We start from the raw sequence: 114,227 nt of genomic DNA, 5'->3' as shown, positions 1-114,227 counted from the left end.
CTGCCGGAACCGTCCATGTGGCCCTCGTGTGGAAAGACGGCTGGGACCACCGGGAACTGCACCTGTCCGGGGATCGCAATCGCGTGCGTGAAGGGAGTGTCGATGCGGCACTGCACCTGTTGGCCAATGCCCTTGGCGCCTTCGACCAGGGTGTGTCGACCGAGATGGCAGCACATGGTCGACACGAAGTCCTCCAAGAGTTCGAGTAGGCTCCACACATGGACACCACATGGGAAGACCTTTCGGCGCGCCTGACCCCCTTCATCGTGGAAGCACTGCCCGGAAGCTACCTGATCCTGTCCGACATTGAACGCCCGGACGTCTACGTCCAGATGGCCTTCGAAGCGGAAAAGGTGATCGTTGAAGCAGTGTCGGACCAGTTCCTCGACGTCTCCCGTCAGATCACCGAGGACCAGCGCATCCAATTGGCCGAACTCGGCTGGACCCCGCCCGAAGCAGCTCAGGGCATCAACTGGGAGTCCCCGATCGCCGCACCGGTGTCCGCACAGGATGCACGAGCCACCGCCCAGCGTCTCGTGCGCACCCTCCGTGACGTCCACGCAGTGCCTAACCCCGGGCGCTTGATCCAGCGCGCATGGCGTGAGTGGACACCCGAGGCCGCACGCATGGACCCGCTGCCCGTGGATTTGGGGCTCGCCGTCGCAGGCCAGTTCTCGGCCCCACCAACCCCGGTGAAGGTTCCGTGGTACAAGCGCCTCTTCGGCGCGGGCAGCTGAACGCACCCCACCCGTGAGGTGGGGAACACCTGCCACGCCCTCGTCCCCGCCGAGACCGGACGGACCAAGGCGCCCACTAGACTCACCCGTGATGAGCCTCGAAATGACCGCCGCCCCGCGCACCTACGCCGTACGCACCTTGGGCTGCCAGATGAATGAACACGACTCCGAACGGATCGCCGGACTGCTGGACGCAGCCGGACTGGTACCCGTCCATCTGGTGCCACAAGCGGCCGCGCGCGCCACCGACGCCGGCGACATGGGGGCCGACGTCGTCGTCATCAACACCTGTTCCGTACGCGAGAACGCCGCCACACGCCTCTTCGGCAACCTTGGACAACTCGCCTCCGTCAAACGGGCGCGCCCCGGGATGCAGATCGCCGTGGGAGGGTGCTTGGCCCAGCAGATGCGCGACGGCATCGTGGAAAAGGCCCCGTGGGTCGACGCAGTCTTCGGCACCCACAACATCGACGTCCTGCCGGCCCTGCTGCGCCGCGCCGAACACAACCGGGCCGCCGCCGTCGAGATCGAGGAAGCTCTCAAAGTCTTTCCCTCCACCCTGCCCACCCACCGCGAGAGCGCCTACGCCGCGTGGGTGTCCATTTCCGTGGGCTGCAACAACACCTGCACCTTCTGCATCGTCCCCCACCTGCGAGGAAAGGAACGAGACCGCCGTCCGGGAGAGATCCTGTCCGAGGTCCAGGCCGTAGCCGCCCAAGGCGCCATCGAAGTGACGCTGCTGGGGCAGAACGTCAACTCCTACGGGGTCGGTTTCGGCGAACGCGGCGCCTTCGCCAAACTCCTTCGCGCGGTCGGCGCGGTCGAGGGGCTGGAGCGCGTACGCTTCACCAGCCCGCACCCGGCAGCTTTCACCAACGACGTCATCGCCGCCATGGCCGAGACTCCCACAGTCATGCCGAGCCTGCACATGCCCCTCCAGTCGGGTTCGGACGCGGTGCTCCGTCAGATGCGCCGCTCCTACCGACGCGAGAGATTCATGGGCATCCTCTCACGCGTACGCGAGGCAATACCTGAGGCGGCCATCTCCACCGACATCATCGTCGGCTTCCCGGGGGAGAGTGAAGAGGACTTCGCCCAGACCCTCGAGGTGGTGCGCGAGGCGCGTTTCGCCAGTGCCTTCACCTTCCTGTACTCACCCCGCCCCGGCACGCCGGCCGCCGACCGCACCGACCAGGTGCCCGCCGAGGTGGCGTTGGAGCGCTACAAGCGCCTGGTCGCCGTGCAAGAGAGCATCTGCGAAGAGGACAATGCGAAACTGGCCGGAACCGAGGTCGAGGTGCTCATCGGTGAGGGTGAGGGACGCAAGGACGGGGCGACCGCTCGCATTTCCGGGCGAGCCCGCGACAACCGCCTGGTTCATGTGGCCCTGCCCGAGGGCGTTGACGGGGGCACGAACGAGGGCGGGCGTCCTCGTCCCGGAGACATGGTTCGCGCGAGGGTCACCCACGGGGCGCCCCACCACCTCATTGCCGACTCCGCCCTGACCGGTGGTCTCTTCGAGGTGCGGCGCACGCGTGCGGGCGACGCCTGGCAGGCGCGCCACCGCGCCGAGGAAGAGGCCGCGGATTCCCGGGTCCAACTGGGAATCCCCACCCTTCGCGTGGGCGGCCGCTGACCTGTCGGCAGGCCCTCCCGCCCTCGTAAAATGAGCAGGTGGAACCCATGACCGACCAGCCGAGACCCGACTTGGCCCTCGCGCGACCGGGTGACCTTGTCGTCGCAGTCGTGGGGCCGACGGCCTCGGGAAAGTCGGACCTGGCGTTGGACCTTGCCGAGGCGCTCCCGCAGGTGCTGGGCGCCACGGGCCCGGGGGAGCTGGTGTCGGCGGACTCCATGCAGTTCTACCGGGGCATGGACATCGGCACTGCGAAGACGCCCGTCGAGGAGAGGCGAGGCATTGCCCACCACCAGATCGACACCCTTGAGGTCACCGAAGAGCCTTCGGCGGCCCGCTACCAGTGTGAGGCGCGCGCGGATGTGGCCGCGATCCACCGGCGTGGGGGAGTGGCCGTGGTGGCTGGAGGCTCGGGTCTCTACCAGCGCGCACTGCTGGACGTCATCGACTTTCCTGGCACCGATCCCGAAGTGCGTGCGCGCCTCGAGGCAGAGGCGGTGTCGGTTGGGGGCGTGCAGCGGCTGCATGCACGCCTGGAAGAGTTGGACCCGGTCTCGGCTGGGCGCATCGATGCGAGAAACACTCGCCGGATCGTGCGCGCCCTGGAGGTCATCAGCCTGACCGGACGCCCGTACTCCTCGCAGATGCCTCGTCACGTCTTCCACCGGCCGGCGCTCATGATCGGCGTGGACAGGAGTCGCCAGGAGGTCGACCAGCGGATCGAGGTGCGCACCCACGCCATGTTCGACCAGGGGCTGGTCGAGGAGGTCCGGGCCTTGGAGGCCGTGGGACTTCGTGCGGGGCGCACCGCGTCCAAGGCAACCGGTTACGCGCAGGCGCTTGCGGTGCTCGACGGGGAGATGACTCCGGACGAGGCCGTTGATGCGGTCTCATTGGCCACTCGCCAACTGGTTCGCAGGCAGCTCAAGTGGTTGCGGCCCGACCCTCGGGTCGTCTGGCTACCGGCCGCCGGGCCCCGGCAGCTGCTTGCCAGCGCCATCAAAGCAGTCCAACGCCAGGTCGAAGCACTCCGATGCCAAGTCGGCACCTCCTCCCCGTGAGATTCGTCGGTCCTTCCGCGAGATTCGTCGGTGGTTCCGTGAGGTTCGTCTGTCGTGGTCGGGGGTGGTCTCTCTTGGTGTGGGCGATGGTGTCCTGCTGTCGAGGTGGGGCTTTGGTTGGGCCCGATCGGTTTCCCTTTGGTTCCTGAAGCGCCTGGCGCGTGAGGCTCGGTGGTGGTTCGTGGTGGGACGCGTGCAGGTGTGCGTTTGCGTGCCTTGTTGCGGGGAGCGTGTTTGGCTCATTGGGGCTGGTGAGCGCATGTTCTTCCAGCAATGACGAGGGCGGGGCCCCTGATTCTGGGCAGGTCCGAGCACTCTGTCGACGCAGGCTCTTCGAGCCCGGCCTTCCAACAGTTTGCCCGGTTTGCAGGTGTCGTCATCTCCGGTGGGTATGTGGTGGGCCCGGATGGGAAGCTGGTTCGGCCCGTGGACCCGGACCTTGAGAAGCCGACCGCGCCCCACGCCGTCACGAAGAATTGGACGGTTGGAGACGCAGAAGCGGCAGCCAAGTACACCGGACATGCCCATGCCTGCGCATGGGTCACCGGCGAGGCCTCAGCAATGAAAACCGTCATGAATTCCTCATGCGAGTAGTGCGCCTCTTTGGCAAGCGCGGGCGAACGACGGCCCCTCGGACGGGAACTCCAATTCGTCCTCAGCTGGAGTCGATGGATTCACTGCTCACACCCTCCCCCAACGCACCAAAACCATCCAGACTGCCCAACCCCAAACCGCCCTCGAATCCGCCGCCCCACCCTTCACGCGGCCCCGCCCTCGCCCCCGAACACTCCCACCCAAAACCCGCCACACAACCAATGACGAACGAAACTCACCGACCGACCGCCGAATCTCACGGACCGACCGCCGAATCTCACGAAGAACGGGGGTGGACCTCGATGATCCGGTAGCCCTTCTTCGAGGCGATCTTTCCCGCACGATAGCCCCGTTCACAAAGCCACGCCGTGAGCGAATCCGCGCCCATGTTCCTCTGGACCACCAAGTGCGCAACACCCTGATCACTGAGAAGGTCCAACCACGAGGTGAGCATCACGTGCATCGCCTCCTTGCCGATCCTTACCGGCGGGTTGGACCAGATCGCGTCGAAACGCACCCCCTCGGCACGCGCACGTGTCAAGGCCTGGTCAGCGGCCATCGGCACGACATTGGAGGTCTCGTTGTGCACCGCATTTCGGCGCGTGAGCTCCAGGGCGCGCGTGTTGACATCCACCGCCCAAACGGTGGCCCCAGGGGATTCCAGGGCCATGGCCACCGCCACCGGGCCCCATCCGCAGCCCAAGTCCAGGAAGGTGCCGGACCCCGGCAGAGCGGGTGCCTCGGCGAGCAGCTGGCGGGTGCCCAGGTCCAGCCGTGAGCCGGAGAAGACCTTGTCGGAGACCCACATCTCCACCTCGAAGCCGCGCACGCTCACGTGCAAGCGGCGCAGTTCGGCCTCGGTGGCGGCTGGCTGGTCGGTGAAGTACTGCTGCTCCATGCCTCCAAGGTTAGGGGGAGCCGGCGGCGCGGGGGAAAGTCGGAGCGGGCGGCGCGGGGGAAAGTCGGAGCGGGCGGCGCGGGGGAGGAAGTGTGCCACGGGCGAAGACGTGAGTGCCTCGTGCAAGACTTGGACGGCAGGTCCAAGGGACCCGGGCGGCCGACCGGCCGCAGGAGGTGCGTGAGGGGGAGATGTGACAGTGGATGAGGGCGGGGCCGTGCCCCGCGGGTACGAGGACGCACCCGACCGCGTGCCCTCCGGAGAAGAGACCCGCAGGGTCGAGGACGTGGTGGCACGCATCCTGGCCAGACGGGGCACCGCCCTGGCCTCGACCGAAGGGCAGGACACGCGAGGCGACGCCGGAGCCCTCGAACGCGAGGCGCGATCGGGCACCAGACGCGTCCATGGCCTGTCAACGGAACTCGAAGACGTCTCCGAGGTCGAGTATCGCCAGATCCGACTCGAAAAGGTCGTCCTGGTGGGCTTGCGCACAACGGGCACCGAGGAAGAGGCAGAGGTTTCCCTGCGCGAACTGGCCGCCCTGGCGGAGACCGCCGGCTCGGAAGTGCTCGACGGCATCATCCAGAAGAGGGCAAACCCCGACCCGGCGACATTCCTCGGCTCCGGCAAGGCCAGGGAACTCGCGGAACTGGTCGCGGCCAACGGCGCGGACACGGTCATCGTCGACTCAGAACTGGCTCCCAGCCAGCGCCGCGGCTTGGAGGACGTCGTCAAGGTCAAGGTGGTCGACCGTACTGCGCTGATCCTCGACATCTTCGCCCAGCACGCCAAGTCCCGTGAAGGCAAGGCCCAGGTGGAACTGGCCCAGTTGGAGTACCTGCTGCCGCGCCTTCGAGGTTGGGGCGAATCCATGTCCCGCCAGGCGGGTGGCCGTGTGGCCAGCGGCGAGGGCATCGGCTCGCGTGGGCCAGGTGAGACGAAGATCGAATTGGATCGGCGCCGCATCCGCACGCGCATGGCTCGCCTTCGCGCACAGATCCGCGACATGGAGCCGTCCCGGCGCACCCAGCGTGCCTCGCGCAGGCGTGGGGGAGTTCCTTCGGTGGCCATCGCCGGATACACCAATGCCGGCAAGTCCACTCTGCTCAATCGGATCACTGGTGCCGACGTCCTTGTCGAAAACGCCCTCTTCGCCACCCTGGACCCGACGGTTCGCCGTTCGACGACGCCCGATGGCCGCGTCTTCACGCTCACGGACACCGTCGGTTTCGTCAGGAACCTGCCGACCCAGCTGGTCGAGGCCTTCCGTTCGACCTTGGAGGAGGTTGCCGAGGCCGACGTCATCTTGCACGTGGTCGATGCCGCCCACCCGGATCCGGCCGGTCAAGTGGCCGCCGTGCACGCCGTCCTGGACACCATCGACGGTGCCCGCGACATCCCCGAGCTCATCGTCCTCAACAAGGCAGACCTGGCCGCCCCTGAACAACTGGCGTTGCTGCGCTCGACTCTGCCGGATTCGGTGGTCGCCTCCGCCTGGACGGGCCAGGGCGTCGACGAGCTCCGCCTGCGCCTGCAGGACATGCTGCCCAGACCCCGGGTTGCTGTCGACGTGGTCGTGCCCTACTCGCGCGGGGACCTGGTCCACCAGGTCCACGAGGAGGGCGAGGTCGATTCGGAGGAGTACGTGGCCGCCGGGACCCGCCTGGTGGCACGGGTGGACCCTGCCTTGGCGGCGCGCCTCGACCAGGCCGATGTCAGCGAGTCGGTCCTCGGGGACGCCGGTGCGTGAGACGGCCGAGGGCGCTGCCGGGAATGGGCGGACCGAAGGGGTCCAAGACGACTTCGAGGACGAGGACGCCGGCGCAGCCGGTGAACTGACTTCGACCAGCTTGGCTGTCCTGCACGACCTCGTCTCCGCCATGGGCGGGACCAGGAGGGCCGGCCAGGAGACGATGGTGCGCGAGACCTGCGCGGCCATCGCCTCCGGTGAGCACCTCATGGTCCAGGCCGGTACCGGCACGGGCAAGTCCATGGGCTACTTGGTGCCGGCGCTGACGGCGGCCGCATTGGGGGACACGCGGGCACTCGTGTCGACGGCCACATTGGCTCTCCAACGCCAGATCCTCGTCAAGGACGCCCCTGCGGTCGTCGAGGCCGTGGGCCGGGTGTGCGGCAGGCGTCCGAAGGTCGCACTGTTCAAGGGCTGGTCGAACTACCTGTGCGTGCACAGACTTGGCGGTGGCTACCCGGACGAGGATCCTGCCCCCGGGCTCTTCGGAGCCCCCTCACCTGCGGCCAGGGCGGGGCGCTCGCCCGTGCGAACAGGTGGTGCTCGTGGCGGTGAAGGGGCGGCCGCCTCCCACTTGGCCGAGGAGGTCCTGCGCCTGCGCGAATGGGCGGCAACCACGGCGACCGGAGACCGCGACGACCTGGTCCCCGGCACCTCCGAAAGAGCTTGGCGCCAGGTGAGCGTCCAGAAACGCGAATGCCTGTCCAAGGCGTGTCCTGCCTTCGCCGAATGCTTCCCGCAGGCAGCCCGCGAACAGGTCATTGCCGCCGACCTGGTCGTCACCAACCACTCATTGCTCGGCATCGCCGCCACCGGGCAGGGTGACCTCTTCGGAGAGATCGACCTGGTCATCGTCGACGAGGCCCACGAATTGGCCTCGCGGGTTCGTGAGCAGGCGTCGGTCTCGGTGTCGGCCGTCTCATTGTCGAGGGCGAGCCGCACCGCCAGACGCCACGGCAAGGTCGACACCTCGACCCTGGACGCCGCCTCCGACGCCCTCGTCCTTGCCGTACAGGCCCTGCCGGCGGGACTCCTCGAGGAGCGCCCCGACCCACTTGACGCGGCCGTACGGACCCTGGATGCGGCTGTGCGCGACGCCCTCGGACAGGTCCACTCCAGCGAGGTCGACACGGCCTCCAAGGCCTTGGCCCGCAGCGCCCTGGACGAGTTGGCGGCCTTGGGTGAGGCGTGGAACCGTGACACGGAGCAGTCCATCACCTGGGTCGAACAGCCCGAGGCGGATGGGGTCGGCACCCTCGAACTCGTCGTTGCACCATTGGACGTCGCACCTGCCATCGGCACCCAGGCTCTCGGCGAGCGCCCGGCGGTCCTGACCTCCGCAACGCTGGCACTGGGGGAGTCCTTCGATGCGATTGCGCGCGAGTGCGGACTCATGGTTTGCGCTGTTCCGTGGCGGGGCATCGACGTGGGCACTCCCTTCGACCCGGCACGACAGGGCATCCTCTACGTCGCCGAGCACCTGCCCCCACCCGGCATCCAAGGGCCCACACCGCAGTCCCTGGACCTCCTCGTCGAATTGGTCCGGGTCAGTGGAGGGGGAGCCTTGGTCCTCTTCTCCTCGTGGAAGGGGGCCGAGGCCGGGGCCGAGCACCTGCGTGCCCACACCGACCTGGAGATCCTCATGCAGGGTGAGGAGGGAATGGCTGCCCTGGTCCAACAGTTCCGTGACAGGCGCGACTCGGTGCTGGTGGGAACGCTGGGCCTGTGGCAGGGGGTCGACGTGCCCGGGCCGGCCTGCCGCCTGGTGGTCATTGACCGCATCCCTTTCCCCCACCCGGACAGTCCCGTGGTGCGTGCCCGCACGAAGGACGCCGAGAAGCGGCGGATGAGCGGCTTTTGGACAGTCAGTCTCACCCATGCGGCACTGATGCTCGCCCAGGGGGCGGGGCGTCTCATCCGCTCGGCCGCTGACCGTGGGGTCGTCGCCATCTTGGACAAACGCCTGACCACGAAGTCCTACGGCTCCTTCCTGCGTGCCTCCTTGCCGCCCATGTGGCCGACCAGCCGCACCGAGGTGGTCCTGGAGGCGCTGCGCCGACTGCGCAAGGACTTGGACGGGGAAGGGAAAATGTCCTGAATCGGGACCTCCGAGCCTGTCCGAATGGGGAGCATTCTGTGACAATGGGATCACCCGAACCGGTTCGATTGGGAAGAGGTCGTCAAGTGTCTGCAAGCGTCAGTGGTCTGTATCCGATGTCGAGTGGTCGTCCCTCGAAAATCGCCGTCGTCGGCGCCGGAGCCGTAGGCACCGCCGTTGCCTATGCCAGCGCCATCAAGGGTGATGCACGTTCCATCGCCCTGTTCGACATCAACAAGGCGAAGGTCGAGGCCGAGGCCCTCGACATCGCCCACGGCATCCAGTTCACACCCACCTCCAGTGTCGAGGGCTCCGACGACATCGAGATCGTCCGCGGCGCCGACATGGTCATCGTCACCGCAGGCGCCAAGCAGAATCCGGGCCAGTCGCGCCTGGAGTTGGCTGCCTCGACGGTGGACCTCATGAAGAAGATCGTCCCCAACCTGCAAGAAGTCGCCCCCGACGCGGTCTTCATGTTCATCACGAACCCTGTGGACGTGGTCACCTATGCGGCGCTGAAGATCACGGGTCTTCCTCGCAACCAGGTGTTCGGCTCCGGTACCGTGTTGGACACCTCGCGTCTGCGCTACCTCGTGTCCTTGGAGACGGGGGTCGCCACGCAGAACATCCACGCCTACGTCGCCGGCGAGCACGGGGACTCCGAGGTGGCCCTGTGGTCCAGTGCGGAGATCGGCAATGTGCCGCTCAGCCACTGGGGGCCGACGATGTCCGGTGGTCTTTTCGACCAGGCGTTGCGGACGCGTATTGCCGACGACGTCGTGCAGTCGGCCTATCGCATCATTGAGGGCAAGGGCGCGACGAACTACGCGATCGGTCTGGCGGCCTCGCGCATTGCGGGCGCGGTCCTGCGCGACGAGAACCGTGTCCTGACCATCTCGACCCTCCTGGAGGATTGGGAGGGCATCTCGGACGTGTGCATGGCGGCACCGACGATCGTCGGTCGTGCGGGTGCCGGCCGCGTGCTCAACCCGCCGCTGACCCTGGCCGAGCGCGATGGCCTGACGGCGTCGGCGGTGCGTCTGCGCGAAGTGGCCCGCAGCCTCGGGTTCTGAGGTACCGTCCCCGCGGCCCGGGGACCAGGACGGGCGTGGCCCCCACCTTCACGGGTGGGGGCCATGTCGCGTGTGGGCAGGATTTCAGGTCACAGGGAGCGCAGCACGGTGACGACTCTGCCGAGGATCGTGGCGCGGTCCCCGGGGATGGGGGAGAAGTCGGCATTACGGGGCAGCAGCCACACGTGACCCTCACTGCGGGAGAAGACCTTGACGGTGGCCTCTTCGTCGATCATCGCGGCGACGATCTCGCCTTCGCGGGCGGTGTGCTGGGCACGGACGACCACGTAGTCGCCGTCGAGGATTCCGGCCTCGACCATGGAGTCCCCGTGCACTTCGAGCATGAACAGGTCCCCGTGGCCGGTCAGGCGGGTCGGTAGGTGGAAGACGTCCTCGACGTACTGTTCGGCGGTGATGGGGGCGCCGGCCGCGATCCTTCCGACCAGGGGGACCCCGGCGGCGTCCTCATCCACGTGGGAGACGGGGACCGTGTACCCCACGTACGAGGGCAGGGATGCGGGGGAGGGGGCCTCGGGGTCCTCGCCGAGGACGGTCAGGCCTGCAGGGGAGATCTCCAGGGCGCGTGACATCGACTGGGCGCGTTGGAGGAACCCGTCCCGCTCCAGGGAGTCCAGGTGGTGCTTGACGGTCGAGGGAGAGGCCAGACCCACGGCCCGGGCGATCTCGCGGACCGAGGGCGGGTAGCCGTGGGTCAGGCAGTGGGCGCGCACGTGGCGCAGGATTTCGAGCTGGCGCCCCCGCAGGGGGCTGTCCTTCGTCGGCTGGGTCTCCACGGGGTCCTCCTTCGCCGCTCACGCTCCCTGTGACGCAAGGGGTGTGTGCAGATGTGGGTGGGTGCTGGTCCACTGATGTCAACAGGTTATGCCAGGAACAGCGCGAAGGTGAACACATGTTCGAGCGGTTCTTGACATCGCTTCCGACACGTGTCATCGTACATGTGTTCGTAGAACGGACGTACGATTCCGGGCTCTTCGCCCGGGAGGGGAGACACATCATGACCGGCACTTCTGCTGCTCGTTCCTCGGCGCTTCGCGATTCCTCGGCCCGCCGCCACTTGCGGGCCGTCCCGGAGTCGCCCTTGGCCACCGTCCACGACATCTCCCAGGCGCCGACGGCCCGTAGGCGTCGTGAATTGCTGCGAAGTGAGGTGCCCGCCGATGGGCGGCGGCCGCTCCGTCCGCGCAGTGCCTCCCGCGCCGCTGTGACCATTGACGGGGCGATGGTCCTGCGGGCCGTGTTGGTCGTGGTCGTCACCATGGTTCTCACCGCACTGGCGGCGGGGGTGGGGATCGCCCTGCAGCCGAGCGCCTATCGGGGGCCGACCCTGACCCATTCGGTGGTCGCAGGTGAATCCGTGTGGTCCTTGGCCGCCGCCGTGGACACGGACCGTCCTCTGGAGGACGTGGTGACGGACATCGAGGCCCTCAATGACCTCGATGCGGGTCTGCGTGTGGGACAGCTGGTGGTCCTGCCCGTGCAATGAGGGGGCGACCCATGTGCTGAAGTCGCCCAATGGGATGGGACAGGTGTTGCACCTGAGGTGCGCCCACCCGTAGCGTTGGAGAGTGCACTGCCCCTTCTGTCACCACCCGGATTCGCGTGTCGTCGACACGCGAATCGCTGATGACGGCGCCTCCATCAGGCGCAGACGCGAGTGCACCGCCTGCAAGAAGCGCTTCACGACCCTGGAGACCTCCTCCTTCCAGGTCGTCAAGCGATCCGGAGTGGTCGAACCCTTTTCTCGGAACAAGGTGGTCTCGGGACTCAAACAGGCCTGTCAGGGCAGACCGGTCTCCGATGACCAGCTGGCCTTGCTCGCCCAGCAGGTGGAGGAGAAGCTCAGGTCCTCAGGCTTCTCCAATGTCTCCTCCGACGAGGTCGGCAAGGCGATCCTGCCCTTTCTCCAGGAACTCGACGAGGTCGCTTACCTGCGTTTCGCCTCCGTGTACCGCGACTTCGGCAGTGTGGACGACTTCATCGACGCCATCGAGGTGCTCCGTGGACGCCAGAGCGAGCAGGCTCCGACCAAGGCTCCTCGCCGCAAGAGGCGGACCACACGCACCAACGCCACCAAGGGGCAGGCCCAAGCCACCCAGGCTTCACTGCTCGACGCGTGAGAACTTCGGGAGAAGTCCCACCACTCGGGTCGGACCGGCAAGAGGCCGCCGTCGGTCATGCGCGAGCACCCGGCCAGCGACACTCAGGCTCTGGTGACGGACAGTCGGATCGTGTCCTCCAACCCTTCGATCGCCGCCAGCGCCTCGACAGGCAGCTCTGAGGAGATGTCTGTGAGCACGTATCCGGTGGAGCCGGAGGTCGACAGGATCTGCGACTCGATGTTCGCCCCCGACTCGGCGAAGACTTGGTTGACCAGGGCCAGCACACCAGGAGTGTTGCGGTGGACCAGGGCGATGCGGAAGAGCGCCGAAGCGGAGGATCGCAGTTGTAGGTTCGGCAGGTTGACGCTCATGTCGGTGGACCCGGAGGTGTGGAAGTCCCCGATCTTGGAGCTCACGAAGCGCCCGATGTCGTACTGGGCCTCCTCGGTGGAGCCGCCGATGTGCGGGGTGAGGATCACATTGTCCAGACCCGCCATGGGAGAGGAGAAGGGGTCGCCGTTGGCCTTGGGCTCTTCCGGGAAGACGTCCAGCGCGGCGCCGGCCAAGTGCCCGGAGACCAGGTTCTCACGCAGGGCCTCGATGTCCACGATGAAGCCACGGGACAGGTTGAGGAAGAGAGCCCCCTTCTTCATGAGGGCGAACTCGGTGGCACCGAAGAGATTCGCATTGGCGGGCGCACCGTTGACGTGGATGGAGATGATGTCCGCCTCTCGCAGCACCGACTCCAAGGTCGGCATCTGGGTGGCGTTGCCCAGTGCGAGTTTCTCGGCCAGGTCGTAGAAGATGACGTTCAGGCCCATGGCCTCGGCCAGGATCGACAGCTGTTTGCCGATGTTCCCGTAACCGATGATGCCCAGCGTGTGGCCGCGCACCTCGTGCGCGCCGTCGGCCGACTTGTCCCAGATGCCGCGGTGCAGGCGGGAGTTCTTCACGGTGACGCGCCGCGAAAGATTGATGATGTGGCCGATGGCCAGCTCCACCACGGAGCGGGTGTTCGAATAGGGCGCGTTGAAGACGGCCATGCCGCATGCGGTGGCGGTGGCCAGGTCGATCTGATTGGTGCCGATGCAGTAGGCGCCGATGGCCCGTAGTTCAGGGCGTGCCTTGAGGACCCGCTCGGTGACATTCGTCTTCGAGCGCAACCCCAAGTAGGACACTCCCTCCAGGGCGGCGATGAGCTCTCCCTCGTCCATCGCCCCGGTGTGCCGGATGACCTCGATCCCCGCCTTGCGCAGGGCTTCGTCGGCGATGGGGTGAGGATTCTCCAGGAGCAGTGCACGCGTCATGCTTCAATCGTGCCAGAGGGGCCCGGCGTGCCGGGCGTGGGCTCATTCGGTGGACCATTCCTCCATTCCCGCAGGTAGGGGGCGGGAATGGACGACTGTGAGGTCATGGGTGGCCCGGGTCAGGGTGACGAAGAGGTCGCCTGGCCCGTCGGCGAGGACCTCCGCGGGCTCGACCAGGACCACCGAGTCGAATTCGAGGCCCTTCGAGGCGGTGGCGGACAGGAGGGCGACCCGATCCTCCAGCGAGGAGGTGCCCACGGTGTCGGCGTCCCACGCGTGTGCGCGCGCACCGGCGACAAGGACGGCGATGCGGCCACGTCCGGCGCCCTCGGCCTCGTCGAGTCGGGCCAGCGCCCGGTCCACGGCCTCCTGGGCGAGCGCCCACAAGGGGTCCTTCTCGCGGGCCATGGGCGCCCCGGGGCCGTCCACGTGCAGGCTCCGGTAGCAGTTCTCGACCTCACGGACGGCGGTGGTCGGGTGCAGGACGGGTGCGCCCGCGCGGGCCAGGACGTCCTCGGCGAGCAGGGTGAGTGTGCGCGGGGTGCGATAGGAGACCGACAGGACGTGTTCGCCGGCCAAGGCCCTGGCCGCAGGCCCCAACGCGTCCTTCCACGAGGGCGGCCGGGACTCACCGCGTGCCTGGTCCAGGTCTCCGACGACGGTGAAGGACAGCGAAGGACAGCGGCGCAGAAGGGCGCGCCACGCCATGTGCCCGAGGTCCTGCGCCTCGTCGACCACGACATGCCCGTAGGTCCACGACCTGTCCTTGGCGGCACGCTCGGACATGGGTTCGAGGTCGTCGGCGGCGGTCGCGGAACGGGCGAGCATCTCAGCTGTGACGATTCCGCCTCCGAGGTTCATCGACTCCATGGCTTCGCGGGCTCGTTCGACTTCGGCCGCGTGGGTGCGCGATCGCTGTCTGGCCGACTGGTCCTCCAGGACGTTTGTCGTACCGAGGAGTTCTTCGAGCTCGTCGAGCAGCGGGACATCCGCCTGGGTGAGGGCGGAGCCTCGCGGTCGGGACAAGAGCTCCAATTCGGCGCGTGAGAAGGGAGAACCGACCTCGTCATTGAGGCGGGCGAGCAGACCCGGTTTGGCCCACAGGCGCTCCAGGAGGGTCATGGCCGAGGTCGGCATCCACGCGAGGTTGATGGTGCGGCGCGCATCGATCGAATCGCGTACCTCCTGGGTCCAAGTCGACAGGTCGTCGCCGTCGACGGCGGCCTCGGAGGTGGCGTCTCCGGCTTCGACGACCAGGCGGGTGGCAAGGACCTCCATGAGCTCCAGGGCGAAGGCCTCACGGGCGACATTGTGGGGGCGACCGCTGCGACGGGCCTTGCGCACCGCTCTGACCACGTCCTCGCGGCGCAGCGTGACCTTGCGATTCCACACCTGCAGGACCTGGTCGCCCTCGGGGATGCGGACGATGGTGCGCACCGCGCGGGCCAGCAGGCGCACCCAGGCGCTGCGTCCCTTGAGGCGGGAGACCTCCACCGCTTCTTCGCCGCGAGCCCGCACTCCGGGCACCAGGTCGCCCACGGTCAGCGAGACGACTCCGGTCTCGCCCAGGGAGGGCAACACCTTTTCGATGTAGCGCAGGAACACCCGGGAGGGGCCGACGACCAGGACGCCCGAGCGTTCCAGGCGTTCACGTCTGGCGTGCAGCAGGTAGGCGGCCCGGTGGAGGGCCACCGCCGTCTTGCCGGTGCCCGGCCCGCCCTGGACGACCAACAACCCGTCCCCGTCGGCGCGGATGATCCTGTCCTGTTCGGCCTGGATCGTGGCGACGATGTCGCCCATACGGCCCTCGCGAGCCCGACCGAGGGCCGCCAGGAGGGCTCCTTCTCCCTGCAGGTCGAGGTGTTCCCCCGCCTTGTCGGAGGCGTCGAGCAACTCGTCCTCCAGCCCGACGACCTGCCGGCCGTGGGTGAGCAGATGACGTCGGCGCACGACCCCCTGCGGGTCCAGGGCAGTGGCCCTGTAGAAGGGGGCGGCGGCTGGAGCGCGCCAGTCGATGAGCAGGGGGTCCCCACCCTCGTCCGGCAAGGAGGCGCGTCCGATGTACCGGACCTCGGTGTCGGCCATGTCGAGTCGGCCGAAGACCAAGCGGTCCTCCACGTGGTCCAGGCGCGCAGCCATTTCACCCAGATGCGCGGCGATGGCATCCCTCTCGGTCCACCCCTGGGCGTTGCCCACGCCGTGGGAGGCGTGGGTGGCGCGTTGACGCTCCCGGTATTCGGCCCTCAGGGCGTCGAGGCGGGCGTGGGCCCGGTCGACGAACTCCTGTTCCGAGACCGAATCCGCGCCGGCGTGGGCCGGATGTACGAGCTCGGACATGCCACCTCCAGGTCGACGGCTGCCCCGGGAGGGATCGGCCGTGCGGACAAGACGGTCATCCATTGTGCCAAACGCGACCGGCCCCCACAGTGCGAGGACCGAATGGTGAAGCGTCCACGCTGCTCAGCACCTGCGCGGACGACGCCGACCCTCCGGGCGCGGTAGCGTGGTGGCCACGGAAAACACCGCCCACGGTGGACGCGGGAAGGAGGAGACCCTTGGAGCTCATGGTCGAGGAAGGCCCGGAGGCCGGTGCGCGCGCCCGCGTCCTGGTCACGCACTTCGACGGCGCACTCGACGCCGGTCAGGTCGGGCACATGGCCGTCTCGCAGGTCCTGCGCTCCCTCGAAGTGGCGCGAGTGGCGACCTTCGACACCGACGCATTGGTCGACTACCGCTCGCACCGCCCCTTCATGACCGTGAAGAACTGGGTGACCACCGACCTGCTCATGCCGCAGATCGCCTTGGATCTCGTGCGGGACGACCTGGGCACCCCGTTCCTGCTGCTCCACGGGCCCGAACCCGATTTCCGGTGGGAGGCATTCGCCGATGCCGTGTGGGAACTTGCTGACGCCAGCGGCGTGGAGGTCACCGTGTCCCTGCACGGTGTGCCGGCCGGTTCGCCGCACACACGCCCCACCCCCGTGCACGTCCAGGCCACCGACCGTGCGCTGCTGCCCGAACAGCCACAGATGATGTCGGCCATCCAGTTCCCGGCGCCCATGTCCTCCTTCCTCCAGGCGCGACTCGCACGCCGGGGCATCGACGGGGTCTCCCTGCTGGCCGCCGTCCCCTTCTACCTCACCGAGCACTCGCACCCGGCCGGCGCCTCGGCGGTGCTCACCCGCCTCTCGGAGTTCGCGGACCTGAGCCTGCCCGTGGGTGACCTGGAGCGGGGGGCCGCCGAGGGTCTGAAGATCATCTCCGATCTGATCGCCGAGAACCCGGATGTGGGCCGCACGGTGGCCGCCCTGGAGCAGCACTACGATCAGGTGACCAGTGTCGAGGGTGCCCTTTCCCTCGATCCCCTGGGAGGTGGGCGTTCGGCGGGAAGCCAGGCGCCGGCCGGTCCCGAGGCCACCAAGGACATCGGAGAGGTCATCGAGGCCTATCTGGCGAACATGACCAAACGCGCCCAACAGTCCGACTCGGCCGGTCGCTCGCCCTTGGTGGACGCCTCCCGGGAAGGTGCCGACGATTCCCACGGGGCAGGGGCGGGGACCGCCGACTCCATCGAGGAGGTCCTGCGTCGTGTCGCCGAACGCAGGTCCAACCCGAACGGGCCGCGAAGCAGCGGAGGGCGGCACCGAGCCGATCGCGGGGACGACTCCGAGTGAACCCGGGGCGCCTGGCCCGTCGGCCCGCTCGTCCGAGCGTGGGCGGGGTCGCCTCATCCCGGAGTGGGGGTCCAGCCGACCTCGGCATCCCTGACAGGGCGCGCACCAGCCCTCCACCGCGACAGCCCGGCGCCCGCGTTGATCCGGGCGGGTAGGGGCAACCGGCGCGCCAGCCGGTCCAGTTCGTCGACGTCGATCCCGCCCTCGTCCCCCTCAGGCGCCTTCTGGGCGACGAGGACGACGTTGCCACGCCTGCCGGACCTGCCCACCTTCGGGTCGGCCACGGTGACCACCAACGGGAAGACCTCCTGGAGGGCCGCCACGTCGGGCCGTGCGTCGCACAGGCCCCCGTGCGCGGCATTGACCAGGTAGAGCCCTCCGGGAACCAAGGCCTCGTGGGCACAGCGGGCGGCCTCCAGGGTCGCAAGGTGGGCGGGAACGACCCCGTGGTCGAAGGCGTCGCGACACACGACCTGCCAGGTGCCGGGACGCGCCGCCTGCAAGACCGTGCGTCCTTCGCCCACGCGAATGCGCAGTTCGGGAGAGCGTGGAAGGTCGAACCACTCACGCACCAAGGCCGCCAGGGCGGCGTCGACCTCGACGGCAACCTGGCGCGAGCCGGGGCGCATCCTCGCCCACGCCCACGGCAGTGCGCAGGCCGCCGCCCCCAGGTGCAGCACCCGCAGCGCAGTGCCCGGGGCGAAGGTCGCGTCCACGGCGCAGGTCATGTGCTGCATGTACTCGAACTCGAGACGTGTCGGATCCTCGATGTCCACGCAGGAGGACTCCACCTCGTCGAGGTGCACGGTGGCGCGCGACCCCTCCCACGACAGGGTTGCCGAACCGTTGTCGACCTCGTGGACCTGTGTGCCCCGCCTGCCGCCCCGCGCTCCCATGGGGGACACTGTATCCGCACGCCCGACCGGGACGGTCGGCGCCCTCGCCGCCCGGGCAAGGGAAGACGAGGCAGGAGGAACGGTGTCCAACGCCCCACGCGATCCCCGCGCGCGACGCAACTGGGGTGACGACGACTCGGCCACCCCGATCCTCCACGTCGACATGGACTCCTTCTTCGCCCAGGTGGAGATGCTCGAGGACCCCTCACTGCGAGGACGCCCCCTCATCGTCGGAGGCACGGGGAACAGGGGAGTGGTCACCTCCGCCACCTACGAGGTGCGTGAGCTCGGAGTGCGCGCAGGCATGCCGACCGCCCGGGCTCGGGCCCTGTGCCCACAGGCAACCGTGGTCCCCAGCAGTCGAGGTGCCTACCAACGCTGGTCGCGCAGGGTCATGGGAATCCTTGCCGATGTCACCCCCGCCGTGGAACAGGTGAGCATCGACGAAGCCTTCATGGACGTCGGGGGAGCGCGGCTGCGCCTGGGAGGAGCCACTTCCATCGCGCGCCTGCTACGTGAACGCATCCGCCAGGAGACGGGTCTGCCCGCCTCCGTGGGTGTGGCCTGCAACAAGTCGGTGGCCAAGATCGCCTCCTCCCACGCCAAACCCGACGGCATGCTCCTCGTCCCGGCTTCGGCCACCACCGACTTCCTGCACGGCCTTCCCGTGGGGGCTCTGTGGGGGGTGGGCGGGCGCACCGAGGAGGTGCTCACCCGCGAGGGGATCGTCACTGTCGGTGACTTGGCGCGAACCCCGATGGTGCGCCTGGTCAGGGTCCTGGGGTCCGCCCACGCCCATCACCTGCACGACCTGTCCATGGGCGTGGACCCACGACCCGTGCGCTCGGGTCGTGAGGACAAGTCCGTGGGCACCGAACGCACCTTCGAAGAGGACGTGCGCTCGCGGGAGGACCTCGAACACTTCGTTCTGGACGCCTCGCACTCGTGCGTGCGTCGACTGCGCAGGGCCGGCATGGTGGGACGCACGGTCGTGTTGAAGATGCGCTCGGGGGACTTCCACACGATCACCCGCTCCCTGACCCTGCGTGAGCCGACCGACGTGGGACGAGTGGTCGCCCAGGCGGCCAGGACCCTGCTGGACCGGGAAGCGATTCCGGCCACTGGCGTCCGCCTGCTCGGGGTACGGGTGGAGGGCTTGTCCTCGCGTGAGGACGGGGTCCTCGTCGCCCTGGACGAGGACGGGCGTCCCCTTGCCGCAGAGCGAGCCATGGACGAGATCGCGGCTCGTTTCGGCCCCGGTGCACTGCGACCGGCGACCCTTGTGGATCCGAGTTCCGCAAGGGCCCGGACTGAATCGCGCAGTGGTGCCTCCTCGCACTAGACTTGTCCTGACGCTGGCCCTTGGGACGATGAGGAGGAGGTGCGTGATGGCCCTTTCGGACTACGAGAAGCAGGTTCTCGAGGAGATGGAGGCTGAGCTGCGTCGGGTCGACCCTGACCTCGCGCACCAGATGTCGAAGGGCATGGAGGACCGCCCGTCGGGCTCCTCCGTCTCCCGGGGCGAAGAATCCGCCACTGGCGGTGAATCGGGGCCACTGTCCCCACGTCGGATCGCCTTGGGTGTGGTCATGGTTGCCGTCGGGCTGGCCGCACTGGTCGGGGCGGTGTCGCTGGGCGTGGGTGTGACCTCGATCGTCCTCGGTGTGGCCGCGTTCCTCCTCATGCTCGGCGGTGTCCTCTTCGCCCTGCGGCCGGGCGGGGCCGGAAACCCTTCCTCCCGCAAGCCTCGTGGTCGTCGCCAGACGTCGGCGTGGGCCCGCTTCATCGCGGACCAGGAACGCCGTTGGGAAGAGCGCCGCGATTCCTGACCGGCCCCTTTGCGGGAACTTCTCACGGGTGAGTTGTCGCTGACGCAGACCTTTGTGCCCCCGATGTCACGCGCGACGCGCGAATATGGGTATTTCCCCCCATTTTCAGCTCGAGTGTGACATCGGGGGCATTCTTTCCATGAGTGCACCTCCCTGGGGTCACCAGGGCCCCCACTTCTCCCCACCGGAGCCTTCGCGACCTCCACCCGGACCCTCCACTTTGCTCCACCTTTCCCTCCGGGGTGGGTCTTGGTTCGTGTCATACCTGAGGTGTCCCCTGCTTTCAAATATCCTTGGACCTGCGCAAAGATGGGTGTGTCCAGGTGAAGGCCCTGTGTGAGGGGTCGGTGGTGCCGGCGGTGGGGTGGGGGTGGGGCGACACTCCGAAAGGGGTGTTGTCCAAGAAGTGCTTCCACGATCACAGAACCGCCATTTTGCTTGAAATGACGCGGGTGTTGGGAGGGGCTCCTTCGTGACACCACAATCCTCCCCAGGGCAGGTGGAGGAAAGTGGGTTAAAGTGGTGGCACATGTCGCGCAGGGGAAGGCGGTGAGACATGTTCCTCGGAACGTACGAGCCGAAGCTCGACGACAAGGGACGTGTGATCCTCCCCGCCCGCATCCGAAACGGCATGGAAGGTGGAATCGTCCTCACCCGCGGCCAGGAACGCTGCATCTACGCGTTCCCGGTCCAGGTGTTCGAGGAGATGACGGCACAGATGCGTCGCGCCCCCCTGTCCTCCAAGCAGGCGCGTGACTGGATCCGCGTCATGCTCTCGGGCGCCTACATGGAGGTTCCGGACAAGCAGGGACGGATCGCCGTCTCGGCGGACCTCCGGAAGTACGCGGGTCTCGACAAGGAACTCATCGTCATCGGCGTGGGTGACCGAGCCGAGATCTGGGACGCCGCTTCTTGGCGCGAGTACCTCTCGGTCCAGGAGGACGCCTTCTCGACGACAGAAGAGGAAATCTTCCCCGGCAGCTTCTGAGCCGCGGGCCGAGGTCTCCGCCCGACGTTCCGACGCCACTTCCCCGGCGCCGGAGCGCGGTGGGGGACCCCGGTCCACGGAATGGCTCCGGGGAATCCGAGCCTTGAGGAGGTGCCATGGAGGACACGCGCAACACCGCAGCACTGCACGTACCCGTCCTCCTCGACGAGTGCCTCGACATGCTCGCCCCCGCCCTCGACATTCCCGGAGCCGTCCTCGTCGACGCCACCTTGGGAATGGGGGGGCACTCGGAAGGGGCCCTGCGTCGCTTCCCCGACCTGCAGGTGGTCGGCATCGACCGCGACCCGCAGGCCATCGACTCGGCCGTGCGACGCCTGGCACCCTTCGGGACACGCTTCCGAGCGGTCCACACCACCTACGACCACCTCGACGAGGTCGCCGCCGTGCACGGACGTGACGCCCTGGTCGACGGCGTCCTCATGGACCTGGGAGTCTCCTCCCTGCAGCTGGACCAAGCCGACCGGGGCTTCTCCTACGCCAAGGACGCCCCCCTTGACATGCGCATGGACCCCAGCACCGGAGCGTCGGCTGCGGACCTGCTGCGCACCCTGGACGCCGGTGAGCTCACGCGGATCCTGCGCACCTACGGTGAGGAGCGATTCGCGCAGAGAATCGCCAGGCGCATCGTCGAGCAACGCGCGCGCACACCACTGACCCGGACGGGGCAACTGGTCGACATCGTGCGCGAATCCATCCCGGCCCCCGCTCGTCGCACAGGCGGCAACCCGGCCAAACGGACCTTCCAGGCCCTGCGTGTCGCCGTCAACGACGAGCTGCGCATCCTGGAGAGGGCCGTCCCCCGGGCACTTGCATCGCTGAGGGTCGGAGGCCGCTTGGTGGTCGAGTCCTACCAGTCCTTGGAAGACCGCATCGTCAAGGACGTGCTGCGGCAGGGCAGCGAGAACCGCGCCCCTGCCGGACTGCCCGTCATCCCGGCAGACATGCAGCCACGACTGCGTCTGCTCACCCGCGGAGCGGGTCGCGCCCACGAGGCCGAACTCGCACGCAACCCCCGATCCGCCTCGGTCCGCCTGCGCGGCGCCGAAGTTCTCAGAGCCTGGAAGGAGTGCCCATGAGCGCCGTACCTGCGAGGACCCGCCCCGCCTCCCGCCCCGAGCGTCTGCGCGAGGAGGTCCGCACCCCGGAGCTTCTCGTCGTCGAAGGCATCGCCCCGAGGCGAGGACTCGTCTCTGCCGCCCTGATCACACTGGTCGTCCTGGCCGTGGCGATCATCGTGCCCATGATCATCAACACGCGCATGGCCGAAACCGCCTTGGCGGTGCGCGAGCAGCAGCTCAAACTCAATGAACTCGAGGCCTCCCACTGGACGATGGTGGCCGAACTGGAACGTCGCTCCTCCCCGGTGGCCCTGGAGGAGGCGGCCCGTGGCGCCGGCATGGTTCCGGCGGGACGCAACGGTTTCGTCCGCCTTTCCACCGGTACGGTCGAGGGCGGTGTTCCCGCCCGATGACGTGCAGGAAGGGGAGTTGGGGATGACTTCTGTCGCCCGACGCTCCCGAGCGATCGCCCTTCTCGCCCTCGCGGCCCTGTCACTGCTCGGTGTGCGCCTGGTCGTCGTGCAGCTGATCCAGGGAGAGTCCTTGGCCGCCGAAGGACAAAAGGTGCGCACCCAGGTCAGTGAGGTCACCCCTCGGCGCGGCTCCATCACCGATGCCACAGGCGTGGTCCTGGCGGACTCCGTTCAGGCGTACCATGTGGCGGTCAACCAGGTGAACATTCCCGCGTGGGTCCACTACCAGGTGGTCGACGGGGAGGTCACCGACACGGTTCTGGGCACCGGAGCCGCCGAGGCGGCCAAACTCCTCGCTCCACTGCTGGAGATGAACGAGGCCGAGCTGGGCGGCATGCTCATCGGCACCTCGACCTACCGGTACCTGAAGAAGAACGTCGACCCGGTGACCTTCCGCAAGATCCGCGCGTTGGACATCCACGGAATCGAATGGGAGTCGGTGTACGAGCGCACCTACCCCAATGGCAACACGGCCGCGCCCATCGTCGGCACGATCAATCCCGAAGGGCATGGGCAGGGATTGGAGGCCGTGTACAACGACCTTCTCAAGGGCACTCCAGGTGAGGAAGCCTTCGAGATCGCCCCCAACGGGGCCATCATCCCCGGCGGCAAACGCACCACCGTCGAACCCACCAATGGGGCGACTCTTCGCACCACCTTGCACGCCGACCTGCAACACCTCGTCCAGACCAAGTTGGACGAGAGGGTGGCCAAGCACAAGGCGGACTGGGGGACGGTCGTCGTCACCGAAGTGTCCACCGGCCGCGTCCTCGTCATGGCCGACTCCGGCTCCACCGCACCCGACCCCGCGAAGGTCCAGCCCGTGGCCGGCGTCCAGTACGCCTTCGAACCGGGATCGGTGGGCAAGGTCGTCACGGTGGCAACTGCCCTGGAGAAGAGGGTGATAACGCCGACCAGCGTCTTCACCGTGCCCTACTCGTTGTCCCCGCCCGACGCCGGTGGACCCATCACCGACTTCCACGAGCACCCCACTGTGCCCATGACCGCGACCGGCATCCTGGCCGAGTCCTCGAACACCGGCACGATGCTCATCGCCGAGAAGGTCACGGACGAGGAACGACGCGATCTCATGCTCAAATTCGGCTTCGGTGCCCCCACGGGCATCGAGTTGCCGGGTGAGGCTTCCGGAACCGTGCGACCGGCCGACCAGTGGGTCGGACGCGACCGCTATGTGACGATGTTCGGTCAGGCCTACACGGTCAACGCCCTGCAGGAAGCGACCCTCATGGCCACGATCGGCAACGGCGGGGTGCGCCTCGACCCGCGCATCATCGACTCCTGGACGCTGCCCGACGGCACGGTCCACAAGTCCGACCCGATCGAACCCGTGCAGGTCCTGCGTTCCGACACCGCCTCCCAACTGCTGCGAATGATGGAGTCCGTCGTCCAGGACGAATCGGGGACCGGCACCCCCGCCAAGGTCGACGGGTACAGGCTCGCTCTCAAGACCGGCACCGCCGACATCTTCGTCGACGGAGTGCCCGGCGTCGTCTCGACCACGGCAGGGGTCGTCCCGGCTGAGGCCCCTCGTCTGGCAGTGGCCGTGGTGCTCTACAATCCGAAGGTCGGAGTGCTCTCCTCGGAGTCGGCGGCGCCCCTCTTCGGGGAGGTTGCCACCGAGGCAGTACGCAACCTCGGAGTTCCCGCCTCGGCGGAGGACCCCGAGCTGTACCCGACGACCCCGTGAGGACGGGGCACACACGTGAGGGGACCTGTCCCCGGAGGGAGAAGGATGCACCGGCGAACGCAGTGGATCGCGTCGGCCGTCGGCGGGCAACTGCACGGAACGGATGTCGCGGTCACCGCTCCAGTGGTGACGGATTCCCGAGAAGCCGAAACCGGTTCGCTCTACGTCGCCAGGCGCGGCGAGAACGCGGACGGCCACGACTACCTTGCCCGGGCCGTGGCGGCCGGTGCCGTTGCCGCCTTGGTCGAGAGGGTCGTGCCCGAGGTCGACGTGCCCCAGATCCTCGTCGAGGACGCCACCTGGGCTTTGGGTGAGCTTGCCCGCGTCCACCTTCGGGAACTGCGCGAGGCGGGTGACCTCAAGGTTCTCGCCGTCACCGGATCGGCCGGCAAGACGACGACGAAGGACCTGCTCCGCCAGCTCCTGGCGCCCACCGAACCCACGGTCGCCCCGAAACTCTCCTTCAACAACGAGGTCGGCCTGCCCCTTACCATCCTGCGAGCCGATTGCGACACCCGCTTCCTCGTCCTTGAAATGGGTGCCTCCGGCCCCGGACACATCGACTACCTCACCCGTATCGCGGCGCCCGACCTCGCCATCGAGCTCATGGTCGGCCACGCCCACATGGGAGGCTTCGGTTCCATCGACGGCGTCGCCGACGCCAAGGCGGAGCTCGTGCGCGGCCTGGTCCCCGGCGGCACTGCCGTCCTCAATGCCGACGATCCTCGAGTGGCTGCCATGGCCTCCCAGTGCCCGGGCCCCGTCCTGCGCTTTTCCGCCCAAGGGGACGAGGGCGCCCATGTGCGTGCCCGCGCCGTGGTCACCGATGCCTGCGGTCGCCCTGTATTCCTCCTGGAAGGAGTACTTCCCGGAAGCGACTCCTTCAGTGAACCCGTGACCGCCCGACTGGTCGGTGCCCACCACGTGAACAACATGCTTGCGGCAACCACCGCCGCCCTCGCCCTGGGACTGGACCCGGCGGAGGTCGCCGCCAGGTTGTCGGCAGCCCTTCCCGAGTCCCCCCACCGCATGGATGTGCGGGACCTGCGGGTCTCCGGCGCACGCCTGACCCTCATCGACGACTCCTACAACGCCAACCTCGACTCCATGGGCGCCGCCGTGCGAGCCCTGGGGGCCCTCGGCGCAGGACGGCCGAAGGTCGCAGTCCTGGGGGAGATGCTCGAACTCGGGGACGCCTCGGCGGACATCCACCGTCAGGTCGGCGCAATGGTTGCCGGCGTCGGCCCCGACCTCGTCATCGCCCTGGGGGAGGAAGCCCGCGAGTACCTCACGGTGCTGCCCACGGACCTGCCCACCCATCACGTCCTCGACGCCGAGACCGCCACGCAGACGCTTCTGGCCCACCTGCCGCAGGACGCGGTGGTCCTGGTCAAGGGGTCCCTGTACTCCCACGTGCACCGGGTGGCGGACCTGCTCGTCGAGAAGGGAGAGGCCCGATGATCGGCATCATCATCGCCTTCGGACTGGGACTGGCCCTGTCCAACGGCCTCACCCCCGTCTTCATCAAGTGGCTGGTCGCCCACCACTACGGCCAGTTCATCCGTCAGGACGGACCCACCCAGCACCTCACCAAGCGTGGAACCCCCACCATGGGAGGCGTCGTGTTCATCACCTCCACGGTCATCGCCTGGCTGTGCGGGATGGTCGTCAACGGGGGACCGACCTGGTCGGGTGTCCTGCTGGGCTTCCTCTTCGTGGGACTGGGCTTCATCGGCCTGCTGGACGACGGCATCAAGATCATGCGCCAGCGCAGCCTGGGCCTGCACGCAGGTGCCAAGATGATCGGCCAGCTGGCCGTGGCCTCCGTCTTCGGTTTCGCTGCCCTGACGATCCCCGACGAGAACGGCACCACACCGGCCAGCATGCAGATCATGGTCACTGCGGACCTCACCCTGTCCCTGGCCTTCGCCGGCCTCGTCGTCGGAGTCATCCTGTTCGTCCTGTGGGCGAACTTCCTCATCGCCGCCTGGTCGAATGCCGTCAACCTCACCGACGGGTTGGACGGGTTGGCTGCCGGTGCCTCGATCTTCTTCTTCACGGCCTACACCTTCGTCACCTTCTTCCAGCAGTTGCAGTCCTGCGGCGGCTCGACCCTCAACGTCCAAGCCTGCTACCCGACCCGCGACCCACTGGACCTGGCGGTCTTCTGCGCGGCACTGGTGGGCTCGCTTGCCGGATTCCTGTGGTGGAACGCCTCACCGGCGCAGATCTTCATGGGGGACACCGGGTCCTTGGCACTGGGAGGTGCGGTGGCTGGTGTGTCCATCCTGACGAACACTGAGTTCTTCGCGGTGGTCATGGGAGGCCTCTTCGTCATCACCACGATGTCCGTGGTCATCCAGGTCGGCTTCTTCAAACTCACCCGCAGACGCATCTTCCTCATGGCTCCGATCCACCACCACTTCGAGCAGAAGGGGTGGAAGGAGATCACCATCGTCATCCGCTTCTGGCTGATCGCCGCCCTCTTCGCAGTGCTCGGAGCCGCCCTCTTCTACGCCGAGTGGGTGTCGAGACTGTGATCCTGCAATCGCCGGTCGCCATCGTGGGCTGGGGGTCCTCCGGAAAGGCCGCAGCTTCTGCGCTGCGCGCCCGAGGAGTCCGCGTCCTCGCCTTCGACGGACGCGAAGGCGCCTCGTCCTCGTCACCTGAGTTGCCTGATGCGGCGGTGCACGTGGACGCCGATCCGCAGGCCCTGGCCCGCGCGGTCGTCGAGGCTGCGCCCTCGACGATCGTCGTCTCCCCGGGAGTGCCCGGACACGCCCCCGTCTTCGCCATGGCCGAGGCTGCCGGCATCCCCGTGTGGGGTGAGGTGGAGCTGGCCTGGCAGCTGCAGGAGGCGGGAGAGCACGCGGGCCGCCCGTGGATCTGCGTGACCGGAACCAATGGCAAGACGACCACTGTGGGGATGCTCGCCGAGATCCTGCGCGCCGACGGCAGGCGTGCCATGGAGGTCGGCAACATCGGCACGCCGATCTGCACGGCGATCGACTCCGAGGCGGAGGTCTTCGCCGTCGAATTGTCCAGCTTCCAACTGCACACCACCCACTCGATGAGCCCGACGGCCTCCTGCTGTCTCAACGTCGACTCCGACCACCTCGACTGGCACCTGACCACCGAGGCCTACGCTGCCGACAAGGCACGCATCTACACCCACACGCGCGTCGCCTGCGTCTACCCCTCCGAGGACCGCACCGTGGAGCGCATGGTCGAAGAGGCCGATGTCGTCGAGGGCGCCCGCGCCATCGGCACCACCTTGGGGGTGCCGGCGCGCTCCCAGGTGGGTCTGGTCGAGGACGAGGGTGAGCTGCTGCTGGTCGACCGCGCATACGGCGAGGACCGGGCCCGCGTCGGCATCGTCCTTGCCAAGGTCGCCGACCTGGCCGACGCCTACGGAGACCACCCGACTCCAGCGGTCGTCTCCGACGCCCTCACGGCCGCGGCCCTGGCCAGGGGCGTGGGAGTCGCCCCGGAAGCGGTGGCCGCCGGCCTTCGTTCCTTCCGCCCTTCCGGGCACAGACGTGCCGTCGTGGCCCGCACCGCCGACCTCACGTGGATCGACGACTCCAAGGCGACCAATGCGCACGCTGCGGAAGCCTCCCTGCGCGGCATGCCGCAGCACAGCACCGTGTGGATCGTCGGTGGTGATCCGAAGGGACAGGTCTTCGACGAGTCCATCGCCCGGGTCGCCTCCCACCTGCGTGGAGTGGTCCTCATCGGGGCCGACCGGACGGACTTGGCGCGCGCATTGGCAGCCAATGCTCCGGGTGTGCCCGTCGTCGAAGTCGATGGCCACGAGGACTGGATGTTCTCCGTCGTCAACGAGGCCGTGGCCCTGTCCCGCCCGGGTGACACCGTGCTCCTGGCCCCCGCCTGTGCTTCTTGGGACCAGTTCGACAACTACGGGCAGCGCGGCGACGCCTTCGCCGACGCCGTACGGCGACTGGCCGAGCAGTGGGGAAGGTCCTCGTGACCGCGTGGATCGAGCGTCTGGGGGCGCACCTTCCGCATGTCACCTTCGTCTCCCCCTTCGCCTCGAAGGGGGAGGGGCATGCGCGTGCGGCGTTGAACCCCGTGCTCAGCTACTACTTGGTGGTCCTGCCGGCCCTCATCCTCACCGGATTCGGACTGGTCATGGGCTTTTCCGCCTCGGCGGTCACGACGATCCTGGCCGACGCCAACCCGTATCTCACCTTCGCCACCCACCAGCTGGTCATCGTCCTGGTGGCACTGCTGATCGCCGCCATTGCCAGTTTCGTTCCCCGCCGCTTCTGGTACTCGTTGGCGCTGCCCACCTTCGGAGCCGCCCTGGTCTTCCAGCTGCTGGTCCTGACCCCGCTGGGCGCCTCCTCGGGCGGCAACACGAACTGGCTGCGTGTGCCCGGCGTCCCCTTCCTCATCCAGCCCTCCGAGTTCCTCAAGTTGGCGCTGGTCATCGCCATCGGGCGGATTCTCGCCCGCCCGGGAGCCCGCCTGTCCGACTGGCGCCAGATGGCGGTGACCGTCGGCATCCCCATCGTGGTCACCTTGGGGGACGTCATGCTCGGCCACGACATGGGCACCGCCATGGTCGTGGGCCTTGCCGCCATCGGCGCCACGTGGGTCGCCGGCCTTCCGGGAAAGTGGTTCGCGTGGCTCTGCGCACTGTCGGTGCCCTTGCTGTCCCTGTTCGTGTTCATGAAGCAGTCGCGCATCGATCGCGTCCTTGCAGTCCTGCCGTGGAACACCACCGCACGCGACCTCGCCAAACCCGAACAGATCGACCATGCCCTGTGGGCGCTGGGTTCCGGTGGCCTGACCGGGCTCGGTCCGGGGGCCTCGCGAGAGAAGTGGAACTACCTGCAGGCCGCCCACACCGACTTCATCCTGGCGATCATCGGTGAGGAGTTCGGCCTGCTGGGCACGCTCACGGTCCTGCTGTGCATCGGCGCCCTGGTCTGGGGGATGATCCGGGTGGCGGCGGCCACCGACGACCTCTTCACCGCAGTGGTCACCGGGGGAGTGGCGTCGTGGATCGGCGGACAGACGGTCATCAACGTCATGTCAGTGACGGGAGTGGGGCCCGTCATCGGCGTGCCGTTGCCGCTCGTGTCCTATGGTGGATCCTCATTCCTCTTCACCTCGGTGGCCATCGGTGTGGTGGCGGCACTGGCCAGGCAACAGGCGGGGATGTTCGTCTTCGGGTCGCCGGACGAATCCTCGGCCGGACGTGACCCGCGGCGTGGCCCCCGTCGCCGGTCCTCAGGTGCCCGCCGACGTGGCGAGAGGGTCTTGTCCCCCACAGTCAAGGAGTCGTCATGAGGATCGTCCTCGCAGGTGGGGGGACTGCGGGTCATGTGAACCCGCTCCTGGCCACCGCCGATGTGCTGCGCTCACGCGGAGCTCGGATCACCGTCCTGGGAACAGCCGAGGGACTCGAAGCGGACCTGGTGCCCGCCGCAGGCTTCGACATGGAGACCATTGCGAAGGTGCCGCTGCCGCGCAGGCCCTCACCTGCACTGCTCACGCTACCGGTGCGCCTGCAGCGCACTGTCGAGCATTGCCGACGGGTCCTGGAGGGTGCCGACGCGTTGGTGGGCTTCGGTGGCTACGTGTCGACCCCGGCCTACTTGGCCGCCCGTGGGGCGAAGGTACCGGTGGTCGTCCACGAACAGAATGCCTCGCCGGGACTGGCGAACAAGGTCGGCGCCTCCTTCGCCGATGTCGTGGCCCTCACCTTCGACTCGACACCTCTGCGCTGCCGCAAGGGACGCACTGTGACCACGGGTCTGCCTCTGCGCGCCGCGATCGCCCACCTGGCGGCCGACCGTCGTGACCCGCAGCGCTCGTGCTCGAGGCGTGCCGGTGCGGCGAAGCGACTGGGCATTGATCCGCAGGCGCGCACACTGCTCGTCACGGGTGGTTCGTTGGGTGCCCTGCATGTGAACGAGGCGGTCACCGGGGCGGCCGCCGACTTGCCCGAAGGGGTCCAGGTGGTCCACCTGACAGGCAAGGGCAAGGACGGCGCCGTCCGTGAAGCCGTCGAGGCCGCTGGCGTCGCCGAGCGATGGCTTGTCCTGGACTACCTGTCCACCATGGAGGACGCTTTGGCTGTCGCCGACTTGGCGGTGTGCCGCTCCGGCGCAGGCACCGTGGCCGAGATGACGGCCCTGGGAGTGCCCTGCGTGTACGTGCCCTTGGCGATCGGCAACGGGGAACAGAAGCTCAATGCCGCAGACCATGTGGCCTCGGGTGGGGCGATCCTGGTCGATGACGCGCGTTTCACTGCGCAGGTGGTGCGTGAAAGGGTGATGCCCATGCTGGTTTCGGACGATCTGGAGGAAATGGCCCGCGCATCGGCCGACCTGGGCCATGTCGACGCCGCCACAGAGCTGGCCGACATCGTCGAAGAGGTGGCGAAGGAGGGCCACCGATGAGCGCTTACCACTTCATCGGGATCGGCGGCGCCGGGATGAGCGTCATTGCCGAACTGCTGGCCGCTCGTGGCCATGTGGTCACCGGATCGGACCAGGTCGAGTCGGATGTCCTGGAGCGCCTGCGCACACTCGGAGTGACCGCCTGGGTGGGGCATGACGCGGCGCATGTACCGGCTGACGCCGTGGTGGTCGTGAGCTCCGCGGTTCGCGAGTCCAATGTCGAACTTGCCTGTGCCCGGGAGCGCGGCCAGCAGGTGATCCACCGTTCCCAGGCCTTGGCCGTCGCATCCGAGGGCATGCGTTTCGTCGCAGTGGCCGGCGCGCACGGGAAGACCACCACTTCCGGCATGCTCACCGTGGCCCTGTCGGCGGCAGGACTGGATCCGTCGGCGGCGGTGGGGGCAGTGGTCCCTCAATTCGGGTCGGGTGCACACGTGGGCGGCGGAGACGTCTTCGTGGCGGAGGCCGACGAATCCGACGGCTCCTTCCTGAACTACACGCCCACAGTCGCCCTGGTGACCAATGTCGAGCCGGACCACTTGGACCACTACGGGTCGCGTGAGGCTTTCGAAGAGGTCTTCGTCCGCTTCGCGGGCCGTGTCGTGCCGGGTGGGTCGTTGGTTGTCTGCGGAGAGGACGAGGGCGCCGCGCGCCTTGCCGCCGCTGTGCGCGGCACCTGCCGCGTCCTGACCTATGGCCGCCTTGAGCGTTGTCAGAGCGCACCTGACGTGGCGATCACCGAGGTGGAGGCCACGGCAAGTGGCGTCAAGGCCGTCCTGACCCACGGCGAGGACCGGGTCGATCTGGAGCTGGCGGTGCCCGGAGAACACAACATCCTCAACGCCGCCGGCGCGTGGGTGGTCGGTCGTGAACTGGGTGTGGCGCCCGAGGCGATGGCGAGGGCGCTCGGAGAGTTCACCGGGACCTCGCGCCGATTCGAAATGCGCGGGCAGGCCGGCGGTCGTCGGGTCGTCGACGACTACGCCCACCATCCGACCGAGGTCGCCGCAGCAATCGCCCAGGCGCGCACCGTGGCCGGCGACGCCCAGGTGAGCGTCGTCTTCCAACCGCACCTGTACTCACGCACCTTGAACTTCGCCGATCGTTTCGCCCAAGCTTTGTCCGCGGCGGACACCGTCGTGCTCACGGACATCTATGCCGCTCGTGAGGACCCGGTCGAGGGCGTGGATTCGACGGTGATCTCCTCCAAGGTGCCCGGGGCGGTCTTCGTCCCGGACATGGAGGAGGCGACCCGTGTGGCCGCACGGGCCACGCGCCGGGGTGGAATCCTTCTGACCATGGGTGCAGGGTCGATCACCCGCTGCGCCCCGGTGGCCCTTGACGTGTGGGCCGAGGACGAGGGCGGGAGCCCGGCACAGTGAAGCACCCGCCGAGGCCCAGGTCGACTCGTCGGCGCGCACGCGAGGGCGAGCCCGAGGCGCGTCGCCCGGCTGGAGCGACTCCTGAGTCGCACTCCGGCGCCGGGGCGCCGTCCTCGTCGAAGCGGCAACGCCCTCGTCGCCCTTCCAGGGCCCAGGACGAGGCCCCCTCGAAGGAACTCTCCCGGCTCCAGCCCCGAAGTGAGGCCGCTTCGGCGGAGTCGGGGGGGACCCTGACGCGCCCTGCCGACATCCTGCGTCGCCCGATCGGCGCCGCCGACGCCTCCCAGGTCATGGGTCCGGCCCAGGATTCCCCGGCGGCCTCGATCGAGGAACGTCGCAGCGAAAGACGTTCGGCGCTGCTGCGTCTGCGCCTGGGACGCCTCGTCGCGCTGGTGACCACCGTGGGTCTGGTCGTGGCGGCGATCTGGGCCGTGTGGTGCTCGCCGCTGCTCGAAGTCCAGGAGGCCCAGGTCAGGGTCACCGGCATCGACGAAGAGGTCCTGCCCCGCTCACAAGTGCTCCAGGCCCTCGGCCAGGCGGTCGGAACCCCGCTGCCCCGGGTGGACCTTGCCAGCGCCGAGGCCGCCGTCGAGAAACTCACTCCCGTCAAGGACGCCACACTGACCCGGCGATGGCCGGCCGGAATCGACGTGGTCCTCACAGCGCGGGTGGCGGTGGCCAATGAGCGAGAAGGCGAGTCCTGGCGACACATCGACCAGGACGGTGTGGTCCTGAAGGTCGACGGGGCTCCCAGTGCGGGGCAGCCAGTCCTCGTGCTGCCCGCGGACAAGGGGCGCGCGGCTTCGACTGCGGCGCTCCTGGAGGTCTCCGCTGCGCTGGACCCGGCCCTTCGGGGCCGGGTGACGGAGTTCGCCACCGATGGTCGCACGGTCACCCTGACGCTTGACGGTGCCCAAGTGGTCCGGTGGGGTAGTCCGGGGGACACGGCCCTGAAGGCCAAGGTCTTGGCCGTCCTCGTCAAGGAGAGGCCGTCGAAGGTCTACGACGTGTCCTCACCCGCACACCCCGTGACGGCCTGACCTCCGACACGCCCGCGTGGACGCTTGAGTCGCCCCGGGGTCGCCCCTACCTTTCTCCCGGCAGAAGGCATGAGGAACATGAACCTTCAACCTGAGGTTGAAGGTTTGCTCGGATCGAGGAGAAGGACACATGGTGGCACTCCAGAACCAGTTGGCGGTCATCAAGGTTGTCGGCGTGGGTGGCGGCGGCGTCAACGCCGTCAACCGGATGATCGAAGTCGGACTCAAGGGAGTCGACTTCATCGCCGTGAACACCGACGCCCAAGCGCTCCTCATGTCCGATGCGGAGACCAAACTGGACATCGGACGCGACCTCACCCACGGACTCGGCGCAGGTGCCGACCCCGCCGTGGGACGCCAGGCTGCAGAGGACCACGTCGACGAGATCGCCGAGTCCGTCGCCGGGGCCGACATGGTCTTTGTCACCGCAGGTGAGGGTGGCGGCACCGGCACCGGCGCCGCCCCGGTCGTGGCCCGCATGGCCCGCAGTGCGGGCGCGCTGACCGTCGGCGTGGTCACCCGTCCCTTCTCCTTCGAAGGCAACCGCCGAGCCGCCCAGGCCGACCGTGGGGTCGAGGACCTGCGCGCCGAGGTCGACACTCTCATCGTCATCCCCAATGATCGTCTGCTGAAGATTTCCGACCCCGGTATCTCCGTCCTCGACGCCTTCCGCGCCGCCGACCAGGTCCTTCTCTCCGGCGTCCAGGGCATCACGGAGCTCATCACCACCCCGGGCACGATCAACGTCGACTTCAACGACGTCAAGTCCGTCATGAAGGATGCGGGCAGCGCCCTCATGGGCATCGGTGCCGCCACCGGTGAGGACCGCGCACTGCGCGCCGTCGAGACCGCGATCTCCTCGCCTCTGCTCGAAGCCTCGATCGACGGCGCCCACGGTGTCCTCATGTTCTTCCAGGGCGGCTCCGACGTGGGCCTGCACGAGATCAACCAGTCCGCCCAACTGGTGCGTGAAGCAGTCCACCCCGAGGCCAACATCATCTTCGGCCAGGTCTCCGACGACGCCCTGGGCGACGAGATCCGTGTGACGATCATTGCCGCCGGATTCGACGACCGCAGCGGACGTGGGTCGGCGGAGGCCGCACAGGCGCCCGCCTCCCTGGTGCGCCCGGCGATCCCGGCCGCCCAGGTGCCCGCCTACGCCGCACCCGTCGCCCCTCCTGTGCCCGTGGCGGTGTCCGTCGCCGAGGTCGACGAACCCGCCGTGCGCCCCCTGGGGCAGGTGCCCGTCGCGACCCCGCAGCACCGAGCCACCCCGGAGATCCCCACCCGGCGCGTGCCGGTGGTCGAGCCTCGACCCGAACCCGCCCTGCCCGAGCCGGTACTTCCTGATCGGCACGAGGACCGTTCGCTGGAAGTCCCGAGGATCTTCGACGAGGAGGAGCGTCCGGAGGAACTCGACCTGCCGGACTTCCTGCGCTGAGCCAATGTCCGCCCAGGACCGCTACGGAGCCCTCACCTGCTTCACCACCGCGGGGGAGGGCTCCGACCCTCTGCGCGAGAACCTCGGTCTGCACGTCGGGGACGACCCTGACACGGTCCACACCCGCCGTGAGCACCTCGCTCGCCGGGTCGGCGCCCCCATCGTGTGGATGGACCAGACCCACTCGACAGAGGTCGCCCTCATCACCCGGGACACCTGTCCCGAAGAGTCGATGCCCGGCGAACTCGGCCCTGTCGCCGCCGACGGCGTGGTGCTCGACGCCCGGGATTGGCAGGACCCCCCTGCGTTGGCCGTCATGACGGCGGACTGCCTGCCGCTCCTTCTGCTCGCCCCCGGAGTGGTTGCGGCCGTGCACGCGGGCAGACCCGGACTGCTCGGCGGAATCCTCGAACGCGCCGTCGAGGTCCTTCGCGGCATCGACGTGGAGCTCGCCGCAGTGCGTGCCGTCATTGGCCCGGCGGCCTGCGGTCGCTGCTACGAGATCCCCGAGGACATGGTCCGTCGGGCGGAACTCACCCACCCGGGTGTCCGCTCGCGGACCACATGGGGAACTCCCGCCCTGGACCTGCCCGGTGCGGCACGCGGGCAGCTGCTCGACCTGGGAATCGGCGAGGTCGAGGTCGACCCGCGGTGCACCATCGAGGACCCCTCATTGCATTCTCACCGCAGAGATCCGCGCAGCGGACGCCAAGCGGGTCTGGTGCGGACATGGCCCGCCGCGTGTCAGAAGTGGCAGGGGCCCGTCGGCCACCCGTGGGCGTGTCTTGGTCGACACGGGAGTCGCGGACGCTACCTTGGCACCACCGGAACCACGAGTGAGGAGAACGGGTGATGGGTGAGTCCTTCGGAGCCAAGGCGCGTCGTTTCATGGGGTGGTACTCCACCGACCAAGTCGAAGCAGACCAGGATTCCTTCGAATTCGAGGAGGAACTGGCCGAGGTCACGCCCATCGTTCCGGCCCCACGCCCCAGCCTGGCTCCCGTGGTGCGTGAGGAACCGGTGCTGTCGGAGGCCGACCGGTCCCGCATCTTCACCAGTCACCCCGAGTCCTTCAACGAGGCCCCGGCCATCGGCGAGGCCTTCCGCAAGGGCATCCCGGTCATCATCAACCTCACGGACATGAAGCATGACGAGGCTCGGCGTCTCGTCGACTTCGCCGTGGGCCTGACCTTCGGTCTGCACGGAGTGATCGAGAAGGTCACCAGCAACGTGTTCCTCCTGTCTCCTCGCTCGATCGAGGTCACGGGAGACCTGCACCAGTCTCGCCGTGGCTCCTTTTTCAACCAGGGTTGAGACGTGTTCTTGATCTCATGGGTGGGGCTGGCGATCTCGCTCGTGGCCGGGCTGTACATGCTCGTGCTCATCGCCCGCATGGTCCTGGACTGGGTGCGCTTCTTCTCACCGTCGTTCCGTCCGCAGGGTCTTGCGCTTCCTCTGGCGAATGCCTGTTACACCTTGACGGATCCGCCTCTGCTGGCGCTTCGCAGGATCATTCCCCCCTTGCGATTGGGGCAGGGATTCGCCTTGGACGTGGGCTTCATCGTCCTGGTCCTGGGGGTCATGGTCGTGCAGAACGTCGGCACTTGGCTGCAGCGCTGGGGTGCTTCCCTCGGGTGAGCGCGGTCACGGTGCCAATGTGTGATCCGTGACCAATGGTGACCGTGTGACTAAAGAGTCGGGTATCCTTCCGAGTGAAGTGTTCGACGGGTCATCTCCCCGGTGATCCGAGACGCGTTCGGTCTCCGTGCGCGCCGCTACCGAAATACCCGAGAGGCGAGAAAATGGCCCTGCTCACCACTGAGGACGTTCTCAACAAGAAGTTCCAGTACGTCAAGTTCCGTGAGGGATACGACCAGGTCGAGGTTGACGAGTTCCTCGACGAGGTCGTCTCGACGATCTACACCCTTCAGGCCGAGAACCAGGACCTCAAGGAGAAGCTCGAAGCCGCCGAGCGCCGCATTGCCGAGCTCTCCGCCGGTGACGTGACCCAGGTTCGCGTCGCCGGAGGCGAAGGCGTCGACGGCAACGCCGAACTCGCCGCGGCCCAGGCCCGCATCACCCAGCTCACCGCCGAGCTGGAGCAGGCCCGCTCCACCCCGGTCACCGGCGTCGGCTCCCCCGAGTCCGCCACCTCCATGCTGGCCCTGGCCCAGCGCGTCCACGACGAGTACGTGCGCGACGGTCGCGAGGAGTCCGAGCGCATCATCGCCGAGGCCCGCGGCAAGGGAGACGAGATCGTCGCCGACGCCCAGCGTCAGCACGAGACCATCCTGGGCCAGCTCGACCAGGAGCGCGGCCTTCTGGAGACCAAGATCAACGAGCTGCGTTCCTTCGAGTCGGAGTACCGTTCGAACCTGCGTTCCCACCTGGAGTCCCTGCTGGGCGAGGTCAACGCCGGTCAGCAGGGCTGACCGCCCCCGACCACACCTCCGCGCGAGCGGTGGCGCCATGCTGCGCCGCCGCTTGCACGTGTGCATACGAGACACCACCGCACGGCCCCTCCGACAGAAGGTCAGATGAACTCCCAGCCCACTCTTCGGCGACGTGCCCTCATCGCCGGCGGCGTCGCCCTGGCCGCAGCACTGAGCGACCAGGCAAGCAAGATCTGGGCGCTCGGCGCCCTCGATGACGGCCAACGCGTCCCCCTGATCGGCAAGTGGATCTCCTTGGTCCTCATCCACAATTCGGGCGCGGCATTCTCCCTCGGCTCCTCGGCGACGTGGATCTTCACGATCCTGTCCGTCATCGTCCTCGTCGCCCTCGTGGCGTACGTCAAGCGCGGGTGCAGCGCGGCCACCGCCGCAGCCGTCGGACTCCTTGGCGGGGGAGCGGTGGGCAATCTCGTCGACCGACTCATCCGCCCCCCGGGGATCGGAGTGGGTCATGTGGTCGACTTCATCAACTACAACGACTACTTCATCGGCAACGTCGCGGACATCTGGATCGTCCTCGCGGCCCTGTGGTTGGCCGTCATCGCCGCACGAACGCCGTCGCCGGTACCGCAGGGGCAGGCCACCTCGGACCCCTCCAGGGAGCCCCAGGCCCCGCCCTCGGTCAAGGCGGGCTTCTCCTCGTCGACACTGCCCCAGGACCCGGCCGATGAGCACAATGCCTGACCTGCGCTACCTGCCCGTCCCCGACGCCCTCGTGGGGGACAGGGTCGACGCCGCCCTGTCCCGCCTGCTCGGCCTGTCCCGCTCCAAGTGCGCCGACCTGGTTGCCGAGGGCGCAGTCCTCGTCAACGGCATCAAGCCCGACAAGTCCACCAGACTTGCCGCCACGGACCTCATCGAAGTCACCATCCCCGAGGTGGACAGGGCCGCGCCGCCGGTGGTCGGGATGGAGATCCTCTTCGACGACGAGGACATCGTCGTCGTCGACAAACCAGTGGGAACCGCCGCGCACACGGGCCCGGGCTGGTCCGGGCCCACCGTGCTCGGAAACCTCGAAGCCGCCGGCTACCGGATCACCACCCACGGTCCGCCCGAACGCCAAGGCATCGTCCACCGCCTGGACGTGGGCACCTCCGGAGCAATGATGGTGGCCAAGTCCGAGTTGGCCTACTCGGTGATGAAACGCGCGTTCAAGGAACGCACGGTCACGAAGATCTACCACGCATTGGCCACCGGACACCTGGACCCCGACCGCGGCACCATCGATGCCCCCATCGGACGCCACCCCTCGCGTGAATGGCGGATGGCCGTCATCGATGGCGGAAAACATGCCATCACCCACTACGACACCCTGGAACTGCTGCCGGGAGCCGCCCTGCTGGAGGTCCACCTGGAGACGGGTCGCACCCACCAGATCAGGGTGCACATGGCCGCAGTGGGCCACCCCCTGGTCGGCGACGTCTTCTACGGGGCGGACCCGACAACCGCTGCGAGACTCGGACTGGAACGTCAGTGGCTTCACGCCGTCGAATTGCGTTTCGCCCACCCGAGGACCGGTGTGCCCACCGCCGTGTGTTCCCCCTACCCGGCGGATCTGCAGGCCGCTGTGGAGACGATGAGAAGGTCGGGACGATGACCACCATCGCACACAGGATCGTGCTGGCAGACACGCCGGAGATGCGCAGCGCAGAGCTCGCCGTGCGCTGGGAGGTGTTCGTCGTCGAACAGGGCGTGCCGCTGGTCCTTGAGATGGACGCGCGCGACCAGCGTGAAGACGTCGATCACCTTGTCGCACTGCCCGAGAAGTGGCGCAGTGGGGACCCGGTCCTCGGCTGCGTTCGGATCATTCCCGACGGCGTCGGCGAGGACGGGCGCACTCACGTCCACCTCGGGCGTCTGGCCGTGCGCCGCGAGGCCCGTGGCACGGGCCTCGGCGCCGCCCTCGTGCGCGCCGTCCACCAGCGGGTGGCCGACCTCACCCCATGCGGTCGCGAAGCGCTTGTCGTCCTGGACGCACAGGTGCAGGCGCAGGGATTCTACGAAGCCCTCGGCTACCGTACGACCACAGGAGAGGTCTTCCTGGACGCCGGCATCGAACACCGCGAGATGGCTCTCGTGGTCCCGGGACGTTCGGGTCACTAGGATCGACCCATGGCCTCCAGCGACTCCTTCGTGCACCTGCACAACCACACCGAGTACTCGATGCTCGACGGAGCCGCGAAGATCAAACCAATGGTCGCCGAGGCCGCCCGCCTCGGACAGTCGGCCCTGGGAATCACCGATCACGGGTACCTCTTCGGCGCCTACGAGTTCTACGCGGCCGCCCAGGCCGCAGGCATCAAACCCATCATCGGCCTGGAGGCCTACGTCACCCCCGGCACCTCGCGCTTCGACCGGCAAAAGGTCATGTGGGGCGAGCCTTGGCAACGCTCGGACGACGTGTCGGCCGGCGGCTCCTACAACCACCTGACCCTCATCGCCCATTCCACCGAGGGCATGCACAACCTGTTCCGACTGGGTTCGCACGCCTCCCTCGAAGGACAATTCGGCAAGTGGCCGCGCGCCGACCGGGAACTGCTGGAGCGCTACCACGAAGGACTCACCGTCTTCACCGGATGCCCGTCGGGGGCGGTCCAGACCCGTCTGCGCCTTGGCCAGTGGGACGAGGCCGTCCGCGAGGCCGCGGAACTGCGCGACATCTTCGGTCCGGAGAACTTCTACGTGGAGATCATGGACCACGGCATCGAATTCGAGCGCCGTACCCTCAAACAGCTCCTCGAGATCGCCCGACTCATGGACGCGCCCCTGGTGGCCACCAATGACGCGCACTACGTGAAGAAGGAGGACCGGCGCGTCCAGGACGCCCTTTTGTGCATCAACTCGGGTTCACGCATCGCCGACCCCGACCGCTTCAAGTTCGACGGCGACGGCTACTACATCCGCCCCAGCCAGGAGATGCGCTCCATCTGGAAGGAGCTGCCCCAGGCCTGCGACGCCACATTGGAGATCGCCGAACGCTGCGACGTCGGCTTCGTGACCACCCATGAGGGCGCCTCCTACATGCCGGACTTCCCCGTGCCGCCGGGGGAGGACAAGACCTCGTGGTTCATCAAGGAGGTCGAACGGGGCCTCCAGTACCGCTTCCCCGGCGGAGTGCCCGAGCACGTGCGCAAACAGGCGGAGTACGAAGAGGATGTCATCATCACGATGGGCTTCCCGGGCTACTTCCTCACCGTCGCCGACTACATCAACTGGGCCAAGGAGCAGGGAATTCGTGTGGGGCCCGGCCGAGGGTCGGGAGCCGGATCCATGGTCGCCTACGCCATGCGCATCACCGAACTCAACCCCCTGGAGCACGGTCTCATCTTCGAACGCTTCCTCAACCCCGAGCGCGTCTCCATGCCCGACTTCGACATCGACTTCGACGAGCGCAGACGAGACGAGGTCATCGACTACGTCAAACAGAAGTACGGCGAGGACCGCATCAGCCAGGTCGTCACCTACGGCACCATCAAGACCAAACAGGCCCTGAAGGATTCCGCGCGGATCCTCGGCCGCGACTTCAAGGTCGGTGAACAACTCACCAAGGCCCTGCCGCCGGCGGTCATGGGCAAGGACATTCCGCTGCACGGCATCTTCGACCCGGAGAACAAGCGCTACGAGGAGGCCAGCGAGTTCCGCAAGTACCACCAGGACAACCCTGACATCCACGAGGTCGTCGACTACGCCCTGGGTCTGGAGGGCATCACCCGCCAGTGGGGCGTCCACGCCTGCGCGGTCATCATGAGTTCGCACCCGCTGATGGACATCATCCCCATCATGAAGCGTCCTCAGGACGGGGCCGTCATCACCCAATTCGACTACCCGACGTGTGAGACCCTGGGCCTGCTGAAGATGGACTTCCTGGGGTTGCGCAACCTGACGGTCATCTCCGACGCACTGGAGAACATCGCCCTGAACGGCAAGGAGGTCCCTGATCTGGACCACTTGGGTCTGGACGACCGGGCCACCTATGAACTGCTGGGGCGCGGCGAGACCCTGGGCGTGTTCCAGTTGGACGGCGGCGGCATGCGTGACCTGCTCAAGCTCATGAAACCCGACAATTTCGAGGACATCTCGGCCGTGGGCGCCCTGTACCGTCCTGGTCCCATGGGTGCGAACTCGCACACGAACTACGCGCTGCGCAAGAACGGCCGCCAAGAGATCACGCCGATCCACCCGGAGCTGGCCGAACCGCTCCAGGACATCCTGGGCACGACCTTCGGCCTGATCGTCTACCAGGAACAGGTCATGCAGATCGCACAGAAGCTGGCCGGGTACTCCTTGGGCCAGGCGGACATGCTGCGCCGCGCGATGGGCAAGAAGAAGAAGGAGATCCTGGACAAGGAGTTCGAACCCTTCAGCCGGGGAATGACGTCCAACGGCTACTCGATGGAGGCCGTGAAGACCCTGTGGGACATCCTGGTTCCCTTCTCCGACTACGCCTTCAACAAGGCGCACTCGGCGGCCTACGGTCTGGTGTCCTATTGGACCGCCTACCTCAAGGCAAACTACGTCACCGAGTACATGGCGGCCCTGCTCACCTCCACCAAGGACAACAAGGACCGCCGCGCCCTGTACCTGGCCGAGTGCCGCCACCAGGGCATCACCGTGTTGCCCCCGGACGTGAACGAGTCCATGGGCACCTTCGCCCCTGCCGGGCGCGACATCCGTTTCGGCCTGTCCGCCATCCAGAACGTCGGCGCCAATGTGGTCGAGGCCATTGTGCAGACCCGCGCGGAGAAGGGGACCTTCGCCTCGTTCCAGGACTTCTTGGACAAGGTGCCGCAGGTGGTGTGCAACAAGCGAACCATCCAGTCCCTGGTGCGGGCGGGCGCCTTTGATTCGCTGGGCCACACGCGTCGCGCCCTGCTCGCGCGCTGTGACGAGGCGGTGGACGCCGTCATCGACCTCAAACGCAATGAGGCGATCGGCCAGTTCGACCTTTTCGGCGGTGCCGACATGGGCGGTGGTGACGGTCCTGGCTTGGCAATCGAGATCCCGGACCTGCCCGAGTTCGACCGGCGTCAGAAGTTGGCCGAGGAACGCGAGATGTTGGGTCTGTACGTTTCGGACCACCCGCTGCGCGGGGTGGAGACGGCCCTGTCGCGTCACCAGGAGGTCGAGATCGCCCAAGTGGTCGGGGGAGAGGATGTGGCCGCCGATCGAGTGGTGACGATTGCCGGTCTGGTCTCCGCCATTCAGACGAAGGTGACGAAGCAGGGCAACCCGTGGGCAATCGCCACCATCGAGGACCTGTCGGGTTCGGTGGAGGTCCTGTTCTTCCCGCGCGCCTATGAGACCATCCAGTCGCACTTGGCGGCTGACACGATCGTCAAGGTCGAGGGCAAGGTGTCGGTGCGTGACGACACCCTGTCCCTGTACGGGCAGTCGATGACACTTCTGGATCTTCGCGAGGACGCCGATGCGCCGCTGGACATCGAGTTGCCTGCTTCGCGCTGCACGCCTGATCTGCTCAAGGAAATGCGTGAAGTCCTTGAATCATTCCCGGGCGCCTCTCCAGTGCGCCTGCATCTGAAGGAGCCCGGTCGTACGACGGTGGTTGAATTGGACCAGCGCCTACGTGTCCAGCAAACCGGAGCGTTTTTCTCGCAACTGAAGGCGGTTGTAGGCATCTTGGGGCAGGTGACATCCCGCTAGAATTCCCGTAGCGAGTCCTCTGGACTCGGGTGGCATTGGCAGCAAGAATGGGCAAAATGATGCGAAAGTGGAAAGACTTGGACCCCGAGGTCAAGGCTCAAGTCGCAAACGAGTTGGGGAAGTACGTCTACATGCTCGTCGATCCGAGGGACGGTGTTCCCTTCTACGTCGGCAAGGGGAGGGGGCTTCGCTTTGACGCACACGGTTGGGAAGCATTGTTTGCGGCCCGTTTTGACGAAGGGGAAGTCGCTGCAGAAGATCTTCGAAGGCTGAAGGTTGGGCGGATCAATGAGATCCGCTCAGCGGGGTTGGAGCCGGACATCTGGATCGTGCGGTATGGCATGTCCTCGGATTCGGAATACACTGCAGTCGAAGCCGCGTGCATTGACCTCCTGCGATCCATGCCGATTCGGCCGACGGAGAATGGTGGGACCCGTCTGCCTCACGGGAACAAGGCCGGGCTGACGAACGCGCGAACTGAACAGGCGAAGGGGCATGGAATCGTTCTGCTGGACGATCTCATCGATGAGCTCGCCGCACCTCTGCTGACCTACGACAAGCCCTTGCTTCTCATCAGGCTCGGTTCGTGGGTTGAATCGTCAGAGGAAATTCCTGGTGGTGTCGAACGGCCCGGATACGGATACAAGAGTGAATGGCTCTCCAGCAGTGTTCGCACGCAGAGATTCGAAGAGATTGGTGTGTCGGCCTGCGGGTGGTGGCCCATCAGTCCGAGTGGCGTTGAAGCCGAAGAGATCAAGTACTTCGTCGCCGTGCACCGCGGGGTGACGCGCGGCTTGTTCCGGATCGTTCCGGGATCATGGGAGACGAAGGAGTACGACCGACACGAGTCCGGCCGGGTCAATCGCCGCAGTGCATGCCGCTTCGAGGTCATTGACTCGGGTCCGGACTTCGATGCGATCATCGGCCCGCACGGGCACAGGATCCAAGGGATCCAGCAGAACAGCTTCTACTGGCCCTTCAAACGCTGAGCCCGGCCTCCGCGTCGTGGGACGCATGTCTCGGCGTTTCGATCCGTTTGCTGCGCCAGCGTCCCCATGGTCGGGAAGTCGTCACTGACCGCTTCAGGCCGTTCGCACCCGCGCGGCCCAAGTGCCGGTGGGGGAGTCGACCTGGACGAGGTCCCCGTCGGCGAGCTGCCTGCCGCGCCGCGTGTCGACCTGGCCATTGACCGCGACATCACCGCCCTGGACCAGTTCACGCGCCATGGCCCCGTCCTCGACGGGGCCCGCAAGTTTGAGGAACTGGCCCAGCCGGATCATGCCGGTGACGGTGACGACAGGGATCTTGGACACGGGGGCTCCTCAGTAGCAGTACTCGACGCCCGGGTCGGTCGGCGTCTGGGGGGTGGAGGGAGTGGCCGGCGCCGGGCCGGTGCCCGGATCGGCAGGTGCGGGCGAGGGTGGGGCCGGGGTCTGCGGATCCTGACCGGTGCCCGGACCAGCGGGCGAGGGCGCTGTGGCCGTGCCGCTTTGCTGGGCGGCCGACTGGGCAGCCAGAGCTTGGCGCTGGACGGCGTCCGAGGAGAAGTCCCGCCAGAAGTCTGCGGCACCTGCTCCCCACACGACACGGTTCGGGTCGACGTCCCAGTCGGCCAATGGGGGCGAGACGGTGGTGACCGCCCCGGCCGGAAGGGAACGCAGCGAGTAGAGCAAGCCCGTCAGGGCCGAGGTCGACGCGAGGTTGTCGGTGAGGGTCGTGTTGGCCGCAAGTACGTCTGCCACCGTGTACACCTTCGTCACCTGTGAGAGCAGATCCCCGGACAGGGCCTGCCGGCTGGCCTGACGCATGAAGCACTGCTGGCGGGAGATGCGCGCCAAGTCCGACCCGTCGCCGCCCACATGGCGGGCACGCAGGAACTGGATGGCACCCGCCCCGTCCAGACGGTGGCAGCCCGCATTGAGACGGAAGTCGCCGACCCCTTCAGGTTCGAAAGACTCCTTCCCGCAGACCTCGACGCCGCCCAGTGCGTCGACCACTCCGACGACCGCCTGGAAGTCCAGGACCATGGCCGCATCGGGCAGGATCCCGGTGGACTCGCGCACCGTGGACATCACGCAGGTGACGGCACCGGCCATGTCCTGGTTCTGCCCCCAGCCGGTCGAGAATGCCGTGTTGAACTGGCCGAAGCCCGCCGGGGAGGGATCCATGCCCTTCGACGCACACGAGGGGATGTCGACCATGAGGTCGCGGGGAATGGAGGTCATGCGCACCTGGGAACGGTCGGCGTCGATGTGGACGAGGATCGTCACGTCCCCGCGCACGCCCTCCTCCTCGCCGCCGATGGCGGCGTTTCCCCCCGAGCGGTCATCGGTGCCGATGACAAGGATGTTCAGGGCCCGCCCCGCGGAAAGGTCCGTGGGCAGGTCAACCGGTTCGCCGGACTGCCCGACGCCGCCCACCTGGATGCTCGTGATCTGCGAGAAGATCCGGTTCCACAGGCCCGCGACCGTGGCGGCGGCGAACAGGGCCACGACAAGGACGATGACCAGCGCGAGCCGACCGCCGCCTCCGGGGCGGTTGCCTGCATGCAGCGGTGGTTCCACCGTGACTCCTCCTCACATGTCCTGCCGGGCGGACCCAACCGTAGCCCCTTTGCCTGTGTGCCCGCTGGACGTCCAGCAGTCTTGTTCGTGCCGTGGAAGCCGGGAACCCGCTGGCGGGGAGCCACGTAAGCTGAGCACATGAGACGAATCGACCTGCGCGGTACCACTGCCGAGACCACCGAGTTGGCTGCAGTGATGCCGCGCGCCGCCCTCGACACCGCCGGAGCGGTCGAGGTCGTCGCCCCCATCGTTGAACTCGTGCGCACCGAGGGTGCCCCCGTCCTGTACGAATTGGCCGAGCGATTCGACCACGTGCGCCCACGGCGTCTGCGTGTGCCCGCCGCCGCCCTCACCGCGGCCTTGGACGGATTGGACCCCGATGTGCGCGCGGCACTGGAGGTGGCCATCGCTCACGCGCGCACCGGACACACCCAACAGCTTCCCGCCCCCTCCTCGGTCGAGGTCGTTCCCGGTGGCCGCATCACCCAGAGGTGGGTGCCCGTCGAGCGAGTCGGCCTGTACGTGCCCGGCGGCCTTGCGGTCTACCCGTCCTCGGTGGTCATGAACGTCGTGTGCGCCCAAGTGGCGGGTGTGGCCTCCATCGCGCTGGCCTCACCCCCGCAGGCCGACTTCGGCGGACTTCCGCATCCGACCATCCTTGCTGCCTGCGCGCTGCTCGGTGTGGACGAAGTCTGGGCGATCGGTGGAGCCCAGGCGATCGCCGCCCTGGCCCATGGCCTCACCGACGAAGGAGAGGTCCTGCGCCCCGTGGACGTCGTCACCGGTCCCGGCAACATCTACGTGGCCGCCGCCAAACGGGTCGTCCAAGGCAAGGTCGGCATCGACGCCGAAGCCGGCACCACGGAGATCGCCGTCCTGGCCGACGACAGTGCGGATGCGCGCTTCGTCGCCGCCGACCTCGTGAGCCAGGCCGAACACGACCCGGCAGCCGCGTCGGTCCTGGTCACCGACTCCGCAGATCTGGCCGACCGCGTGGACGCCCTCGTACGCGAGCAGGCCTACGCCACCGTCCACACCCAGCGGATCCTCACCGCCCTGGAGGGCCCCCAGTCCGGCATCGTCCTGGTCGACGACATGGAGCAGGGGCTCGCGGTCGTCGACGCCTATGCCGCCGAACATCTTGAAGTCCAGACCCGCGACGCCGCAGGAGTTGCCGCCCGTGTGCGAAACGCCGGTGCCGTCTTCGTCGGGCCGTGGACGCCGGTGCCGCTCGGGGACTACGTGGCCGGGTCCAACCATGTGCTGCCCACCGGAGGAACCGCCCGCTTCGCCAGTGGACTCAACGTCACCCAGTACCTGCGCAGCCAGCAGGTGGTCGAGTATTCCGAGGACGCACTCGCAGGCCTTGCCGGACACCTCGACAGGCTCGCCCGCGCCGAGGACCTGCCCGCCCACGGCGCTGCGGCACTGGTTCGACAAGGGAAGGGGAGCGCCTCGTGAGTGCCGCAAACCCGCCCTCGGACCTCCTGTTGCCGGTGCGCGCCGACCTGGCAGGACTCGAACCCTACGGGGCTCCCCAGCTCCGTGTGAAGGCCTGCCTCAACGTCAACGAGAACCCCTACGCCCCCTCCGACGAGGTCGTCGAGGACATTGCGGCGAGTGTGCGTGAGGCGGCCGGCACTCTCAACCGCTACCCGGACCGTGACTTCCCGCAGCTGCGCCAGGCTCTGGCCGACTACTTGGAGGTCGAATCGGGTGTGCGGCGGGAGCCGGAGACACTGTGGGCTGCCAACGGGTCCAACGAGATCATGGTGCAACTGCTGCAGGCGTTCGGAGGCCCCGGCCGTACGGTGGTGAGTTTCGCACCGACCTACTCCATGTACCACGGGTACGCGCGCGACACGAACACCCGATGGGTGCAGGGCGCCAGGGGTGAGGACTTCGAATTGGACCTGCAGGTCGTCCAGCGCGTCATGCGCGAGGAACGCCCCAGCGTGGTCCTGCTGGCCAGCCCGAACAACCCCACAGGCACGGCCCTGCCCGTCGAGGTCCAGATGAAGGTCCTGGACCTGGCCCGCACCACCGGGCCGCAGGAGGACGGGCGAGTCTGCGCCAGCCTGGTCGTCATCGACGAGGCCTACAGCGAATTCCGACGCGAGGGAGTCCCCTCCGCCTTGGAGCTGCTGGCCGGCAACCCGCACCTGGTCGTCACCCGCACCATGTCGAAGGCTTTCGGCATGGCGGGCCTGCGCCTGGGGTACATGAGCGCTTCGCGTGAGGTCCTCGACGCCGTCATGCTCGTGCGCCTGCCCTACCACCTCTCCGCCCTCACCCAGGCCGCGGCCTTGGCCGCCCTGCGCCACGCGAATGAACTCATGGCCCAGGTCGCCTCCTTGCGCGCAGAGCGTGACGCCCTGGTCACATGGCTGGGCGACCAGGGGTTGCGCACCGCCCCGTCGGATGCGAACTTCGTCCTCTTCGGCACCTTCGAGGACCGTGAGGCAGTCTTCCGGGGCCTGCTGGAGCGGGGAGTCCTCATCCGGGTCGTCGGCCCCCAGGGGTGGCTGCGCGTGAGCGTGGGAACCCCGGAAGAAATGGAACTGTTCAGGAACTCGCTGCTGGAGGTCATCCGATGAGCACTCACCCCGCCCCCAGACGCCGCGTCGCCGTCATCGACCGCACCACCTCGGAGTCCACGGTCCACGTGGAGATGGACCTGGACGGGACCGGCCGCACCGAGATCTCCACCGGCGTACCCTTCTACGACCACATGCTCACGGCTCTCGGCAAGCACTCACTCATCGACCTCGTCGTGCGCGCGCAGGGTGACGTGGAGGTCGACGTGCACCACACGGTGGAGGACACCGCCATCTGCATCGGCGCGGCCCTGAAGGAGGCCCTTGGCGACAAGCGCGGAATCCGTCGCTTCGCCGACGCCACCGTGCCCCTGGACGAGGCCCTGGCACGTGCCGTCGTCGATGTTGCCGGACGGCCCTACGTCGTCCACGAGGGCGAGCCCGCCGGGCAGGAGTACCACCTCATCGGCGGGCACTACACGGGGTCCATGACCCGCCACGTACTGGAATCCCTCACCTACAACTCCGGCATCTGCCTGCACATGACGGTCCTGGCCGGACGCGACCCCCACCACATCGTCGAGGCCCAGTTCAAGGCCCTTGCCCGGGCGCTGCGCTTCGCAGTGGAACCGGATCCGCGGGTCGAGGGGATCCCCTCGACCAAGGGCACCCTGTGAAAGGCCGGGGAACCGACTAGGATTGGCGCGAACCGCCGGACGGCACGGATCGAGGGAGGAACAGGGCAGTGGACGAACGCGATGACATCGACGCCCAGTTCCGCGACCTCGTCGCCCAATTCGGTGACGAGGCCGCCGCAGGCATCTCCGGGGCAGCGGACGCCCCCGCCGATCCCGGCACCCCGGATGCTCCCGAGGACTTGGCGGGCCGCGAAGCCTCGCCCTCGCCCTCCGAATCCGGGGCAGTGCCCCCGCCCCCGGCCGATCGCGTGAACAGTGCCCTCGACACGCCCGTCGACGAATCCTTGCACCTGGAAGGCGGACGCCTGTCCGTCGCCCTCGTCCTTGCGCCACTGCCTTCTCCCGAAGCCCTGCACTCCCTCCTGTCCTTCGCCGGCAAGAAGGTCGACGTGGTCGGCCTCAAGCCGTGGACCGCCGTGTGGCTGAGGGTCGAGACGCGCCCCACGGACGAGGACGAATTGGACGCCCTCCTTGCCGGATGCCGTGCAATGCCCGAACCCGTCGACGAGGTCGCCCGCGTCATCTCGCGGCTGTCCCGCTACGGCGCCGTGGCCGTCATGTCCTGGCTCGTCGAGGGCGACGGGGTGGAGCCCGGCGTGTCCGGACGGATCTCCGCCCGCCGCTACGTCTCGGGTGCCCCCGAGGACGAGATCCCCGCCGGAGTCCTGCTCGGCTCCATGCCGCAGGCCGCCGAGGACCTGCTGCTCGGACGCACCTGCCCCAAGGACTACGACGACTCGGTCTCCGCCGACGGGACCACCCGCCGCAAGCCCGGCCCCATGAGCTGGTTCCGGAGAAGGTGAACGCCATGACTCCACGTGTGGTCGTCCTGGACTACGGTTCCGGGAACGTGCGCAGCGCCTGCCGTGCACTGGAAAAGGTGGGTGCCGACGTCACCCTGACGGCAGACCGCGACCAGGTCCTGGAAGCCGACGGTCTGTTGGTGCCCGGGGTGGGCGCCTTCGCCGCAGTCATGGACCTTCTGCGCGCCGTCGATGCTCCGCGCCTCATCGACCGGCGCCTGTCCGGCGGGCGGGCGGTCCTCGGAGTGTGCGTGGGCGAGCAGATCCTCTTCGAGTCCTCCACCGAAAAGGGCGCCTGCGAGGGGCTTGGACAGTGGCCGGGTGCCGTCGAGCGCTTGGACGCGCCTGTCGTCCCACACATGGGTTGGTCCGAAGTCGAGGTCCCCGTGGGCTCTCGACTCTTCGACGGGGTCGAGGACCAGCGCTTCTACTTCGTCCACTCCTATGCGGCCATGACCGACCCCGCTGACTCCATGGCCGAGGGCCCGACCGCCAGGCCACTGACCACGTGGGCCAGGCATGGCAACTCGCGTTTCGTGGCCGCAATGGAGAACGGGCCCCTGTCCGGCACGCAGTTCCACCCCGAGAAGTCCGGCGAGGCCGGTCTGGCGTTGCTGGCGAATTGGCTGCGAACCCTGTGACCTGCCCGCCACGCGGCGCGTCAGCCCTGTTCAGGCAGGTATGGCGGCCCGCCCTCGTCCCCTGACTGCATCCCGGAAGGAACCCCGCATGACCGACGAACTGATTCTCCTGCCGGCCGTCGACGTGGTCGACGGCAAGGCTGTGCGCCTCACCCAGGGCGAGGCCGGCACCGAGACCGCCTACGGGCATCCGCTGGATGCAGTCCGGTCCTTCGTCGAGGCCGGCGCCACTTGGCTGCACTTGGTGGACCTGGATGCCGCCTTCGGGCGGGGGTCCAACGCGGAGCTGCTCACCTCCATCACCGCGGAAGTGCCCATCCACGTCGAGCTCTCCGGCGGTATCCGTGACGACGCCTCTCTTGCCCGCGCGCTGGAAGCGGGCGCGCGGCGCGTGAACCTGGGCACCGCCGCCTTGGAGGACCCGGAGTGGACCGAGCGGGTCATCGCCGCCCACGGTGACCGGATCGCCGTGGGCCTGGACGTGCGCGGCGAGACCCTGTCCGCGCGCGGCTGGACGAAGGACGGCGGGAACCTGTGGGAGACGATCGAGCGTCTGGACGCCGCCGGTTGCTCACGCTATGTCGTCACCGATGTGGCGCGTGACGGGATGCTGTCGGGGCCGAACCTGGATCTGCTGCGCCGCGTGTGCGAGGCCACATCGGCCCCCGTCATCGCCTCCGGCGGAGTGTCGAACCTGGCGGACATTGCCGCACTGCGTGAGCTGGTACCGGTCGGAGTCGAGGGGGCGATCGTCGGCAAGGCGCTGTACACGGGCGCATTCACCTTGGTGCAGGCCCTGGATGTGGCCGCCGGGCGGGCCCAAGCGTGAGGCTGCCTGCCCCGGACGCTGAGCAGCGGAACAAGATCTCCGCGCGGCTGCGTCTGCATGCCCATGACCGGGCCGACCACGGCCAAGTGCTGCCGCTGACGGCGGCGGCTCTTGCATTGGGTGAGGGCGCTGACCAAGGGGCTGCTCGCCTGGAGGCGCTGGTCTCGGCCCTGCGCGAGGAGCGGGTCGTCGTGCCGGTCGTCGTAGGGCTTGCGGCCGACTTGGGCGCAGGAGGCGTGCCCGAGGTAGGGTCGCAGAAGCACGATCCGGTGGAGTTCGTCCGCTGCGGGACCCCCTTCGGTCCGGCCTTGGTGGTCTACTCCAGTCAAGGCTCGCTGTTGGCCGACCGCTCGCAGGACAGGCCCATTGCCTTCGACTTCCACAAGGTGTGTCTTGCGGCGCTGGTCGAGACGGGCGGTCGGGTCTGCATGGATCCGGGCGGCGCGGCGGTGGTGCTGCCACGCCCGGCGGTTGCCGCATGCGCCCAAGGAGACGACTGGCTGCCGGCGTGGCGGGATCTGGAGCTGCTGGCTGAACTGCGCGAACTGGCAGGAGTCAGGGCTGTCCGCGCCACCCGGGTCGAGGTTGCCGGTGCAAGTGCTGACGCGGGTACAGGTGCCGATGTGGGCGCGGTTGCGCCGGGCGGACCTGTGGCGGATGTGCGAGTCGTACACGCCGGGGGAGTCCTGGTTCGCGTCGAGGTCCTACTGGATGCTGCCCGCTTGGTCGACTCCGGCCGGGCGGAGGTCGAGGAAACTCTGCGCCGTATCGCCACTTCGCCCCGCCTTCGGGCTGCAGTCGACGAAGTGGAACTCCGCCCTCTTGTCCTCCCATGAGTCTCTTGTCCTTCGGTGAGATTTGTTTGTTGTCTTGTTTTGGGTGGGTTTGGGGTGTGTCAGTGTCCTTGGAGTTCTTCGGCGGTGTCGGTCAGGGCGATGTGGAGGTGTTTGACTTCGAAGGGGGGTGTGGTTTCGACGGTTTTGAGTTTTTCGTGCAGGGTGATGGTGTGTCCGGTCCACGGGTTGGTCACGGTTGCTTGCCACCATGTGGTCAGTGTCAGGTGTGTGGACTCGATTGGCTCTTCATAGGTGTGTTGGTTGGTCATATCCGGGTAGGGGGCACCCGGGTCGTGGGAGACCACCGGGTGGCTGCCGTCGCCGAAGTCGAAGATGAACTCTTGGGCGTGGAAGGTGATGGTGACTGTTTTGCCGAGCATGTTCACCGCGTGTTCCTGGTGGGTGCGGGTGGCGTGGGCCAGTTGGGCGATGCCCACCACTGCCAGGTTCGGGGGCTGCATGACCAGCCCGGCGGGCTCGACCGTGACAGTGGCGAGCGCCCTGCGTGTGATCTGCCAGTCGGAGGGCACGAAGGGCGCATCTGCCGGCTCGGGCGGACACTGACCCCGAGCACGCCCCATGAACACCTCCTCCATCTGCTCAGGCGTGTAACACCAGAACCCAGAATGATCCACCAAATACGACGGAAGAGACTCGAAAGCGTTTTCGGGGGAGGTTGTTGGCTCTGGAAATATGGATTGGCTGACAGAATTGTTCGAATGCGACCATTGCTCCCCACCCCCAAGTGAGACAGTATGCGAATCGATGACGTCAGAGTCCAAATTTGAAACACTGTGATCCACACTGCCCGAGTCGCCATAATCTGGCCCCCCAAGCGTTGGAAGAAGGAGTACTCCTAGCGTAATCACAGTCGAAAGTGTCAACTTTATCCCCCGAAGGTTCCACAATTGTTTCGAGAATTGCATATCAGTCCTTGTCGACTATGAATGCCCATAGCGTCCATTGGCCCGAGATCCATTTCCCTTGAATCTCGACCCGATAGTCTCGAGAGCGAACTCTTTTAATCCCTCCATCCACAAATGTCACGTGAGGGGAAGCGTTGGCTGTCCCAAAGAATGCCACTCGACCATCATCTCCCAGAACGGGCTCCCTTTTCAAAGTGAGTTGATAATATAACCCTTGTTCCCAGCCACCGCTGTCGTATAGTTGCTTGATCAATTTGATTCTGCCTTTGCAGAATTTGCAGGGGTTTCCTGAGACTGCTTCGAGTTTCTCGGTGTCGCCCGTGTACCAGGAGTAGGCCAGCAGATCCAGGTAGTAGCGGATGAAGGCTTCTGCGCCTTCGACGCTGGGTTCCTTGGCGATGGCCGGCAGTACCGGTTCGACCATGTCAGGGTCCTCGGGCTGCAGCAAGTACCCGTTCGGGCCCACCACGTAACCACCGGACATCTGAACCTCACCCGACTGGACACCACTGGTTGCAGAGTCCACTGAGCCCGCAGAATCACCACTCTGACCACCACCCGTGCCCTGACAGGCTGCCAGGCCCAGCAACCCCACCACCACGCTGCACGCTGCTACCAAGGGTCCAGCACCGCGTCGAGCCAGCACCCTTGCCCCGCTCTCATTTGCCATGGCCCCTACAGTAGATACTCAAGGACTCAAATGGAAGACAACTGAACAAATCCGTGGACAACCACCCCCACCGCGCCCGACCCGCCAGTGGACGAAACAGGTGTCCTGGCCGGTCACACCCAAGCAGGAAGCGTCAAGCCCTTGCAAGACCAGCGGGTTGGAACCGTCCCCGAAGCGGACCGGACCATGACAGCGGCCACCGCCCTACACAACCTCCCAGTCGGAGAGCACGAACGACGCACCTGCCGGCTCGGGCGGACACTGACCCCGAGCACGCCCCATGAACACCTCCTCCATCTGCTCAGGCGTGTAACACCAGAACCCAGAATGATCCACCAAATACGACGGAAGAGACTCCAACACAGGACTCTCAGAAGCGGACGGTACTCCAAGACCCAAAAGCGAGAAGTCGGGGTCGCTGGCCCTCGACTCCCACTGGGTTCCTTTGACACTGAGATCACCATTGTCACCCACCTCTGACTCCAACCCCGTGCCAGAACTGCCCGCATTTCCTGAACTATCTGGACCCGGCCCATCTTCAGCTAAGACAAGGAGCATACCCACTGTCGAAACGATCGCAAGCGCTCGCTTCCAGTCGACCCATGTTATTCGACACTTCATGAGCCGCATTTCATTCATCCTCAATGATGCAAGCTCGAAGCACCCACTGCCCGGAGATCCATTTGCCTTGAAGCTCCACATCGTACTCGTGGTACGCCTCTTCCTTATCGAGCGATCTCTGAATGTGACGTGCGGTGAGGCATGAATCGTTCCGACAAATGCGACCCTCCCGTCATTGGCCAGGATTGGGCGTTCGCTCTTTGAGAAGCGGTAGCGGAGTCCGTGTTCCCAGCCGCCTTTTGTGTAGACGATCCTTGATCGTTTCAATTCTGCAAAGGTGGGATTGAGGCAATCAAAAATGTTTACTCAAGGGGTGGGTGGGTCCACGGTCTACGATATAGTCTTTCGCCGTCCGAACGTTCAATCCTCGGCAATGGCGGAAGAATTGCGCTAATCGGAACTCTGCAGGCATCTCCCCATGTCCTCTTCAAGAATCACGCAATTGATCGCCGGGGACCTCAGGAACATCAGATTGAAATTCAAAGCAAGTGGATTTCTGGAAAATGGATCCTATGGGGATGCGTTATCGAGGAGAAATGACGTGCATCTACATCTGAACCCAAGAATTATCCCTTTCCTCACAAGGTCACTGGCAATTACTTCAACTTTACTCATCTCCCTGCCTCCGCTTTATGGCACGACAGATCCGATGGGAGACCATGGAGGAAGGGCTGATGATCCAATACTGGATGTAAGCACTGGAGACAATGGCCGGATCAAGCTTGGGGCTGAGCAGCAAAACTCCGAACCGGGCGGCCTCCTTTCTCAACATGCATCTTCAGAGTTGACCGTGGCGCAGGAGCTTGATTCTCTTCCGTCGTATTTGGTGGATCATTCTGGGTTCTGGTGTTACACGCCTGAGCAGATGGAGGAGGTGTTCATGGGGCGTGCTCGGGGTCAGTGTCCGCCCGAACCGACAGGTGCGTCGTTCGTGCCCTCCGACTGGGAGGTTGTGTAGGGCGGTGGCCGCTGTCATGGTCCGGTCCGCTTCGGGGACGGTTCCAACCCGCTGGTCTTGCAAGGGCTTGACGCTTCCTGCTTGGGTGTGACCGGCCAGGACACCTGTTTCGTCCACTGGCGGGTCGGGCGCGGTGGGGGTGGTTGTCCACGGATTTGTTCAGTTGTCTTCCATTTGAGTCCTTGAGTATCTACTGTAGGGGCCATGGCAAATGAGAGCGGGGCAAGGGTGCTGGCTCGACGCGGTGCTGGACCCTTGGTAGCAGCGTGCAGCGTGGTGGTGGGGTTGCTGGGCCTGGCAGCCTGTCAGGGCACGGGTGGTGGTCAGAGTGGTGATTCTGCGGGCTCAGTGGACTCTGCAACCAGTGGTGTCCAGTCGGGTGAGGTTCAGATGTCCGGTGGTTACGTGGTGGGCCCGAACGGGTACTTGCTGCAGCCCGAGGACCCTGACATGGTCGAACCGGTACTGCCGGCCATCGCCAAGGAACCCAGCGTCGAAGGCGCAGAAGCCTTCATCCGCTACTACCTGGATCTGCTGGCCTACTCCTGGTACACGGGCGACACCGAGAAACTCGAAGCAGTCTCAGGAAACCCCTGCAAATTCTGCAAGAACAGGATTGAAACGATCAAGGACGTCTACGAAAAAGGTGGCTGGGAACACGGACTCCGCTACACTTTTTCGCTCGCCAAACCCCCCATACTTGCCGATGACGGTCGGGTCGCACTCGTGGGGACCATTAATGCGTCGCCGCATGTGTTGTTCGATGAGCGCTCAGTGCAGAAAAGCACGTATCATGAGCATGAGGTAGAAATTCAAGGCAAATGGATCTCTGGCCAGTGGGTGCTGTGGGCGTGCGTCATCAAAGGGGACTAAAATGCGACTCGAAAAGCGTTGGGCTTTTCTGCATCAAACCAAGCAGGCGCTCTCGATTGCCGCGAGTATGGGCATGCTGATCTGGCCTGCGGATTCGGTACCCGACTCGGGTGGCACCGACTCTGTGGTGGACGGGAAGTCTGTGCTGAATTCAAGGGTGGGTGACGAGGGCGAGGTCTTGGTGGAAGGGAGTCAAAGGGATTCAGGGGAGACTGTTCCTAATCCTTTGCCTCCGACAACTGGAGGGCCTGAATTTGAATCTCTTCCGTCGTATTTGGTGGATCATTCTGGGTTCTGGTGTTACACGCCTGAGCAGATGGAGGAGGTGTTCATGGGGCGTGCTCGGGGTCAGTGTCCGCCCGAGCCGGCAGATGCGCCCTTCGTGCCCTCCGACTGGCAGATCACACGCAGGGCGCTCGCCACTGTCACGGTCGAGCCCGCCGGGCTGGTCATGCAGCCCCCGAACCTGGCAGTGGTGGGCATCGCCCAACTGGCCCACGCCACCCGCACCCACCAGGAACACGCGGTGAACATGCTCGGCAAAACAGTCACCATCACCTTCCACGCCCAAGAGTTCATCTTCGACTTCGGCGACGGCAGCCACCCGGTGGTCTCCCACGACCCGGGTGCCCCCTACCCGGATATGACCAACCAACACACCTATGAAGAGCCAATCGAGTCCACACACCTGACACTGACCACATGGTGGCAAGCAACCGTGACCAACCCGTGGACCGGACACACCATCACCCTGCACGAAAAACTCAAAACCGTCGAAACCACACCCCCCTTCGAAGTCAAACACCTCCACATCGCCCTGACCGACACCGCCGAAGAACTCCAAGGACACTGAACCGTTCGCAACATCGCACCCACCAAGTCGACTCTCGACACGAAAGAGGTCGAGTCTCGCGTGGATGTGAGGGAGTCCATGGCAGGGGAGAGGGGCGTGGTTGGTGAGGCAAGTGGCCCGGATGCTAGTGTTGACTTCGACCAACCGGGCGTCAGCCCGGAGTGCAAGCGGAGGAAACTCCCACCTGGACACCCGCCCAGGGCCACCGAGCCCTGGGAGACGAGCCGACAGGCATCGTGAGGGGGTCGGGTCCGAACCGGTCGAGCATGCCCATGGGCAGGCGCGACCGAGGGCAGGCCTTCGTGCGCACTACGTGACACGGAGGCCTTTTCCGTGCCATGGAACGGAACCGTGGAAGGAGCCACCCATCAGCGAGCCTCGCATCAATGATCGGATCCGGGTCCCCGAGGTGCGCCTCGTGGGCCCCGGAGGAGAACAGGTCGGCGTCGTCCGGGTCGAGGACGCGCTGCGTCTGGCCGAGGAAGCCGGACTGGACCTGGTCGAGGTCGCGCCCGACGCCAAGCCGCCGGTCGCCAAACTCATGGACTACGGCAAGTTCAAGTACGAGGCCGCCCAGAAGGCTCGTGACGCTCGCCGCAACCAGGCGAATACGCAACTCAAGGAGATTCGTTTCCGCCTCAAGATCGATGACCACGACTTCGGCGTGAAGAAGGGCCATGTGGTCCGCTTCCTCGAAGCCGGCGACAAGGTCAAGGTCATGATCATGTTCCGCGGCCGCGAGCAGTCCCGCCCCGAGGCGGGCGTGCGTCTGCTGCAACGCCTTGCGGACGAGGTCGGAGACCTGGCCACCGTCGAGTCCATGCCGCGCCAGGACGGTCGCAACATGACCATGGTGCTGGCTCCCACCAAGCGCAAGGCTGACGCCCTCAACGAGCAGCGCAAGCGCCGTGAGGCCGAACGCGAGGAACGTCGGGGCAAGCGCACCGAACGTGCCGCCCGCGACCAGGCGCGTCAGGCCGAGGCCGTCAAGGCCCCCACGGAAGAGAACTGAGGCCCGGACCACCGTCTGGACCTGCGAACAGAAGGAACAGGAACATGCCGAAGAACAAGACCCACTCCGGTGCCAAGAAGCGTTTCCGCGTGACCGGCTCGGGCAAGATCATGCGCGAGCAGGCCGGCGCCCGCCACCTGCTGGAGCACAAGTCCAGCCGCAAGACCCGTCGCTTGGCCACCGACCAGGTCCTGGAGACCTCGGACGTCAAGCGCGTCCGGGCCATGCTGGGCATCTGAGGCACGAAGGAGATCTGAGAAATGGCACGTGTCAAGCGTTCCGTCAACGCCAAGAAGAAGCGTCGTACCGTCCTCGAGCAGGCCTCCGGTTACCGTGGCCAGCGCTCGCGCATGTACCGCAAGGCCAAGGAGCAGGTGACCCACTCCTTCGTCTACTCCTACCGTGACCGCAAGGCCCGCAAGGGCGACTTCCGCCGGCTGTGGATCCAGCGAATCAACGCCGCCTCCCGCGCCCAGGGCCTGACCTACAACCGCCTGATCCAGGGGCTGGGCCTGGCCGGTGTCGAGGTCGACCGTCGCATGCTGGCCGAGCTGGCCGTCAACGACATCGCCGCCTTCAACGCCCTCGTCGAGGTCGCCCGCAAGGCGCTGCCCGCCGACGTCAACGCCCCCAAGGCCTGAAGCACAGGTGCAGACTCACCACGAACGCCCGCCCGTCCTCGCCAACCCCCACGCCGAACGCGTGCGCAAGGTGGCAGGACTGAGCGGGCGTTCGGCGCGTGAACGCCACGGACTGATCCTTGTCGAAGGTCCGCAGGCCGTGCGCGAACTTCTCACACACCGCCCGGACACCGTCCGCGACATCTACATGGGGCACCGCGCCGCCGCCCTCGACCCCGACCTCGCGGACCTTGCGCACTCGGTCACCCGCTGGGTGCACCCCACCACTGACGAGGTGGCCCGCGCCATGTCGCCCGACGCCCAAGGAGTCCTGGCCGCAGCCACTTTCGACGCCGTCCGGGACACCATGCCGGAAGACCTCCCGGAGGGCGTGACCCTCGCCCTGCTCGCCCAAGGCCGTGATCCCGGCAACGTCGGCACCATCATCCGCACCGCCGACGCCATGGGCGCCGCCGCGGTGCTCACCGTGGCGGGCACAGTGGACGTGCGCAGCCCCAAGGTGGTGCGCGCCTCCGCCGGATCCGTCTTCCACGTGCCTGTCATCGGCTTCCGGACTTTCGACGAGGCCGCAGCCGCCCTGCGGGAGCGTCAGGCGGTGCTGCTGGGCACCAGCGGGGGAGATGCCTCCCAGGACCTCGACGCTCTGATGTTGTCTGGGGCCCTGGAGTCCCGGGGGTGGCTGACCCGGACCCACGCGTGGGTCTTCGGCAACGAGGCCAAGGGACTTTCCCGGGCCGAGATGGATGCCTGCGACCTGCTGGTGCGCATCGACATGACCGGCGCCGCCGAATCGCTGAACGTCGCCTCCGCCGCCGCCATGTGCTTCTTCGCCTCGCAGGTGGTCCGACGCAGTCGAGCGTGAGTGTCTAGGCTTGGCCCATGACCCGCGTGCGCGACCTCGACGAGTCCCAGCTCATCGCCCATTTCCGCCGCCTGCTGCCCACTGGGGACAGGACCCTGCTGGGCAGTGGTGACGATTGTGCGCTCGTCGCAGCTCCGGAAGGGTCCTTTCTGGTGACCACTGACGTCCTGGTCGAAGGCAGGCACTTCGACCCCCGCTGGTCCTCGCCCGACCAGATCGGTGAACGAGCCGCCGCCCAGAACCTTGCGGATGTGGCTGCGATGGGTGGGCGCACGAGTTCCATGGTGGTTTCCCTGGTACTGCCGGGCCACACGGACCTGGACTGGCTGCTGGCTCTGGTTGCGGGCTTTGGTGAAAGGGCCCGGCGTGCCGGTGCTGGTGTGGTCGGAGGCGACCTGTCCTCAGGGGACTCCCTCGTGATCTCGGTGACCGCCATGGGGTGGGTCGATGGGGCTCCCCTCACCCGATCAGGCGCCCAGCCCGGCGACATGTTGGCGGTGGCGGGAACTCTGGGCCGCTCGGCCGCAGGACTCGCCCTGTTGCAAGGCGGGTACGTGGACCCTGTGGTGCGCGATGACGTGGTCCTGGACGACCTGGCGGAGGCTCTGCGCATCCACCGGGCTCCTGAGCCGCCTCTGGAGGCCGGTCCTGTGGCTGCGGCGCGGGGTGCGCATGCCATGATGGACATCTCCGATGGTCTGGCGGTGGACGGCAGACGGATGGCGTTGGCGTCCGGAGTGGTCGTCGAGGTCGACCCCTTGCTGTTGGCGCCCGATGTGTCGGCACTGCGTGGTCCAGGACGTGTGTGCTCGGTCGACCCGATGACGTGGGTGCTTCACGGCGGCGAGGATCACGCGCTGCTGGCGGCTTTCCCGCCGGAGGCGGTACTGCCGGCCCCCTTCCGCCAGATCGGGTGGGTGGGAGCTGCCGGGCCGGGGCTGGCCCCGTGCTGTCGGGTGGGCGGCACCGAGGTCCGCGGCGGATGGGACCACTTCACGGGCGGCAGCTGAGGACGAGGGCGGGGCGCAGCTCATCCCGCTTGGGATGGAAAGGGTGGGCCGGGTCTGGTTCACGCGACCAGTGCTTGCAGTACTCACCCCCTGAACCCGCACACAATGCGGGCTGGCGAGGCCTCCTTCGGCTGGTGGAAGTGGCGGAATCGTGGACTTTTCGACGAATCGCGTATCGGTGTGCCCACAGCATTGTGTGCGGATCGTGCTGGTGTTGACCGGGCACAGGCGTGTGCAGGGGGTTGGTGCCCGTCGTGGTCGCAGGTAGCGGGCACTGGGAAATGGGAGAGGGGCCCGCCACTTGGCGAGCCCCTCGGGCAAGTGTCGGAATGCCGACGTCGGTGTTTCAGGCGGGACGCACGACCTTGTCGGACTTCAGGCACTTGGTGCACACGTTCAGACGCCGCGGGGTTCCACCCACAACGGCGCGCACACGCTGAATGTTCGGGTTCCACCGGCGGTTGGTGCGCACGTGCGAGTGCGACACGCTCTTGCCGAAGCCGGGGCCCTTACCGCACACGTCACAAACGGCAGCCACGATGTTCTCCTCGATCGAATGGACGGGCTCAGTCCCTTCAGGACCGGCCCGGCGGGGGAGGGCCCCCGCAGGCAACCCGACAAGAATACCGGATCACTCACGGGCCACCAACTCTCGCAGACCCCCGTCGCGTGTCAGGTGGCACACAGCCCCGACGGATACGGACAATGGACAGGCGGCCCCACCCGGGCCGCGCCCGCCCGGTTCGACGGGCAGGAACGACACCGTGGGAGACGAATTCGTGCCACTCGACGCGCCGACGATGATCCGAGCCGTGCGCACCTGCGCGGACGAACTGTCCAGGCTCGCCGCCTTCATCGACGACCTCGACGGCTGGGGGAGGGGCGACTGTGACACCGGCGCCAATGCACTGCTGACCCTTCGGGCCATGGCCGAGGAATGCGAGGCCGCCCCCGCCCCCACGGTCCAGGGAGTTCTGGAAGCCGCAGTGGATGCGGGGGTGCGCCGCGGCTCCGGACACGTCGGAGTCCTGCTGACCCAGCTCATGGCCGCATGGGCGGACGGCCTCGAAGGGGCGGACACCGACGCCTACGCGGACTCTCCTTCCGCGCTGACTCCGCTCGCAGTGCGCCGCATGCTCACAGGGTCTTCCACCCTCGCCTCTGAAACCGGCCCTTGGGCGGCGCCGGTCATCGCGGTCCTGACCGAGGCCGCTTCAGAGCTGGAATCCTTGGGGCCGACCGTCTTCGACGTCCACGAGGTCGTCACCACCTTCAACACCCAGGCCCAGTGCGGTCTTGTCGAAGCGACCCACTCGGCCACCGGCCGCATCGACGCCGGCGCCGCCGTCCTTGTCTGTTTCGCCGCCTGCCTGGACGCTGCCACCCGCAAGGACAGCGAAATGCTCGAAGTCCTCGCCCAGATGCTCGCCGACCTGGCAAACCGGGACGACAAGCCTGCACCGCGTGGAGCCTCCCCACGCCCCGGACGCGACTTCACCGTCGACATCCTCCTGCAAGGAATGGACGAGGACGTTCGCGCCCTGACCGCCACCCTCGACGCGGTGGGCGCCCACTGGTCGTTGGTGGGCCGCGCCGACTTCTTCGGCATGGGCACCTGGCGCATCCACGTGGACACCTCGGCCCCCTTGGCAGTCCGGCCCAGGCGAGGCAGAACCCTGCGATTCCAGGTCAGTGATGCCCGACCTGACGAGGCCATTGGCGAAGACGCCTTGTCGGACGGCGTCACCCACCGCGGCATCCGCCTGCTGGAACGGCGCGCACGCACACGGATCCACCGGGCCACGGTGGCGGCCTGCACGCGCGCTCCGGGACTGGTCGAAGACTTCGCCCGTTCGGGCGCCGTCGTCCTGCTCGACCCGACTCCGGAGGACCGCGACGCCCTCGTGACCGTCGCCGAGTCCTCCTCCACCGGCGTCGCCCTGTTCATCCCCTGCGACGAGGCCTCGGCCCGCCTGGCCGCAGCTGCCAGCGCACGACTGGCGGAGCGCGACATCGACGCCCTTGTCGCCACCTGCCGGGACGAACTGTCCGTCCTGGTCCTCGTGCGGGCCTGCGCCCCCGTTTTCGTCCCCCAACCGGGTGGACCCGCCGTGGCGCCCCTGGTGCGCACCGTCCTGTCGGAAGCCAGCGCCCATGCGCTGGCCGGATCCCGCGTCGTCGAAATCGCCCCCGGACCACCCGAGGTCACTGTGCCGGGAGCCATGGAGGAACTCCGCGATGGGCAGATCCGGACCCTCAGGTTGCTGTTGGCACGCGACAGTGACGAGCTTTTGGACCCCGTGGCCAGACAGGTGCTGGCCAGCTCCGAGGGATGGTCGCAGTGGGTGAACCTCGAAGTCCTTGACGGCATGGGCCCGGGTGCGGGCCTGCTCCAGGGGCTTCGATGAATCCCCTGGACGTTCCCCTGGACCTGCGCCTGCCGAAGAACACGGCGAAGAAGCTCGAAGGCGCCGGGTACCGCAGCGTCGGCGACCTGCTGCGCACTGCGCCCAGACGCTACTACCACTGGGGGCGCCTGACCCCCATGAGGGCCCTGCGCGAAGGTGAAGAGGTCACCTTGTTGGCAGAGGTCCTTTCCCAACGGCTCGTCGCAAACCGCTCCAGGGGCGGCGTGCGCCTGGAGGTCGCCCTGACCGACGGCACCGATGTCATGCAGGCCGCCTTCTTCGGCTCCACCCAGTGGAAGCTCGCCGTCCACCAGAAACTGTTGAGGGTCGGTGAGCAGTTCCTCTTCGCCGGCAAGGTGGGCTCCTACCGCGGCCACCTGCAACTGACCCACCCGCAGTTCGAGGGCGCTGAGGGGGATGCGGAAGAGGCGCGCCGCGCGGCCGAAAGACCGATCCCGATCTACCCCGCGGGCTCCGGGGTGACGACATGGGTGGTGCAGCGCGCCGTCGGCATGTTGCTGGACGGTCTTGACGAGGGCGCCGTACCCGACCCTCTGCCGCCCGAGGTGCGTGCCCGCCACGACCTGCCCACGCGCATGCAGGCCCTGCACTGGCTGCACCGGCCCGAAAGCGACTCCCAGTACCGGGCTGCCCGAAGGGCTCTCGCGTGGGAGGAGGCCTGGGTCCTGCAGAGTGCGCTGGGCCTTGCCCGCCGGGACGCCCGCTCGCACTGTGCACCGGCCAGCCGACGCGCGGGCAACCGCCCCCTGGAGGCTCTGCTGGAGAACCTGCCCTTCGAGATGACACCTGCCCAGAGCAAGGCCGTGGGTGCCATCGGCGCAGAGTTGGAAGGCACCCAACCCATGCAGCGGCTTCTTCAGGCCGACGTGGGCGCAGGAAAGACCCTCGTGGCGCTGGCGGGCCTGGTCCAGGTGGTCGGCGCCGGACACCAGGGTGCGCTCCTGGCGCCCACCGAGGTCCTGGCCGAACAACACCTGACCTCTTTGAGGAAACTCCTGACCCCCATGGAGGCGGATCCGCAGACACGTGTCGACGTGGAGCTGCTGACCTCGTCGACGACGGGCCTGCGGCGCCGCGAATTGCTGGCACGCCTGGACTCCGGGGACCCACTGATTCTGGTGGGCACCCACGCCCTGCTCCAGGAGGAGGTCTCCTTCGCCGACCTTGCCCTGGTCGTCGTCGACGAACAACACCGTTTCGGCGTCGCCCAGCGCGACAAACTGCGCACCGCATCGGCCTCGGGAGTGGCACACCAGCTGGTCATGACGGCCACGCCGATTCCACGCACGGTCGCCATGACCGTCTTCGGTGACCTGGACGAGACCCGCATGAGGGGCCTTCCGCCTGGACGCACGCCCGTGTCCACCCACTTGGTGGACGCCGGGAACGCCGCGTGGATGCAACGCCTGTGGGCACGGGCCCGCGAGGAGGTCGACGCAGGCGGGCGCGTGTACGTCGTGTGTCCGCGCATTGACGAGGACGACCCCGTTGAGCCGGTGGAGGGCGAGGAAGTGCCGCCAGCCGGGCGCGCTGCGGGTCGGGTGCCACTGGCTTCGGTCAGAGCCGTGGCCGCCACCGTGCGTGACCTGCCCGCCTTGGCGGGCCTGGCCGTCCACGAGCTGACCGGACGTACGCCGTCGGCCCTCAAGGCCCAGATCATGGGCGATTTCGCAGCGGGACGTACTCCGGTCCTGGTGGCCACGACGGTCATTGAGGTCGGGGTGGACGTGCCTGAGGCGACGATGATGGTGATCCTGGATGCGCAGCAATTCGGTCTGTCCCAGTTGCACCAGCTGCGTGGGCGCGTGGGACGGGGAAGCAGGCCGAGCATCTGCATGGCCGTGCACCGCAGCAGTTTGGCGGGAGAGTCCCTGGAAAGACTGACCGCCTTCGCGGCCTCGACCGACGGATTCGAACTGGCCGAGGCCGACTTGCGCCTGCGACGTGAAGGCGACGTGCTGGGCGCCGAACAGTCGGGCCGCTCCAGCGGCTTGCGTTTCCTGCGTGTCCAACGCGACGCGGACCTCATCAAAAGCGCACGTGAGGAGGCCGCCCTGTTGCTGGAGGAGGACCCGACCCTGTCCGCCCACCCGCAGCTCCTGGCGGAGGTGCGGGCCTTGGGTGGTGAGGACCTTGTCTGGATGGAACGCGGCTGACGTGCGGCCACGACGTACCCTTGGGGCATGACTCGGATCGTCGCCGGAAGCGCCAAGGGACGCACCCTCAAGGTGCCGGCCAAGGGCACGCGCCCCACCTCCGAGAGGGTTCGCGAGGCACTTTTCGCCCGCTTGGACAACTGGGGCCTGGTCGACGGGGCCGTGGTGTTGGACCTGTACGCCGGATCGGGGGCCCTGGGGCTGGAGGCGCTCTCGCGCGGGGCGGCGCAGGCCGACCTCGTCGAGAAGTCCAGGCCGGCAGCCGCCCTGCTTGCCGAGAACGTCCGATCCTTGGGCCTTCCCGCACGCGTCCACGTCCAGGACGTGCGCACTTTCCTTGCCTCTCGCGGGGGCGCGGCGCTTCTTGGCGGGCAGTGCGGCCTCGTCCTGGTCGATCCACCCTACGACGTGGGTGAGGACGAACTGGCCGCCGTCCTGGAGGCCCTGGGGCCGTGGTTGACGCCGGATTCCTTGGTGGCCGTCGAACGCTCCACCCGCTCGCCCGAACCCACGTGGCCGACCCACCTGAAACTCGAGGATCGCAGCACGTGGGGAGAAACCGCCGTCTGGTTCGCCGGGCCCCCATTGGAGGCCACATCATGACAACTGCCGTACTGCCCGGGTCATTCGACCCCTTCACCGTGGGACACCTGGACCTGGCCGAGCGTGCGCTGACCTTCTGTGACCGCCTGGTGGTGGCTGTGGGAGTCAACTCGGCGAAAACGCCCCTTTTCGACGTCGAGAAGCGCATGCGGATGGTGCGCGCCGCCACAGGGCACCTGGCGGGAGTGGAGGTGGTCGCCATGGACGCTTTGCTGGTGGATCTTTGCTCGCAGGTCGGGGCCGACATGGTGGTCAAGGGGGTCCGCGACGGGGCGGACGTGACATGGGAGTCCACCCAGGCGGCTGTGAACCGGGATCTTGGAGGGCCGGAGACCGTGTGGCTGCCGACCCGCGGAGAGCTTTCGCACGTGTCCTCCTCCGTCGTACGCGAATTGTTGCGGTGGGGATTGGACGTCTCCCGGTATGTTCCCGGTCCGGTTGTGGAACTTGTGGGGGACAATGGGCCCGACAGGCGTACCGAGGTGGGAGGACTCCATGGCTGAGACAGACGAGCACGAATGGGACGAGCAGTCCGTGTACGGACCCTCAACCGTCATCGCCGCCCTCGACAGCATCGAGGACCTCGTGCATGCGGCCCGCGCCGTGCCGCTGTCCGCAGCCATCATGGTCAACAAGGCCGAGCTGCTGGATCTCATCGACCAGGCCCGTGAGGCCCTGCCCGACGACCTCGTCCAGGCGGACGCGGTGGTCGCGGACGCCGACGCGGTGCTCGGGCGTGCGGACTCGGCCGCAGAGGTCACCATCGCCGAGGCCAACACTCGCGCCCGCACCACCTTGGACGAGGCCCGGGACAAAGCTGAGCACTTGGTTGCCGACGCGACCGAGAAGGCCGAGACCACGTTGATCCACGCGGAGCAGGACGCCCAGCGGGTCCGTGAAGAGGCCAAGCGCGAGGCCGAAGAGATCCTTCAGGACGCCAATGTCCAGGCGGAACGCTTGGTCTCGGCCGAGAACATCACGATCATGGCGAAGGAACGCGCCCAGCAACTCGTCGCCGAAGCGCGCCGGGCCGACGCGCAACTGCGCTCGGGCGCGGACGACTACGCGGCGAAGTCCTTGGCCGAACTCTCGAAGCTGCTCGGCGACCTCCAGCGACGCACCGACGCCGGGCGCCGCGCCATTGCTGATCGCACCGGCGTGGACCGTACGAATGTGACTCTCGACGATGAGTGAGACTGCCCTGAGCTTCTCCCTCGTGGACCTGCCGCGCCAGTTGGGCTCGCGAAAGCAGGCCCAGGTCGACTGGACGGTTCCGGAGGACCTGGGCACCCCATCCATGGCAGCGCCTCCGGGCCGGGCCCTACCCCTCGACGTCGAGTTCACCTCCGTCGACAACAGGGTCCTGGTGCGCCTGCGCACGGAGGTCGACCTGGTGGGGCAGTGCGTGCGCTGCCTGGACCCTGTGGTGCGCCACCACAGGATCGACGCCGCCGAAGTCTACTTCGACGCCGACTCGCCTGCCGCCCGAGCCGCCGGCTCCCACGACCCGATGGGCGAGGAGGACGAGGCGGAAGAAGTCCAGTTCATCGGCCCTCATGACACGATCGACCTCGAAGGGCTGGTGCGCGATTGCGTGGTCACCTTGGTCGAGGACCGTCCCTTGTGCTCACCCGACTGTGAGGGCCTGTGCCAAGGGTGCGGCGAGAAATGGGTGGACCTGCCGGCCGACCACCAGCATGTGAGCATCGATCCGCGCCTGGCCGGCTTGGCCGTTCTGCTGCAGGATGCGGGACTGGCTGACGGCGACCGTGACGCTGCGCCCGGCGATGCCGGTGCCGACACCGATGATGTTTGCGGCCACGCGGGCCGGGCCGCTTCGGGCCAGGACCAGTGATGGCCCGCAAGTCCCGTCTGCCCGAACCTGTCGAGACCGACACGTCCAAGCTCATCGACGCTTGGGGCGCGGAAGTCGACCCCGATCTGCTGGCGCTGGCGTTGGTCCACCGTTCTTGGGCCAATGAGGCCGGTGGGGTGCCGAACAATGAACGCTTGGAGTTCCTCGGAGACTCCGTCCTGTCCATCGTCGCCACGGAGCGCCTCTTCATCGACCATCCGGACCTGCCCGAATCCGACCTGTCGCGCATGAGGGCCGCGAGCGTCTCGCAGGAGCCTCTGGCGCGTGCCGCCCGCGCCATCGGTCTGGGTGACTTCGTGCGACTGGGCAAGGGGGAATCGCGCACGGGCGGTGCCGACAAGGATTCGATCCTGTCGGACACCTTCGAAGCCCTCATCGGCGCCACCTATCTCACTCACGGCCTGGATGTGACCCGCCAGGTGGTCCTGCGCCACGTGGGGCCACTGCTCATCAAGTCCGCCGTGGCCGGGGCGGCCAGGGATTTCAAGACCGTCCTTCTGGAGATCGCCGCCGCGCGCTCCTTGGGTGAGGTGAGCTACGAGGTCGAGGGTGAAGGACCCGACCATGCACGGCACTACACTGCGCGGGCCTTCGCGGGGGCCAGCTGCCTGGGCCGAGGAGAGGGGGCTTCCAAGAAACATGCGGAGTTCGCTGCTGCTGCGGATGCCGTGGCCGCCCTGGAGGCCGAGCCGACCGGCATCTGAGGCCTTGCGCCGGCAGATGCCTCGCTTCGGGCGACTCAGAGACGATCGGATGGAAAAGGGACACAGGTCCCGCTTCCACTAGAATGGTGTGCGTGAGTGAGCAGAAGAACTCCCTTGTCCGAGTGATGATCGTCGATGACCACGAGATCGTCCGCCGCGGCATCGCCGAGATCGTCGACCGCGACGAACTCCTCGAGGTCGTCGCCGAGGCCGGCACCGTCAAGGACGCCCTGCGACGTGCGGGCCTGGTCCGCCCCGACGTGATCCTGGTCGACCTGCAGCTGCCCGACGGCACCGGCATCGACATCATGGAGGCCCTGCGTCTGACCAACCCGGAGATCCTTCCCGTGGTGCTCACTTCTTTCGACGACGACGAGGCCCTGGCGGAGTCCCTCGACAAGGGGGCCCGCGCCTACCTGCTCAAAACCGTGCGCGGCGCGGAGATCACTGACGTCATCAAGGCCGTGGCCGAGGGGAGGATCCTCTTGGACGACCGCACCCTGACCCGCCGCCGCGCCGACCATGACGACCCGACCGCAGACCTGACACCCTCGGAGCGCAAGGTTCTCGAACTCATCGGCGACGGCCTGTCCAACCGTGAGATCGGCGAAAAGTTGGGTGTGGCGGAAAAGACCGTGAAGAACCACATCACGTCACTGCTGTCGAAGATGGGTCTGCAGCGGCGCACGCAGGTTGCCGCGTGGGTGGCCGGCCAGCGCGCCGCCGCCTGGAGGAACTGACGCCGCAATCCTTCGCTGTCGGCCGAGGCGGCGCCGGACCGTTGGCGGGCTTGAGGAGTCGCGATGACGAACTCCGTCGAATCCGGTCCCGAGGTGCCATTGACGAGGTCGACGGCCGAGGCCGGTGACGGGCCCCTCAGGCCAGGGGCGCCGTCCACGTGATGCGGGTTCCGCGCCCGCCGATGCCACTGCCCAGTTCGAAGCTGCCACCGTGCAGGGCGGCCCTGCCCTTCATGTTCGACAGACCGGAGTTGCGGGTCCTGTTCGGGTCGATGCCCCGCCCGTCGTCAGCCACCGAAACCTGGATGCGCCCGTCCTGTTCGCGGCCCACCAGGTCGACCTGCACCTGGCCGGCTGTGGCCTTGGCGTGGCGGGCAATGTTCGACAGCCCCTCACGGACCACGGCGACCACGTCGTCGGCCAGGCCGGCGTCGACTCGCCCCTCGAAGTCCAGGACGGTGTCCGACCAGTCCTCGGAGTCCTCGGTGATCGTCCGCCCGTCCAGGGACAGGACCAGTGACGGTGCGAAGCCCAGGAAAGAGCGCGACAGGGAGGATTCGCGACGCAAGCGTTCGACAAGACCCACCGTGCGATCGGGTTCCCGCAGGTCGTGGACGATGGCGCGGATCTGACGCACGGCGTCGTCGATCCCGGCCAACGAATGGTCCAGGGCGTCCAGGATGCCCTTCGGGTCCTCGTCGCCTGCGCAGACCTTCTGCTTGGCGGCGTCCAGGCGCATGCCGGTGGCGAAGAGCTGCTGGATGGCGAAGTCGTGCAAGTCGCGGCCGATGCGATCGCGTTCGTCCAACAGGACCGCCACGTCCTCGGCATGTTTGGCCGAGGCGAGCTCCAGGGCCAAAGTGGCCTGCGTGGCAAGTGACTCCGCCAGAGCCAGTTCGGAGGAGTCGAACTCGGCGCCACCGACGACGCGCAGCAGGATGAGGACCCCCAAGGACTGGCCCCTGGCCCGCAGGGGGGCGTAGAGGGCGGGCCCGAAGACTCCCAGGGCCGGCACTCGCAGCGATTGGGCGCGCGCCAAGGAGTCGACGATGAGGCCCGTGCCTTCGGCCAGCACCTGCATGGCCCGCCCCTCCGGCGGGAAGACGGCGCCCAGCAACTTGTCGGCGTCATGCCCTTCGGTGATCTCCGCCGCCCACGTGTCTCCCACCGAGGGAAGGACGATGATGGCGGCGTCGGCGCCGGCCACCTCACGCACCGTCTGCGCAATGAGGACCAAGGCTTCTTCCTCGTCGGTGCCTTCGAGCATGGTGGTGGTCAGTGACTGGGAGGCGGCGATCCATCGTTCGCGTCTGCGCGCATCGGAGTAGAGCTCCGCGTTCTCCACGGCCACGCCGGCCGCCCCGGCAAGGGTGCGCACGATGGTGGCGTCGTCCTCGTCGAATCCCCCGAATTTGTCGGTGAGGTAGAGGCGCGCGTAGACCCTCTCGTGGACCAGGACCGGGGCGCCGAGGAAGTTCTCGGTGCGGCCCGCCCCTTCGACGTCGGTCATGTCGTTGAGGATGAGGTGGCCGCTCGGGGGGATCTCGTCGGCCAGGCGGTGCCCGACACCAGGGGAGGGGCGCTGGTCACCGTGGGTCAGTTCCATGACCGTCTCACCCCACGTGTCCAGAACCGCCAGGGTCCCGTTTCGCGCCTCGGTGAGTTGGCATGCCTGCTGGACGAAAAGCCGCAGGGCCCGTTGCAGGTCAAGGTTCGAGGTGAGGTCCAGTGCTGCCTCGAGCAGTTTGAAGTCGGTGGAATCCTTCACGGCTTCTCCTTGTCCAGGGCGTTGCGGTAGGTGGGGTGGGCGGCCAGGAGGTCCTCGTGGCGTCCGCGTGCCACGACGCACGCGGGACGGGCGGGATCGGGACGGTCCAGGACGATGATGTCATCCGCTTCCTCCAGGGCGCTCAGACGGTGGGTGACCAGCAGGACGGCGAGATCCGGGTCGGGCGCCAGCAGCGTGGCGACGAGGGCGTCGGCAGTGGCCGGGTCGAGGTGTTCCCCGGCCTCGTCCAGGAGGACGATGGGGCAGGGGGAGGCCAGGGCGCGCGCCATGAGGAGGCGTCGGCGTTCGCCGCCCGAGACGGTGGTGGAGCCGGAGCCGAGCAGGGTGTGGACTCCTTGGGGCAGGTGTTCGACCCAGTGTCCGAGGCCCACCCGGGCGAGCAGTTGCAGTGCCTCCTCCTCGGTGACGTCGGCGCGCGCCACGCGGATGTTCTCCAGGACGGTGGTGGCGAAGACGTGGGCGTCCTCCGCGGTGACACTCACCTGCGGGCCGGCGCCACTGAGGCGCCCGGACTTGGGGGGAATGATCCCCGCAAGGGTCATGAGCAGCGTCGTCTTGCCGATGCCTGACGGTCCGACCACGGCGACGCGCCTGCCGGGGGCCAGGTCCACGTCGATCCCTTCGACGAGGAGCGGACCGTCGGGCCAGCCGATGGCCAGGTCCACGGCGTGCAGTGCGGGGGCGCCGAGGCCGGCGATCGCGGTTTCACCTGCGTCCTCGTCCGCGGTCAGGTCAGCATCCGGGTCGGCCTTGTCGACGAGGGCGGGGCCGGGCTTGTCCGCAAGAGTTGTGCCGGTGTCTGCGACGGGGGCCCCTTCGGCGTCGTCAGCTCGGTGCTCTTCGGGTCCCAGGAGTTCGTCGATGCGCACAGCCGCCTTGGCGGAGCGCACCAGCTGGGCGGCGGCCATCCCCATTTCCGAGGTCCCTTCGAAGGCCGCCAATGGGGTGAGGACCACGACGGCCAATGCGAGTGCCGCAAGCGTACCGGAGGCCACATCCGGTCCGGCGACCACGAGGGCACCGACCACGGCAGCGCCGCTGGCGAAGCGGTCGACTCCCTGTGCAAGGCCCATGACCCGCGCGCTGCGGGCGGCCCCGTCCAGCACCCTGTCCTCGGCGTCGGACAGGGCGGCACGCGCCTCTGACAGGCGCCCGGCGACCTGCAGGTGGGAGGCGCCTTCGAGGATCGTCAGGCTGTGCTCCGACAGGTCGGCGCGCGCCCGGGCCGACACCGTCTGGGCCATGCGGGTGGCCCTCATGGACAGCAATGGAGCCACCAGGCCGCTGGTCAACAGGCACAGGGCAAGGACGAGTGCCGCCTCGGGGGAGACCAGCGCGATGCCCAGGACACTGGCCAGCGCCAGGATGCTCGTCGTCATGGCAGGAAGGACGGCCTTGACGACGAGGTCGCCCACGTCGTCCACATCGGCTCCGGCGCGCGCCAGGATGTCCCCCCGGGTGAGTGAGACGAGGTGTTCGGCCCGCCCGCGTGACAGGTGGGCGTAGATGCCTTGGCGCAAATTGTCCATCCCCAACAGGGCAACCTTGTGGCTGGCCACTCGCTGGAGGTAACGCATGATGGCGCGTGCGACACCGAAGGTGCGCACGGCAGTGGCGGCCACGGAGAGTTCAAGAACCGGCGGATGCTGTGAGGCCTTGGCGATGAGCCAGGCGGAGGTGGCTCCCAATGCGATGGCCGAGCCCATGCCCAGGCAGCCGATGAGGACCGACAGAGCCAGGTTCGCCTTGTCGACGGCAAGCAGGTGCAGGACCCGGGCCAGGGCCTTGCGCTCGTCGCGGGTGAGGAACAGGGGAGGGGACTGTGTGCTCACACGCGGCCTCCTTCCGTGTCGTCACGGCGGGTCGCGGGTGGGGGCTCGGCCGCCTTCGGGTCCAGGAGTTGCGGCGCGTGGATGTCAATGGCCTCAAGTGCGTCGGCGGCGGCAAGTTCGGGGTGTGCGGCGACCTCCTGCTCGCCGGCCCTGCGCGGGTGGACCTCGATGACCTCATCTGCCAGGGCCACCAAGGACTCACGGTGGGCGATGACCACCAGGGTGCGTCCCTGGGCGCGCAAAGCCTCCAGGGTGGAAGTGACGACCTCTTCACTGACGGCGTCCAGGTGCGCGGTGGGCTCGTCGAGGAAGACCAGTGGGGCCTCGCCCACCAATGCGGCGACAAGGGCCAGTCGTTGACGCTGACCGACGGACAGGCCGACCCCTCCCCGGCCGACGGGCGAGTCCCACCCGTGGGGAAGGCCAGCCAGGACCTCGTCGAAGCCGGTCGCCCGGGCAGCGCGGTCCAGGTCCCCGTCGGTGGCGTCTGCCGGCAGGTTGTCACGCAGTGTCCCGGGGACCAGAACGGGGGACTGGGGGATCCACGCGAGTTGCGACCACCACGTGGTCGGGTCGACCTCCGCCAGGTCCACGCGGGTCCCGTCCTCGTCCTGCAAGAGGATGCGCCCACGTGTGGGTCTGGTCAGACCGAGCAGGCAGGCCATGGTCGTGGACTTGCCGCCGCCGGAGGGACCGACCAGGGCCGTGAGACGCCCGGGACGGATCGTCGCCTCCAGGTCGGCCGGTGCCCACACTCCGCGGGCAGCCACCGACAGTTGCTCGCAAAGGATCGTCGTGCGTCCCGCTTCGGGTGCGTGGAGGCACGGTTCAGCAGGGCAGGAGCCGTGCCCTGCGGGAAGAGGGGTTTCGAGGACCTCGAATGCGCGTTGGGCGGCGGCCACTCCATTGGCGGAGGCGTGGAACTGGGTGCCGACTTGACGCAGGGGTTCGAAGACCTCGGGGGCCAGCATGATGACGGCAAGACCGGTGAACAGGTCGATGTGCCCGTAGACCAGGCGGAAGCCGGATTCGACGGCCACCAGGGCCACGGACAAGGTGGCGAGGAACTCCAGGACCGCGCCGGACAGGAATGCCACACGCAGGGTCGCCATGGTGGTCGCCGTGTTCTGACGGCCCAAGCGGGCCAGGTGGGTCTCCGGGCCACGCTGCCTGTGCAGTCCGCGCAGGGTGGGCAGTCCCGCCAGCAGGTCCAGCAACTGTGAGGACAGGCGTTGCATGGCCACCAGCCGCGCGGAGGACGACTTCTCGGTGAAGCGTCCGACCAGGATCATGAAGACCGGGATCAGTGGCACCACCACGGCGGCGACCACCGCAGAAACTGGGTCGAGCCACAGGATCGTCGCCAATGCCAAGGGGGTGACGGTGCACACCAGGACCAGTTGCGGCAGGAATCGCACGAACCAGGGGGTCAGGTCGTCCAGTCCGCGGGTGACCAGCGTGGCGGTGTCGGCTCCGTGGCGGGCGCGCCAGCGGGGCCCCAGTGCAATCGCATGGTCGATGACTGCGGCGCGCAATTCGCGGATGGTGTGTTCGGCCGCCCGGTTCGAGGTGGCCTCCCGCCAGGCGACGACGAGTGCCCGTGCGGACACGACGGCGACGAGGGCGGCCAGGCGGGTGGCGAGGTCGGGCAGGGTGGCGGTGCCCTGGACGAGGGGGGACAGGACGGAGGCGATCAGGACGGCCTGGGAGATGACCAGGCCGGCCGTGACCGTGCCCAGCAGAGCCTGGAAGGCGATGTGGGTACGCGCCGAGCGGGCATACCTCAACAATCTGGGATCCACTGGGCGCATGGTCCCATTGTGCAGGACTGCGCCCTTGAGCACGCAATCCGCCCGCGCGTTCGCGAGCCGGCAGAATTCCGGTCACATGTGCGCCACGGGCGGGCAGAAGGGGGCCGGGCCTGCTCACGCAGACCCGGCCCCCAGGAGTTGGCGGCGTCAGCCGGCCAGGAAGTTCTCGTTCAGGCGAATCCTGCCGAAGACCAGACCGGTGTTGGTCTCCACGTCCTCAGGTCCGACGCGGTGGCGGAACACCCAGTACGACCAGATGATGTAGACCAGGACGAAGGGCAGCAGGCACACCGCAACGCCTGTCATCAGCGTGAGGGTCGGCTGGCTTGCCGACGCCTGGTCGATCGTCAGGGAGTACGCCGGGTCGATGGAGGACTTCATGACGGCCGGAGCCATCGCTGAGAAGATCCACGCCACTGCGGCTGCGATGCCCAGGGCGGACAGGGCGAAGGACTTGCCTTCGCTGCGCATGACCTTCTGGGAGAAGACCGCCGAGCCGACCAGGCACAGGGCCGCGATGACCAGCGGGATCCACGCCAGCACATTCGACACGTAGGCGAACTGGCCCCAGATGACCCACACGGCGGCCAGGACCGTGGCGGCAGCGGTGAGGGGCGCTGCGATGGAGTTGGCGCGTTCACGCACGACGCCCTCGGTCTTCAGTGCCAGGAATTGCGCGCCGTGGGCCAGGCAGATCGCCAGGACCACCACGCCGCCGAGCAGCGTGAAGGGGGTCAACAGTGAGAAGAACCCGCCGGTGAGCTGGTGGGTGGAGGTGGCCAGGGAGTCCTGGACACCCTGGGCGGGGACCACGGCTCCGTCGCGGCCGACGACCTGGATCGCCATGCCCTGGACCAGGTTCGCGAAGGCCACCCCCAGCAGCAGGGGCACGCCGAAGGCGGAGAGGGTGTGGAACCTGTCCCACATGGCGCGCCAACGCTCGGTGGCGATCTTCGAACGCCATTCCAGGGCGGAGATTCGCAGGATGAGCAGGACCAGGACGAGGAACAGGGCCACGTACATGCCGGAGAACATTGTCGCGTACCACTCGGGGAATGCGGCGAAGGTGGCGCCGCCGGCGGTCAGCAGCCAGACCTCGTTGCCGTCCCAGTGCGGGCCGATCGTGCGCACCGTCTGGGTGCGCTCACGGTCGTTCTTGGCCACCACGTGCAGCAGCATGCCCACGCCGAAGTCGAAGCCCTCGAGGACCAGGAAGACGGTCCACAGGACGCCGATGAGGATGAACCAGAGGATGGAGAGAGTCATGTCAGGTTCCTTCCTCAGTAACCGAAGCTCAGGGCGCCGGCTTCGGCGTCCGTTGAGGTGTCCATGGGCTTCTTCGAGTGGATGCCTTCGACGGCGTAGCGCCTCAGGAGCACCAGCCAGACCACGCCCAGGACGCCGTAGAGAATCGTGTACAGCACCATGGTGGCACCCACCTGCCATGCGGGGACGTGGGTGGACACTCCGAAGTCGGTCATCATGAGGACCGAAGCGACTGGGTCACCGGCGGTGAGGGCACCCAGGTTCGGGTGCACCAGCCATGGCTGGCGGCCCATCTCGGTGAAGATCCAGCCGAAGGTGATGCCGATGAAGGGCATCGGGATGGAGATGATGCCCAGTTGGCCAAGCCACTTGTGGGTGGGCAGGTCGTCCTTCTTGCGCAGGAACCACAGGCCCACGGCGCCGAGCAGCATCGAGAAGCACCCGATGCCGATCATCAGACGGAAGGACCAGAACACGGGCATCTGCGGGGGGCGGAAGTCGTACTGGGCGGCGTCACCGTAGGTGGCCACGAAGTCCTTGTTCGAGTTGAGCAGGTCGACCATGCGCTTGTGCTCATCGGCCACACCCGCGGATTTGGCGGAGAAGCTGTTGTGCGACATGAAGGAGGCCACGCCGGGGACTTCGACGAACTTGGTCGGCATCGCGGTGCCGTCCAGCGGGCAGTCTCCGAATTGGGCCACCGTGAACGCCGCACCTTCGGTGTCCACACAGATGCCTTCGGCAACCGCCATCTTCAGGGGTTGTTCCTCGACCAGGGCCTGGCCCTGGAAGTGACCGGTGGTGGCGGCGAGCAGGCCGCCGACCAGGGTGACGGTCAGGCCGAAGCGGGCCACGGGACGCCAGACCTCCCGTGCCTCGGTGCGTCCGGCCTCTCCACCTTCTCGGGCAGCGCGAGTCATCCACCAGATGGCCAGCCCCGCCACGACGGTGCCTGCGGTCAGCCAGGCGGATGTGATGACGTGCGTGAACTCCCAGAACAGCACGGGGCTGGTGATGAGCTGGATGAAGCCGCCAAGCCCGTCGAGTTCGGCGCGGCCGGTCTGGGCGTTGAAGACGGCGCCCACCGGGTGCTGCATCCACGAGTTCGCGCTGAGGATCCACAGGGCCGAGATCATCGTGCCGAGGGCGACCAGCCAGATGGTGGCCAGGTGCGTCTTCTTGGACAGGCGTCCCCATCCGAAGATCCACAGGCCCAAGAAGGTCGATTCCATGAAGAAGGCCAGCAGCGCCTCGATGGCCAGGGGTGCGCCGAAGATGTCGCCGACGAAGCGGGAGTACTCCGACCAGTTCATGCCGAACTGGAACTCCTGGACGATGCCGGTGGCGACACCCAGCGCGAAGTTGATGAGGAGGATCTTGCCGAAGAATCTCGTGGCCTGGAGCCAGGCTTCCTTGCCCGTGCGGTACCAGAAGGTCTGCATGAGGGCCACGAGCAGACTCAGGCCAATGGTCAGGGGAACCTGGAGGAAGTGGTAGACGGTCGTGATGCCGAACTGCCACCGCCCCAGTGTCAGCGTGTCGAACGCTGTTTGCGCGAGGGTCATGTGACGCCTTCCGGTTGGGGGCAAGAGGTGATGGGTGAAGGCGCGCCAGCACACTGTCGCGACATCATGCCAGAAAGATACCTCGAACTACCGGGTGGTCAAGTACTGCTCGGGCCCTTTGTCCCATTATTGATCCGATGGTGCGTGATGGTCGGATGAGCGTGAAAGTCCCATTGATTGCAGCGCTGTGCGCCTCGGATGGGAGGGGAGGGTCGAGGGGGCTTCGGGACGGAGGTCCCATGTTGGGTCGGGATGGTGCACCACATGTGCTTGGTCAAGAACTGAATGACTGTCAGAAGGGTGGCGACTTCCGCTGTCAACCGCAGCTTCCGGGCCCTCGGCGCCATGGTGAGAGCGGATTGGTGACGCATCGCCAATGTGGCGAAAAGGCCGGAGCTGTACAGGTGTGGGAGAATGTGTCCCGGAAGGGGCGCCCGACACACCTCGGTCGTCCCGGGCCCCGGTCCCAGGTCCTCCCCCGAGGGAGGCGTCGACTGAGCGGGTCCGCGCGCCCATGGCGCTCATTCAGGCTTCCGCCCCATCCGGGCGAGTGACAAGGCTGGGTCTTCGGTGTGGAAGTCCTGCCACCGACCTTTGGAGAATCGTGTCCGACGAGACGACCACACCGGCGCCCTCGACGCCGGCAGCTTCGCTGCTCTTCCAGGCTCCCGCATTCCAGGAGCCGACCTTCCAGGCCCCGCCCGAGCGTCCGAGTGACCAGGACGAGGCCCCTGCGCGCCGATCCCGTTCACGCCGCAGTGCCGCCGAGGACGACTCGAGCCCCGAGACCGCTTCGGAGCGCCGCACGCGTGGCCGCAAGCAGCGCGCCACCCAGGACGAGGCCGCCTCCTCCGAGGCGGACCAGAGCGGGGCCGGCGCCCCCAGGTCCAAGCGGACCCGCGCCCGCAAGGCGCAGGTGGGCGACGGTGACGAAACCGCCGAGGTCCCGCCCTCGTCGGAGAGCCCGGAAGAGGACGACCCGGCGCCCTCAACGCGTGGCCGGCGCGCCCGTACGCGCACGGCGAAGACTGTCGAGGTCGAAGAGGAACAGCGCGACGAGCCCACCGACACCGCCGATGAGTCCGCCAAGGACGAGGCCGAGGAAGAAGGGACCAGCCGTCGTCGCCGGCGGCGCCGCTCACGTCCCACCATGGACGAGGACGCCGATCCCGTCGACCAGGTGAAGGCCCTCAAGGGTTCCACTCGACTGGAGGCCAAGAAGCAGCGCCGGCGTGAGGGGCGCAAGGAAGGACGCCGCAAGCACGGCATCTCCGAGTCCGAGTTCCTCGCCCGGCGTGAATCCGTCAACCGCAGGATGGTCATCCGCCACCGCGACGGCTTGGACCAGATCGCGATCCTCGAGGACAACCTGCTGGTCGAGCACTACGTGGCCCGACGCACCCAGTCCTCCATGGTCGGCAACATCTACATGGGGCGCGTCCAGAACGTCCTGCCCTCGATGGAGGCGGCATTCGTCGACATCGGCCGCGGCCGCAACGCGGTGCTCTACGCCGGCGAAGTCAACTGGGACGCTGTCGGCCTGGAGGGACGCCCCAGGCGCATCGAGTCGGCCCTCAAGAGTGGCGACCCGGTCCCGGTCCAGGTGACCAAGGACCCCATCGGCCACAAGGGCGCGCGTCTGACCAGCCAGATCACCTTGGCGGGGCGCTACCTCGTCCTCATCCCCGGCGGGTCGATGATGGGCATCTCGCGCAAACTTCCTGACAAGGAACGCTCACGCCTGAAGAAGATCCTCAAGGCTGTCGTCCCGGAGGATGCCGGAGTCATCGTGCGCACTGCGGCCGAGGGGGCCACCGAGCAGCAGATCAGCGAGGACGTCGCGCGTCTGACGAAGCAGTGGGAGGAGATCGAAGCCAAGCGCGCCAAGTCGAAGTCCGCCCCCTACCTGCTGCGCGGCGAACCCGAACTGGCCGTGCGCGTCGTGCGCGACATCTTCAACGAGGACTTCTCCTCCCTGGTCATCGAGGGCCGCCAGACCTACCGGACTGTCAAGGACTACGTCACCGAGCTCTCGCCGGAGTTGTCGGAACGCGTCGAACAGTGGGTGGGCACCGAGGACGTCTTCGCCGCCAACCGTGTCGACGAGCAGCTGGCCAAAGGCATGGACCGCAAGGTGTGGCTGCCCAGCGGCGGCACCCTGGTCATCGACCGCACTGAGGCCATGACGGTCATCGACGTCAACACGGGCAAGTTCATCGGTGCCGGTGGCACCCTGGAGGAGACCGTCACGCGCAACAACCTCGAAGCCGCAGAGGAGATCGTCCGTCAGCTGCGCCTGCGCGACATCGGAGGGATCGTCATCGTCGACTTCGTCGACATGGTCCTGGAGTCCAACCGTGACCTGGTGCTGCGCCGACTGGTGGAGTGCCTCGGGCGTGACCGCACGCGCCACCAGGTCACGGAGATCACCTCGCTGGGCTTGGTCCAGATGACCCGCAAGAGGGTGGGGGAGGGCCTGGTCGAGGCCTTCTCGACGACCTGCCAGGCATGTGAGGGCCGCGGATTCATCGTCCACCACCACCCGGTGGAGAACTCTGCGGGCGGCCAGGGTTCCCAGCAGGGCTCCGGCAAGTCCTCCAAGAAGAAGAAGTCGCAGGCCGAGCCGCGTCGGATCGAGGACGGGCCCGAGCGCGAGAAGGCCCGCGAGGCGCTCACTGCGATTGCTGCTGCTGCCGCCTCCTCCCACGCTCCCAAGGAGGGGGACTCCCCAGGCTCCGGGCAGGGGGCCACTGAGGCGCCGCTTGCCCCCAAGGAGCGAGGGCGGGGTCGCACTCGCCAGGCGCGCAGTCTGGACGTGGTGACCCCGACCCGCACGACGCTGGAGGATGTCGAAGTTTCGATCCCCCGGCCTGTCGCGCCCGAGGTGCTCTCTGTGGAGTCCTCCACAGAGGTGGTGCCAGAGCTTCCTGTGAGCGCCGACCTGTCGGTCAAGAAGCCGCGTCGTCGTCGTGCGGTCTCCTCCCAGTCGGCCGAGCCGGAGCCCACTGTGGCCCCGCTCATCGAATTGCCGGCCAAGGTGGAGGCTCCAGCGCCCTCGCCCGTCCCTTTGGATGTCAGCGAGATCGTGCTGCCGGAGCGTTCCGAGGCGCCGGCCGTCTCTGAACCTGCGGGCAAGCCGAAGAGGCGACGCCGTGCGGTGAGCACTGGCGTGGTCGACACCGGCGAATGAGGAAAGGTCCGACTGCCTCAATTCGAGGAGGCTCTGGACCTTCGGGAACCCCGTCACCGGCGGGGTTCCCGCGTCATTTCGCGCTTTTGACGCAGGCGCTCTCCTTCTTTGCGAAATGAGGTCTTCGGCGCCCTCCTGTGTTGGTCCAGGTGTTGGTCCACACGGAGTCGGGCGGCAGGTGGCACCGCAACGCGGAGACGTCGCATGCGTGTGGGACCCGCTGGGACTCAAGTCCCAACAGGTGGGAGTGGCAAGGCTCGGGCGGTCCTGTGCTCCATGTGCGCAAGAGTCGTCTCCTCAAGTGCGGGAAGGGCCCTTTGTTAATCTTGAAAGTAGGTGACGACACGTTGTCGCAATGCTCGACGAAGGGGGTGAGGGTGATGGCCGTTACGGCCTCCAGGTCTCGCTTGGGCCCCGGGTCGATCCTCATGGTCCTGGCAGCGTTCTCCATCGGCGTCCTCGCGGGCCTTGCGGTCTACACCTTCGTGTACGCCAAGGGGTACTCGTACCTGAGCTCGGACCCCAATGCGTGTGTGAACTGCCATGTCATGCAGGAGCAGTACGACGGGTGGGTTGCGGGACACCACCGGCACACGGCGGTGTGTGCCGACTGCCACCTGCCCCACGACAACATCGTCAACAAGTACTACGTCAAGGCGGAGAACGGCTTCTGGCACGGACTCAAGTTCACGACCGGCTGGTACCCCCAGAACATCGTCGCCCGCCCGGTCTCCCTGGACGTGACGAACAAAGCCTGTCTGCACTGCCACGCGAACATCACGAACGACATCCGACACTCGGTGAACTCCAACGACCCGGAGGTCTACGACTGCGTGAGGTGCCACTCGGGCGTCGGCCACGAGTAGGAAGAGAAGTGAGGTAAGGGAAATGGCCACCGAGAAGACCACGGCCAGCGGCTTCTTCACGAAGCCACTGTTCCTCGTGCTGCTCATCGTCCTGGTCGCGGCAGGGACCTTCATCGTCACCATGCTGCTGATGAATGTCAACCAGCACATGAACGAGGCCGCAGCCCCCAAGGCCCAAGTGGTCGAGCTCACGGAGCAGACCTATGACCCGGCCGAATGGGGCAAGAACCACCCCCTGCAGTACGAGGACTACAAGAAGACCGCCGAATTCACCAAGGGCAGCCACGACGGTGTGCTGGAGAAGCAGGATGCCACCCAGTCCGACCCGCGCACCGAGGTCGCTGGCCAGAAACTGGTCGAGGACCCGCGTCTGAAGGACATGTGGGCCGGCTACGCCTTCTCCAAGGACTACCGTCACGCCCGCGGTCACGAACACATGACCACCGACCAGATCTACACGCTGCGCAACCTCCAGGTGAAGCAGCCCGGAACCTGTGCCAACTGCCACGTCTCCGGACCCGAGATGTACGACAAACTGGGTGGGGGTGACCGCCAGAAGGGCTTCCTCGAAATGGGCAAACACACCCTGACCGAGGTCCTCACCAAGAGCGAGGCCGCTCATCCGGTGGCCTGCATCGACTGCCACGACCCGAAGACCATGGAATTGCGCATCACCCGGCCCGGCTTCGAGCGCGCGATCGCCGCTTTGAAGAAGACCCAGGGAGTCCAGGACTACGACGTCAACCGCGACGCCTCCACCCAGGAAATGCGCTCCTACGTGTGCGCCCAGTGCCATGTCGAGTACTACTTCAAGGGCGAGGACAAGGTCCTGACCTTCCCCTGGGACAAAGGCATCGACATCGACGACATCTACACCTACTACGAGAAGGCCGGATTCACCGACTGGGAGCACAAGACCACGGGTGCCGCCATGCTCAAGGCTCAACACCCCGAGTTCGACGTCTGGTCCAACTCCGTCCACGCGGCCAATGGCGTCTCCTGCGCCGACTGCCACATGAACTTCAAGCGCGCAGGCGCCGAGAAGATCACCAACCACCACATCACCACACCCTTGAGTGACGTCAACGCCTCCTGCGGCACCTGTCACAAGACCGGCGACGGGGTCCTCGAACAGCGTGTGGCCACCATCCAGTCGCGCTACATCGACTCCCGCGACCGCACCTTCGACGCCCTCGTGGCCCTGATCAAGGACTTGGAGAAGGCCAAGACGGATGGAACTCCCGCCGACCAGATCGCCCTGGCACAGCAGTTCCAGCGCAAGGCCAGCTTCTACCTGGACTACGTCTACTCGGAGAACTCCTACGGCTTCCACGCCCCCGAGTACATTCAGCGGATCCTCAGCCAGGCCCTCGATGCTGCGCGTGAAGGGCAGCTTGCCCTCAGGGGAGTGCCCGCCGACCAATTGAAGCCCTCCGAGATCAGCGAGCACTTCAAGCAAGCGGAAGAGGCTGCCCAGTCGGCCGCCGCCGAGGCTGTGAATGCGGCCCACTGACCGCGCCGAAGCCTCCTCGGACAAGACCCCGCACGAGTGCGAGGTCGTGCCCGACGAGGAAGTGCCCGAGGACGAGTCGGAGGCCTTCTACGAAGGCCGCTCCGAACGGGATGACGACCTGCTCGGCGACCGGGCGGCGCGTCGCAGGGCAGAGCGCGCCGCCCAGAGCCTGGGCGCTCCTGCGAAGATCCTCACCCGAGGCATGAAAGTGGCGCTGGTGGTGGCCGTGCTGGTCGGCATGGGTGGTGCCATCTGGTGGTCGTCGTGGACGGCGAACAGCCAGGATCCCCATGCGAACCTCGAAGACGAGATGTCGGGGACGAATGCCACCGAAGGCACCGCCGTGCGGATCGCACGCGCCGAGGCCGCGTTGGAGGCCAACCCGCAGAACATCGACGCCCTGCTCGAAGTGGGGGCACTGCGATTCGACATGGGGGACATCGATCGCGCCAAGGAGTACTTCCAGAAGGTCATAGACGTCGCCCCGTCGGATGTGCGCGGCTGGTACCACATCGGCTTCTGCCATCTCATGGCTGAGCCCCAGGACGCCGAGGCCGCCTTCGGTGCGTGGCAGAAGGTCATTGAGCTGGACCCTGAATCCGCGCAGGCCAAGCAGGCCCAGATGCACATGGAGCATCTCCAGGGCCCCCAGAGTGGGCATGGCTCCGACAGCGGCGGTGTTCCCGAAGGTCTGGGCCCACCGAGTGGTGACGGCGGTCGGTCCTGATGGATGCCGTGTCGCTACCTGCTGCCCTCCTCGCCGGGGTACTGGCCTTCGCCTCCCCCTGCTTCCTGCCCCTCGTGCCCGCACTGCTGGTCCATCTGGCCGGAGTCCGCTCCGCCGACACGATGCAAGTGCCCTCACCCCTGCGCACCGTGGGTGCCCTGCCCGCGACGGGCTTCATCGACCCGGCAGCCGTGCGCACACGCGTCCGCCAGGAACCGGCTGGGGCCATGGCCGATTCGGCCGATGGCAGATGGGTCGCCCTGTGCAATGCGCTCGCCTTCGTTGCCGCGTTCAGCGTGGTCTTCGTGGGCCTGTGGGCGCTGGCTGCAGCGGCCGGCAATGTCCTTGGGGCATTGCGGGAACCCCTGCGCGTCGTCGGCGGTGTGCTGCTGTTGATCATGGGATTGCAGGCCACAGGTCTGATTCGCATGGGATTCCTGGACCGGGTTCTTGCAGGAATGGGCAAGCTGGACGGCACACGCAGGGGAGTGGTGGCATCAGCGGCCCTGGGACTCGCCTTCGCCCTCGGATGGTCGCCGTGCATCGGGCCCGTCCTCGGCGCGATCATCGCCATGGCCCTGGCGGCCGAGACTGCATGGCAGGGACTGGCCCTCATGGTGGTCTTCTGCGCGGGACTGGGCCTGCCGCTGGTCCTGCTGGCGGCAGGACTGGACCGGGGCGGACGTCTGCTGACGTGGATGCGAGGGCGACGTCGTGCCCTCCACATCTTGTCGGGCTTGTTCCTGCTGGTCATCGGCTTCCTCATGGTCACCGACCTGCTGGGTCCACTGTCGGGCACTGCCTGGTTCGGTACGTGAGCCGTGGTGGCCGCAGTGGGATTGGACGGAAAGGGGATGCACATGAGTGAGCGCAGCGGCGGCGCACAGTCCCGTGTCGAGTCGCCGGACAGCGGAGCCCACGAGGGCGAGGTGCGCGTCGGAGAACTCTTCCACTGGCTGTACCGCCTCTTCTACTCGAAGGTCTTCGGTGTCCTGTTGATCCTCGCCTTCGCCGCCTACGCCTTCGTGGGCTCCTTGGTCCCGCAGATGAGCCCCGAGGTCCACGCGGACGCCTCCGCCCACGAGCATTTCCTCGGCGAATTGCGCCCCACCCTGGGACCGGCCACCAACCTGTTGGACGCCCTCGGCCTCTTCCACGCCTTCACCTCCATCGGCTTCCTCGTGGTGGTGACCCTGCTGGCCCTGAGCATCATCGCCTGCACCACCCACCGCATCCCGGAACTCCGGGACCGGGTGCACCGCCCGCGCACCCATGTGGCGCCACGATTCTTCGACAGGGCCCGCTACCGCGCAGTGGTGCACACCTCGGCCAGTACTGACCGGGCCCTGTCACAGGTGCGGGGCGTCTTGAGCGCCAAGAAATGGCGCCTCCTGGAGGATCCGCGTGATCCGGAGCGTGCCGTCTTCGCCGACCGCTTCGCGTGGAGCGGAATCGGAACCGTTCTGGCACACACGGCCTTCGTCCTCATCCTCATCGCCTTCGTCGTGTCCTCCTTCCTCAGCGTCGACGAGAACCTGGACATCCCGGTGGGCGGTTCAGTCGAAGTCGGACACGACTCCGGTCTGACGGTGAGCGCAGTGGCCTTCACCGACACCTACACGCCCGAGGGGCAGGCAGCCGACTACGTCTCCGAACTCTCGGTGACAAAGGGCGGCACCGAAGTCGCCCACCAGGAGGTGCGCGTCAACTCGCCCCTGGTGGTCGACGGTTTCCGCTTCCACCAGGCCAGCTTCGGCCACGCGGTGGACCTGCGCGCCACTGACGCCTCCGGCAGGGCCCTGTACGAAGGCACTGTGCCCTTGACGAACACCACGGAGGACCGATCGGATGTCTACGGCTTCATGCCGCTGGGGCAGACCGGCAAGACCCTGGTGGTCGCCACGGCCGCCTCCGGTCAGGGCATGTCCACCATTCCTCCGGGCAGCGCCCTGTTCGAGATCCACGCCGACACGCAGAGCGGACCTGTGGCCTCCAAGCAGGTCACCCAAGGCAACAGTGTCGAGATGGAGGGCATCACCGTGACCTTCCAGCGTGAACGGGAGTACACGGGCATCACCCTGCGCAATGACCCGGGTGCGCCGATCATGTGGGTGGCGTCCGTCCTGCTGGTGGGCGGCACGTGCATCACCTTCCTGCTGCAGTACCGGCGCCTGTGGGTCCGTGTGGACGAGGACGATGACGGCACCCGTGTGGTCCGACTCGGTTCGGTCTCACGACTGGACGTGACCTTCGAGAGGATCTTCTCCGGCCTTGTCCGCCAAGTCGAAGCCGCACTGCCCGACACTGGTGGCCAGGCCCGAGTCGACCTCACCCCCGACACCGACGAGGAGGAGCCCCATGGCACCCGATGACGTCCTACGCGTGGGTCAGTTGCTGCTCACCAGCACACTGGTCATCACCGTCCTCGCCCTGATCTGCAACATCGTCGTCCTGACCGGTCGGCGTGCCGCGCTGACCGACGCCCGTGCGGCCCACGGCAAGGCCCGCGCGGGAGTTGGTGCACGCACCTCGGGCAGCGACGACGACGCCTTGGTCGACGAGGCCGAAGGAGTGGACGAGACCGAAGAAGTGCCCCGTGGTGCCTTTGCGGCCCGGACGATCGGCGACCGCCTGCCCAAGGGACTGGCCCTGTACGCCACCGGATTCACCGCGGTGTCGGTGGTCCTGCTGGTCGCCTACCTGGTGATGCGCACGATTACCTCTGGCTACAGCCCCTTCGCCAACCAGCACGAGTTCGCCGTGTCCTTCGCCTTCGGCATCCTGTTGGCGTACCTGCTGGCGGAGTACCGCTACCGGATCCGCGCGCTGTCGATGGTGGTCCTGCCCGTGGTCATCGCCCTGCTGGTGTACGCGAACTCGCTGGACATGACCATCAAGCCGCTGGTGCCGGCTCTCAAGGACAACCTGATGCTCACGCTGCACGTGGCCTTCGCGGTGCTCTCCTACGGTGCGGCGTGTGTGAGTTTCGGCGCCGCATCCCTGTACCTGGCCCACCCGTACCTGCGGGTCAAGGCCCTGCCCTCCCAGGAGGTGCTCGACGACATCGGCTACAAGGCCGCTGCCGTCACCTACCCGCTGCTCACCCTCATGATCGTCATGGGTTCCATCTGGGCGAACACCGCGTGGGGGCGCTACTGGGGCTGGGACCCCAAGGAGACCGCGGCCCTGGTCACATGGCTCATCTACACCGCCTACCTGCACACACGGGTCACCCGTGGCTGGCAGGGCAGCCGCAGCGCCTGGATGCTGATCCTGGGCTTCGCGGCGGTCCTCTTCGCCTACTTCGGCAACCACTTCTTCGGTGGCCTGCACTCCTATGGGTGACAATGGGCCGATGAGGAACTCCGCCTGGGTGAGGAACACGCTGGTCCTGGCCGTGACGACGGCCGTGGTCCTGGGCGGGGTCTGGCTGGCACAGTCGGTGCGCTCGGGAGGTCCCGCACAGTCGGGGCGCGCGCAGACCCAGGTCAGTGGACAGGGCGTCTCCTTGGCCGCCCCTGCGGTGGGGGACAAGGCGCCGACCTTCACGGCCACCACCCTGGAGGGTACGCCGATCGACACGGCGAAACTCGACGGCAAACCCCTGTGGCTGCTCTTCAACGCCACATGGTGCACGGACTGCCGTGTGGAGGCTCCCGACATCCAGGCCGTCCACGCGGCCCACGGTGACAAGGTGAGGATCGTCGCCGTGCACGTCAACGACGACCCGGACACCGTCAAGAAGTGGGTGTCCACCTTGGGCCTGGGGTACACGCACGTGGTCGACAAGGACGGCGTCATCTCCAGGGCGTGGGGCGTGGACGGAATCCCCGCCCACTGGTTCGTCGGGGCGGACGGTGTCATTGTCGACTCGCGCGTGGGCGCACTGAGCCCCGCCCAGATGGAGCGCAAGGTTGCCGAACTGCTCAAGTGAGCCCGGCGTGTCGCCACTTGGGTGCAGGTGTGGAATCGCACAGCTCACGGTCCCGGACAAGGGATGGGTCGGGTTGCCCGGCGCGGCCCCTCTCCGCTAGATTTGATCGTCGGCGCACCGAGCGCCAACGGAATCCACCGGCCACTGTGGCCCGCCTGCGGGCCCGGGTGGGGGATGTCCGTCCAGAAGATGCTTGAGAGAAGTGAGTTCAACGTGGTCTACGCGATCGTCAAGGCCGGCGGCCGTCAGGAGAAGGTGTCCGTCGGTGACGTCGTCGTCGTCGACAAGCTGGCCGAGGAGATCGGCGCCAGCATCGAACTCCAGCCGCTGATGCTGGTCGACGGGGACAAGATCACCGTCGACGCCGACTCACTGAAGAAGGTCACCGTCAAGGCCGAGGTCGTCGACACCGCCAAGGGTCCGAAGATCTCGATCATCAAGTACAAGAACAAGACCGGTTACCGCAAGCGCCAGGGCCACCGTCAGAAGATGTCGGTTGTCAAGATCACCGAGATCGCCTGAGACGCCTCCCAACCGCACGAGCAGAAAGCAGGTGTCGACATGGCACACAAGAAGGGCCTCGGCTCCTCCCGCAACGGCCGCGACTCCAACGCCCAGCGCCTCGGTGTGAAGCGTTTCGGCGGCCAGGTCGTCAAGGCCGGCGAGATCATCGTCCGCCAGCGTGGCACGCACTTCCACCCCGGTGACGGCGTGGGCCGCGGCAAGGACGACACCCTCTTCGCCCTGCGCGCCGGCGCCGTGGAGTTCTCCACCCGCCGTGACCGTCGGGTCATCAACATCGTCGAGCCGGTCTCTGCCTGACAGACCCCACGACAGCGAAGGGCGTCCGGTTTCCGGGCGCCCTTCGTCCACATCCGGACCACCGTACCCCAGGAGGACCCGTGCCGAGCTTCGTCGACCGAGTGACCATCCACGCCTTCGGCGGCAACGGCGGCCACGGGGTGGCCTCCGTCAAACGCGAGAAGTTCAAGCCTCTGGGCGGGCCCGACGGCGGCAATGGGGGCAACGGCGGCTCCGTCATCCTCGAGGTCGACCCGCAGGTGACCACGCTGCTCACGTACCACCACAGCCCCCACCAGAGGGCCAAGAACGGCACCCCCGGCATGGGCGACTTCCGTCAGGGCCGCAACGGCGAGGACGTCGTCCTGCCCGTACCCGAAGGCACCGTGGTCAAGTCGACCTCCGGCGAATTGCTGGCGGACCTCACCGGCGCGGGCACACGTTTCACCGTTGCCGAGGGCGGACGCGGCGGCCTGGGCAACGCGGCGCTGGCCTCGAAGGCCCGAAAGGCCCCGGGCTTCGCCCTGCTGGGTGAGCCCGGCGAGGAGCGCGACGTCGTCCTCGAACTCAAATCCGTCGCCGACGTGGCGCTGGTCGGATTCCCCTCGGCAGGAAAGTCCTCGATCATCGCCGCCATGTCGGCGGCCCGGCCGAAGATCGCCGACTACCCCTTCACCACCCTGGTGCCGAACCTCGGCGTGGTCGAGGCCGGCGACGTGCGCTACACGATCGCCGACGTGCCGGGTCTCATCCCCGGCGCCTCGCAGGGCAAGGGCCTGGGCCTGGACTTCCTGCGCCATGTGGAGCGCTGCGCCGTCATCGTCCACGTCATCGACACGGCCGCCTTCGAGTCCGACCGCGACCCGGTCGCCGACCTGCGCACCATCGAGGCGGAACTGGCGGCCTACCAGGGGGACCTGGGCGAGGTCGAAGGCTACGTGCCCCTCATGGAACGCCCGAGAGTCATCGTCCTCAACAAGATCGACATTCCCGACGGGCGCGACCTGGCGGAGATCACCCGCCCCGACCTCGAAGAATTCGGCTGGCCGATCCACGAGGTCTCGGCAGTGTCCCACGAAGGACTGCGCCCCCTGTCCTTCACCCTTGGCGCCCTCGTGGCCGAACAGCGCGCGAAGCTGCCCGCCCCCGAGGCCCGCGCCGTCATCCGCCCGGCGGCGGTGGGCCAGCAGGACCAGATCACCGTGCGCCAGGTGCACATGGGGGACGAACCCGTCTACCAGGTGCGCGGCACGAAGCCGGAACGGTGGGTCAAGCAGACCGACTTCACCAACGACGAGGCGGTCGGCTACCTGGCGGACCGCCTGGCGGCGGCCGGCGTGGAGGACATGCTCATGAAGGCCGGGGCCTTCGCGGGCGACACGGTGGTCATCGGCGACCTGGACGGGGGAGTGGTCTTCGACTGGGAGCCCACCTTGTCCACCGGGCCGGAGCTGCTTGGCCAGCGAGGCCAGGACCTGCGCCTTGAGCAGGGCGGACGCGCCACCCGCAAGGAGCGCCGCGAACGCTACCACGACATGATGGACGCCAAGGCCGAGGCCCGCGAGGAGCTGTGGACCGAACGCATGGCCGGCATCTGGACCGACCCGGAAAGCGGTGACGAGCCCGCACCCAAGGGGCGGCTATGAGGCAGGCACTGGCCGGCGCGCGACGCATCGTCGTGAAAATCGGGTCCTCGTCGCTCACCCGCGAGGACGGCGGACTGGACCTCAACAGGATCGACGTGGTGGCGCGCCTGGCCGCCCAGTGGCAGTCGGGCGGTCGTGAGATGGTCATTGTCTCCTCCGGCGCGGTGGCGGCGGGTCTGGGTTCCCTGGGCCTGGACGCGCGCCCGAAGGACCTGGCCACCGTGCAGGCCGTGGCCGCCATGGGGCAGGGGGTGCTGGTGGCCCACTGGTCGCAGGCCTTCCAGGCCCACCACCGGCACGTCGCCCAGGTGCTGCTGACCACCGAGGACGTGATGCGCCGCGAGCACTACACGAATGCCCGCAGCGCCCTGGAAAAGCTCCTGAGCCACGCCGTGGTGCCGATCATCAACGAGAACGACGCGGTGACCACCCCGAAGGTGCGTTTTGGTGACAACGACCGTTTGGCGGCCTATGTGGCGCAGATGGTGGCGGCCGACGTGCTGGTGCTGCTCACCGACGTGGACGGCCTGTACACGGCTCCACCCTCGCACCCGGGGGCGACCCTGGTGCGCACCGTGTCCGCCACTGACGACCTGCATTCCGTGCTGGTGACGGGGGCGGGCTCCAAGGTGGGCTCCGGCGGAATGGTGACGAAAATGCAGGCGGCGACCATGGCGGCGGGTTCCGGCATCGGCGTGGTGCTCACCTCGGCTCCGCAACTGGCGGGCGCATTGGCGGGTGCGGAGGTCGGCACTTGGTTCGAGCCGTCCTCGGCCCGCCCGGCCTCACGGACCCTGTGGATCGCCCACGCCGCCCAGTCGATGGGCGAGGTCGTGGTGGACCGCGGAGCCGTGCACGCCCTGACGGTGGGGAAGAAGTCCCTGCTGGCGGCGGGTGTGCGCGAGGTCTCGGGCAGTTTCGAGGCGGGCGACGTGGTGGACGTGGTGCACCCGGGCTCGGGGCTGGTGGCGCGCGGGGTGTGTGCCTACGACTCGGACACGGTGGCCGCCATGGCGGGCCTGGGGCGCGCGGACCTGGAGTCCCAGGGCTGGCAGCATCCCCGTCCGGTCATCCACCGGGACGACCTGGCGATCCTCGTCTGAGGGCGGGGCCCGGGCCGTGCGCAGTCCCACGGGGCGCCCCGCCTGACCGTGCAACCGACAGGTGTGGGAACATGGTCCCATGTCTGAAGAGATCGTTGACATCTCCACCCTGACTGCCGACTCGCGTGCGGCGGCACGCGTCCTCGCCGCGGCCTCGACGACAGTGAAGAACCAGGCGTTGGAGGCCATCGCCCGGGCGGTTGCCGAGCGCGAGGAGGAGATCCTGGCCGCCAATGCCCAGGATTTGCAGCGGGGCCGCAAGTCCGGCATGAGCGAGGGCCTGCTGGACCGCCTGGCTCTGGACGAGGCCCGCCTGCATTCCATCGCCTCCGCCGTGCGCGAGGTCGCCGCGCTGCCGGACCCGGTGGGGCGAGTCCTGCGCGGCTCGAACACGGAGATCGGCTTGCGCGTCACCCAGGTGGCGGTGCCCATGGGCGTGGTCGGCATGATCTACGAGGCGCGACCCAATGTCACCATCGACGCCGCCGCCCTCGCCCTCAAATCCGGCAACGCCGTCATCCTTCGCGGAGGCAGCGCCGCAAAGAAGTCCAACGAGGCGATCATCCGCGTCATGCGCGACGCGCTGACCGGCGTGGGCCTGCCCCCCGCCCTCGTCGCCACCGTGGACCCGTGGGGACGGGCCGGCGCCAACGCCATGATGCGCGCACGCGGCGCCATTGACGTGCTGATCCCCCGCGGCGGGGCGGGCCTGATCAACGCCGTCGTCGAGAATTCGAAGGTGCCCGTCATCGAGACCGGCACAGGCAACTGCCACGTGTACGTGGACTCCGGCGCGGACCTGGGGGCGGCGGAGAACATCATCATGAACGCCAAGACTCAGCGCATCGGCGTGTGCAACGCGGCCGAGACCCTGCTGGTCCACGCCGACGAGGCCGATTCCTTCCTACCCAGGGCGCTCACGCGCCTGACCACGGCGGGTGTGCGCATCCACGGGTGCCCCCGGACGCTTCAGATCGCGCGCGCGGACGCCACCATCGACCAGGACCTGCTGGTGGAGGCCACCGAGGACGACTGGGCCACCGAATACCTGGACATGGACCTGGCGGTGCGCGTCGTCGACGACATCGACCAGGCCATCGACCACATCCGCACCTGGTCCTCCGGCCACACGGAGGCGATCTGCACACGGTCGATCGCCTCTGCCAACCGATTCCGCACGGAGTTGGATTCGGCGGCCATCGCCATCAACGCCTCGACCCGTTTTATGGATGGCGGCCAGGTGGGCCTGGGGGCGGAGATCGGCATCTCCACCCAGAAGCTGCATGCGCGCGGCCCCATGGGGTTGGAGGAGTTGACCACCAGTACGTGGATCATCGAGGGCGAAGGGACGGTCCGACCCTGAACGCCAACGACACCGTCGACGCGAATGCGCCGATCGCTGACCCCTCCGATCCGGCTCCCGCGCCGGTTGGGCCCACCGCGACGCCCGGCGAGGGCGCTGCGGCGTTGGGAGACAGCGCCCGCCCGCGTCCGTCCTCGTCCATGCGCCCCGCGTCGCGAAAGCCGCGTCGCTCCATCGGCATCATGGGCGGCACCTTCGACCCGATCCACCACGGGCACCTCGTGGCCGCCTCGGAGGTCATGGACGTCTTCCACTTGGACGAGGTCGTCTTCGTGCCCACCGCCGCGCAACCATTCAAGGTGGGTCGGGAGGTCACCCCGCCGGAGCACCGTTACCTGATGACGGTCGTGGCGACGGCCTCGAACCCCCGCTTCACGGTCTCACGAGTGGACATCGACAGGGGCGGGACCACCTACACGATCGACACCCTGTCGGACCTGCGTGAACTGTACCCGGACGCCGACTTCTACTTCATCACCGGAGCGGACGCGTTGGCACAGATCGTCCAGTGGAAGGACTCCGACAGGCTTTTCGAGCAGGCGCACTTCATCGGGGTGACTCGCCCCGGGCACACACTGGACGCAAGGGGGCTGCCCCGCCAGTCGGTGTCCCTGATGGAGGTGCCGGCCATGGCGATCAGTTCCAGCGACTGCCGTGACCGGGTGCGCAAGGGCAATCCCGTGTGGTACCTGGTGCCTGACGGTGTCGTCCAGTACATCGCGAAGCACGGGTTGTACTCTGCCCGTGGACACTGAGGCCCCCGACCCCTGGAGTGACATGCCCTGCACCGAGCAGACCCTGGACCTTGCCCGCCTGGTGGCGCGCGCCGCGGACGACAAGCTGGCCACCGACCCTGTCCTGGTGGACGTGTCGGAGCGCCTGGCGCTGGCGGAGGCTTTCGTGGTGGTCTCGGCGTCGAACACGCGGCAGGTGCGGGCCATCGCGGAGGAGATCATGGACATGGTGGCTGCCGAGCGGCACATGCGTCCGGCGCGCATCGAGGGGCGTACGGAGGCCCGGTGGATCCTGTTGGACTACCAGGATTTGGTGGTGCACATCCTGCTGGACGAGGACAGGGACCACTACCGTCTGGAGAGCCTGTGGGGTGACTGTCCGGTGACGCCGCTGGCACTGCCGTCGCGCGGACGCGAGGCTTTGCTGGGGGCGGGCGCATGAACGGGGCCTCCCGCATCGTCCTGGTGCGCCACGGGCAGACCGACCACAATGTCGAACGTCGTTTCCAGGGGGCCACCGACATCCCGTTGAATGCGCGCGGCGTCGAACAGGCGCGTCATGCGGCGCCTGTGATCGCCTCACGCTTCTCCTCGGAAGGGGAGCAAGTGGGTGTGAATGTCCTGCGGGCCGCCTCGCCGGAGGTGGCCGTGGTGTGTTCGCCATTGTCGCGCGCCCTGGAGACGGGGCGGATCATCGCTTCGGAGTTCGCTGCGCGTGGCGTGCTGGTGGGCGATGGCCCGGCGGTGGACGAGCGTCTGCGCGAGCGCTGCTACGGGGTTCTTGAGGGGCGCACCATGGACGAGGCCGAGGCCGCCTTCCCGCAGGTGGTTGCCCAGTGGCGGGCGACGGGGGAGTGCGAGGCCGGTGGCATCGAGTCTTCCGACGAGGTCGGGGCGCGGATGGCGGCGGCTGCGTGCGAGTATGCGGCGCGGATGCGGGACGGGTCGACCCTGGTGGTGGTCTCCCATGGGGCGGCGATCGCCCGGTGCGTGGTGACTCTGCTGGGGCTGAGGCCCACTCACTTTGACGGACTGCGCGGCCTGGACAACTGCCACTGGAGTGAGGTGGTCCTGGCCGGCGGCGGCGGATCCGGTGCGACCGGCGAGGCAGCGTGGCGTTTGGCGGCCCACAACATCGGTGCGCGCGAGGACGTCCTGGGCGGGTGAGGGGGCGCACACCGCCTCGATTTGTCCAGGGCCGCCAAGTGCGGCTATCCTTGTGGAGTCGCCGCGGCCGAGAGGACGGCGGGGACACGCCTTCGGGGCTATGGCGCAGTTGGTAGCGCGCTTCCATGGCATGGAAGAGGTCAGGGGTTCGAATCCCCTTAGCTCCACGGAATGAACCCCCGGGCCGGACGGCCCGGGGTTCTTGTTGTGCGAACGCTTTGATGCGCGCGGTTCGAAGAGACCAGGGCGAATGTCGGAATGTGTCGTTCAGGTGGCAGTGTTTCGGTGTCGTGGTGCGGCAAGCGTGGGGTTGAGGGGTGGCTGCTTCCCCTGCGGAGGGATGAGCGCTCCGAAGCGTCCCATCGCTACCCGCGTGATGACCTGCTGCGGCAAGACCGTATCCACGGATGTCGACATTGACGCCGCCCATCCGCGAGCCCACAGCGGCCAACACGTTTCCCTCATCCAACACCGGGCATGAGCCATCGCCTGGAACGAGTCCCACCACACCACGTACCCACACTTGGGATCGGCACCAATCACAGCGCCTCGAACAACACACACTGTCCTTCGATCGCAGAAGAATTTGTCGCGTTGGGCGCGTCGTGGTTGGTGGGGACATCCGGGCCGGGTGCGAAATGCCGGCAGCGTGCTGCTACCGACCCTGTGACCTTGCTACCGACGTTGCGACCTCGGTAGGAGAGCAGCAACATCGGTAGGAACGGTATCGGCTGCCCCCGTGTGGGCTGGTTTGGGTGCGGTGCTCCAAGAAGTCGGCCCAGTGCGACATCGACCGGACACGCCTGTCGGGCGCCATCACCGGAGCAGCTTTCCATGACCCCGACCGTCGAGAAGCGGACGCCGACGTCGAGGTCTGGATGAGCGCGCCCGAGACTTTCACCCCCGGCCCAACCCTGACACGTGAGCGCCTTCCGAAGCGCGAGGTCCTGATCGCGACCCTGCACGGTAGCCACGAGGGCGTGCCTGCGGCCACTGCGGCCCTGGGCGCGCACAACCTGGCAACCGGCCCCATGTTCAACATCCGTCGCGTGGGGCCCGCCCAGACCTCGGACACTTCGGAATGGGCCACCGACCGACGTGTGCATGTCAATTGTCACGGCAGGGGCGATCGCGTCTGACAGAAGTCACGAAATGGGGCCGTTCAGCGCGAATGCGCCACGCCTGCCCAATGGATCCTGAAAAATGTGTGGCGACAGTGACATCCCCAGTGACCAGACACGGAGGTCCCACGCATGTCCGACCCGTCATTCTTCTCCCAGTTCATGAGCACGTGGACCGGACACCCCCTCACGTGGGTGGTCGGTGTGCTCGGCTTCCTCTACGGCATCAGCTTCGCCGTTGGCGGCGCCTGGGGGTGGCGCGAAGGCCCACCCCAGTGGTTCATCTTCGGAGGCGCCGGAGCCGTTTTCGTCGTGTTCCTCATCTCGCTGGTGATCGCCTGGCTGAAGATGGGCGGCAACTGACCGTCGCGATCCATGGCGCAGGAGAACGTGTTGGAACAGACCTAAGCGGGGGCGGAACCGGATCAACCGGTTCCGCCCCCGCAGGAATGGTGAAGCCGTGCGGTGGGCGCCCACCGCCTTCGAAACCGCAACCCTCAACGCTCACACGGGAAAAAGGCGCGACTGACCGTCGGGGACGATGAAAACGGGCCGGTGCTCAGTGGGGCTGCCACCGTACCTTCAGGAAGGTTGCCAGGATCACTTCACGGAGATGAAAGTCTTGTCGGAGACAAGGTCGGGCTGAACAGCGAGCACGCCATTTTCAACGCCCTCTGCCGGGACCTCCAGGACGAGATTGCCGGTGGATGACGCCCCATTGAAAAGAGCGCTCAACTGGTCGAAAGGCTCCGGAGGAATGGCGGGCCCTTCGGTGTGTCCCATGAGGTAGCTCTTCCCATCCTGTGAGACGTAGTTCACCAGGAAAAGCGGCGTCGAACCCTGCGGGTCGTTGCCAATGTAGGTGAGAGTCAGATTGACGACAACATATGTCTTGCCGGCGGCCGGTTCGCTGTTGAACTCGTTCCCTTGGGCGACCATCTCATTGGCATTGAGGTTCACGGAGTTCACGGACAGCTTCCAGTCCTTCGTCTCCAGGACGGAGCCGATGGGCAGGGGATTCTCGCGAGAGGTCCCTGCCTTGCCGGCCGCATCCTCTGTTTCAGCTGTCTCTCCTCCCGACGGTGCATCCTTGGACGATTGCCCGGAGGAAGCCTCCTGGCTGCTCGTGACCGGAGAGCTCCGGGTCACCTCAGTGTGTCCGACCTGCCCCAGTGCGGCACCGATGACAGCGAAGAAGGCGACAACTCCAATGATCGTGCCGACGATCGAAACAATGATCGCAGCAATCGCCTGACCGACTGCCTTTCCCTTTTGGAAGCATCCGACGATTCCGAGAATGAATGCGATGGGCAGCAGAATCCAACCGATGATCATGAATCCGGGGACGCAAGCCAGAATGGCGCCCAGCACGGCAACGACCAGAGCCACCAGTCCGATCGGGTTCTTTGCTGGCTTCGGGGGTGTCGGGACCTGGGGCTGAGGCATTGGGGCGCTGCTTTCGGGAAGGGGGGATCCGCCTTCGGGTGACACACTCATGGTTATCCTGTACTGGTCGATGGGGGGGGGACGTACCCGCGGGTCGGGTCAGCTCGTGGAACGAGTTCCGATCCTTGAGTTCTCGGCCATGTTAGACCCAGACCGACATGGTGCCGCAGTGGTCGAGATTGCTTGAGGGGCCGAGAAATGTGTTCAGTGACGCCTCTTCAAGGAATACGCGCACGATTTCTCGACATCTTCAGAAGTGAATCCCACTTCCTCGCTTGCGCAGAAGTCGAGGTGCCGCAGAGAGCAGGTCGGTAAGCAGTTGGGATCTGGAATCGTCGGACCGGGCTGCCACACTTGTCTTCCCTGGGAGCAACTCATGGTGATGCACACGCAAATGCCGACGGGCGGCAGCACTGGTCCCACCAGTGCTGCCGCCCGTCCGTCCTCGTCGTCAGGCCCTCTCGGCCGTCTCTCCAGCGCCCGAACCCGTGCGGATCAGGTGGTCGAAGGCGCCCAGGGCCGCAGTGGCCCCCGAGCCCAGAGCAATGACAATCTGCTTGTAAGGGGCCGTCGTGCAATCCCCGGCCGCAAACACGCCCGGCGCAGACGTGGCACCATGGGAGTCGACGACGATCTCACCCGAAGGCGTGCGCTCCACGGCATCCTCCAGCCACTCCGTGGCCGGCACCAGGCCAATCTGCACGAACATCCCTGCCACATCGATCCGGCGCGTCTGACCGGTGGCCCGTTCCTGGACCGACACTCCGCTCACACGCGACCCGTCGCCGAGGACCTCCTGGACGGCAGTGCCGGTCAACACCTCGACATTGGGCAGGGCGCGCATCACCCGGACCAGAACCGTGTCGGCGCGCAACTCGTCCAGGAACTCCACCAAGGTCACGTGCTCGCACACCCCGGCCAAGTCGATCGCGGCCTCGACACCCGAGTTGCCTCCGCCGATGACAGCCACACGTTTGCCGGCGAACAGGGGGCCGTCGCAGTGCGGGCAGAAGGTGACACCCTTGTTGCGGTACTCCTCCTCACCGGGCACGCCCATCATCCGGTAGCGGGCGCCGGTGGCCAGCACCACCGCGCGGGAACGCAGCGTGCCGCCGCCCTCGACGTCGACCTCGACCAGAGCGCCGGCCTCGGTGGGCACTCGAAGGGCCGAGGCGCGCACCCCCGTGGTCACGTCCACCGGCAGGGTGCGCACATGCTGCTCCAAGGCGGCTCCCAGCCGGGGTCCTTCGGTGTGCGGGACGGAGATGAAGTTCTCGATGGTCATGGTGTCCAGCACCTGGCCGCCGAAACGCTCCGCCACGACTCCCGTGCGCAGCGCCTTGCGGGCCGAGTAGATCGCCGCCGTGGCGCCCGCAGGTCCGCCGCCCACCACCAGCACGTCGAAGGGCTCCTTGGCGTCCAAGGTCTGTGCAATCCGCTCGGTGGCACCCTGGTCGAGCTTGGCGATGATCTCCTCGATGTCCATGCGCCCCTGGCCGAAAACCTCCCCGTCCTTGTACACGGTGGGCACGGCGGCGATGCCCAGGGAGTCGACCTCGTCCTTGAAGGCGCCGCCCTCGACAGCAGTGTGACGGATCGCGGGGTTGACGATGCTCATCGTGTTCAACGCCTGAACGACCGTCGGGCAGTTCTGGCAGGTCAGCGACATGTACGTGGTGAAGTCGCCGCCCGGCAGGGCCCGGATCGCGTCCAGCACGTCGGCCTCCAGGCGCGGCGGGTGCCCGCCGACCTGCACCAGGGCGAGCACCAGCGAGGCGAATTCGTGGCCCATGGGAACCCCGGCGAAACGCACCTGCACCTCCGTGCCCGCCCGGCGCACCGCGAAGGAGGGGGTGCGTGCGTGAGGCTCTTCGAGGAAAGTGACCTTGGGGGACAGGCCCGCGATTTCAGTGAGCAGTTCGCGCATGCGCATCGAAGTCTGGTCCTGGCCCAGACAGGCCGCCAACTCGATGGGATGGGTGACAAGGTCGAGGTACTGGGTGAGTTGGGCCTTCGCTTGGGTGTCGAGCACAGGTGCCTCCAGGTTCGGGGAAATGGGGGACGAGGGCGGAGCGGGCGCGCAGAGTTCAGCGGGCACCGGCCCCGCCCTCGTCGATGACGGGGACTGGGAAAGGTCAGATCTTGCCGACCAGGTCGAAGGACGGGGTCAGGGTGGACTCGCCTTCCTCCCACTTGGCCGGGCAGACCTCACCCGGGTGGTTGCGCACGTACTGGGCGGCCTTGACCTTGCGGAGCAGCTCGGCGGCATTGCGACCCACGCCCTCGGGGGTGGTCTCGAGGTACTGGATGATCCCGTCGGGGTCGATCAGGTAGGTCGAGCGGTCCGACAGGCCCGACTCGGGGCGCATGTTGTCGAAGTTCTCGGTGATGACGCCGTTGACGTCGCCGAGCATCGCATACTCGATGGTGCCGACCTCCGGCGAGGTCTCGTGCCATGCCTTGTGCACGAAGTGCGAGTCACGCGAGACCGAGTAGACCTCCACGCCGAGCTGGCGCAGTTCCCCGTAGATGTCCTGCAGGTCAGCCAGCTCCGTGGGGCACACGAAGGTGAAGTCCGCCGGGTAGAAGAAGATGATGTTCCACGTGCCGGCCAGGTCCTCGCTGGAGACGTCGACGAAGGCACCGTTCTTGTAGCCGGTCGTGGCGAAGGGCTTGATTTGCGTGTTGATCAGGGACATGTGGGTCCTTTCTCGTCAGTGGCCGTGCAATTTCGCTTCGCACTGTACAGGCGGCCTCTGACAACTTCCTGTGAACAGGTGACGCCTCTCACCAAGTCATTGCGGCTTCCCGCAGGCCCAGGCGACACTGCGCGCCTTCATGGGACACCTCACAGGCAGCGCATCTGCCGCTCACGGGCAGGCGAGGGTCCCACCTGACAGGGACACCCGGGCAAGAACCATCGACCAGCCCGGGCGGGGTGCGGGGCACTGGGACTCATCCAAGGGCTCCTGCGTGCCCCGGGAATCGGCGTTGGGGTAGTGGACGGCGAAAACCGGACGACCCGAGGTCGTGAGCGCGTCCCACAGGTGGCACTCGTGACGATGGGCGCACTGCTCGTTGACGGCGAAGTCGATGTCCTGGTCCACCGTCGCAAGAAGCTCCGGCGCATTCTTCAATCCGAAGGCCAGACCCCGCAGGTGGGACAGGCGCGCCAGTTCGCCAACGTAGGTTGCCGCAGCCGCCGGGTCCAGGTCGAAGCCCGTGTCGTTCTGGTAGCCGTCGACATCGTCGGCGTCCACTGCGTCGAAACCCTTGTCCGCGCAGTGGTTGATTCGCGCTTGCATGATCGGGAGCAGCGCATCGAGTCTGCGCACGTCCACCCATCGTTGCCCGGGCCAGTCCTCCAGTGGCTCGCCCAGGATGTCGGAGGGGAAGCGGTGGGCGTCGCTGCGCCACTGCTCGAAGGAGCCGGCATCGATGTAGCAGATGGTGCGCACCCCGCGTTCACGCAGAGTGCGCACCATCTGTGCCGTGGTCTGTTCACCGTCGAGGTCGGCCACGTCGACCTGCAGGGACTCCGGGGTCACCTCTCCTTGGAGTTGCAGGTGCCATGTGAGTCCCTGTTCGGGGTGCCACCACTGGGCTGCCCCGCCCTCGTCGTGGGACAACGGTGCCGATCCGCATGCGCAGAGGAGGAACGCGCAGGCGGCCGCCAAGGGCAGACCAGTCAACCTCCGGATTGAGCGGACCGGCCTGCAAGGCTGCCGGAGCCAGCGGGGCAGTGGCACGCGGGGCGCCGGTCAGCGTGTGACCAATGGCAGGCCCAGCGTCTCGGCCGCCGCCACGTAACCGCCGATGTTCTTCACGTCGGTGAAGCCCATCTTCTCCATGGCCTCCACCGCATGTCCGGCGCGTGTACCACCGTGGCAGTAGACGACGTAGGGGGTCTGGCGATCCAGCTGGCCCACCTTGTCCAGGAAGTCGGGCGCCTGGAAGTTGATGTGCACAGCGCCCTGGACGTGCCCCTCGGCGAATTCTTCGGGACGGCGCACGTCGAGGATGACGGGTGCGGTGGTCATGACATTCTCCGATCTGTCGTGGTCCTCACCCATGGATACCACGTGAGCAAGGAAGACGACGAAGGGGCCGGGTTCCCGAATGGGAACCCGGCCCCGGCCACTTCGGCTCTGCGGTGCCGGGCGGCATGTCGCAGCCGGAGCCGCCTCGGCACGAAATGGCCGGTCAGGCCTCAGTGCTCGTCGTAGTGGTCACCGTGGGCCGCGTGGCGGTGCCCGTCGTGGATGTAGTCGACGTGGTCTCCGTGCTGGACGGTCTCATGGCCGCAGCCTTCCTTGTGCTCGTGCTCGGCCTTGGTGTGTTCGGCGACGGCCTCGTGCTCGTCGTAGTGGTCGCCGTGCAGCGCGTGGCGGTGGGTGCCGTGCACGTAGTCGACGTGGTCTCCGTGCTGGATGGCCTCGTGGCCGCAGCCCGGTCCGTGCTCGTGCTCGGCAATGGTGTGTTCGGCGTGGACGTCAGTCATGGTGATCTCCTTCGGTGACGTGGGTGAAAGCGTCGCGCACGACGTGAGCGACATGGTGGTCGGCCAGTGAGTACACGACTTCCTTGCCGTTGCGGCATCCGACGACCAGGTTGGCCTGACGCAGGGTCCGCAAGTGCTGGGAGACGAGGGGCTGCGACATCCCCGAGGCCTCGGTCAGTTGCCCGACCGTCAGGTCCGCCCCGTCCAGCAGGCACAGCAGTTCCAGCCGGGCCTGATGGCCCAGTGCCTTGAACAGTGCGGCAACCGCTGGCGCCCCTTCACGTGTGCTCATGGCCCCAGTCAACCACAGAGATAAGCGAATTGCAATATGTGCATGTGTTGAGTCTGCTTCTCATCTGCGCACCCGGGACGAGGGCGGAGCCCAGCGTCCGAGGACGCATCGCACGAGTACTGTGAAGACCGTGACAAGCGCGTGCGCACAAGGAGGTGGGACACGTGCACGACACCCTGGACGCCCTCGTCGGCCTGTGTGCAGGCAAACGCCTGCTGGCCGTCACCGGAGCCGGAATGTCCACCGACTCCGGGTTGCCCGACTACAGGGGCACCGGCTCGACCCCCAAACCACCCGTCGACATCGACATGTTCACCGTCGACCCCATCTGGTACCGCTGGCTCTGGTACCGCAACGAGGTCACCTGGCGTTCGATGGACGCCCTGCGTCCCAACGCCGGGCACGGGGCACTCGCGGAACTTGCCGCCGCAGGAGTGCTCTTGGGTGTGGCCACGCAAAACGTCGACCGTCTGGACACCCGCGCCGGCACGGACCCCGTGTGGGAACTGCACGGCCGTCACGACATCGTCGAATGCCTCGGCTGCGGGCAGGTGCAGGACCGCGCCACCCTGTCCGCCAGACTGGTGGCCCTCAACCCGGACCTGGTCCACGACCTCGACCCCGGACATGTCGAGATCACCCCGCAGGCAGATCGGGCCGCTGCTGAAGGCTGCTCCTTCACTCCTGTTCGCTGTGAACAGTGTGGGGGAGTGCTCAAACCGGGAATCGTCATGTTCGGGCAGAGCCTTCCGGAAAGCGCCTTGGGACCTTCCATTGACGCGGCCCGCGATTGTGACGTGGTCCTGGTGTGCGGAACATCCCTGGCTGTGTCCACCGGCATGATCGTCGTCAGTGAAGCCTTGAGGAGTGGGGCAGCCTTGGCCGTCGTCAACCTGGGGCCCGCAGCTGTCGACCGACTGGCCGATGTCCGCATCGCCGACTCGACCACCCGCATCCTGCCCGCCCTCTCGGCCGCCCTGTCGGCCCGACCCGGCACGCTCTGCCCGAACTGAGGGGACGCCTCCAGCCGTGGTGCCTTCAGGGGCGCAGCGTGCGCACCGGACGCACCCCGATTCCACACACAATGCGCCTCAGTGCAGCCTCGCTCAGTCAATGGAAGTGGCGAGATTCCGGGCTTCTTGGAATCCGGCGCGCCGTGAGGTCGTCAGCATTGTGTGCGAAACCGGGTAGCAGCCCTCGCTGGCGGCCACCGAGCCCGGTCAGCTGCGGGGTGCAACAGCATTCTCCGTCACCGATGCACAGTGCCTCCAGGTGCGTCACCGCCTGCAGGCACACTGCCGAGGTGCCGAAGACGCCCATTGTCGTCGGTGAACAGTCGCACCACCTTGCCCGCGCCCTCGCCGATGAACGCAATGACCAAGTACGGGATCCAGTGGATCAAGGCATCACCCATGTGGAACGACCCGGGGTTCATCAGCGAGAAGGCCACACACGGCACAAGCGCCACGAGGAAGGGGCGCCACAGCCCCCAGTCATGACGATAGGACTGGGCAATGGCGGTCAGCCACAAGGCCAGCGGGAACACGAAGGTCAGTCCGCCGATTCCCTTCGGGTCGCCGATCGCGTCCCTGAAACCTTCGTAGCTCAGAGCGATCTGCCACCCGAGACACCCCAGGAACAGGCCCAGCAAGGCCTTCCACGAATGCGAGATGCTCATCGCAGCCACCAGCTCACAACAGCTGTCAGCATCATCAGCGTCAGGAAGGACACAATGGAAAACGCCCCGGCAACCAGCAGGAACACCGCCACCGACTGTGCGGTCCACGGGCGTGGCACATGAGGCGGCACCGGCGAGGGCTGCGAATCGTCTGACACTGGAAGCTCCCTCCGATCGCCTCCCCGCATCCGTGCGGGACCGGTGCAGCCATTGTGCCGAGACCCTCGACCGACGGCCACCGCAGACCCCGTGGAATCGCCCCTGCGGTGATTGCGAAATGGTCACGAGGCCCGTGAGGGCCACTGGGCAGACGCTCTCAGCCCCGCCCTCGTGAACCCTGGCGATCCAGACCTTCCCTGCGAGACCACGGGCGCTCCTGCGCCACACCCAGCCGCCCCAGCAAAGCCGTCCCGCCCAGAGGTGAGGCCACGGGGAAGGCCCACGGCACGGGCCCGCCCCAATGGACCAGACGCGCCCCGGGCGACAGCAGAGATCCGGCAAGCAACGAGGTCTCCTCCCGCGTGGTCCGCGCCAGGAAGACGTCGGGTTCGGGCAGAGGCTCCTCTCCGATGAGGGCCTCCACCCACGGCATGGGCGAGGACTTCGGGGGAGTGAGGACCGTCCCGGTCAGTCGACCCCACGACGAGCGATGCAACGTCCACCCGCCCTCATCCCTGTGGAACGCCCACACGAGAGTCCCGGCGCTGGCCACCGGACGGATCAACGCCCGCTTGCCCACCCCGGCCACATACGCCGACAGGGCCTCTCGCCACCGGGCAGCCCCCTCGAAGTCCTGCCTGTCGGAGGCCTTCCCCATGAGGGTGCACACAGACTCCAGGACCTCACGGTGCTCCCCGCGCAACGCACCAAGGGCCGCCAGGGCCGACAGCGGATCCACCACTCCGGCGCGCAGAAGCGGGCCGGCATCCGAGCTCGCGTAGGTGGCACTGAGCGCATCCTTCGCGCGATCCGCATGGGCGTGCGTCCCGAAAGGGCCGAGTGCGTCGGCTGCGGCCACTGAATCCACCAGTGGAGTCACCTTCAGGCGCCCGGCTTCCAATACGACCCAGTACTGCGCGTCCTGCCTGGTGGAAGCCGAATTGAACAAGGGGCGCAGGTCGTGGATGTCGCGCAACTCCGCCACACGTGCCTCCAACAGAGTCGAGGTCACCTCCACCTTCACATCCGTGGCCAGATCCAGCATCCGCCGCACCTTCGCGCGGGTCTCCGAGGCCGTGAAGTAGCTGCGCACCCGCGAGCGAATGTTCGTCGCCGACCCGATGTAGAGCGGAACCCCGGCCTCGTCGACGAAACGATAGGTGCCGAAGGTGCGCGGCAGGTTCTCGGCCATGGACACTCGGCGCCTGCGCGAGGTCGGCACCGGTGCCCCCAAGGTCGTCAAGTCCTCCAAGGTGCTCACACCCACGGGCGCCATGAGCCCCACCAAGGCGGTCAGCACCTCACTGGTGGTGCGCGCGTCCCCGAGTGCCCGGTGGGACGCCTGGTGGGAGGTGGCGAAGTGGGCGGCCAAGGTGCCCAGGCGATGATTGGCCACCATTGGGCGGGGCAGGACCAGCCGCGCCAGAGCCAATGTGTCCACCACCTGAAGTTTCGGCCACTTGTGGCCGGCCGCCCGCGCGGCCCTGCGCAAGAAACCCATGTCGAAGGCGGCATTGTGGGCCACCAGGACCGGAGGTTTTGGGGGTGTCGAAGAACCGGCGGAAGGCGGCGGGGTGGGTGAAGGAGCGCGGCCGGGGGACGAGGACGCTGCGGGGTCGGTCGCACGGTCGAGGCCGGCGTCGACCTCGACCGTGGTGGATGCGGGTGCCAGGCCCGCCCATTGGGCGAAACTCACCCACATCTGTTCCATCGACGGCGCTCCCACCACCATCGAATCGGCGATACCCGTCAGTGCCGTGATACGCGGCGGGATCGGATGCCCCGGGTCGACCATCGTGTGGAATTCGTCCAGGACGCGCCCGCCACGGACCCTGACCGCACCGATCTCCGTGATCCCCGCCTGAGCGCCAAGACCCGTCGTCTCCAGGTCGACGACCACCCACTCCACATCGGCCAGGTCCGTGCCCAACCGGTCCAGGCCCACCTGCACCCCGACGGGGCAGTCGTCAGCCAGCCGACGGCGCACCCGCCCCAAGGCCGCGGGTGGTGTTGGCGCGAAGGACGCCGGCGCGGAAGAATCAAGGGAAGTGACAGACGACCTGCCCATGTCCTTTCGCGCGGACGGCGCGGACGGGCTGGACGGCATAGAGTTGATACTAGTCGTCACCACCGGCGGTCCAACGAGGAGGAACTGTGGGTCTGTACCAGGCGCTGAAATTCGCAGGATCGCCCGTCCTCCAAGCGGCCTACAAGCCCTGGATCCGCGGCAAGGAGCACATCCCCGCCACGGGACCGGCGATCCTCGCCTCCAACCACAATGCCGTGTGGGACTCCGTGTTCCTTCCGATGATGATCGACCGGGAGGTCGTCTTCATGGGCAAGGCCGACTACTTCACCGGCACCGGCATCAAAGGATGGGCAACGAAGACCCTCATGAGTGCCGTCGGCACCATTCCCGTCGACCGCTCGGGTGGGCGCGCCTCCGAGTCGGCCCTCAAGGCGGGCCTGGACCGGTTGAACAAGGGGGAGCTCTTCGGCATCTACCCCGAGGGCACACGCAGCCCCGACGGGCGCCTCTACCGTGGCAAGACCGGAGTGGCGCGTCTGGCCATCATCTCCGGCGCCCCGGTCATCCCCATCGCCATGATCGGCATGCATGACGCCCAGCCGGTCGGACAACTGCTTCCCAGCAAGGTCGACATCGGCATTGTCGTGGGCAAGCCCCTCGACTTCTCCCGCTACAAGGGACTGCAGGGCGACCGTTACGTGCTGCGCGCCGTCACTGACGAGATCATGTACAACCTCATGCTGCTCTCCGGCCAGGAGTACGTGGACGCATACGCCGCCGACGTCAAGGCCGCCCTTGCCGCCGAAGGGAAGTTCGACGGGCCGGTGCCCTCCAACGGCCGGGCCGGCGCAGGGGAGCAGGCGCATGCCGACGCCCCCTCCGAAGGGCGAGCAGCGCCCGGCGGCCGAGTGGCCCCCGTCGTGGAGGTGCCCGGACCGCCCGAGGACGAGGATCTCCCGGCGGGCCAGGACGCTCCCCGCCAAGAGGACGGTCCCACGGCGGAAGGCCCCGCCCCCACCCAGAAGTGACGAGGGCGGCGCCGCCCCTCGTCCCGGGGACCAAGCGCCCGTGACCCGCACCATCTGCTCGCACTAGACTGGGGAGAAGTGGTGGGCCGACCGGCCCGCCTTCACTCGCTCGAAAGGTGCCAGCCCATGTCGGTCCGTCGTGTCGCCCTGCTCACCGCAGGTGGTTTCGCTCCCTGCCTGTCCTCCGCCGTCGGCGGACTCATCGAGCGTTACAACGAGATCGATCCCTCCATCGAGATCATCGCCTACCAGCACGGCTACCACGGCCTGCTCACCGGCAACCACGTGGTCATCGACGCCGAGGCCCGCAAGCACGCCGCCGTGCTGCACCGCTTCGGCGGTTCGCCCATCGGCAACTCCCGCGTCAAGCTGACCAACGCGAAGAACCTGGTCGAGCGCGGCCTCGTCGCCGAGGGTGAGAACCCCCTGGAAAAGGCCGCCGAACAGCTGCGCAAGGACGGTGTCGACGTCCTTCACACCATCGGTGGCGACGACACCAACACCACCGCCGCCGACCTGGCCGCCTACCTGCACGAGAACGACTACGAGCTGACCGTCGTCGGCCTGCCGAAGACCATCGACAACGACGTGGTGCCGATCCGCCAGTCCCTGGGCGCATGGACCGCCGCCGAAGAGGCCAGCGAGTTCGCCCAGAACATCATCGGCGAGCACCGCTCCAACCCCCGCATGCTCATCATCCACGAGGTCATGGGCCGCCACTGCGGCTGGCTGACCGCGGCCGCCGCCGACCACTACACCAAGTGGCTCGACACCCAGGAGTGGGTGCCCTCCATCGGCCTGACCAAGGAGCGTTGGGGCGTCCACGCAGTCTTCCTGCCCGAGATGGCCCTTGACATCGAGGCCGAGGCCAAGCGCCTGAAGACCATCATGGACGAGCAGGGCAACGTCAACATCTTCCTGTCCGAGGGCGCCGGCGTCCCCGAGATCATCGCCGAGTTGGAGGCGGCCGGCGTCGAAGTCCAGCGTGACCCCTTCGGCCACGTCAAGCTGGACACCATCAACCCCGGCCAGTGGTTCGCCAAGCAGTTCGCCGCCCTCATCCAGGCCGAGAAGGTCATGGTACAGAAGTCCGGCTACTACTCGCGTTCCTCGCGCGCCAATGCCGACGACCTGCGCCTCATCAAGTCCATGACGGACCTGGCCGTCGAGTGCGCCCTGCGTGGCGAGCCCGGCGTCATCGGCCACGACGAGGAGAACGGCGACCGCCTGTGCGCCATTCCCTTCCCGCGCATCGCCGGCGGCAAGCCCTTCGACGTGACCCAGCAGTGGTTCGTCGACCTCATGGGTCGCATTGGCCAGGACGTCGTCCCGGCGGCCAAGTGACCGTCCCCCGGATCCCGGGCACCGCGCGCGGCGGAGTGCATTCGGCTCCGCTGCGCGCGGTCGTTCCTGAGCACCTGCAGACACTTGCCGCAGATGCCGTGGCCCCATGGGACACGTGGCGCGAGCGTGAGGCGCTCCAACAGCCCTCCTACCCGGACGGCCAGGCGCTCACCGACGTCACCACGGCCCTTCGACGCCAGCCGCCCCTCGTCTTCGCCGGCGAGGTCGACGACCTGCGTGCGTGGATGGGTGCGGCAGGGCGCGGGGATGCCTTCGTCCTGACCGGCGGGGACTGCGCGGAGACCTTCGCCCACAACACTGCTGACCACCTGCGGCTGAAGATCCAGACCCTGCTGCAGATGGCCGTCGTTCTCACCTACGGCGCCTCGCTGCCGGTGGTCAAGATCGGGCGGATCGCCGGCCAGTACGCCAAGCCCAGATCATCTGAGACCGAGACCCGCGACGGTCTCACCTTGCCGTCCTACCGCGGAGACGCGGTGAACTCGCACGAATTCACCCCCGAGGCGCGCATCCCCGACCCGCGGCGCCTCATGGAGACCTACCACCACGCCTCCGCGACGCTGAACCTCATCCGCGCCTTCACCAAGGGCGGCTATGCGGACCTTCGCCTGGTCCACCACTGGAATCGGGGTTTCACCCAGAATCCCGCCTACTCCCGCTTCGAGTCACTGGCCGAGGAGATTCACAGGGCCGTCAAGTTCATGGAGGCGGCGGGTGCCGACTTCGACTCGTTGCGCGAAGTCGACCTGTACTCCTCCCACGAGGCCCTGCTGCTCGAATACGAGTCCGCGATGACCCGCATCGACTCGCGTACAGGCGACGCCTACGATACCTCGGGGCACTTCCTGTGGGTGGGGGAGAGGACTCGCGAACTGGACGGCGCGCACGTCGAACTGCTCACCCGTGTGCGCAACCCCGTGGGAGTCAAGCTCGGCCCCACGACCACGCGAGAGCAGCTGGTGGGTCTGATCGATCGTCTGAACCCGGACGGAGAGCCTGGCCGCCTGACCTTCATCACGCGCATGGGGGCCGAGCGGATCCGCGAGGCACTGCCGCCCCTGCTGGAGGCTGCCAAGGCCGACGGGCGTCCCGTCACCTGGACCACGGACCCGATGCACGGCAACACGATCACCTCCTCGACCGGGTACAAGACTCGACGTTTCGAGACCGTCATGGACGAGGTCCGTGGCTTCTTCGCGGCGCACGAGCAGGTGGGCACCGTTCCGGGAGGCATCCATGTGGAACTCACCGGGGACGACGTCACTGAGGTCGTCGGGGGCGCAGAGCGTTTGGACGACGAGTCCTTGACCCGCCGCTACGAGAGCCTGGTCGATCCGCGCCTGAACCACCAGCAGTCCCTGGAGCTTGCCTTCCTGGTGGCCGAATTGCTGCGCTGACCACTGCATCGTCACCGCCCGCCGGGACCCGACCTCTTTCGGGTGGTCTGAGGCGCACACGACCTTGTGGACAGGAGAGTGAGAAGAGTGGACGTGGGTTCTGAGTCGTCGAAGGGCAGGTCGCGTCTTCCGGTGGTTTCGCGTCGGGCACGCCGGCGATTGTCCGAAGAAGTGCCCCATTGGAATCTCCGACGACACCCGCAGCCAACGTGACTCGTCCTCGACTTCCGATGGGAAGAACGGCCTGCAGTTCCTGTGCTCGTGTGGCGGCCCATTGGGTTGGGTCAAGGACATTCTCTGATGGATTCGGGTACGTGTTGTGTGCGAGTGTGGTGGTGCCCGTGTCTTCGACCGTGGTGACCTGCGTGGCGGTGGCGGCGCTTCAGACAGCCGCGCGCCTGTCACGACGCACGTCCTCGTCAACTGGGCGCTGACGCGGGTCACACGATGGTGATGGTGACCGTACTGCCCTTGCGTACCTGTGTCCCGCCGCCAGGATCTGAACTACGCGCAGTGCCGAACACCCCACCGAGCAGCCGATCGACCTTGACCTGCAGGCCAGCAGCCTCCATCGCCGCCACGGCCTGGGCCTCCTGCATTCCGAAAACGTCCGGCACGGTCACCATCTCCGGGCCCTTCGAAACGATGTAGGTGACTGCGTCACCGATGTGCAGCGACTCACCCGCCTCCGGAGTCTGCGAGATGACCACCCCGGTCTCGACCGTGTCCGAGAACTGCTCGGAGGCCTGCGGGGTCAACCGGGCCTGCTCCAACGCGGCCTTCGCATCCTCCGCCTTCGAACCGACCACCGATGGCACAGCGATCGGCTCACGTCCCTTGGACACCACGAAGTTCACTGGAGTGTCATGGGCGATTGAGGTCTCCGGGGGCGTGCCCTGAGAGATCACCTTTCCGGCGGGAACCTGCTCAGACCACTCCTCGGTCACGGAACCCGCCGCAAGCCCGGCAGAGGTCAAGGCCTTGACGGCCTCGTCCTTCGTACCTCCGACCAGCGACGGGACAATCTTCATGTCCACGCCCTTGGACACCACCAGCCGCACCGAAGAGTCCTTGTGCACGGATGCGCCGCCAACAGGGTCGGTCGAAATCACGGTTCCCGACGCGACCTGATCGGAAAATTGTGGGTCAAGAACCACCTCCAGACCCAAGCCGGAGGCCCGCTCGGTGGCATCACTCATGGAGCGTCCATCAAGGTTCGGCAGGATCAGGTAGGCGCCGGGCCCGAACTCACTCCACCAGTACCAGCCCCCGGCAGAGCCAACACCCAGGACCAACAGGGCCAACACCAAAGCGCGCCACAGGCGCCCTCGCCCAGGCGGAGGCGGCTCCGAAGGATCCACCGGGCCGGTCACGGAAGTGCCCTCGTCAGGTGACCGAGTCTTGATGACTTCACGCCCCAGCGAGCTGGAGGCGCGTCGGACCGCAGCCGCCGGAAGAGCTGACGTGCGCCCGATCGGAGCAAAAGGCACAGTGCGTCCAGTGGCCACACCGGCCTCGCTCTCGTCCTCGTCATCCGGACCGAGGGAGGACTCCACCTGCGAGCGCTGCTGGAGGACCTGGGCAGGCAGCGCCGCAACCGTGCGCGCCATCAGGTCCAGCGCCTCATCGGCGTCCACGGGACGCTCCGCGATCTCACGCGCTCCCAGTGCCGCCACGAGGTCATCGACCTCGCGCGGGATCCATTCCTGCAGGGACGAGGGCGAAGGCAGGTCCTCGTTCACATGCTTGTAGGCCACCTGCAGGGCGTTCTCCCCGAACCACGGTACCTGTCCGGTGAGCATCTCGAAGAGCATGACTCCCACGGAATAGATGTCGGTGCGGGCATCGGCCCGTCCGGTGGTGACGATCTCGGGTGCCACGTAAGCGACAGTGCCGAGCATCGACCCGGTGGTCGACATCGACACCTCCGAAGCTGCGCGGGCAAGGCCGAAATCCGTGACACGCACCGGCGGGTCCTGGGGAACCAGGACGTTCTCCGGCTTGATGTCACGGTGGATCACGCCGACACGGTGAGCAGCACGCAGCGCCTCCAAGACCTCCGTGGTGATTCGCAGGGCGTGTCCCAGAGTCAGCGCCCCCTCGGTCCGCAGGAGGGCACGCAGGTTCGAGCCGTCGACCAGCTCCATGACCAGGAAACCCTGACCTGCCACGACCCCCTGGTCGAAGACGGAGACGACCCCCGGGTGGACGATGCGGGCAGCCGAACGGGCTTCGCGGCGAAAACGCGCGACAAAATCGGCAGAGTCCGCCAAGTGCGGGTGCATGACCTTCAGGGCCACGGGCCTGTCGAGACGCTGGTCGTGAGCGACATAGACGGTGGCCATACCGCCGCGCGCCAGACGCGCATCGACCCGGTAGCGTTCGTCGACCAACACTCCGATCAGCGGGTCGACACTCGACCCGCCGCGGTTCGTGCCCTCACCGGGATCGCTGGCGCTCACGACACGGATTCTACGGGAGCCCGCCGGCCCCCACCTGCGCTCCTTCGCGGCGCGCCAACGACTACTCTGGCCTCATGAGTGACGCCCCTGAACTGCTCTCCTTCGACGAAGCCGCACGCCTGCTCGGCATCGAAGCTCGGCGCATCAAGCAACTGGTCCGCGACCACATCCTCTTCTCCGTCAAGGACGAGGGCGGGAAGCCGGCCATCCCCGCCGAAATCATCGTGCGTGGCGCAAACGGCTGGGAGCCGCTGTTCAACCTGCCGGGAACCCTCACGCTGCTCGACGACAACGGCTTCTCGGCCGAAGAAGCTGTCGCGTGGCTGTACACCGAGCAGGAGGAGTTGGGGCAGACGCCCATGCAGGCGTTGCTCGAGGGGCGTCACCACCGAGTCAACTCCATTGCGGGGGCACTCGGGTTCTGAGCCGCCCTCGACCCGATCAGCGGGGATGACGCCCGGCCGGGCGGAGCGGGTCTTCGAACGAGCGGAGACCTCGTGACCCGCAGGGGCTGGTCCCGATTCGGCAGGGTCAGGCGTCGCGTGCGGTGAGGACCCCGGAAAGCTCGGCGAGCACCCGGCGGGCATCATCGCAGAAGCCGGAGGTGGCCAGAACCCGGTCGCCCTCGTCGACAAGGTCGCGGATCATGGCCTCGTGCGGGCCGCGCCCTCGTGCCTCCACCACGGTGCGCACGTCATCGAGCATCTGACCCGACAAGTCCGCCCGCCCCACGCCGGAGGCGAGCAGCGCCCGTTCGGCTGCACTCGCATGACGCCAGGCAAGTCCCAACAGCACCGTCCGTTTGCCCTCGACCAGGTCGTCGCCCGCCGGCTTGCCTGTGGTCGCAGGGTCACCGAAGACCCCCAAGTCGTCGTCGCGCAACTGGAAGGCAATGCCCCACGGGGTGAGAACCTGCTCCAACACACGGATCCTGTCATCGGACACTCCCGCCGCGCAGGCCCCCAAGGCTGCAGGGTGGACCACCGAGTATCGCGCCGACTTGTGGGTGATCACCTTCAAGGCGGCCTCCACGTCGACACATGCGGCTTCCTCGTGGTCCAAGGGTACCTGTTCGGCGCGCACGTCCAGGTACTGGCCCATGGCGACCTCGGCATGCATCAGTGTGTACCGGCCCATCACGGCCGAAGCGTTGGCCCGGGGCAGGACCGCGCACTGGCGAGCCATGGCCCTCTCCGCAGCGGAGAAGAGAAGATCTCCGACCAGGATCGCGCCGGCCGTGCCGAAATCCTCCGCCGACCCCGACCAGCCGGACTCCCGGTGGATCGCGGAAAGACGCACATGCGGGGTCGGTCGCCCTCGCCGGGTCGGCGCATGGTCGATGACGTCGTCGTGCGCCAAGGCGCTGGCCTGGTAGAGCTCCAGGGCGGCCGCCAACAGGTCCAGGTTCGCCTCCAGGACCGGCGCATCGGTCAAGCCGGGAGCGAGCTGTCCGCCGAGCAGGGCCAACAGGCCCCGGAAGCGCTTGCCCGAACGGGCCGAGTCGATGGCCGTGGCCGCCATGGGTTGGGCGGCGTCGGGCAACTCCAGGGTGTCGAGAACGTCGACGAGGGCGTCGTGTGTGGCGCGGTCCACCCGCGTACGGTCCTGGGCGAAGGCGTCGCGGAGGGTGCTCATGGAGCGAAGCCTAATGGAGTCGAGGTGAGGCACGTGTCGCAGATCGGCGTGCGGAGCGCCGGGTATGATCGCCACATACTGCGGCCACGGAAAGGACTGCCCATGTCGATCCTCCTGTGCCATCACGGAAACGTGGCTTCGGCCCCCGCCCTGGACGCAGCCATCTCGGCCGTACGAGTCCAAGGAGGCCCGCTGCTGGTCCTGGACTGCATGGAAGAGGGCTCCGAGGCGGGAGAACACCTGTGGCGGCGCCTGGAAACCGTTGACATCCCCTTCGAGGTCGTCCCCTTGCGGGTCGGGCAGGATCCCGCCAGCGCCGTCCTGGAGACCGCCGCAGAGCGCGGCTGCGCGCTCGTGGTCCTGGCGCTTGCCCAACGCGGAGCCGGCGGGGCAACGGTGGGCCCCCAAGCCTCGCGGATCCTCCTCGAATGCCCCGTGCCGGTCCTGACCACGACGGCCCCGCAGGAGGGGTGAACGCGAGCACGAGACCATCCTCATGGTGGTCTGCGCGTGCGGACCCACCAGGGTCCGGGACTATAATTGTCGCTGTTCGCCGTGGCAAGCCCCACCGGCAGTCTTCCCGTCCACCTGAGAAAGGGACACGTGTGAGTGCAACCCGTGCCGGTTCCGCCGGCTCCACGGACTCGACCACCCCGAAGAAGCGTACCTCCCGAGCCAGGACTGCCAGTAGGGCGAATGCCCCAGAGGACGTGACCACCACCGACGCGGCCACCACCGACAAGGCCGTCACGGAAAAGGCGGCAGCGCCCGCGAAGAAGGCGCCCGCCCGCAAGCGCTCCACGGCGAAGAAGAAGACTTCGACCGACGAGACCACCACCACCGGCAAGACCTCTGCGACGGAAAAGTCCGCCGCTGACGAAGCCGGTACCGATGTGGCCAAGGCGCCCGTGAAGAAGGCGCCTGCCCGCAAGAAGACCACCTCGAAGGCCAAGGCAAAGGCCAAGGTCGCCACGGACGAGGGAGAAACCCCCGCGAAGAAGGCTCCCGCCCGCAAGAGGGCCACCTCCAAGGCCAAGGCAAAGGCCGAAACCCCCAAGGTCCAGGATGTCGACGCCGAAGACACCACGGACGAGGACCCCGAGGTCAGTGACGAGGACATCGAGATCTCCGACGAGGAGATCCCCGTGGACGAGGCCGACGAGTCCGGTGAGGGCGAGGACTCCTCCGACTCCGAGTCCGGCTCCGAGACCGCGCAGCAGAGCACGGCCAGTGTTCCTTCCCGGGTCAAGGGCGGCTTCGTCGTCTCCGACTCCGATGACACTGATGAACCCGTCCAACAGGTCACAGTCGCCGGTGCCACCGCCGACCCCGTCAAGGACTACCTCAAGCAGATCGGCAAGGTCTCCCTGCTGAACGCCGAACAGGAGGTCGACCTGGCTCGACGCATCGAAGCCGGCCTCTACGCGGAGTACAAGCTCAAGCACAACTACGACGAGATGACCTCCAAGGAGCGTCGCGAACTGCATTTCCTGGCCCAGGACGGTCAGCAGGCCAAGAATCACCTGCTGGAAGCCAACCTGCGTCTGGTCGTCTCCTTGGCCAAGCGCTACACCGGCCGTGGCATGCAGTTCCTGGACCTCATCCAGGAAGGCAACCTCGGTCTGATCCGTGC

108 protein-coding genes and 1 tRNA gene (2 of these 109 cut by a window edge) are annotated in these 114,227 nt (G+C 67.3%); 82 read left to right on the top strand and 27 right to left on the bottom strand.

What is annotated here, in order from left to right; translation table 11 throughout:
• From I6B53_RS07400 to miaA, 4 genes are all read left to right on the top strand, one after another.
• On the top strand, window positions 1-209 hold the 3' end of the coding sequence (locus I6B53_RS07400; protein WP_216765405.1) for a CinA family protein. Its footprint begins 340 nt before the window's first position; 209 of the gene's 549 nt are visible here — the last part of the coding sequence; its start codon lies off the left edge, out of view; its stop codon occupies window positions 207-209.
• A 9-nt stretch (window positions 210-218) separates the two neighbouring features.
• Entirely contained in the window at window positions 219-737 is a 519-nt protein-coding gene (locus I6B53_RS07395; protein ID WP_216763635.1) for a hypothetical protein, read from the top strand.
• A gap of 91 nt (window positions 738-828) precedes the next feature.
• Complete coding sequence (miaB, locus tag I6B53_RS07390; RefSeq protein WP_216763634.1) at window positions 829-2,373, top strand: tRNA (N6-isopentenyl adenosine(37)-C2)-methylthiotransferase MiaB; 1,545 nt, start codon at window positions 829-831, stop codon at window positions 2,371-2,373.
• A 47-nt stretch (window positions 2,374-2,420) separates the two neighbouring features.
• The gene (gene miaA / locus I6B53_RS07385; RefSeq protein WP_216763633.1) at window positions 2,421-3,434 is read left to right on the top strand and encodes a tRNA (adenosine(37)-N6)-dimethylallyltransferase MiaA; all 1,014 of its coding nucleotides are present in this window, start codon (window positions 2,421-2,423) and stop codon (window positions 3,432-3,434) included.
• Between the two features lie 871 nt (window positions 3,435-4,305).
• Here the strand turns inward: miaA and I6B53_RS07380 are convergent.
• Entirely contained in the window at window positions 4,306-4,926 is a 621-nt protein-coding gene (locus I6B53_RS07380) for a class I SAM-dependent methyltransferase (protein ID WP_216763632.1), read from the bottom strand.
• A 250-nt stretch (window positions 4,927-5,176) separates the two neighbouring features.
• On the opposite strand from I6B53_RS07380, the gene hflX reads away from it, so the two are divergent.
• From hflX to I6B53_RS07365, 3 genes are all read left to right on the top strand, one after another.
• Complete coding sequence (hflX, locus tag I6B53_RS07375) at window positions 5,177-6,676, top strand: GTPase HflX (protein ID WP_216765404.1); 1,500 nt, start codon at window positions 5,177-5,179, stop codon at window positions 6,674-6,676.
• On the top strand, window positions 6,669-8,774 hold the full coding sequence (locus tag I6B53_RS07370; RefSeq protein ID WP_367880377.1) for an ATP-dependent DNA helicase: 2,106 nt from the start codon (window positions 6,669-6,671) through the stop codon (window positions 8,772-8,774). The genes hflX and I6B53_RS07370 overlap by 8 nt, the downstream gene beginning before the upstream one ends.
• Before the next feature lie 116 nt (window positions 8,775-8,890).
• Window positions 8,891-9,847 carry an L-lactate dehydrogenase gene (locus I6B53_RS07365; protein ID WP_253953819.1) on the top strand — a complete coding sequence of 319 codons (957 nt, stop codon included), beginning with the start codon at window positions 8,891-8,893 and terminating at the stop codon, window positions 9,845-9,847.
• An 89-nt stretch (window positions 9,848-9,936) separates the two neighbouring features.
• On the opposite strand, the gene lexA is transcribed toward I6B53_RS07365, so the two are convergent.
• Entirely contained in the window at window positions 9,937-10,611 is a 675-nt protein-coding gene (lexA, locus tag I6B53_RS07360) for a transcriptional repressor LexA (RefSeq protein ID WP_216765402.1), read from the bottom strand.
• A gap of 251 nt (window positions 10,612-10,862) precedes the next feature.
• Between lexA and I6B53_RS07355 the strand changes: the two genes are divergently transcribed.
• The gene (locus I6B53_RS07355) at window positions 10,863-11,351 is read left to right on the top strand and encodes a LysM peptidoglycan-binding domain-containing protein (protein ID WP_216763630.1); all 489 of its coding nucleotides are present in this window, start codon (window positions 10,863-10,865) and stop codon (window positions 11,349-11,351) included.
• Between the two features lie 82 nt (window positions 11,352-11,433).
• A complete protein-coding gene (nrdR, locus tag I6B53_RS07350; RefSeq protein ID WP_216763629.1) occupies window positions 11,434-11,985 on the top strand; it encodes a transcriptional regulator NrdR in 552 nt (183 codons plus the stop codon).
• 83 nt (window positions 11,986-12,068) lie between these two features.
• Here nrdR and serA read toward each other — a convergent pair whose 3' ends face one another.
• Both serA and I6B53_RS07340 read right to left on the bottom strand, forming a co-directional pair.
• Window positions 12,069-13,274 (bottom strand): phosphoglycerate dehydrogenase, encoded by a 1,206-nt coding sequence (gene serA, locus I6B53_RS07345; protein ID WP_216763628.1) that lies wholly within the window; start codon window positions 13,272-13,274, stop codon window positions 12,069-12,071.
• A gap of 42 nt (window positions 13,275-13,316) precedes the next feature.
• The gene (locus tag I6B53_RS07340; protein ID WP_216763627.1) at window positions 13,317-15,611 is read right to left on the bottom strand and encodes an AAA family ATPase; all 2,295 of its coding nucleotides are present in this window, start codon (window positions 15,609-15,611) and stop codon (window positions 13,317-13,319) included.
• A gap of 227 nt (window positions 15,612-15,838) precedes the next feature.
• On the opposite strand from I6B53_RS07340, the gene I6B53_RS07335 reads away from it, so the two are divergent.
• On the top strand, window positions 15,839-16,948 hold the full coding sequence (locus tag I6B53_RS07335) for a PAC2 family protein (RefSeq protein ID WP_216765401.1): 1,110 nt from the start codon (window positions 15,839-15,841) through the stop codon (window positions 16,946-16,948).
• Window positions 16,949-17,001: 53 nt separating this feature from the next.
• Here the strand turns inward: I6B53_RS07335 and I6B53_RS07330 are convergent, their stop codons facing one another.
• On the bottom strand, window positions 17,002-17,844 hold the full coding sequence (locus tag I6B53_RS07330; protein WP_216763626.1) for a spermidine synthase: 843 nt from the start codon (window positions 17,842-17,844) through the stop codon (window positions 17,002-17,004).
• An 82-nt stretch (window positions 17,845-17,926) separates the two neighbouring features.
• On the opposite strand from I6B53_RS07330, the gene dinB reads away from it, so the two are divergent.
• The 23 genes from dinB to I6B53_RS07215 all read left to right on the top strand — a co-directional run bounded on the left by dinB (window position 17,927) and on the right by I6B53_RS07215 (window position 43,321).
• Entirely contained in the window at window positions 17,927-19,186 is a 1,260-nt protein-coding gene (gene dinB / locus I6B53_RS07325) for a DNA polymerase IV (protein WP_216763625.1), read from the top strand.
• Between the two features lie 46 nt (window positions 19,187-19,232).
• Window positions 19,233-19,673, top strand: a complete 441-nt coding sequence (locus I6B53_RS07320; protein ID WP_216765400.1) for a DUF3040 domain-containing protein — start codon at window positions 19,233-19,235, stop codon at window positions 19,671-19,673.
• Between the two features lie 556 nt (window positions 19,674-20,229).
• Window positions 20,230-20,661, top strand: a complete 432-nt coding sequence (gene mraZ, locus I6B53_RS07315; protein ID WP_216763624.1) for a division/cell wall cluster transcriptional repressor MraZ — start codon at window positions 20,230-20,232, stop codon at window positions 20,659-20,661.
• A 116-nt stretch (window positions 20,662-20,777) separates the two neighbouring features.
• Window positions 20,778-21,758 carry a 16S rRNA (cytosine(1402)-N(4))-methyltransferase RsmH gene (gene rsmH / locus I6B53_RS07310; protein WP_216763623.1) on the top strand — a complete coding sequence of 327 codons (981 nt, stop codon included), beginning with the start codon at window positions 20,778-20,780 and terminating at the stop codon, window positions 21,756-21,758.
• Window positions 21,755-22,153 (top strand): hypothetical protein, encoded by a 399-nt coding sequence (locus I6B53_RS07305; protein WP_216763622.1) that lies wholly within the window; start codon window positions 21,755-21,757, stop codon window positions 22,151-22,153. Before rsmH ends, I6B53_RS07305 begins: the two co-directional genes overlap by 4 nt.
• Before the next feature lie 22 nt (window positions 22,154-22,175).
• On the top strand, window positions 22,176-23,921 hold the full coding sequence (locus tag I6B53_RS07300) for a penicillin-binding protein 2 (RefSeq protein ID WP_216763621.1): 1,746 nt from the start codon (window positions 22,176-22,178) through the stop codon (window positions 23,919-23,921).
• Between the two features lie 45 nt (window positions 23,922-23,966).
• Window positions 23,967-25,382, top strand: a complete 1,416-nt coding sequence (gene murF / locus I6B53_RS07295) for a UDP-N-acetylmuramoyl-tripeptide--D-alanyl-D-alanine ligase (protein ID WP_216763620.1) — start codon at window positions 23,967-23,969, stop codon at window positions 25,380-25,382.
• Window positions 25,379-26,461 (top strand): phospho-N-acetylmuramoyl-pentapeptide-transferase, encoded by a 1,083-nt coding sequence (mraY, locus tag I6B53_RS07290; protein WP_216763619.1) that lies wholly within the window; start codon window positions 25,379-25,381, stop codon window positions 26,459-26,461. The genes murF and mraY overlap by 4 nt, the downstream gene beginning before the upstream one ends.
• Window positions 26,443-27,912, top strand: coding sequence for a UDP-N-acetylmuramoyl-L-alanine--D-glutamate ligase (murD, locus tag I6B53_RS07285; RefSeq protein ID WP_216763618.1), 1,470 nt, complete (start codon window positions 26,443-26,445; stop codon window positions 27,910-27,912). Before mraY ends, murD begins: the two co-directional genes overlap by 19 nt.
• Window positions 27,909-29,240, top strand: coding sequence for an FtsW/RodA/SpoVE family cell cycle protein (locus I6B53_RS07280; protein WP_253953818.1), 1,332 nt, complete (start codon window positions 27,909-27,911; stop codon window positions 29,238-29,240). The genes murD and I6B53_RS07280 overlap by 4 nt, the downstream gene beginning before the upstream one ends.
• A complete protein-coding gene (locus I6B53_RS07275; RefSeq protein ID WP_216763617.1) occupies window positions 29,237-30,355 on the top strand; it encodes a glycosyltransferase in 1,119 nt (372 codons plus the stop codon). Before I6B53_RS07280 ends, I6B53_RS07275 begins: the two co-directional genes overlap by 4 nt.
• Entirely contained in the window at window positions 30,352-31,737 is a 1,386-nt protein-coding gene (murC, locus tag I6B53_RS07270; protein ID WP_216763616.1) for a UDP-N-acetylmuramate--L-alanine ligase, read from the top strand. Before I6B53_RS07275 ends, murC begins: the two co-directional genes overlap by 4 nt.
• Window positions 31,734-32,777 carry a cell division protein FtsQ/DivIB gene (locus I6B53_RS07265; protein WP_216763615.1) on the top strand — a complete coding sequence of 348 codons (1,044 nt, stop codon included), beginning with the start codon at window positions 31,734-31,736 and terminating at the stop codon, window positions 32,775-32,777. Before murC ends, I6B53_RS07265 begins: the two co-directional genes overlap by 4 nt.
• Window positions 32,778-32,907: 130 nt before the next feature.
• The gene (gene ftsZ, locus I6B53_RS07260) at window positions 32,908-34,218 is read left to right on the top strand and encodes a cell division protein FtsZ (protein ID WP_216763614.1); all 1,311 of its coding nucleotides are present in this window, start codon (window positions 32,908-32,910) and stop codon (window positions 34,216-34,218) included.
• Between the two features lie 4 nt (window positions 34,219-34,222).
• Complete coding sequence (locus I6B53_RS07255; protein WP_216763613.1) at window positions 34,223-35,071, top strand: polyphenol oxidase family protein; 849 nt, start codon at window positions 34,223-34,225, stop codon at window positions 35,069-35,071.
• Complete coding sequence (locus I6B53_RS07250) at window positions 35,071-35,532, top strand: cell division protein SepF (RefSeq protein ID WP_216763612.1); 462 nt, start codon at window positions 35,071-35,073, stop codon at window positions 35,530-35,532. Before I6B53_RS07255 ends, I6B53_RS07250 begins: the two co-directional genes overlap by 1 nt.
• Window positions 35,533-35,535: 3 nt before the next feature.
• Window positions 35,536-35,856: a YggT family protein gene (locus tag I6B53_RS07245; RefSeq protein ID WP_216763611.1), complete on the top strand. Its 321-nt coding sequence runs from the start codon at window positions 35,536-35,538 to the stop codon at window positions 35,854-35,856.
• Between the two features lie 164 nt (window positions 35,857-36,020).
• Window positions 36,021-36,650 (top strand): DivIVA domain-containing protein, encoded by a 630-nt coding sequence (locus tag I6B53_RS07240; RefSeq protein WP_216763610.1) that lies wholly within the window; start codon window positions 36,021-36,023, stop codon window positions 36,648-36,650.
• Window positions 36,651-36,755: 105 nt separating this feature from the next.
• Window positions 36,756-37,355 carry a signal peptidase II gene (gene lspA, locus I6B53_RS07235; RefSeq protein WP_216763609.1) on the top strand — a complete coding sequence of 200 codons (600 nt, stop codon included), beginning with the start codon at window positions 36,756-36,758 and terminating at the stop codon, window positions 37,353-37,355.
• Window positions 37,348-38,268, top strand: a complete 921-nt coding sequence (locus tag I6B53_RS07230) for an RluA family pseudouridine synthase (protein WP_216765398.1) — start codon at window positions 37,348-37,350, stop codon at window positions 38,266-38,268. The genes lspA and I6B53_RS07230 overlap by 8 nt, the downstream gene beginning before the upstream one ends.
• Window positions 38,265-38,774: a GNAT family N-acetyltransferase gene (locus I6B53_RS07225; protein WP_216763608.1), complete on the top strand. Its 510-nt coding sequence runs from the start codon at window positions 38,265-38,267 to the stop codon at window positions 38,772-38,774. The genes I6B53_RS07230 and I6B53_RS07225 overlap by 4 nt, the downstream gene beginning before the upstream one ends.
• 9 nt (window positions 38,775-38,783) lie before the next feature.
• Complete coding sequence (dnaE, locus tag I6B53_RS07220) at window positions 38,784-42,332, top strand: DNA polymerase III subunit alpha (RefSeq protein ID WP_216763607.1); 3,549 nt, start codon at window positions 38,784-38,786, stop codon at window positions 42,330-42,332.
• A 56-nt stretch (window positions 42,333-42,388) separates the two neighbouring features.
• The gene (locus tag I6B53_RS07215) at window positions 42,389-43,321 is read left to right on the top strand and encodes a GIY-YIG nuclease family protein (protein WP_216763606.1); all 933 of its coding nucleotides are present in this window, start codon (window positions 42,389-42,391) and stop codon (window positions 43,319-43,321) included.
• Between the two features lie 93 nt (window positions 43,322-43,414).
• Here the strand turns inward: I6B53_RS07215 and I6B53_RS07210 are convergent, their stop codons facing one another.
• Both I6B53_RS07210 and I6B53_RS07205 read right to left on the bottom strand, forming a co-directional pair.
• Window positions 43,415-43,645 (bottom strand): RNA-binding S4 domain-containing protein, encoded by a 231-nt coding sequence (locus I6B53_RS07210; RefSeq protein WP_216763605.1) that lies wholly within the window; start codon window positions 43,643-43,645, stop codon window positions 43,415-43,417.
• Between the two features lie 9 nt (window positions 43,646-43,654).
• Window positions 43,655-44,896, bottom strand: a complete 1,242-nt coding sequence (locus tag I6B53_RS07205; RefSeq protein WP_216763604.1) for an LCP family protein — start codon at window positions 44,894-44,896, stop codon at window positions 43,655-43,657.
• 138 nt (window positions 44,897-45,034) lie between these two features.
• Here I6B53_RS07205 and hisD point away from each other — a divergent pair, with 138 nt between their 5' ends.
• From hisD to I6B53_RS07170, 7 genes are all read left to right on the top strand, one after another.
• Entirely contained in the window at window positions 45,035-46,357 is a 1,323-nt protein-coding gene (gene hisD / locus I6B53_RS07200; RefSeq protein ID WP_216763603.1) for a histidinol dehydrogenase, read from the top strand.
• On the top strand, window positions 46,354-47,493 hold the full coding sequence (locus I6B53_RS07195) for a histidinol-phosphate transaminase (protein WP_253953816.1): 1,140 nt from the start codon (window positions 46,354-46,356) through the stop codon (window positions 47,491-47,493). The genes hisD and I6B53_RS07195 overlap by 4 nt, the downstream gene beginning before the upstream one ends.
• Window positions 47,490-48,110 (top strand): imidazoleglycerol-phosphate dehydratase HisB, encoded by a 621-nt coding sequence (gene hisB, locus I6B53_RS07190; protein WP_216763602.1) that lies wholly within the window; start codon window positions 47,490-47,492, stop codon window positions 48,108-48,110. The genes I6B53_RS07195 and hisB overlap by 4 nt, the downstream gene beginning before the upstream one ends.
• A gap of 68 nt (window positions 48,111-48,178) precedes the next feature.
• On the top strand, window positions 48,179-48,934 hold the full coding sequence (locus tag I6B53_RS07185; RefSeq protein WP_216763601.1) for a hypothetical protein: 756 nt from the start codon (window positions 48,179-48,181) through the stop codon (window positions 48,932-48,934).
• A 5-nt stretch (window positions 48,935-48,939) separates the two neighbouring features.
• Window positions 48,940-49,575, top strand: a complete 636-nt coding sequence (gene hisH, locus I6B53_RS07180; RefSeq protein ID WP_216763600.1) for an imidazole glycerol phosphate synthase subunit HisH — start codon at window positions 48,940-48,942, stop codon at window positions 49,573-49,575.
• 88 nt (window positions 49,576-49,663) lie between these two features.
• Window positions 49,664-50,404, top strand: a complete 741-nt coding sequence (gene priA / locus I6B53_RS07175) for a bifunctional 1-(5-phosphoribosyl)-5-((5-phosphoribosylamino)methylideneamino)imidazole-4-carboxamide isomerase/phosphoribosylanthranilate isomerase PriA (RefSeq protein WP_216763599.1) — start codon at window positions 49,664-49,666, stop codon at window positions 50,402-50,404.
• Window positions 50,401-51,240 carry an SseB family protein gene (locus I6B53_RS07170; RefSeq protein WP_216763598.1) on the top strand — a complete coding sequence of 280 codons (840 nt, stop codon included), beginning with the start codon at window positions 50,401-50,403 and terminating at the stop codon, window positions 51,238-51,240. Before priA ends, I6B53_RS07170 begins: the two co-directional genes overlap by 4 nt.
• 59 nt (window positions 51,241-51,299) lie before the next feature.
• Here the strand turns inward: I6B53_RS07170 and I6B53_RS07165 are convergent, their stop codons facing one another.
• The gene (locus I6B53_RS07165) at window positions 51,300-51,875 is read right to left on the bottom strand and encodes a hypothetical protein (RefSeq protein ID WP_216763434.1); all 576 of its coding nucleotides are present in this window, start codon (window positions 51,873-51,875) and stop codon (window positions 51,300-51,302) included.
• A 292-nt stretch (window positions 51,876-52,167) separates the two neighbouring features.
• Complete coding sequence (locus tag I6B53_RS07160; protein WP_216763597.1) at window positions 52,168-52,836, bottom strand: DUF6318 family protein; 669 nt, start codon at window positions 52,834-52,836, stop codon at window positions 52,168-52,170.
• 1,039 nt (window positions 52,837-53,875) lie between these two features.
• Between I6B53_RS07160 and I6B53_RS07155 the strand changes: the two genes are divergently transcribed.
• The 8 genes from I6B53_RS07155 to I6B53_RS07120 all read left to right on the top strand — a co-directional run bounded on the left by I6B53_RS07155 (window position 53,876) and on the right by I6B53_RS07120 (window position 59,666).
• Complete coding sequence (locus tag I6B53_RS07155; protein WP_216763596.1) at window positions 53,876-54,415, top strand: hypothetical protein; 540 nt, start codon at window positions 53,876-53,878, stop codon at window positions 54,413-54,415.
• Window positions 54,416-54,619: 204 nt separating this feature from the next.
• Window positions 54,620-55,288, top strand: a complete 669-nt coding sequence (locus I6B53_RS07150) for a DUF6318 family protein (RefSeq protein ID WP_216763595.1) — start codon at window positions 54,620-54,622, stop codon at window positions 55,286-55,288.
• Window positions 55,289-55,565: 277 nt separating this feature from the next.
• Window positions 55,566-56,141: a hypothetical protein gene (locus tag I6B53_RS07145; RefSeq protein ID WP_216763434.1), complete on the top strand. Its 576-nt coding sequence runs from the start codon at window positions 55,566-55,568 to the stop codon at window positions 56,139-56,141.
• Between the two features lie 313 nt (window positions 56,142-56,454).
• The gene (gene infC, locus I6B53_RS07140; protein WP_216763594.1) at window positions 56,455-57,153 is read left to right on the top strand and encodes a translation initiation factor IF-3; all 699 of its coding nucleotides are present in this window, start codon (window positions 56,455-56,457) and stop codon (window positions 57,151-57,153) included.
• A gap of 44 nt (window positions 57,154-57,197) precedes the next feature.
• A complete protein-coding gene (gene rpmI, locus I6B53_RS07135; protein ID WP_216763593.1) occupies window positions 57,198-57,392 on the top strand; it encodes a 50S ribosomal protein L35 in 195 nt (64 codons plus the stop codon).
• A gap of 21 nt (window positions 57,393-57,413) precedes the next feature.
• Entirely contained in the window at window positions 57,414-57,794 is a 381-nt protein-coding gene (rplT, locus tag I6B53_RS07130) for a 50S ribosomal protein L20 (RefSeq protein WP_216763592.1), read from the top strand.
• 7 nt (window positions 57,795-57,801) lie between these two features.
• On the top strand, window positions 57,802-58,656 hold the full coding sequence (locus I6B53_RS07125; RefSeq protein ID WP_216763591.1) for an RNA methyltransferase: 855 nt from the start codon (window positions 57,802-57,804) through the stop codon (window positions 58,654-58,656).
• Between the two features lie 17 nt (window positions 58,657-58,673).
• On the top strand, window positions 58,674-59,666 hold the full coding sequence (locus I6B53_RS07120; protein ID WP_216763590.1) for a thiamine-phosphate kinase: 993 nt from the start codon (window positions 58,674-58,676) through the stop codon (window positions 59,664-59,666).
• A 346-nt stretch (window positions 59,667-60,012) separates the two neighbouring features.
• Here the strand turns inward: I6B53_RS07120 and rpmB are convergent, their stop codons facing one another.
• A complete protein-coding gene (rpmB, locus tag I6B53_RS07115) occupies window positions 60,013-60,204 on the bottom strand; it encodes a 50S ribosomal protein L28 (protein ID WP_216763589.1) in 192 nt (63 codons plus the stop codon).
• Between the two features lie 226 nt (window positions 60,205-60,430).
• On the opposite strand from rpmB, the gene I6B53_RS07110 reads away from it, so the two are divergent.
• The 8 genes from I6B53_RS07110 (at window position 60,431) to I6B53_RS07075 (ending at window position 68,174) form a co-directional block, all read left to right on the top strand.
• Window positions 60,431-62,074 (top strand): DAK2 domain-containing protein, encoded by a 1,644-nt coding sequence (locus tag I6B53_RS07110; RefSeq protein WP_216763588.1) that lies wholly within the window; start codon window positions 60,431-60,433, stop codon window positions 62,072-62,074.
• Window positions 62,071-64,251, top strand: a complete 2,181-nt coding sequence (locus tag I6B53_RS07105; protein ID WP_216763587.1) for an ATP-dependent DNA helicase RecG — start codon at window positions 62,071-62,073, stop codon at window positions 64,249-64,251. Before I6B53_RS07110 ends, I6B53_RS07105 begins: the two co-directional genes overlap by 4 nt.
• Window positions 64,252-64,278: 27 nt before the next feature.
• Entirely contained in the window at window positions 64,279-64,854 is a 576-nt protein-coding gene (rsmD, locus tag I6B53_RS07100; protein WP_216763586.1) for a 16S rRNA (guanine(966)-N(2))-methyltransferase RsmD, read from the top strand.
• The gene (coaD, locus tag I6B53_RS07095) at window positions 64,851-65,357 is read left to right on the top strand and encodes a pantetheine-phosphate adenylyltransferase (RefSeq protein ID WP_216763585.1); all 507 of its coding nucleotides are present in this window, start codon (window positions 64,851-64,853) and stop codon (window positions 65,355-65,357) included. Before rsmD ends, coaD begins: the two co-directional genes overlap by 4 nt.
• A complete protein-coding gene (locus I6B53_RS07090; protein ID WP_216763584.1) occupies window positions 65,350-66,048 on the top strand; it encodes a hypothetical protein in 699 nt (232 codons plus the stop codon). The genes coaD and I6B53_RS07090 overlap by 8 nt, the downstream gene beginning before the upstream one ends.
• Window positions 66,041-66,709: a DUF177 domain-containing protein gene (locus I6B53_RS07085; protein ID WP_216763583.1), complete on the top strand. Its 669-nt coding sequence runs from the start codon at window positions 66,041-66,043 to the stop codon at window positions 66,707-66,709. Before I6B53_RS07090 ends, I6B53_RS07085 begins: the two co-directional genes overlap by 8 nt.
• Window positions 66,709-67,434: a ribonuclease III gene (gene rnc, locus I6B53_RS07080; RefSeq protein ID WP_216763582.1), complete on the top strand. Its 726-nt coding sequence runs from the start codon at window positions 66,709-66,711 to the stop codon at window positions 67,432-67,434. The genes I6B53_RS07085 and rnc overlap by 1 nt, the downstream gene beginning before the upstream one ends.
• Before the next feature lie 125 nt (window positions 67,435-67,559).
• The gene (locus I6B53_RS07075) at window positions 67,560-68,174 is read left to right on the top strand and encodes a response regulator transcription factor (RefSeq protein WP_216765396.1); all 615 of its coding nucleotides are present in this window, start codon (window positions 67,560-67,562) and stop codon (window positions 68,172-68,174) included.
• A 136-nt stretch (window positions 68,175-68,310) separates the two neighbouring features.
• Here I6B53_RS07075 and I6B53_RS07070 read toward each other — a convergent pair whose 3' ends face one another.
• The 5 genes from I6B53_RS07070 to I6B53_RS07050 all read right to left on the bottom strand — a co-directional run bounded on the left by I6B53_RS07070 (window position 68,311) and on the right by I6B53_RS07050 (window position 76,437).
• On the bottom strand, window positions 68,311-69,942 hold the full coding sequence (locus I6B53_RS07070) for a GAF domain-containing protein (RefSeq protein ID WP_216763581.1): 1,632 nt from the start codon (window positions 69,940-69,942) through the stop codon (window positions 68,311-68,313).
• Entirely contained in the window at window positions 69,939-71,795 is a 1,857-nt protein-coding gene (gene cydC, locus I6B53_RS07065) for a thiol reductant ABC exporter subunit CydC (protein WP_253953813.1), read from the bottom strand. The genes I6B53_RS07070 and cydC overlap by 4 nt, the downstream gene beginning before the upstream one ends.
• Complete coding sequence (gene cydD / locus I6B53_RS07060; RefSeq protein ID WP_216763580.1) at window positions 71,792-73,606, bottom strand: thiol reductant ABC exporter subunit CydD; 1,815 nt, start codon at window positions 73,604-73,606, stop codon at window positions 71,792-71,794. Before cydD ends, cydC begins: the two co-directional genes overlap by 4 nt.
• 147 nt (window positions 73,607-73,753) lie before the next feature.
• The gene (cydB, locus tag I6B53_RS07055; protein ID WP_216763579.1) at window positions 73,754-74,872 is read right to left on the bottom strand and encodes a cytochrome d ubiquinol oxidase subunit II; all 1,119 of its coding nucleotides are present in this window, start codon (window positions 74,870-74,872) and stop codon (window positions 73,754-73,756) included.
• Between the two features lie 14 nt (window positions 74,873-74,886).
• The gene (locus tag I6B53_RS07050; RefSeq protein WP_216763578.1) at window positions 74,887-76,437 is read right to left on the bottom strand and encodes a cytochrome ubiquinol oxidase subunit I; all 1,551 of its coding nucleotides are present in this window, start codon (window positions 76,435-76,437) and stop codon (window positions 74,887-74,889) included.
• 604 nt (window positions 76,438-77,041) lie between these two features.
• Between I6B53_RS07050 and I6B53_RS07045 the strand changes: the two genes are divergently transcribed.
• From I6B53_RS07045 to I6B53_RS06955, 19 genes are all read left to right on the top strand, one after another.
• Window positions 77,042-79,627, top strand: a complete 2,586-nt coding sequence (locus tag I6B53_RS07045; protein ID WP_253953812.1) for an Rne/Rng family ribonuclease — start codon at window positions 77,042-77,044, stop codon at window positions 79,625-79,627.
• 380 nt (window positions 79,628-80,007) lie between these two features.
• Window positions 80,008-80,493, top strand: a complete 486-nt coding sequence (nrfH, locus tag I6B53_RS07040; protein WP_216763576.1) for a cytochrome c nitrite reductase small subunit — start codon at window positions 80,008-80,010, stop codon at window positions 80,491-80,493.
• Window positions 80,494-80,515: 22 nt separating this feature from the next.
• On the top strand, window positions 80,516-82,006 hold the full coding sequence (locus I6B53_RS07035; RefSeq protein WP_216763575.1) for an ammonia-forming cytochrome c nitrite reductase subunit c552: 1,491 nt from the start codon (window positions 80,516-80,518) through the stop codon (window positions 82,004-82,006).
• Window positions 81,993-82,733, top strand: a complete 741-nt coding sequence (locus I6B53_RS07030; RefSeq protein ID WP_216763574.1) for a tetratricopeptide repeat protein — start codon at window positions 81,993-81,995, stop codon at window positions 82,731-82,733. The genes I6B53_RS07035 and I6B53_RS07030 overlap by 14 nt, the downstream gene beginning before the upstream one ends.
• A complete protein-coding gene (locus tag I6B53_RS07025) occupies window positions 82,733-83,551 on the top strand; it encodes a cytochrome c biogenesis CcdA family protein (protein WP_301554130.1) in 819 nt (272 codons plus the stop codon). Before I6B53_RS07030 ends, I6B53_RS07025 begins: the two co-directional genes overlap by 1 nt.
• Window positions 83,552-83,593: 42 nt before the next feature.
• Window positions 83,594-85,105 carry a cytochrome c biogenesis protein ResB gene (locus tag I6B53_RS07020; RefSeq protein WP_216763572.1) on the top strand — a complete coding sequence of 504 codons (1,512 nt, stop codon included), beginning with the start codon at window positions 83,594-83,596 and terminating at the stop codon, window positions 85,103-85,105.
• Window positions 85,092-86,078 carry a c-type cytochrome biogenesis protein CcsB gene (gene ccsB / locus I6B53_RS07015; protein WP_216763571.1) on the top strand — a complete coding sequence of 329 codons (987 nt, stop codon included), beginning with the start codon at window positions 85,092-85,094 and terminating at the stop codon, window positions 86,076-86,078. The genes I6B53_RS07020 and ccsB overlap by 14 nt, the downstream gene beginning before the upstream one ends.
• Window positions 86,079-86,088: 10 nt before the next feature.
• Window positions 86,089-86,667, top strand: a complete 579-nt coding sequence (locus I6B53_RS07010; protein ID WP_216763570.1) for a TlpA disulfide reductase family protein — start codon at window positions 86,089-86,091, stop codon at window positions 86,665-86,667.
• Between the two features lie 213 nt (window positions 86,668-86,880).
• Window positions 86,881-87,189 carry a 50S ribosomal protein L21 gene (gene rplU / locus I6B53_RS07005; protein ID WP_216765394.1) on the top strand — a complete coding sequence of 103 codons (309 nt, stop codon included), beginning with the start codon at window positions 86,881-86,883 and terminating at the stop codon, window positions 87,187-87,189.
• A 39-nt stretch (window positions 87,190-87,228) separates the two neighbouring features.
• Complete coding sequence (gene rpmA / locus I6B53_RS07000; protein WP_216763569.1) at window positions 87,229-87,489, top strand: 50S ribosomal protein L27; 261 nt, start codon at window positions 87,229-87,231, stop codon at window positions 87,487-87,489.
• An 80-nt stretch (window positions 87,490-87,569) separates the two neighbouring features.
• Entirely contained in the window at window positions 87,570-89,114 is a 1,545-nt protein-coding gene (gene obgE, locus I6B53_RS06995; protein ID WP_216763568.1) for a GTPase ObgE, read from the top strand.
• Window positions 89,111-90,217 carry a glutamate 5-kinase gene (gene proB / locus I6B53_RS06990; protein WP_216763567.1) on the top strand — a complete coding sequence of 369 codons (1,107 nt, stop codon included), beginning with the start codon at window positions 89,111-89,113 and terminating at the stop codon, window positions 90,215-90,217. Before obgE ends, proB begins: the two co-directional genes overlap by 4 nt.
• Before the next feature lie 61 nt (window positions 90,218-90,278).
• Window positions 90,279-91,580, top strand: a complete 1,302-nt coding sequence (locus tag I6B53_RS06985; protein WP_301554129.1) for a glutamate-5-semialdehyde dehydrogenase — start codon at window positions 90,279-90,281, stop codon at window positions 91,578-91,580.
• 140 nt (window positions 91,581-91,720) lie between these two features.
• A complete protein-coding gene (nadD, locus tag I6B53_RS06980; protein ID WP_216765393.1) occupies window positions 91,721-92,335 on the top strand; it encodes a nicotinate-nucleotide adenylyltransferase in 615 nt (204 codons plus the stop codon).
• Window positions 92,325-92,756, top strand: a complete 432-nt coding sequence (gene rsfS, locus I6B53_RS06975; protein ID WP_253953811.1) for a ribosome silencing factor — start codon at window positions 92,325-92,327, stop codon at window positions 92,754-92,756. The genes nadD and rsfS overlap by 11 nt, the downstream gene beginning before the upstream one ends.
• Window positions 92,753-93,481, top strand: a complete 729-nt coding sequence (locus tag I6B53_RS06970; protein WP_216763565.1) for a histidine phosphatase family protein — start codon at window positions 92,753-92,755, stop codon at window positions 93,479-93,481. The genes rsfS and I6B53_RS06970 overlap by 4 nt, the downstream gene beginning before the upstream one ends.
• Before the next feature lie 94 nt (window positions 93,482-93,575).
• Window positions 93,576-93,648, top strand: a tRNA-Ala gene (locus tag I6B53_RS06965).
• Between the two features lie 588 nt (window positions 93,649-94,236).
• On the top strand, window positions 94,237-94,620 hold the full coding sequence (locus tag I6B53_RS06960) for a hypothetical protein (protein WP_216763564.1): 384 nt from the start codon (window positions 94,237-94,239) through the stop codon (window positions 94,618-94,620).
• 114 nt (window positions 94,621-94,734) lie between these two features.
• Window positions 94,735-94,965 carry a hypothetical protein gene (locus tag I6B53_RS06955; protein WP_216763563.1) on the top strand — a complete coding sequence of 77 codons (231 nt, stop codon included), beginning with the start codon at window positions 94,735-94,737 and terminating at the stop codon, window positions 94,963-94,965.
• A 237-nt stretch (window positions 94,966-95,202) separates the two neighbouring features.
• On the opposite strand, the gene I6B53_RS06950 is transcribed toward I6B53_RS06955, so the two are convergent.
• The 7 genes from I6B53_RS06950 to I6B53_RS06920 form a co-directional block, all read right to left on the bottom strand.
• Window positions 95,203-95,991, bottom strand: coding sequence for a DUF4352 domain-containing protein (locus I6B53_RS06950; protein ID WP_253953809.1), 789 nt, complete (start codon window positions 95,989-95,991; stop codon window positions 95,203-95,205).
• 508 nt (window positions 95,992-96,499) lie between these two features.
• Window positions 96,500-98,146, bottom strand: coding sequence for an alkyl hydroperoxide reductase subunit F (gene ahpF, locus I6B53_RS06945; RefSeq protein ID WP_253953808.1), 1,647 nt, complete (start codon window positions 98,144-98,146; stop codon window positions 96,500-96,502).
• A 37-nt stretch (window positions 98,147-98,183) separates the two neighbouring features.
• On the bottom strand, window positions 98,184-98,747 hold the full coding sequence (gene ahpC / locus I6B53_RS06940) for an alkyl hydroperoxide reductase subunit C (RefSeq protein WP_216763561.1): 564 nt from the start codon (window positions 98,745-98,747) through the stop codon (window positions 98,184-98,186).
• A gap of 171 nt (window positions 98,748-98,918) precedes the next feature.
• Window positions 98,919-99,740, bottom strand: coding sequence for an endo alpha-1,4 polygalactosaminidase (locus I6B53_RS06935; RefSeq protein ID WP_216763560.1), 822 nt, complete (start codon window positions 99,738-99,740; stop codon window positions 98,919-98,921).
• A 69-nt stretch (window positions 99,741-99,809) separates the two neighbouring features.
• Window positions 99,810-100,088, bottom strand: a complete 279-nt coding sequence (locus I6B53_RS06930) for a rhodanese-like domain-containing protein (RefSeq protein WP_216763559.1) — start codon at window positions 100,086-100,088, stop codon at window positions 99,810-99,812.
• A gap of 170 nt (window positions 100,089-100,258) precedes the next feature.
• Window positions 100,259-100,549: a hypothetical protein gene (locus I6B53_RS06925; protein WP_216763558.1), complete on the bottom strand. Its 291-nt coding sequence runs from the start codon at window positions 100,547-100,549 to the stop codon at window positions 100,259-100,261.
• A complete protein-coding gene (locus tag I6B53_RS06920) occupies window positions 100,542-100,841 on the bottom strand; it encodes a helix-turn-helix transcriptional regulator (protein WP_216763557.1) in 300 nt (99 codons plus the stop codon). Before I6B53_RS06920 ends, I6B53_RS06925 begins: the two co-directional genes overlap by 8 nt.
• Window positions 100,842-101,005: 164 nt before the next feature.
• Here I6B53_RS06920 and I6B53_RS06915 point away from each other — a divergent pair, with 164 nt between their 5' ends.
• Entirely contained in the window at window positions 101,006-101,854 is an 849-nt protein-coding gene (locus I6B53_RS06915; RefSeq protein ID WP_253953806.1) for a Sir2 family NAD-dependent protein deacetylase, read from the top strand.
• A 236-nt stretch (window positions 101,855-102,090) separates the two neighbouring features.
• Here the strand turns inward: I6B53_RS06915 and I6B53_RS06910 are convergent, their stop codons facing one another.
• The 3 genes from I6B53_RS06910 to I6B53_RS06900 form a co-directional block, all read right to left on the bottom strand.
• Window positions 102,091-102,519 carry a hypothetical protein gene (locus I6B53_RS06910; RefSeq protein WP_216763556.1) on the bottom strand — a complete coding sequence of 143 codons (429 nt, stop codon included), beginning with the start codon at window positions 102,517-102,519 and terminating at the stop codon, window positions 102,091-102,093.
• Window positions 102,516-102,677: a hypothetical protein gene (locus tag I6B53_RS06905; protein ID WP_216763555.1), complete on the bottom strand. Its 162-nt coding sequence runs from the start codon at window positions 102,675-102,677 to the stop codon at window positions 102,516-102,518. The genes I6B53_RS06910 and I6B53_RS06905 overlap by 4 nt, the downstream gene beginning before the upstream one ends.
• Window positions 102,678-102,835: 158 nt before the next feature.
• The gene (locus tag I6B53_RS06900; protein ID WP_216763554.1) at window positions 102,836-104,665 is read right to left on the bottom strand and encodes an exonuclease domain-containing protein; all 1,830 of its coding nucleotides are present in this window, start codon (window positions 104,663-104,665) and stop codon (window positions 102,836-102,838) included.
• A 167-nt stretch (window positions 104,666-104,832) separates the two neighbouring features.
• Between I6B53_RS06900 and I6B53_RS06895 the strand changes: the two genes are divergently transcribed.
• From I6B53_RS06895 to I6B53_RS06885, 3 genes are all read left to right on the top strand, one after another.
• A complete protein-coding gene (locus I6B53_RS06895; RefSeq protein WP_216763553.1) occupies window positions 104,833-105,735 on the top strand; it encodes a 1-acyl-sn-glycerol-3-phosphate acyltransferase in 903 nt (300 codons plus the stop codon).
• A gap of 126 nt (window positions 105,736-105,861) precedes the next feature.
• On the top strand, window positions 105,862-107,079 hold the full coding sequence (locus I6B53_RS06890; RefSeq protein ID WP_216763552.1) for a pyrophosphate--fructose-6-phosphate 1-phosphotransferase: 1,218 nt from the start codon (window positions 105,862-105,864) through the stop codon (window positions 107,077-107,079).
• 74 nt (window positions 107,080-107,153) lie between these two features.
• Window positions 107,154-108,497: a class II 3-deoxy-7-phosphoheptulonate synthase gene (locus I6B53_RS06885; RefSeq protein WP_253954015.1), complete on the top strand. Its 1,344-nt coding sequence runs from the start codon at window positions 107,154-107,156 to the stop codon at window positions 108,495-108,497.
• Window positions 108,498-108,937: 440 nt separating this feature from the next.
• On the opposite strand, the gene pknB is transcribed toward I6B53_RS06885, so the two are convergent.
• The gene (pknB, locus tag I6B53_RS06880) at window positions 108,938-110,959 is read right to left on the bottom strand and encodes a Stk1 family PASTA domain-containing Ser/Thr kinase (protein ID WP_253953805.1); all 2,022 of its coding nucleotides are present in this window, start codon (window positions 110,957-110,959) and stop codon (window positions 108,938-108,940) included.
• Between the two features lie 74 nt (window positions 110,960-111,033).
• Here pknB and I6B53_RS06875 point away from each other — a divergent pair, with 74 nt between their 5' ends.
• The gene (locus I6B53_RS06875) at window positions 111,034-111,384 is read left to right on the top strand and encodes an Rv2175c family DNA-binding protein (RefSeq protein ID WP_216763551.1); all 351 of its coding nucleotides are present in this window, start codon (window positions 111,034-111,036) and stop codon (window positions 111,382-111,384) included.
• Between the two features lie 106 nt (window positions 111,385-111,490).
• Here I6B53_RS06875 and I6B53_RS06870 read toward each other — a convergent pair whose 3' ends face one another.
• Window positions 111,491-112,594, bottom strand: coding sequence for a polyprenyl synthetase family protein (locus tag I6B53_RS06870; RefSeq protein WP_216763550.1), 1,104 nt, complete (start codon window positions 112,592-112,594; stop codon window positions 111,491-111,493).
• Between the two features lie 102 nt (window positions 112,595-112,696).
• On the opposite strand from I6B53_RS06870, the gene I6B53_RS06865 reads away from it, so the two are divergent.
• Entirely contained in the window at window positions 112,697-113,068 is a 372-nt protein-coding gene (locus tag I6B53_RS06865) for a universal stress protein (protein WP_216763549.1), read from the top strand.
• Window positions 113,069-113,199: 131 nt separating this feature from the next.
• Window positions 113,200-114,227, top strand: partial view of an RNA polymerase sigma factor gene (locus I6B53_RS06860; RefSeq protein ID WP_216763548.1) — the 5' portion only. 595 nt of this gene lie beyond the right edge of the window; 1,028 of the gene's 1,623 nt are visible here — the first part of the coding sequence; its start codon is at window positions 113,200-113,202; the stop codon falls past the right edge of the window.

Source organism: Schaalia sp. 19OD2882 (genome assembly GCF_018986735.1).
GTDB lineage: Bacteria > Actinomycetota > Actinomycetes > Actinomycetales > Actinomycetaceae > Pauljensenia.
This window is presented reverse-complemented; position numbering and strand designations above follow the sequence as displayed.

Excerpts from the sequence above, each read along its gene's own strand:
- I6B53_RS07395 (WP_216763635.1), top strand. The coding sequence starts at position 219 with ATGGACACCACATGGGAAGACCTTTCGGCGCGCCTGACCCCCTTCATC.
- miaB (WP_216763634.1), top strand. The coding sequence starts at position 829 with ATGAGCCTCGAAATGACCGCCGCCCCGCGCACCTACGCCGTACGCACC.
- miaA (WP_216763633.1), top strand. The coding sequence starts at position 2,421 with ATGACCGACCAGCCGAGACCCGACTTGGCCCTCGCGCGACCGGGTGAC.
- I6B53_RS07380 (WP_216763632.1), bottom strand. The coding sequence starts at position 4,926 with ATGGAGCAGCAGTACTTCACCGACCAGCCAGCCGCCACCGAGGCCGAA.
- I6B53_RS07365 (WP_253953819.1), top strand. The coding sequence starts at position 8,891 with ATGTCGAGTGGTCGTCCCTCGAAAATCGCCGTCGTCGGCGCCGGAGCC.
- I6B53_RS07355 (WP_216763630.1), top strand. The coding sequence starts at position 10,863 with ATGACCGGCACTTCTGCTGCTCGTTCCTCGGCGCTTCGCGATTCCTCG.
- serA (WP_216763628.1), bottom strand. The coding sequence starts at position 13,274 with ATGACGCGTGCACTGCTCCTGGAGAATCCTCACCCCATCGCCGACGAA.
- I6B53_RS07340 (WP_216763627.1), bottom strand. The coding sequence starts at position 15,611 with ATGTCCGAGCTCGTACATCCGGCCCACGCCGGCGCGGATTCGGTCTCG.
- I6B53_RS07335 (WP_216765401.1), top strand. The coding sequence starts at position 15,839 with ATGGTCGAGGAAGGCCCGGAGGCCGGTGCGCGCGCCCGCGTCCTGGTC.
- I6B53_RS07330 (WP_216763626.1), bottom strand. The coding sequence starts at position 17,844 with ATGGGAGCGCGGGGCGGCAGGCGGGGCACACAGGTCCACGAGGTCGAC.
- I6B53_RS07320 (WP_216765400.1), top strand. The coding sequence starts at position 19,233 with ATGGCCCTTTCGGACTACGAGAAGCAGGTTCTCGAGGAGATGGAGGCT.
- mraZ (WP_216763624.1), top strand. The coding sequence starts at position 20,230 with ATGTTCCTCGGAACGTACGAGCCGAAGCTCGACGACAAGGGACGTGTG.
- rsmH (WP_216763623.1), top strand. The coding sequence starts at position 20,778 with ATGGAGGACACGCGCAACACCGCAGCACTGCACGTACCCGTCCTCCTC.
- I6B53_RS07305 (WP_216763622.1), top strand. The coding sequence starts at position 21,755 with ATGAGCGCCGTACCTGCGAGGACCCGCCCCGCCTCCCGCCCCGAGCGT.
- I6B53_RS07300 (WP_216763621.1), top strand. The coding sequence starts at position 22,176 with ATGACTTCTGTCGCCCGACGCTCCCGAGCGATCGCCCTTCTCGCCCTC.
- murF (WP_216763620.1), top strand. The coding sequence starts at position 23,967 with ATGCACCGGCGAACGCAGTGGATCGCGTCGGCCGTCGGCGGGCAACTG.
- mraY (WP_216763619.1), top strand. The coding sequence starts at position 25,379 with ATGATCGGCATCATCATCGCCTTCGGACTGGGACTGGCCCTGTCCAAC.
- I6B53_RS07275 (WP_216763617.1), top strand. The coding sequence starts at position 29,237 with ATGAGGATCGTCCTCGCAGGTGGGGGGACTGCGGGTCATGTGAACCCG.
- murC (WP_216763616.1), top strand. The coding sequence starts at position 30,352 with ATGAGCGCTTACCACTTCATCGGGATCGGCGGCGCCGGGATGAGCGTC.
- ftsZ (WP_216763614.1), top strand. The coding sequence starts at position 32,908 with ATGGTGGCACTCCAGAACCAGTTGGCGGTCATCAAGGTTGTCGGCGTG.
- I6B53_RS07255 (WP_216763613.1), top strand. The coding sequence starts at position 34,223 with ATGTCCGCCCAGGACCGCTACGGAGCCCTCACCTGCTTCACCACCGCG.
- I6B53_RS07250 (WP_216763612.1), top strand. The coding sequence starts at position 35,071 with ATGGGTGAGTCCTTCGGAGCCAAGGCGCGTCGTTTCATGGGGTGGTAC.
- I6B53_RS07240 (WP_216763610.1), top strand. The coding sequence starts at position 36,021 with ATGGCCCTGCTCACCACTGAGGACGTTCTCAACAAGAAGTTCCAGTAC.
- lspA (WP_216763609.1), top strand. The coding sequence starts at position 36,756 with ATGAACTCCCAGCCCACTCTTCGGCGACGTGCCCTCATCGCCGGCGGC.
- I6B53_RS07230 (WP_216765398.1), top strand. The coding sequence starts at position 37,348 with ATGCCTGACCTGCGCTACCTGCCCGTCCCCGACGCCCTCGTGGGGGAC.
- I6B53_RS07225 (WP_216763608.1), top strand. The coding sequence starts at position 38,265 with ATGACCACCATCGCACACAGGATCGTGCTGGCAGACACGCCGGAGATG.
- dnaE (WP_216763607.1), top strand. The coding sequence starts at position 38,784 with ATGGCCTCCAGCGACTCCTTCGTGCACCTGCACAACCACACCGAGTAC.
- I6B53_RS07215 (WP_216763606.1), top strand. The coding sequence starts at position 42,389 with ATGATGCGAAAGTGGAAAGACTTGGACCCCGAGGTCAAGGCTCAAGTC.
- hisD (WP_216763603.1), top strand. The coding sequence starts at position 45,035 with ATGAGACGAATCGACCTGCGCGGTACCACTGCCGAGACCACCGAGTTG.
- hisB (WP_216763602.1), top strand. The coding sequence starts at position 47,490 with ATGAGCACTCACCCCGCCCCCAGACGCCGCGTCGCCGTCATCGACCGC.
- hisH (WP_216763600.1), top strand. The coding sequence starts at position 48,940 with ATGACTCCACGTGTGGTCGTCCTGGACTACGGTTCCGGGAACGTGCGC.
- priA (WP_216763599.1), top strand. The coding sequence starts at position 49,664 with ATGACCGACGAACTGATTCTCCTGCCGGCCGTCGACGTGGTCGACGGC.
- I6B53_RS07160 (WP_216763597.1), bottom strand. The coding sequence starts at position 52,836 with ATGGCAAATGAGAGCGGGGCAAGGGTGCTGGCTCGACGCGGTGCTGGA.
- I6B53_RS07155 (WP_216763596.1), top strand. The coding sequence starts at position 53,876 with ATGTCCTCTTCAAGAATCACGCAATTGATCGCCGGGGACCTCAGGAAC.
- I6B53_RS07150 (WP_216763595.1), top strand. The coding sequence starts at position 54,620 with ATGGCAAATGAGAGCGGGGCAAGGGTGCTGGCTCGACGCGGTGCTGGA.
- rpmI (WP_216763593.1), top strand. The coding sequence starts at position 57,198 with ATGCCGAAGAACAAGACCCACTCCGGTGCCAAGAAGCGTTTCCGCGTG.
- rplT (WP_216763592.1), top strand. The coding sequence starts at position 57,414 with ATGGCACGTGTCAAGCGTTCCGTCAACGCCAAGAAGAAGCGTCGTACC.
- I6B53_RS07120 (WP_216763590.1), top strand. The coding sequence starts at position 58,674 with ATGACCCGCGTGCGCGACCTCGACGAGTCCCAGCTCATCGCCCATTTC.
- I6B53_RS07105 (WP_216763587.1), top strand. The coding sequence starts at position 62,071 with ATGAATCCCCTGGACGTTCCCCTGGACCTGCGCCTGCCGAAGAACACG.
- rsmD (WP_216763586.1), top strand. The coding sequence starts at position 64,279 with ATGACTCGGATCGTCGCCGGAAGCGCCAAGGGACGCACCCTCAAGGTG.
- coaD (WP_216763585.1), top strand. The coding sequence starts at position 64,851 with ATGACAACTGCCGTACTGCCCGGGTCATTCGACCCCTTCACCGTGGGA.
- I6B53_RS07090 (WP_216763584.1), top strand. The coding sequence starts at position 65,350 with ATGGCTGAGACAGACGAGCACGAATGGGACGAGCAGTCCGTGTACGGA.
- I6B53_RS07085 (WP_216763583.1), top strand. The coding sequence starts at position 66,041 with ATGAGTGAGACTGCCCTGAGCTTCTCCCTCGTGGACCTGCCGCGCCAG.
- rnc (WP_216763582.1), top strand. The coding sequence starts at position 66,709 with ATGGCCCGCAAGTCCCGTCTGCCCGAACCTGTCGAGACCGACACGTCC.
- I6B53_RS07075 (WP_216765396.1), top strand. The coding sequence starts at position 67,560 with ATGATCGTCGATGACCACGAGATCGTCCGCCGCGGCATCGCCGAGATC.
- cydD (WP_216763580.1), bottom strand. The coding sequence starts at position 73,606 with ATGCGCCCAGTGGATCCCAGATTGTTGAGGTATGCCCGCTCGGCGCGT.
- cydB (WP_216763579.1), bottom strand. The coding sequence starts at position 74,872 with ATGACTCTCTCCATCCTCTGGTTCATCCTCATCGGCGTCCTGTGGACC.
- I6B53_RS07050 (WP_216763578.1), bottom strand. The coding sequence starts at position 76,437 with ATGACCCTCGCGCAAACAGCGTTCGACACGCTGACACTGGGGCGGTGG.
- nrfH (WP_216763576.1), top strand. The coding sequence starts at position 80,008 with ATGGCCGTTACGGCCTCCAGGTCTCGCTTGGGCCCCGGGTCGATCCTC.
- I6B53_RS07035 (WP_216763575.1), top strand. The coding sequence starts at position 80,516 with ATGGCCACCGAGAAGACCACGGCCAGCGGCTTCTTCACGAAGCCACTG.
- I6B53_RS07030 (WP_216763574.1), top strand. The coding sequence starts at position 81,993 with ATGCGGCCCACTGACCGCGCCGAAGCCTCCTCGGACAAGACCCCGCAC.
- I6B53_RS07025 (WP_301554130.1), top strand. The coding sequence starts at position 82,733 with ATGGATGCCGTGTCGCTACCTGCTGCCCTCCTCGCCGGGGTACTGGCC.
- I6B53_RS07020 (WP_216763572.1), top strand. The coding sequence starts at position 83,594 with ATGAGTGAGCGCAGCGGCGGCGCACAGTCCCGTGTCGAGTCGCCGGAC.
- ccsB (WP_216763571.1), top strand. The coding sequence starts at position 85,092 with ATGGCACCCGATGACGTCCTACGCGTGGGTCAGTTGCTGCTCACCAGC.
- I6B53_RS07010 (WP_216763570.1), top strand. The coding sequence starts at position 86,089 with ATGAGGAACTCCGCCTGGGTGAGGAACACGCTGGTCCTGGCCGTGACG.
- rpmA (WP_216763569.1), top strand. The coding sequence starts at position 87,229 with ATGGCACACAAGAAGGGCCTCGGCTCCTCCCGCAACGGCCGCGACTCC.
- proB (WP_216763567.1), top strand. The coding sequence starts at position 89,111 with ATGAGGCAGGCACTGGCCGGCGCGCGACGCATCGTCGTGAAAATCGGG.
- nadD (WP_216765393.1), top strand. The coding sequence starts at position 91,721 with ATGCGCCCCGCGTCGCGAAAGCCGCGTCGCTCCATCGGCATCATGGGC.
- I6B53_RS06970 (WP_216763565.1), top strand. The coding sequence starts at position 92,753 with ATGAACGGGGCCTCCCGCATCGTCCTGGTGCGCCACGGGCAGACCGAC.
- I6B53_RS06955 (WP_216763563.1), top strand. The coding sequence starts at position 94,735 with ATGTCCGACCCGTCATTCTTCTCCCAGTTCATGAGCACGTGGACCGGA.
- ahpC (WP_216763561.1), bottom strand. The coding sequence starts at position 98,747 with ATGTCCCTGATCAACACGCAAATCAAGCCCTTCGCCACGACCGGCTAC.
- I6B53_RS06930 (WP_216763559.1), bottom strand. The coding sequence starts at position 100,088 with ATGACCACCGCACCCGTCATCCTCGACGTGCGCCGTCCCGAAGAATTC.
- I6B53_RS06925 (WP_216763558.1), bottom strand. The coding sequence starts at position 100,549 with ATGACTGACGTCCACGCCGAACACACCATTGCCGAGCACGAGCACGGA.
- I6B53_RS06920 (WP_216763557.1), bottom strand. The coding sequence starts at position 100,841 with ATGAGCACACGTGAAGGGGCGCCAGCGGTTGCCGCACTGTTCAAGGCA.
- I6B53_RS06910 (WP_216763556.1), bottom strand. The coding sequence starts at position 102,519 with ATGAGCATCTCGCATTCGTGGAAGGCCTTGCTGGGCCTGTTCCTGGGG.
- I6B53_RS06890 (WP_216763552.1), top strand. The coding sequence starts at position 105,862 with ATGTCGGTCCGTCGTGTCGCCCTGCTCACCGCAGGTGGTTTCGCTCCC.
- I6B53_RS06875 (WP_216763551.1), top strand. The coding sequence starts at position 111,034 with ATGAGTGACGCCCCTGAACTGCTCTCCTTCGACGAAGCCGCACGCCTG.
- I6B53_RS06870 (WP_216763550.1), bottom strand. The coding sequence starts at position 112,594 with ATGAGCACCCTCCGCGACGCCTTCGCCCAGGACCGTACGCGGGTGGAC.
- I6B53_RS06865 (WP_216763549.1), top strand. The coding sequence starts at position 112,697 with ATGTCGATCCTCCTGTGCCATCACGGAAACGTGGCTTCGGCCCCCGCC.